The organism is Kitasatospora sp. LaBMicrA B282, from assembly GCF_050325825.1.
Lineage (GTDB): Bacteria > Actinomycetota > Actinomycetes > Streptomycetales > Streptomycetaceae > Kitasatospora.
The window spans coordinates 1-108,339 of sequence record NZ_JBNQTI010000009.1; the positions used below are offsets into that span (position 1 = coordinate 1).

Genomic DNA, 108,339 nt, shown 5'->3' on the forward strand with positions numbered 1-108,339 from the left:
GGGGGCGCGGCACTTTTGGCGGACCGGGTGGGAGCACGGTGGGCTTCGGCGGGCCCGGTGCCGGCACCGGGCCCGGCACCTCGGGGGGCGGCGCGTTGCCGGTCAGCGGTGCGCCGGGTCTCGCCGGCGGCGCCGGGTCCGCGGGTCTCCCGGGACAGGGCGCCGGCGGCCCCGGCACGGTCGGCGGCGAGGGCAACGGCCCGGGCAGCGGCCAAGGCGGCGGCATGAGCGGCCTGCTGGACGGCACCCGGGTCGGCGCCGACCTGACCGCGCTGCTGAAGCACGGCGCGCAGGGCTACACCTGGGTCGCCGCGGCGGTCGGTTCGCAGAACCAGGCCAGCTACCAACTCGCCTCCGGGGAACCGGTGATGGCCCTGGGCGGCTTCAACGGCACCGACCCGTCGCTGAGCCTGGCCGGCTTCCAACAGGACGTCCGCGCGGGCAAGGTGCACTACTTCCTCGGCGGCGGTTCCGGCCCGGGCCCGGGCGGCGGCTCCTCGGGCTCGTCCGACTCCGCGCAGATCAGCTCCTGGGTCGCCGCCCACTTCACGGCGAAGACCGTCGACGGCACCACCGTCTACGACCTCAGCGCACCGAGCAGCTGAGGCAGCCGAGGTAGCCGAGCAGCCGATCCGCCTCGAGCGGGAGCCGCCGACCGCAGGGAACCCTCCCCAGGTCGGCGGCCCCCGCTCTTAGCCACTCCACAGGTTCGGCACAGACCCGTCTCAGCAACCGGGCCCACGATGGCCGCCATGGCCGCACCCCCCACCTTCACCCCTGGTACCGCTGCGGAGCTCCGGCGGTCCGACGGCACGCCGCTGCGCCTGCTGGTCGTCGACGACGAGCAGGTGCTCACCGAACTGCTGTCGATGGCCCTGCGCTACGAGGGTTGGGAGGTGCGGGCCGCGCACGACGGCGCGTCCGCGCTGCGGCTGGCCCGTGCGTTCCGGCCGGATGCGGTCGTCCTGGACGTCATGCTGCCCGACGTCGACGGCCTGGCGGTGCTGGCCGGACTGCGCCGCGACCTGGCCGAGATCCCGGTGCTCTTCCTGACCGCCAGGGACGCGGTGGAGGACCGGATCGCCGGGCTCACCGCGGGCGGCGACGACTACGTCACCAAGCCGTTCAGCCTCGAGGAGGTGGTGGTCCGGCTGCGCGGGCTGCTGCGCCGCTCGGGGGCGGCCGCGGCCCGGGCCGAAGCGCGGATCGTGGTCGGCGACCTGGTGCTGGACGAGGACACCCACGAGGTGACCCGCGGCGGCCGGCAGATCGACCTGACCGCCACCGAGTTCGAGCTGCTGCGCTACCTGATGCGCAACCCGCGCCGGGTACTGAGCAAGGCGCAGATCCTGGACCGGGTCTGGTCCTACGAGTTCGGCGGCCAGACCAACATCGTCGAGCTGTACATCTCCTACCTGCGCCGGAAGATCGACGCCGGCCGGGCGCCGATGATCCACACCCGCCGCGGCGCCGGCTACTCGATCCGGCCGGCGGACAGCCCGTGAGCCACCCCCGCCTCGAGCCCGGGCGGGTGGCGCGGCCGGCCGTGCGCCGCTGGTCGCTGCGGGCCAGGCTGCTGGCCGCGCTGCTCGCCCTCCTCGCGGTCGCGTGCGGGGTGGTCGCGGTGGTGACCGCGGTCGTGCTGCACCAGGACCTCTACGGTCAGCTCGACCGCCAACTCGACGACGTCGCCCACCGCGCCGCCGGCCCGCCCGGCGCGCCCGCCACGCCGGGCGGGGACCTGTCCTTCGTGCTCGGCCCCGGCCAGCCGGTGGCCACGCTCGGCGTCGTGGTCGCCGCCGGCCAACCGGTCGAGGGCCGCACCAGCTCCGGTGCGCTCAGTCCCGACACCACCGAGCTGACCGCGGCCCAGCTCGCCGCGCTGACCCCCCTGGCCGCCGCCCGCGAGGGCGTCGTGCACTCGGTGCAGGTGCCCGGGCTCGGCGAGTACCGGGTCGAACTCGCCCCCGCCCACCAGGTGGGCGAGTCGTTGCTGGTCGGCCTGCCCACCGCCGACCCGCACGCCACCATGGTGCGGCTGGTGACCGCCGAACTGTGCGTCACCGCAGCCGCGTTGACGGCGGTCGGGCTGGTCGGCCTGGTCGCCACCGACGCGGCGCTGCGCCCGCTGCGCCGGGTGGCCGCCACCGCCACCCGGGTGTCGGAACTGCACCTGCACCAGGGCGAGGTGGACCTGCGGGAGCGGGTCCCCGAGCCGGACACCGACCCGCGCACCGAGGTCGGCCAGGTCGGCGCGGCGCTCAACAGGCTCCTGGGCCACGTCGGTTCGGCACTCGCGGTGCGGCACGAGAGCGAGTCCCGGGTCCGGCACTTCGTCGCCGACGCCAGCCACGAGCTGCGCACCCCGCTGGCCTCGATCCGCGGCTACGCCGAGCTGACCAGGCGCGGGCACGAGGAGATCGGCCCGCAGACCCGGCACGCGCTGGGCCGGATCGAGTCGGAGGCGGCCCGGATGACCACCCTGGTCGAGGACCTGCTGCTGCTCGCCCGGCTGGACGCCGGCCGCCCGCTCTCGCCCGCGCCGTTGGACCTCTCGCCGCTGGTGGTGGACTGCGTCAGCGACGCCCGGGCTGCCGGCGCCGGCCACCACTGGCGGGTCGAGCTGCCCGACGAGCCGCTGCTGGTGCACGGCGACCAGGCGCGGCTGCGTCAGGTGCTGGTGAACCTGCTGGCCAACGCCGGCCACCACACGCCGCCGGGCACCACGGTCACCGCGCGTGCCGCACACGCGGGCGGGCGGGTGCTGCTGGAGGTGGCCGACGACGGTCCGGGCATCCCGGCCGCGCTGCTGCCGCACGTCTTCGACCGGTTCGCCCGCGGTGACGCCTCGCGCTCCCGGCACGCCGGCAGCACCGGACTCGGCCTGGCGATCGTGCAGGCAGTGGTGTCCGCACACGCGGGCGGGCTCGAGGTGGCCAGCGTGCCGGGCCGCACGGTGTTCACCGTCAGCCTGCCCCCGGCGGCCGACGCCTCCGTGCCGGCCGTCGCGTCCGTACCGGCCGTCGCGTCCGTACCGGCCGTCGCCGGGGCGGCCGCCGGCGGTTCATAACCGCGCCACAGGTCGGGCACACGGCAGCGACAGCCCGGCGCCGCACGGTTGCTCCATGCGAACCCCGACCCCCCTGTCGAGCCCGATCACCAGCGCCCAGCACCGCCTGCCCGCCCGGGAGTTCCTCGACCCCGGGCACCCCGCCCCGGTGATCGACGTGGTCGTCCCGGTGCACAACGAGGAGCAGGACCTGGAGCCGTGCGTGCGGCGGCTGCACGCACACCTGACCACCGCCTTCCCGTACCGCTTCCGGATCACCGTCGCCGACAACGCCAGCACCGACCGCACGGCGGCCCTGGCCCACGCGCTGGCGGCGGAGTTCGCGGAGGTCCGCGCGGTCCGTCTCGACCGCAAGGGCCGCGGGCGGGCACTGCGCGCGATCTGGCTGGCCTCCGACGCGCCGGTGCTGGTCTACATGGACGTCGACCTGTCCACCGGGCTCAACGCGCTGCTGCCGCTGGTCGCCCCGCTGATCAGCGGCCACTCCGACCTGGCGATCGGCTCGCGGCTGACGCACTCCTCGCGGGTGGTGCGCGGACCCAAGCGCGAGTTCATCTCCCGCACCTACAACCTGATCCTGCGCGGCAGCCTGGCCGCCCGCTTCTCCGACGCCCAGTGCGGGTTCAAGGCCATCCGCGCCGACGTCGCCCAGCACCTGCTGCCGCTGGTCGAGGACACCGCCTGGTTCTTCGACACCGAGATGCTGGTGCTCGCCGAACGCGCCGGACTGCGGATCCACGAGGTGCCGGTGGACTGGGTGGACGACCCGCACTCCAGCGTCGACATCCTGCGCACCGCCACCGACGACCTCCGGGGCGTCTGGCGGATCGGCCGCGCACTGGCCACCGGCCGCCTCCCACTGGAGCGCCTGCGCCGCCCGTTCGGCGACGACCCGCGCGACGCCGGGGTGGACCGGGTGCCGGCCGGCCTGGCCCGGCAACTGCTCGGCTTCACCGCGGTCGGACTGGCGAGTACCGCGCTCTTCCTCGCGCTGTACTCGCTGCTGCGCCTGACCACCGGCCCGCAGCCGGCCAACGCGCTGGCCCTGCTGCTCGCCACGCTCGCCAACACCGCCGCGAACCGCCGCCTGACCTTCGGCGTGCGCGGACGCGCCCACGCGCTGCGCCACCAGGCCCAGGGGCTGGCGGTGTTCACCGCCGCCTGGGTACTGAACGCCGGCGCACTGGCGGCCCTGCACACCCTCGGCAGCGCGGCCTCACGTCCGGCGGAGCTGGCGGTCCTGGTGGCGGCGAACCTGGCGGCGACCGTGCTGCGCTTCCTGCTGTTCCGCACCTGGATCTTCACCGCCGACCGGTAGCGCGCAGGCAGGGGACGGGAGCGCCCGGATCCCGCGGATCGGCACCAGCGCGACGATCCCACCGTCCATCGCGTTCCTGGCTCAACGCCGTGGGGCGGGAAGGACCTCGGCGCGGCAGTCCCGGATCGCGCCGGTGATCCGTTCGGCCCAGTCCGCCGGACGTCCGTGGCCGAGGAGCCGGGAGAGCTGTGCCATGTGCCGGCGGCGTTCGGCCGGGGTGAGGGCGAGGGCGCGGGCCAGGACGGTGCTGAGGTCCTCGGACGAGTGCGGGTCGGTGAGCAGGGCCGCGTCGCCGAGTTCGGCGGCGGCGCCGGTGTGGCGGGAGAGCACCAGGATGCCCGGTCCGTCTGCACGGTGCTGGGGGAGGGCGGACTGGGCGGCGATGAACTCCTTGGCGGTCAGGTTCATCCCGTCCTGCAGGGAGGTCACCCAGAACACCTCGGCTGCCAGGTACTCGGCGACGACCTCGGCCGCGGACAGGCTGCGGGGAAGGTAGTCGACCGGTTGCCAACCATCGTGCCGCCACTTGGTGTTGATCTCGGTGATGCGCCGTTCGAGCTGCCGGCGGGTGGTGTCGTAGGCGGTGATGCCGGGTTCGGGCGGCGGGCAGACGAGTCGGAAGGTGAGTCGGCCGCGCAGCTCGCGCCGGTGCGTGAGCAGGTGGTCGATGGCGTCGACCTTCTGGACGGGGGCCTTGGCGTAGTCGAGGCGTTCGACCGAGAGCACCACGCGGCCGGTGGCCGGGCGGCGCCGTGGTGTGCGGCGGCGGGCGAGGTTCTCGATGGCCGGGCGGTCGATCCCGAGTGGGTGGACGGCGATACGCGGCAGGTCGGCCAGGTCGGGCAGGTCGGCCAGGGTCCGGCGGAAGCGATCGGCGAAGCGGGCGGTGTGGAAGCCGGCCCAGTCCAGGCTCGCCAGCGACGCGCGCAGTTCGGCGGCGACCGGGAGGGTGGCGAAGACGTCCGGCGGCGGGAAGGGGGTGTGGTGGAAGAGTCCGGTCCTGAGGTCGGGACGGGCGGCGCGCAGCAGGCCGGGGACGAGCCACAGGTTGTAGTCGTGGAGCCAGACGGTGGCGCCGAGGGCGGCCTCGGCGCTGACCTGCTGGGCGAAGCGGGCGTTCACCGCCCGGTAGGCGGCCCAGGCCTGCTCGTCGAAGCGCGACCGGTCGGGTTCGGACATCAGCACCGGCCAGAGCGTCTCCTTGCAGGCGCGGTGGAAGTAGCCGCTCCACTCGGCGGTGCCGAGCGGCACGAAGGACAGCGGGAGCCCGCTCCGGTGCGGGCGGGTGGCCTGCCGGTCGTCGCCGGTCAGGGCCGTGACCCAGACTCCCGGCAGGCCGTCGGCGAAGGCGCTGGTCAGGGTGGGCAGGATGCCGTTGGGGCTGGCGGGCGGCTGCCAGCTCGCGCCGTTCCAGTGCAGCGGGGGGCGGTGGTAGGCCACCACGAGCGAGTGCCGGCGCGCACAACGGTCGGTGGCGGGGGAGACCCAGCCGAGGTGCCGGAGCGCCGCGTGGATGCCGCCCGCGCCGGCCCGGCGGGGGTGGTGGACCGGGGGAGCCGCGGCGAGGGCGGCGAGCAGCGCGGGTTCGGCACCGGCGACGACCACGGCGTGCGCGCCGAGCCGGAACAGTGACAGGTCGTTGAGGGAGTCGCCGGCGACCAGCATCTCGTCCGGCCGCCAGCCGAGTTTCCCGGCCAGGGTCTGAAGCGCGTTGCCCTTGGAGGCTTCCAGTGGCAGCACGTCGAAGTAGCGGCCCGCGGAGTACACCCAGCTGCAGCCGAGGGCTTCGACGGCTGCGGTGAGCTCGCCCGTGAGCCGGCCCGGGGCGAGGTGGTAGGAGCAGCGCCCGTCCTGCTGGACGCCGTGCTGGTAGGAGAGCGCGGGGAAGCGGCGTAACGCGGCCCGCACGCGGTCCGGTCCCGGCCAGCCGGCGCGGAGCTGGTCCTGTACCGGCTCCACGGCGGTGAAGTCCGCGGCGTCGATGACGGTGGCGCCGACGTCGGCGATGATCCACCGCGGCTTCGGGACGAGCGGATCGCGCAGCACCTCGCGGACGGAGGCCAGTCCCCGGCCGGTGGCGAAGACCAGGGTCACGTCCGGACGGCGGGCCAGGGCGTCCCGCAGCCGGCGCCGGTCGTCCCGGGTGCCGCCGAGTAAGGTGCCGTCCAGATCGGTGACCAGAATCCTCGACATCCGAGCGACGCTAACACCACATCCCAGTGTGGTGAAGTGTTCACCTCACCCGTACCTGGACCGCTTCGGGGTTGACCGCCAACCGCAGTCGTTCGGCCGGCCGGACGGCGGGTCGAGCCGGTACCTGGGACCCGGCGCCTAACCTCGGGGACATGACGATTCAGCGCATGGACAACACCGGCATCGTCGTCGGCGACCTCGATGCCGCCATCGCCTTCTTCACCGAGCTCGGCATGGAGTTGGAAGGCCGGGCGCAGATCGCGGGAGGCTGGGCGGAGAAGGTCGTCGGACTTGACGACATGCGATGCGAGATCGCGATGCTGCGGGTCCCGGACGGCCCGGGCCGGCTCGAACTGGCGCAGTACCACTCCCCGGAGGCGATCGCCCCCCAGCCGGGGCCCACGCCGTCGAACACGCTGGGCCTGCACCGCGTCATGTTCGCCGTCGACGACATCGAGGACACCATCGCGCGGCTGCGCCCGTACGGGGGCGAGCTCGTCGGCGACGTGTCGCGCTTCGAGGACGGCTACCTGCTCTGCTACCTCCGCGGGCCGAGCGGCATCATCCTCGGCCTGGCCCAGCAGCTGAGCTGAGGCTCCTGCACAGCGGCAACACCGCTGGACCCCGACCGTCCCGCCCGTCCTCCGTGCCCGTCCTCCGTGCCCGCCCTCCCCAGCCGGCCGCCTCGCGGGCGGCTCCGCTGAGACGGGGATCACCGCGCGGCCCGGAATGTGCGCCTCGTCCGCCAGGTTGTGGCCCGTGCACACGCAGGAGAACGGTTCGCGGCGTTGCGGCGGACCGAGAGGGATGGGGGATCAGATGGGGCGGGACAAGGCTCTTGTGCTCGGGGGCGGCGGCGTGGCCGGGATCGCCTGGACGTTCGGCGTGCTCGCCGGGCTGGCCGACGGCCCGTCAGGGGTGGACGTCAGGACGCCGGACGTGGTGATCGGGACGTCGGCGGGCTCGGTGGTGGCGGCGCAGCTGCGCCCCGAGGTGTCGCTGCTCGAGCGTTACGAGCAGCAGATCAAGCCGCGGCCGGCCGGTGCCGAGACGGAGCTGACGCCCGTCGGACTCGACATCCAGGAGTTGTGGCAGCAGCTCACCGAGGCACGTTCCGGCACGGGCGACCCGCAGGAGCAGCGACGCCGGGTCGGCGCGCTCGCGCTGGCGGCGCCGACCGTGGACGAGGCCGCCCGGCGGGCCTCGGTGGCCGCCCGGCTGGCGCTGTCGACCTGGCCGGCGGGCGACGTGCGGATCACCGGGGTGGACGCCCGCACCGGCGAGGACGTGGTGTTCACCCGGGAGTCGGGCGTCGACCTCCTCGACGCGGTCGCGGCGAGCTGTGCGGTGCCCGGCGTCTGGCCGCCCGTCACGATCGGGGACCGCCGCTACGTGGACGGCGGCGTGCGCACCATGGTGAACGCCGACCTCGCCACGGGCTTCGACCGGGTGCTGATCCTCGCCCCGCTCGCCACGCCCGAGCTCGACGAGGAGGTGGCCGAACTGGCGCGGCACTCCCGGGTGGTGCTGATCACCGCCGACGAGACCGCCCAGACCGCCTTCGGCGCCAACCCGCTCGATCCGAGCACCCGCACCCCCGCCGGCCTGGCCGGCTTCGCGCAGGGGCGGGAGAACGTCGAGACCGTGCGCGCCCTCTGGGTCGGGTAGCGGCCGGCGCGGTCGAAGGCACTCGGCCGGCCGTGCTGCTCAGGGTCCTCACAGCGGGCATCCCCGGCCGGACCGCCGCCCGGGGATGCCCGCACCCACTGGGCCGTGTCCGAACCGTCGGCCCCGGGCCGGTCATCACCAGAGCGGTGGGGCGGTTCCTCCCGACTGTACGTCATGGTCCGGCAACGGCTGTCGGACCGCACGGCTAGGTTGGCCTGCGGATGGACGGCGTGGTCGCAGAAGGGACACGAGGTGGGGCAGTGGGCGGGGTTCGAGGATGCGGCCGAGCTGGTTCGCATCACCGGGGCACATGCCTATCCGGCGCTGGCCAGTACGAGCGCTGATGGTGGCGTCCTGCTGGTGTCCGCAGGAGAGGACGGGGTGTACCGCTGGGATCCGGACACCGGCGAGCGGTTGTGGCGAGCCGAAGGAAGCTACGAGGGGGTGCAGGGTCTCGCCACCGTCTACGCCGAGGGTGTGCCGGTGCTGGCCGCGGGCACCGTGATGACCGGCATGGTGCGCTGGGATGCCCGGACCGGCGAGCAACTTCCCGGCTGCGACCCGGACTACCCCTCGTTCTGGGACGTCGACACCGCCGTGCTGCCAGGCGGCCGCGCCATCGTCGTCGGTGCCAGCGACAACGACCTCTTCCGCATGGACGCGCTCACCGGCGAACTGGTTGACGACCCGTCGGGCCGGCAATGGAGATCCTTCGGCCGGGCGCGCTGGAGCACGCTGGCGGTGAGGTGCTGCACGCTCGGCGACGGCACGGTGGCGATCGTCGCCGGCACCAGGGGTGCCGAAGTGCTACGCATCGACGCGCTCACCGGACAGCCGCTCGGCCCCACCCTGCAGCTCGACGAAGAGGCGCTGTGCGTCCCGCAGGTGGCGACCGTGGACCTGCCCGACGGCGCGACGCTCATGGTGGGCGCCGAATTCGAAGGCCGTATCCGCCGGTGGAACCTGCACACCGGCGAACCGGTGGGCGAACCCATCGACACCGGCGAGCAACTCCCGCAGCTGGCCGCGCTACGCCTGGCCGGGGAGCCCGTCCTGATCACCTCGAGCGACACGCAGGCCGTGAGGTGCTGGCACGCGGTCACCGGCGAACTGCTCGGCACCTTGCCGCACATCGGCCGGTCCTGGTGCACGACCAGCCCGGACGGCGCGGTCCTGCTGGCGGGCACGACCCACGCCGGTGACCTGGCCCTCTACCGCCTGGGCAGCGCAGAGCACACGGGCGGCTGACCACGACGGCCACGGCATGCCGCCGTGCGGCGCGGCCGCAGGCCCTGGCGTTGCTGGTCCGCACGGCTCAGGAGACGGTGAGGACCCACGTGTCGGTGCCGAGCTGAACCTGGCAGTCACCCGAATCGCACACCACGGGCGGGAGCAGGCGGGCGTCGACGTGGAACGCGACGCTGACGTTACCCAGGTAGCTGGCACTGGACACGCTGGCGGCCTCGACCAGCGTGCTGCTGTGCGGGCCGAGGAACTGCGGGTAGGTGGAGCTGCCCGTGCTGGACACCAGTGCCAGGACGGCCCCGGTCTGGTTCCGGATGGTCAGGGGTACTGTGGTGACCGGTGCGCCGACGCCCGTGTCGCCGCCGGTGCCGTTGAACGAACCCACGTTGTTGTCCCGGCCGGCGTTGAAGATGTCACCGCCCGCCTGCTGGTTGACGTTGTTCCAGTTCATGTTCATGACGAGGTCGCGATGCCGGTCGACGGCGTTGGCCGTGGTGAGGGGCAGCATGACCGCGGCGGCCGCGGTGGCCAGTGCGGTGGCGGTCCTGACGGTTCGGCGCACGGATCGTCCCTTCGAGTCCCGGGGTGGCTCTGGTCACCCTAGGAAGTGGTCCCGGCCGGTGCCGGGACTGTCGCCCACGCGGGTGATGTCGTTGCGCTGGTTGCCCCGGTGACGTGCACCGCGCCTACGCCGCCAGGGGCACGTCACCGCCCGGGTGTTCCGCAACCCCGGCTGAACCCGGCCGTCGGCCGCCCTTCCCATCGCAGGCCGGCCGGCACGGCAGCCCCGCGGGATGCGGGTGACCCGCCGGCCCCAGGGTCGTTGGGTCGATGACCGACTTCCTGTGCTGGAGGATCCGTGCCCCGCATCGCCGCCGCTGCCCTCGCCGTCCTCGCCACCCTGTGCGTGATGTCCGTTGGCGGGCGCAACGGTCGGAGCAACCCTGGGGCCGCGCAGCAGGTCCGGCGCAAGCGCCCGCCACAGCGCCCGCCAGACACCTCCGCCGGCCCTGACCCAGGCGTGCGCCACAGAGTCGTCCGGGCCGTCGGGGCCGCGCGGTGTCGGTGGGCCGTCAGCGAGGACAGCGACCTGTCGGTGGGCTGTGAGCGCCCTCGGGGACAGTGGGAGGGAGGGTGTGACCGGCTGTGAAGGTGTGGTCCCGCCCGCCTCCAGATCAGTTCGAGCCCCGGGAGTACCCCCATGCCCTCCGCGTCCGACGCCCCGCAGTGGAACGTTCACCGGCTGCCCCGTGCCGAGGGAAGAAGCGTTCTGGTCACCGGCGGCAACGCGGGCATCGGGTACTTCGTCGCCGAGCAACTCGCGGGCACCGGGGCCACCGTCGTTCTCGGCTGTCGTGACGCGGCGAAGGCCGAAGCCGCGATCGCCTCCATCGGTTCGCGCGTTCACGGTGCCGAGGTGCGATACGTGCCGCTGGACCTGGCCGATCTCGGTTCACTGGAGGCCTCCGTGGACGCGCTCGGCCTGGACCGCCTGGACGCGGTCGTCCACAACGCCGGTGTGGCGCTCGACCATCCGACACGCTGCGAGACCAACGCCGGCCACGAGCTGATGTTCGCCACCAACCACCTGGGTCACTTCGCCCTGACCCACTACCTGACCCCCCTGCTCGCGGTGACCCCGGGGAGCCGGCTCGTCACGACCGGCAGCTTCGCCGCGAAGTCCGAACGCCTGAACCTCGACGATCTCCAGAGCACGCAGGACTACCGGCCCAAGCGGGCGTACGCGCGCTCCAAGTTGGCCCAGATGCTCTTCGCCCTCGAACTCGACCGTCGTCTACGCGCTGTCGGCAGTACGACGACGAGCGTGCTCGTCCATCCCGGCGGCGCACTCGATGCCCTCACCCCTTCGCGTCCGCCGGTCCAGGTCCGGACCACTGGCGAGCGGCTGCGCCACCTCCCGCTCGGCCTTGTCGTCCAGGGCAAGGAGGCCGCCGCGTGGCCCGCCGTGCGCGCCGTGCTCGACCCGAGCGTTCGCGGCGGCCGGCTGTGGAGCCCCCGCCGGTTCGGGCTGCGCGGAACGCCCAGGACCGAGCCCGTCTGGAGCCACCTGGCCGACACCGCGACCGCGGCGCGCCTGTGGGAGGCCAGCTGCGACCTGACCGGCATCGACCTGACGCTCGCCCCGCGGACCAGGCTCGACGGGAAGCAGGCCGACGGCTGAAGCCACCGCGCGACTCCTCGCAGCAGTCGAAGCCGGACAGTCAGCGGGACTTTCCCGTCGAACGCCCGCTCAGGAGGTCAGCGGTCGGACACCGGCGGGGGACTGCGGGGCCTGGTGGCCGGTGGTGGCGAGCATCCGGGTCTCACCGCTGTCACTGATCTCGGCCCGGACCGCGCCGGTGGGATCGGCGTAGATCGGGTAGCCGCCCGGTCCGACCGTGCCGGTGGGGTGCACCCGCACCACGTCCTCGTGCCCGGCACGGGTGAAGACCAACTCGTAGCCGGCCGCCGGCCCCGTACTGCTCTCGGCGGTCTGCTGCGGCGGCGTCTCGGTGGCCGGGCGGGCGAGGACGGTGAGCGCACCCGCGGCGATCGCCGCCGCCGGCATCAACCGGTGCAGGATCTCCAGCGCCCCCCGGTGATCACCCTCGTGCCAATGCCGCTGCGCGTCGGCGGCCAGGTCACGCACCTCGGCGAGCTTGGCGGCCGCGACCTCGGCGGGGCCTTCTGCTGGGTCGGTCATGGTGGCACCCCGATCGCTGATCCGGACGGCAGCCCCGGGAACCAGCCTGACACCAAGCATTCCGCGCGGCCACCAGCGGTGCGCGTCGTGGCCTGCCGCACGGCCGCCCGCGCACCTGGTCAGCCGGGCCCGGACCGTCGAGCGCCCCGGTGCTACTGCTCCTCGGCAGCCGACTCCAGCACCGCAAGCCAGCTCGGCGCGATCACGTGCGACGGGCACCCGTGGTCGGCGAAGACGATCTGCCCGTGGGTGCCGAGCGGGCCCGGATCGAGGTCCAGGACGATCAGCGAACCGTCGGGCACCGAGGCGAGCGGCAACCAGCCCGGGCGCCAGCCCCAGTCACGGCGGATCTCGTCGTCCGGCTCCTCACTGCTCCAGATCTCGCCCAGCCGGCCGTAGGTGTACAGCAGTTCGTCCAGGTTCCAGTGCAGGTAGCCGCGCGACTCCTCGTCCTCCGACTCCTCGCCGTCCCCCCGGTCCTCGGCCGGGACCACACCGCCGTGGACCGCCAGCGAGGCGGCGAAGTCGACCGGCAGCGTGAGTCCCAGTGTCCGTTCCACCTCCGCGATCCGCTCCGGGGCGGCGGGAGCGCCGAACCTCGCCTCCGAGTCCTGCGTGCCGGCCTCGATCCGTGCCCAGGCCGCCGCCACCCGCGCCCGGATCCGGGCGCTCTGCGCCTCGTCCGGCACCGTCCTGGGCGGTGCGGCCTGCGGGTCGTCCACCCCGGCCCGGCGCAGCCACTCCTCGGCAGCCTCCTGCTCGGCGCGGCCCAGCAACGCCAGCCGGGCGGCCGCCCGCCAGCGCAGCACCGCCGCACGCTCCTCGTCCTCCACCAGGTCGAGCAGCGCGCGGCGCAGCGCCGGCCGGTGTTCGGGGCCGGCTTCGAGGACCAGGCTGGGCACGTCCCGCGGCGCCTCCTCGCCGCGGCGGGCCAGGAGGTCCTGCGGGGCGAGGGCCAGCGAGGCCAGCGCGATCGCCACCGCGTCCGGTACGAACCCCGGATCCAGCGCGGTCAGCGGCCGAGCCAGCGCCTCCAGGGCCAGCCCGCGGGCCAGCGCTCGGTCGGCCGTCTCGCGGGCTTCCCGGTGCGTGTCGGGTCCGAGGGCCAGCAGCACCCGGATCGCTCCGGTGGCCTCCCAACGGTCGCCCGTGGCGGCGATCGCCTGCTGCGCCTCGATCACCTCGCTCCGTTGCGCCGGCCCGAGCAGCGCGTAGCTCCGTGCGCAGGCGTTCTGGTGGCGGGGGCGGCACTGGCGGTAGCGGGCGACGGCGGCCGGGATCTGCGTCGGATCCAGCACGGCCAGCGCGATCAGCGTCGGCAGCGGCTCGTAGCCCTCGGGGCGCTCCCGCAGCATCACGTCGTCGCGGACGGCCGGGTCGCTCCCCGGGTCGGCGAGGTAGCCGCGCAGCCGGACGGCGGCCGTCTCGCGCTGGTCCGGAGCCAGCTCCAGCAGGGCTCGGCAGACCTGGGCGCGGGTGTCGTCGTCATGGTCCAGCAGGTGGTCGAGCAGCTGTCCGACAGCCGGCCGCCGTGGGTCCCCGGCGTGCAGACCGCGAGCCGCGGCGAGCACCGCGGCGGTGTTCGCGACCGCCCCCTCGGGCAGCAGCACGGCTGCCGGGCAGCTCGACTCCAACGCGGTCATGCGCACCACTTCCGTACGTCTCGCTCGTGTCCACCGATGACGGGAAGAACGTAGCGCCCGGGTCGGACGGTTCACCTGGCAGGCAGCTGGGCGTGACAGCCGGGCGTGACAGCTGGGCATGTGCCAGGGTGACTACTCATCCGGCCGTAGCTTCACGCGAGTTTACGAAGAGCGGCTTGAGCCCCATCCGGTCGACCATGCACAGTCAGGTCTCGCTCGGCAGCGTCAAGTTCCGATCCAGACACCGTGCTCGAGTCCGTCCCCGGAGCAAAAAGGGAGTCCCGATGATCAGGTCCGCCGCACGCCTCGCCACTCCGCTACTCCTCGCACTGGCCACCTTCGGCATGGCCGCCCCGGCACACGCCGACACTCCGCTCACCGTCGGCTTCGGGTTCGGGGCGTGCACGGACGACGGCCTGATGCCCGGCAAGGTGAACGTCGACCAGTTCGACTGCAGCGCCGGGGCCAGCGGGGGCACCGGCAGCTACACCTACACCTTCAGCGGCGTGGCCTACGCCAGCTTCGTGGGCTACATCAGCCCCGACGACGGCTGGGGCATGTGCAACGAGGGCCACCACGCAACCGTGCAGGTCACCGTGACGGACTCCGCCGGCGCCACCGCGAGTGCCCAGACCACCTTCCTCTGCGCCGACCTCTAGCCGCAGGCGCCCCGCCCTCCGGTGGCCTGGACCGCCCGGTCGGGCCAGGCCACCACCGGACGCCGGTGGGCTCCCTCACGGTCGCGGATGGCGGGCGGGGCCCTGCGCAGCCACCTCGTCTGGGAGCCCGACGACACCAGGCAGCGCTACTCGGCCGCTGCCAGGAACCGGTGGCTCAGCAGGAACGCGGCCAGTCGTGCCGCCCGGTCGGCTCGGGCGCCGGCGGCGACGAGCGCCGCGCCGACCACGTCGGCCGCCTCCGGGGCCGTGTCCGGGTCGCGGAGCGTGGGGAGGAGGAGCAGCAGGCGGTGGCTCGGGTCGTGCACGCCCGGGGCCGTTCGGTCGGGGGAGTGCCCGATCCTGATCAGCTCCTGCCAGCTGAGCCCCGGCCCCTCGGCAGGTTCGGGAATCAGCCGGAGGTGGTCGATGTAGGCGATGCGGTCGATGCGGCCTCGTTCGGCGTGGCTCAGGTACCACTGGGTCCCCCAGTCGGCGGGGAACTGGGTGCCGCACACCCGGACGCTGTAGCCGTCGTCGAGAGGCAGGCAGAAGTCCAACGCCCAGTCGATCAGGTCGTCCCAGGCCGTGTCGGCCTCGGCGAGGCCGGTGTCGAACCCGTCCGCGATGAACCGGCGGTCCGCCTCGTCCGTCCTGAACAGGCGCATCAGGTAGCCGGCCCAGAACGCCGGCCCCGGCTCGGGCTTCTCGGGCCGTGCGGGAGTCGGTCGAGCGGCGAGGTCCTGGTCGGGACCGACGACGTCGCCCTGCTGCGGGTCGAACACGACCGCGCCCCTGATCGAGCACAGGAAGTCCATGAGCTCGATGATCCGGTCGGTGAAGTCGCGTGCGTCGTCGCTCCCGAAGACGACCCGGATCCGTCGCGTGATCCCGGAGACGTCGAAGGGTGCCGTGGTGCCGAGCGTCGCCTGGATGTGGCGTGAGTCCTTGGCAACGTACTCGCCCTCCTCGTAGCTGACCTGGACCGGCCAGGATCCCCAACGGAGCGCCAGGAGCGGGTGGTTCGAGAAGGGCAGTCGCCCGAACCGCAGGGAGAAGTCCCCCCGGCCGTCGAAGCGGGCGGACAGGTCGGCCGCCAAGGACTCGTTCGACATCGCGGGCGACTCGGGGCCGAGCAGGGCGTGCAGGGTGAAGGTCACGCCTGATCCTCGCAGGCCCCCGACGGCCGGGGTCGACACGCCCGGACCACCGGTCGGCCCGCGCGTCGGGTGTTCTGCACGTCACGACGGGAAGTCGACGATGGCCAGGGCGAGCGGGAGTGCGTCGGTGCGTGGCTGGCCGGTGGGCAACTTGCCCTGGAAGTAGGTGCCGCTCTCGTAGGCGTCGGAGGCCAGCCAGGCCGGGTAGGAGACCTGGCCCTCGTAGGTGAAGCCGTCGAACACGTAGGGGACGGCGTCGGCCTGCAGGAGTGAGGGGTTGTCCATCAGCTGGAAGTGCAGGTGGGGGCCGCTGGAGTTCCCGGTGTTGCCCAGGTCCGCGATCTTCTGGCCCTTCTTGACCTTGTCCCCGGGCTTGACCAGCAGGCTGCCCTTGATCAGGTGCGCGTACATGGCCCAGACCCCGCCGCCGAGGTCCTGGATGATGTGGTTGCCGTCCACGTTCTCGATGGTGAGCTTCGGGCCGAGCACGGGATCGTTGGCGGGCAGGATGCCGGGTGTGCCCGCGTCGACCGTGTCGAGGGTCGAGCTGACGGTGCCGTCGGCGACCGCGTAGATGGCCTGGCCGTAGCCGGCGTAGCTCTCGTTCTTCGTCTTGTCGCCGCTGTAGAACGCGCCGGAGTCGGTGAGCTTCAGCCAGTCGATGGCGAAGCGCTGGCCGTTGGTCAGCTTGCCGTTGAGAGAGTTGAGCGCGGGGCGGTGTGCTCCGCCGATGCCGCAGCAGCCGTTCGCCGCGACCCAGTTGGTCCCCTTGAGTGGGGGTGCGATGACCAGCGGCTTGCCGGCGGAGATGTCGAAGGGCGCGGCGAGGTAGCTGATCGGGGTGGGCTGGGTGGCCGGTGGCGCGGCCTGCCCGGTGAGGGAGAGCCGGTGTGCGACTGCGGCGGGTGCCTGCTTGAGCGTGTCGAAGGTCAGGTCCACCAGCAGGGCGCGGGACTGGCCGGGGGGCATGACGGTGTCGGTGGCGTTCGCGTCGGGCAGCATCCGCAGCAGGTTGCATTCCCCGTACGTGCAGCTGGGATCGACCAGTTGGCCGCCGGAGAGGGAGGCGAGGACGGTGTCGGGCTGCTTGGCGTCGACGACCTGTACCGAGGTGAGCGTGGCCGGCAGGCGGGATGCGTTGGTCAGCTGCAGGTCGTAGGAGACGTGGTACTTCTGGTCACTGCCCAGCCAGGGCAGCGTCGAGGCGCTGACCGGCGTCACGACCACGGGGCTGAAGCTGTCCGGCACGCTCACACCGGCCAGGGCGCCGGCCGTGGATGCTGCACTCGGATCCGAGGACGCGGTTTTCCCGGAGGAGCAGCCCGTGACGAGCAGCCCCGCGACCAGCATCGCGAGCAGCGCCGTTCGGCCCGTCCGCCACCGACCCGGGAGCGGCTGCCCGGGTTCTCCCGGCCGGGATCGCCGTCACCGGTCGACCGCATAGCCCGGCATCCCGCGGATGGCCGGGCCGCAGGTCCGCCGGTTGCCGTTCCCGCGCACTCTGCGGGATCCTCAGCCATGCCCAAGATCGATTCCGGCTTCAGCGTCCTCTCCGCGGACTTCGCCGCCGACCCCTACCCCTCGTTCGCCTGGTTGCGGGAGCAGGCGCCCGTGCACCACGAGCCGGCGATCGACAGCTACTTCCTCTCCCGCCACCAGGACGTGAAGCGGGTGCTGACCGACCACGAGGCGTTCACCACCGAGACGCTGCAGGTGCGCGCCGAGCCGGTGATGCGCGGGCCGGTCCTCGCCCAGCTGACCGGGGCCGAGCACACCGCCAAGCGAAAGATCGTCGTCCGCGGCTTCACGGGTCAGGCCCTGCAGGACCAGGTCCGCGCCATCCGCGCCGACGCCGCCGAGCTCATCGCGCCCTTCCTCGCCCGGGGCCGGGTGGACCTCGTCAACGACTTCGGCCGGCCCTTCGCGGTGTACGCGACGCTCGACGTGCTCGGCCTGGACAAGGCGGACTGGCAGCAGGTGGCCGCCTGGCACAGCGGGGTCGCCGAGTTCATCACCAGCATCGTCCTCACCCCCGAACGCCGCCGGCACTGCCTGGACTGCGCCGAGCAGTTGGAGGCCTACCTGCTGCCCGTCATCGAGCAGCGGCGCCGCCACCCCGGTGCGGACCTGATATCCCGGTTGTGCACGGCCGAGTTCGACGGCATCGCCATGAGCGACCGCGAGGTCACGGCGCTGATCATCAACGTCCTGGCCGCCGCCACCGAGCCCGCCGACAAGACCCTCGCCCTGCTCTTCAAGCACCTGATCGACCACCCCGAGCAACTGGCACAGGTCCGCCGGGACCCGGGCCTGCTGCCCGCCGCGATCGCCGAGACCCTGCGCTACACCCCGCCCGTCCAGCTCGTCCCCCGCCAGGCGGAACGGGACGCGGTCTTCGCCGGTGCCACCGTGCCGGCCGGTGCCACCGTCTTCTGCATGATCGGTGCGGCCAACCGCGACCCCGCCGTCTTCGGCGCCCCGGACACCTTCGACATCCACCGCCCGGACCTGGGCACCGCCCGCTCCTTCAGTGCCGCCGCCCAGCACCTGGCCTTCGGCACCGGACTCCACCAGTGCGTCGGCGCGGCCTTCGCCCGTGCCGAGATCGAGACGGTCGCCGCGCTGCTGCTCCCGCTGCTCGACCGGGTCCGTTACAGCCCCGGCTTCCGCTACCGGGAGACCGGTCTGTACACCCGCGGTCCCGCCGCCCTGTGCCTGGACTTCACGCCCGTCCACGCTCCGGGACCCGACAGCGGCACGAGTCGCCGACCCGATCGACGCCGTTGTTAGGATCCCTGACGAATCGGCGACTCCGGGGGCGGAATCCGCTGCCGGCGCCAGCACGCGAAGGGGAGGAGCCGCCGTGGTGTCCGTGGGAGAGCGGCTGAGCACCGCGCGGGTCCGTGCCTTCATCGGCCGGGACGAGCAACTCGAGCGCTTCGGTGCGGCGCTGACCGGCGACCCGCAGGCTCCCTTCGCCTTCTACGTGTTCGGGCCGGGCGGCATCGGGAAGTCGACGCTGCTGCGCCGGCTGGCGGACCACGCGCGGGCGGCCGGCCGCCTGCTCTTGGAGCTCGACGGCCGTTTCGTCAGCCGGGACCCGGCCGACTTCGAGCGCGCGGCCGGTCCCTTCCTGGACGTTCCCGGCACGGTGCTCTTCGTGGACTCCTTCGAGCACTGCCAGTGGCTGGAGAGCTGGCTCTGGCACCACTTCCTGCCCCGCGCCGCGGACGGCACCCTGGTGGTCCTGGCCGGCCGGCTCGCCCCGCAGCCGCAGTGGGCCGCCGACCCCGCCTGGTCCGAGCTGCTGCACGTGACCGAGCTGGAGCCGTTCTCCGCGGAGCAGGCCCGCAGCCTGCTGGTCGCGGCCCGGATCCGGCCCGAGCTGCGGGACCGGGTGCTCCGCTTCGCCGGCGGCAACCCGCTGGCGCTCTCCCTCGCGGCCGCCGCCGGATCGGCGGGCTGCAGCCGGGAGGAGATCTGGGCTCCCTCCGCGGACGTGCTGCGCACCCTGCTGACCGGGCTGATCGGCGAGGTGCCCTCGGCCGGTCACCGCCGCGCCCTGGAGGTGGCTGCCCAGGCCTACGCCACCTCCGAGGAACTGCTGGCCGCGGTCCTGCCCGAGGAGGACGCCCACCTGCTCTTCTCCTGGCTGCGGGACCTGCCCTTCATGGAGTCCACGCACCAGGGGCTGCACCCCCACGACGCCGCCCGCGAGACCCTGGCCGCCGACCTGCGCTGGCGGGCCCCCAACGCGTTCGTGACGATGCGCCGGCGCCTGGCGGACGAGTACCTGCGGATCCTGCGCGAGGCACCCGAGGAGCGGGTGTGGACCGTGACCGACGAGCTCTTCTACCTCTTCCGGGAGGGGAAGACCCTGGCGCGGCTGCGCACCTGGTCCCGCGAGGCCGAGGTGCACGACCGTCCGCTGCACCCGGCGGACCTCGACGTGGTGCTGCGGATGGCGGAGGAGACCGAGGGCAGGGCCTCCGCGGACCTGGTCCGCTACTGGGCGCAGCGCCAGCCGGGCGCCTTCAGCGTCTACCGCCTGGTGAGCACGGGCCGCGTCGTGGCGTTCACGGCCCGGCTCGCCCTGCCGGCCCCGCCCGACCCGGAGGACCTGGCCACCGACCCCGTGGTCGCGGCCGCGTGGCAGCACACCGAGGCCACCGCGCCGGTGCGCCCCGGCGAGCACATCGGGATCAGCCGCTTCTCGGTCTACCCGGAGCGCTACCAGGTCCCCTCGCGCGTCATCGACCTGAGCAGTTCCCGGGCCCAGGCGGAGTCCGCCCGGGCCCGTGGCCGCGCCTACGGCTTCGCCGTCTGGCGGGACGCCGAGACCTGGGCCGAGCGCGTTCGGGGGACCCTCGGCGACACCGGGGCGCGACCGCGCGTCGGTGCGCACAGCTACGGGCTGTTCGCCGTCGACTGGCGCCAGGTGCCGGTGGACGCCTGGCTCCAGCGCTTCATGGTGGACACCGACGAGCCCGTCCGATCGGGGCCGTCGCCCGTCTCGCGCAGCGCGTTCGAGCAGGCCGTGCGGGAAGCGCTGACGCACTGGCGCGACGCGGGTGCGTTCGCCGCCTGCGCCCTGTTGCGCGCGCGGCTCGCGGCCGACCTCGGCGATCCCGTCGAGGAGTTGCGCGCGCTGCTGCGCTCGGCCGTCGACGACCTCGCCCAGGACCCGCGCGGCGTACGGGCCCGGGAGGCCCTGATGGCGGGGTACTTCTCCGGTGCGCCGACCCAGGAAGCCGCCGCCCGCCGGATCGGTCTCCCGTTCGGCACCTACCGGCGCCACCTGCGCCAGGGCCTGGACCTGCTCTGCGAGGACCTGTGGCAGCGTGAACTGCACGGCCCGCCCGAGTAGCTGAGCCGCCGACGGAGCACTGCCGTCGGCTGGTGATCCGTCGGACCGGCAGCCGCCGGCCGTCCCTGGGCCCGGCGGTGCGGAGTGGACAGCCGCGGACAGCAGTGGACAGTCATCGCCCCCGCCGGGCCTGGAGAGTGGACACCGCCCCGCACCAGGCTGTGCGCCATGAACCTCCACCGCACACAGCCGGGGCAGCCGCCGCCCGCCCCGCAGCCGCCGCCCGCCCCGCAGCCGCCGCCCGCCCCGCGGCCGGCAGCCGTGCTCACGGTGCTCGCCGCAGCCCAGTTCACCGTGATGCTCGCCACCTCGATCGTGAACGTCGCGCTGCCGCAGATCCGCGCCGGGGTCGGCCTCTCGGACGGTGCCACCACCTGGGTGGTCAACGCCTACGGCCTGGCGTTCGGGGCGCTGCTGCCGGCCGGCGGACGGGCCGCCGACCTGCTCGGCCGCCGCCGGGTGCTGATCGCCGGGCTCGCGCTGTTCGCGGCCGGCTCGCTGGCCGCGGGACTGGCCGCCTCCTCGGGCGTGCTGATCGCGGCCCGGGCGGTCCAGGGCCTGGGCGCCGCCGCCATCGCCCCGGCGGCGCTCGCGCTGGCCATGGACGTCTTCCCGTCCGGTCCGGGACGCGGCAGGGCGCTGGGGGTGTGGGGCGCGGTCTCCGGCGCGGGTGGAGCGGGCGGTGTCCTGCTCGGCGGTGGGCTCACCCAGGCGTGGGGCTGGCCGTGGATCTTCCACTCCGTCGCGCTCGGGGCGGCGCTGGTCCTGGTCGCCGTGCTGGTCCTCGTGCCACGGACGGTCGACCGGGCCGCCGGTCGGGCCGCCGGCCGGTTCGACCTGCTGGGCACCGCCACCGTCACCCTCGCCCTGACCTGCCTGGTCTGGGGACTGACCACCGCACGCGGCGCCGGCTGGACCGACGCCCGGGTGCTGGGTGCCGTCGGCGCCGCCGCCGCGCTGCTCGCCGCCTTCGCCGTGATCGAGCTCCGCCGGCCGAACGCGCTGATCCCACCACGGGTGTTCGGCACCGGCCGGGTGGCCGCCGGCAACCTGCTGATGGCGCTGCTCGGGTCGGTCTGGATCGCCCTCTTCTTCTTCCTGCCGCTCTACCAGCAACAGGTCCTCGGCTCCGGCCCGCTGGCCACCGGAGCCGGCCAACTCCCGCTCGCCGCGGCCAACATGCTCGGCTCCACGCTCGCCCCGCGGATCTCCCGGCGGCTCGGCGCCACCGCGACCGTGACCGCGGCCCTGCTCACCGAGGCGGCCGGTCTGCTGTGGCTGTCCCGGATCAGCGCCGACGGGAGCTACCTGGCCGACGTGCTGGGCCCGAGCGTGCTGGTCGGCCTCGGCCTGAGCATCGCCTTCGTCCAGCTCACCGCCTTCGCCGTGGACGGCCTGCCGCCCCAGGACGCGGGGCTGGCCGGCGGGCTGGTGAACACCACCCGCCAGGTCGGCGGTGCGATCGGCCTGGCCGCCCTCGCCACCCTCGCCGGCTCGGTCACCGCCCACGCCGCTACCCACGAGCCGCACCTGGCGGCCCTCACCGCCGGGTACCGGGCCGCCTTCACGGTCTCGGCCGGCGTCCTGGGGGCCACGGCCGTCCTCGCGCTGCTCCTGACCCGGGGCACCAGCCCGCGGACCGCGACCGCCGCCCCGCGACCGGCCGCCGAGCCGCAGTCCGCCTGATTCTCCCGGATCTCCCGGACCGGCTGGGCCAACGGCTCGGCCACACCACCGACACCTGTCAGCAAGAGAGGAATCACCACTGTGATCACCATCGACGAGACCGCCCCCGTCATCGTCCGCCTGAGCACCGCGATCGACGCCCCGCTCGCCACGGTGTGGGACCTGCACACCGACATCGCGGCCTGGCCCAGCTGGAACACGGACGTCGAGCAGGCCGAGCTCAACGGCCCGCTGGCGCCCGGCAGCTCCTTCAGCTGGCTGACCCACGGCCTGGACATCACCTCCACCGTTCTCGAACTGGTCCCCGGCGAGCGGATCGTGTGGGGCGGCCCGGCCAACGGCATCCAGGGCATCCACGTCTGGACGTTCGAGCAGAGCGGCGACCAGGTCACCGTCCACACCGAGGAGTCCTGGAGCGGCGCCCCGGTCGAGGCCGCGGTCGACCACCTCGGCAAGGCCCTCCACGACTCCCTGGAAACCTGGCTCACCCGCCTCAAGGACCGCGCCGAGCAGGCCTCCTGACCAACGGCGGCAAGAGATCCTCCCGCCACAAGACGAACACGCATCGAGAAAAGGCACTTCCATGACTGCCGACAAGCCCTACCTGACCGGCCACTACACCCCCGTCGCCGACGAGATCACCGCCACCGAACTCACCGTCGAGGGCACCCTGCCCCCCGAACTGACCGGCCGGCTGCTCCGCAACGGCCACAACCCCAAGCCCGGCGTCACCCCCACCCACTGGTTCAAGGGCAGCGGCATGGTGCACGGCATCCGTCTGAACGAGGGCCGTGCCGAGTGGTACCGCAACCGCTGGGTGCACACCCCTGCCCTCGACGGCGCGCCCTACCTGACCGAGCACGGCCCGGACCTGACCGCCAGCGTCGCCGGCACCCACATCATCGAGCACGCCGGCCGGCTGCTCGCCCTGTGCGAGGCGAACCTGCCCTTCGAGCTCACCGCGGAGCTGGAGACGGTCGGCGCCTACGACTTCGGTGGCAAGCTGCGCACCGCGATGACCGCGCACCCCAAGGAGGACCCGGTGACGGGCGAACTCCACTTCTTCGGGTCCGCGCCGTTCCCGCCGCACCTGGTGTACTACGTCGCCGACGCCAAGGGGCAGATCGTCCACAGCGCCGAGATCCCCGGGGCGACCGCCTCGCTCAAGCACGACTTCGCCATCACCCGCCGCCACGTGGTCTTCATCGAGGGCAGCGTGACCTTCGACCCCACCGAGCACTCCGGCATCCCCTATGGCTGGAGCGACGCGCAGCCCGCCCGGATCGGTGTGATGCCGCGCGGAGCGGACGGCACCCGGCAGATCCGCTGGTTCTCCATCGAGCCGGGCAACCTGCTGCACGTCGCCAACGCCTATGAGGACGGCCAGGGCCGGATCGTCCTGGAGGGCCCGACCGTGGACCGCGAGGGCTTCCGGCTCTCCTGGAACTGGTGGGTCGGCGCGCCCGGGCGAGGCAGCGAGCCCTCCGCCCACTCCTACACCCGCCGATGGGTGGTCGACCTGGCCACCGGCAGCGTCGACGAGCAGATCATCGACGACCTTCCAGTGGAGTTCCCGACCCTCAACGAGGAGCGCCTGGGCGCCGAGAACCGCTACCAGTACGCCGTCTCCTTCCCCGACGAGAACGGCTTCGGCGGCTACGGCATCGTCAAGTACGACCGCACCACCGGCGCCCGCCGCATCCACCAGGTCGGCGACGCCCGGCTGCCCAGCGAGGCCGTCTACGTCCCCGCCGCCGGAGCCACCCGCGAGGACGACGGCTACCTGCTCACCGTCGTCTCCGACCTCAAGCAGGACGCCTCGCAGCTCCTGGTCCTCGACGCCGCCGGCCTCGACCGGATCGCCACCGTCCACCTGCCCCGCCGGGTGACCGCCGGAGTCCACGGCTCCTGGGTCCCCGACACCGACAGCTGACCACCATCCACCCCGAGGCGCCCTGGGAGACGGACCCGACCCGTCTCCCAGGGTGCCTCCCGCCGACGACCCCCCGCACCGAGGAGCGACGATGAAGCCCCTGCTGTTCCCGAACGACGCCCAGTTCTGGTACGAGACCCTGCGGTCCTTCGGCCACATCACCTACGGCGGAGCCGACTTCGGCGAGGTCGTCTCGACGAGCGTGCGCATCGTGCCCGGCGACTACGACAGTTGGCACGACGAGTGGCTGGCCACCGCCGACCGGGTGGCCGACGAGGCCCGGCGGGCCCTGGCGGCGGGCCACCCGATCAGCGCCCGGGACGGGTTCCTGCGGGCCTCGAACTACTACCGGTCGGCCGAGTTCTTCCTGCACGGCAACCCGTGCGACCCCCGCCACCACCACGCCTACGACCGCAGCGTGGAGTGCTTCCACGCCGCGGCGGCCCTGTTCAGCCCGCGGATCGAGCCGGTCCGCATCCCCTACCAGGACGGCACCCTGCCCGGCTACCTCTACCGGGCCGACACCTCCGCGACCCCCCGGCCCACCGTGATCATGCACAACGGCTTCGACGGCACCGCCGAGGAGATGCACTACTTCGGCGCCATGGCAGGCGTGGAGCGCGGCTACACCGTCCTGGTCTTCGACGGCCCGGGCCAGCCCGGGCCGCTGCACCGCGACGGACTCGTGTTCCGCCCCGACTGGGAGAACGTCGTCGGCCCGGTCCTCGACTTCGCCCTGACCCTGCCGGAGGTCGACGGCGACCGCGTCGCCCTGCTCGGCAACAGCATGGGCGGCCTGCTCGCGCCGCGCGCTGCCGCGTTCGAACACCGGCTCGCCGCCGTGGTCGCCCTCGATGGTGTCTACGACCTCGGCGACGCGGTCACCACCCTCGTGCCCGGCGACCGCGCCGAGGTCGAACGCCGACTCCGCGCCCCCTCGGATCCCGAACTCGACGCCCTGCTCGACCACTTGATGGCCACCAACCCGGTCCTGCGCTGGGCGCTGAACCACGGCATGTACGTGATGGGAGCCGACACCCCCCGCGCCTTCGGTGCCGCCTACCTCGACCACCACCTCCGCGACGGCATCGCCGAGCAGATCCAGTGCCCCACCCTGGTCTGCGAGGCCGCCGAAGACCTCTTCTTCGCCGGCCAGGCCCGCCGACTCCACGACCACCTCACCTGCCCCCGCACCCTCCTCGAGTTCACCGCCGCCGAGGGCGCCGACGCCCACTGCCAGGCAGGCGCCCAACGCCTCGCCCTCGCCCGCATCTTCGACTGGCTGGACGACACCCTGCGCCACCGCGCCGCACTCGACCGCTCCGCCTGAACGTGTCCTACCACTCGCGTGACGACCTGGAGTCCTTCGTCGTCCGAGACCAGCATGGGGTGCGCTCTGCCCGCCGCAGATGGGCTGCGGGCAGAGCTGCTCCGCAGGGACCGGCGGACCGGTCACCTGGGGCCCGATGGCGCTCTGACGGATGCTCAGTGTCCAGAATCCGGCCGTGATCGTCTCGGCGTTGCCGCTGTCCTGGACCTTGATCACGAACGCGTTCTGCATGTCGTACCACTTGACGGGAGTGTTCTGCCCGTCGAGCACTGCGACGCTGACGTTCCGGAGGAACCCCGGGCGTTGCGCGAGCGAGTCGTCGATCCAGCTGTTGACGGCGAAACTGCGGAAGTCCCCGCGATCGAAGGTCAGCGAGTTGCCCGCGATGTCGGCCTGATCTGCCGCCGGCTGCCGCATCCTGATCATTCGCCCAGCCCCGGTCGGAGCCTTCGTTCCCCCGCACACCGACCAGCAGGCCGTCACCTGATCGGTGCCTACCGTGAGGTCAGTGATTCGAAGTTCGCAACCAGGTCGGCGGGGGAGGGGAGGGCGTCGATCTCCGCCTTCATGGCCGCGGCCGACTTCCGCAGGGCATCGTCGGTGACCAGGCGGTCGAGCAGGGCGGTGTCGACAGCGTCCAGGCTGGAGGGCAGCGCGAAGCCGTTGGCCTGGCCGGCGGCGGCGTTGGCGAAGTTGTCGGCGCCCTGGGGGAGGATCACCTGGGGGACACCCAGTGCGGCGGCGGTCATCATGCTCCCCGAGCCGCCGTGGTGGACGACGCCGTCGCTGGTCTGGAGCAGCTGGCTCAGCGGCACCCACGGCAGCGGCCGGACGTTGTCGGGAAGGGTGCCGAGCGGTGTGAGGTCCTCGTCTCCGACGGCGAGCAGGATCTCGGCGTCGAGCGCCCCCGCCTGCTCGATCAGCCGGGCGATGGGCGCGATGCCCTCCCACTCGGTGAACACCGTGCCCAGCGTCACCGCGATCCGCGGCTTGGTGCCGCGCCCGATCAGGTCGGCGGGGATCGTCCCGCCACCGTTGTACGGCACGTACCTCATGCGCCAGCCCCCGCCGTCCCCGCCGAGCGAAGCCGGCACGACGTCCAGGACGGTGGACCCGGCGGTCGGCTCCACCGCGTGTGCGCGGTAGTCGTCGGCGAGCAGTCGGCGCAGGCGAGCGGCTGCCCCGCCCGAGGTCACCCCGAAGTTGTGTGCCACGGCAGGGATGCCGAGCTTGGCGGCGACCAGCGGCGCGGCGCCCTGGAAGGACTCGTGCACGATGATGTCCGGCCGCCAGGTCTGCGCGACCTCCAGCAGGCCCTCGAGGGTCGACCGGCCGAGCTCGGCGAAGCCGAGGGCGCTCAGTTCGTTCGTCTCGTCCTCGCTGCGCTCCTGGTCGGCGAAACGCACGTCCTTCGGGAGGGCGCGGGCGAAGGCCTCTCTGAGGGTGGTGCCGTCGCCGACCTCGACGACGGGCAGCCCGGTGTTGCGCAGGATCGCGATCGGGGGCTGCCCGGCGAACAGGACGTCGTGGCCGGCCGCCCGCAGGGCCAGCGCGGTGGGGATCATGGGGAAGATGTGGCCGACCGCCCCGGGGGCGGTGAACAGGACTCGCACAGTGCTCTCCTGATGCAGGTGGTTGCTCATGTCGGACGCGCTCTGGGTACTGGGGGGTGGGACCGTCGCGGCCGACCGATCCGTGGCATCCGGCCTTGCGGGCACTTGCCCGTGCCGCGTACGGGATGTCATGGGCCGCTGCTCCGTGCCGGGCGCAGGACATCCGGGTCCACCTCGATGTCGGCTGTGGCCACGTCGCCCCTGGTGAGCCGGTGACCGCCCCCGGCGGTCACTGTGCCGAAGAGCCTGTCACGGCTCACGCTGAGCAGGCACTTGTATTTTTTGACAGATGTTCACCTCGTGGACGGTCGGCTTTCTCTCTGCTTGACATGGGTCGTTTTCCCTTGAAACGGAGTCCTGTCTGTGTCCTAACAGTCGTGCACTGGGCGGCAGTTCGTCGTGGGCATGCCTGCCCCCATGGGGTCGTCGTTTCTCGGCGAAGGAAATGAGCTTCGGCAACGAATGTGCGTGCCTGGCCCGAGTCGCGGGGCGCGGCTTCCCTCGTGGCCGCGCCCCGTCCGGGGCCCCCGGGCGCGGGGATCAGCCCTGGGGCTGGGCCCCCGGGTGGTCGGCGACGGCAACCTGCATGATCGCCGTCGCGTACGTGTCGCCGCCACGCGGCAGCTGGGAGCCGTCGCCGGGCGGGCGGTGTGCGGCGGCCGCGGCGGCCCGGGTCAGCAGGTGGGCCGGGCTCGGCGAGGATGCCGGAGCCGCGGGGGCGGCGTGGACGGTGCGGTGCGCCGGCAGGGCCAGGGTGGTGGCCACGGCCAGTCCGGCCACCAGCGGCGGCACCGCCAGTCAGCCGAGGCGGCGGCCTCGCGGCCGGGGCGTGGTGGGCGCCGCGCCCCGTGCGATCTCGCTCATCAGGTGCTCCTTCAGCAACCGGTGGCGGTCGGCGGTGAGCATCTCGGGCGGTTCGTTCATCGGATGTCCCCTTGCATCGACCGGGCCGCTGCGAGGCGGCCGACCGGTACCTGTCCGGAAGGCTGCGTCGGTTCCCGACCCATCGTCAGTTCCGTTTCGGTGAGTGAACGCAGCCGCTTGCGGGCGCGCGAGAGCCGCGAGCGTATGGTGCCCACCGGCACGCCAGGGCCTGGGCGGCCGAGGCGTAGTCCAGGCCGACCCAGACGCAGAGCCGGAAGACCTCCCGCTCCCCGCGCCGCAGGCGGGCCAGCGCACGCCGCACCGCCGCCAGTTGCGCGCTGTCGTCGAGCCGGGTGACCAGTTCCTCGGCGAAGTCGGGTGCCGGGTCCTGTTCGGGTAGTCGCGCCATGGCGGCCCGGTGGCGGCGAGCCGCCCGGGCGGTGTTGCGCAGCACGTTGGTGGCGATGCCGAAGAGCCAGGGCCGCAGGTCCTCACCGTCCTGGTGGACCGTGGCCCGCAGCCGCCAGGCCTCCAGGAAGGTCAGTGAGACGGCGTCCTCGGCAGCCGCCCAGTCGCCCAGGGTGCGCAGCGCGTAGCGGTACACCGCCTGCGCGTGCTGGTCGAAGAGCTCGCCGAGCGCGCCCTGGTCCCCGGCGCGCAGCCGCGCCCGTTGGCTGAGTCTGGCCCGCCGTCAACTGTGTGGCCCCGCTGCTCGCGTTCTACACGGTGGCGTCCCGGCGGTCGACCGTGGTCACACTGGACTGACCGCGGACCGGTACGCGACGTCATCAAGGGCGGGCCCCTCGGAAGGTAGATCCACTAGAGTGGCCGCCCAAGCGGCTGGGGCCCTTGCGTTTGCCGGCAACGCTCCCATCCATCACCTATCTTCCTGACGAGGATCACAGTCTTGCCTCTCACGACCCGCATAGCTGCCGCCGCCCTCGGCACCGGTCTCGCGCTCACCAACGGCGTGCCCGGTGCCAGTGCCGACGACTACCACCCGTCCGGGGTCCCGAACGTCGTCACCCTGGGCAGCGCCTCCAGCCCGCACTGCCTGGAGATCGCCGACTGGCGCCGGGACGACGGCGCCCCGGCCCGGCAGTGGTCCTGCACCGGCGGCGCCAACCAGAACTGGAGCCTGGTGGGCGGTTCGCTGGTCAATGTGAACAGCGGCGAGTGCCTGGAGATCGCCGACTGGCGCCAGGACGACGGCGCCCCCGCCCGGCAGTGGTCCTGCACCGGCGGCGCCAACCAGAAGTGGATCTGGACCCATATCCCGGGCACCGGCTACACCTTGCGCAACGCCTGGAGCGGCAAGTGCCTGGACGTCCCCGGCGGGCAGGACACCAACGGTGTCCCCATGCAGCAGTGGGACTGCTGGAACGGCAACAACCAGATCTGGTACGACTTCGGCGCCGGCCAGGCCTGGCCTCCCGTCAACTTCTAGATCAGTACCAGCGAACCGTAGCTCCATGGTGCTGACCGGCAGCCGCCCCGGGGCCCACGGAGTCCGGGCAGAGCAAGCCCTGGGCCGGGGGCAGCGTGGCGTGGCAGGAGCCGCGCGGAATCGCTCAGACGCTCTGATCTGTCCTGTCTCATCGGATCCGTGCTGGTCGTCCGTCCGTGCCATCGCTCCGGCTCTCCGCCTGCTGCCTGCTTACTCGTGCGGGGTAACAGCGGTCGGTGGCGCCCGCCGAGCCGGTACGGGAACTCGTGCGGGCGGCAGAGCCGTTGTGACGGAGCGACGGCGTGTGCTGCGGCGTCGCCCGCGGTGCTCGGGATGGCAGTGGTGCTCAGCGCGTGCGCTGAGGGCTGTCCCTGATGGCGGTGATCATCAAGTACGGCGGCGGGCCCGGCCGCGATGAGGTGCTACCGGTGCCTCCGTCGACCGTCCCTGCCCTGCCGCAGCCCCGCGCCACCGTCACCGCCTCGCCCGTACCGACATCCACGGCAAGTCGACAGCCGTTGACCGCGTCCGCATTCGCGGAGTCGGCGGGCCTGGCGGTGCTGGCCGTGCCCCAGCCCGACGGGGGCTGCGTCTTCGTCCGGTTCGCTCCGGAACCCGCTGACGAGCCACACCCGGGTGGCCTTGACACGAACTGCGTGGCGTCAGCGTGCGAGCCTTTCGATGGCTGCCGGGGTGACGGGGGTGAAGAAGTTGACGAGGTTGCCGTCGGGGTCGCGGAACAGCAGTGACCGGTTGCCCCAGGGCATCGTGGTGGGTTCGGTGACGAAGTCGGTGACGATGCCGGTCAGGTTCCGGTGGACGCGGTCCACGTCGTCGACGAGGAACTCGGTGATCACGCTGTGGTTCTCCGCCGGACGGGCGGAGCCCGGGGCGAACAGCGGGACGGTGCGGGTGCCGGCGATCGCGAGGGTCGCGCCCGCGGTCCTGAGCTCGGCGAAGTCTTCGGTGGCCCACGTCGCCCGCGCGCCGGTGGCTCGCTCGTAGAACTCGACGAGGCGCGCGACGTCGCCGGTGATGATGCGGATCGAGACGAACTCCATGGGTTTCTCCTTGGGCTGTGCCGGAGGGCTTGCGAGTCGCACGCTAGGGGAAATAGTGGACAGAATCGGTCCTGTATTCGCGTTAGGCTGCGAACATGCCTCGACCCACCGGCCGCGTACTGACCCTCCTGGAGCTGCTGCAGTCGGGCGGCATCCGCACGGTCGCCGAACTCGCCGACCGACTCGGCGTCGAGGGGCGCACCGTGCGCCGGTACGTGGAGCAGCTGATCGACCTGGACGTGCCCGTGGAATCGGTGCGCGGCCGCCACGGCGGGTACCGGCTCGCCCCCACGTACCGGCTGCCGCCGCTCATGCTCGGCGAGGACGAGGCGCTGGCCGTGCTGCTCGGCCTGGTCGCCGGCCGCCGGGCGGGGTTGACGGCGGCGCAGCACACCGCGAGCGAGACGGCATCGGCGAAGATCCGGCGGGTGCTGCCCAGGCACCTCGCCCGCCGGCTCGACACCCTCCTGGAAGCCCTCGCCTTCACGGACCGACCCGGCGAGTTCGACACCCCGGACACCCCGGACACCGCCGTCCTGCTCACCGTCGCCGACGCGGTACGCCACCACCGACCGGTCTCGATCCGCTACACCGACCGCGACGGCCGGCGCAGCGAACGCACGCTGCACCCGCATGGCATCGTCGCCCACGCGGGCCGCTGGTACGTCACGGGCCACGACGCCCGGATCGGCGAGTACCGGACCTTCCGGCTCGACCGCATCGCAGACGCCAGGACCCTGCCCGGCACCTTCGACCCGCCCGCGGGTCCCGATCCGGCGCAGCGGCTGGTGGCGGCGTTCGCCACGGCCGACTACCGGCACGAGGTGACCGTGCGGATCCACGCGACGGTCGAGCAGATCCGCGCTCACCTTCCCGCCGCCGTCGCGACCCTGGAGGAGCACGAGCACGAGCCCGCGGCGGGCGAGGACCCGTCGGTCGAGCGCTGGCGACGCGTCGAGCTGCGGGCCGAGCGGCTCGACTGGCTGCCCCCGGTACTCGCCGCGCTCGACCGCCCGTTCGTCATCGAGCGCCCCGCCGAACTGCGCGACCTCGTCACCGCACTCGCCGATCGCCTCACGTCCTACGCCCGCCAGGCCTGACGGCGGGCCATGGCGGTTCAGGCGGCGGCCGGGCAGCCGGCGGCGGGTCCGGGTCGGCGAGGCCAGGTGCGTCCGCGACCCGGTCGGCGGCGGTGACCTCGAGCAGGTGGATCGGTACACTGCTCGCCGATCGAGCGGGCCCGTGGAGCAGGTGACGGCCCATCCGATATCCCCATTGGCGCGAACATGAGGACTGCTGGTGAGCGACCCGATCATCGTCGTAGGTGCGGGCCCGGTGGGGCTGACCGCCGCGTTGGAGCTGGCCCGGCGCGGGGTTCCGGTGCGGATCGTGGACCGGTTGGCCGAGCCCACCACGGAGTCGCGCGCCATCGTCGTGCACGCCCGCAGCCTGGAGGTGTTCGAGCGGCTGGGCCTGGTCGACGAACTGATCCGGGCAGGGGTCCGGACCACCGCGATGGAGATGCACGCGGACGGCGAGGTGGTCGCCAGGATCGCACTCGACCTGGTGGACAGCCCGTTCCCGTACTCGGTGACCATTGCGCAGACCGAGACCGAGCGCATCCTCACCAAGGCGCTCGCCGAGCACGGCGTCACCGTCGAGCGCGAGGTGACCCTGACCGGCCTGACCCAGGACGAGCACGGTGCCCAGGTGGTGCTCGAGCACGCCGACGGGCGCCAGGAGACCGTCAGCACCGGCTGGTTGGTGGGCGCCGACGGCGGGCACAGCCAGGCGCGGCACCTGGTCGGCAGCGCACTGGCCGGGACGTTCAAGGGCGAGAAGTTCCTGATGGGCGACGTGAACGCCGACCACGATCTCGATCCGCACAGCATGTACACCTTCTTCGCGCCGCACGACGGCCCGCTGCTGGTCTTCCCCATGGAGGGCGATCGGCTGCGCCTGATCGCGAACATCGCCACGGACGAGGAGCGCACCGCCACCCAGGAGTGGCTGCAGCAGGTGGTCGACGAGCGCGCCGAGCGTCCGATCCGGATCCGCGACTCGCGCTGGCTCACCGTCTTCGAGGTGCACCACGCCCAGGTGCCCGAGTACCGGGTCGGCCGGGTGCTGCTGGCCGGCGACGCGGCTCACGTCCACAGCCCGGCCGGCGCTCAGGGCATGAACACCGGCATCCAGGACGCCCACAACCTCGCCTGGAAGCTCGCCCTGGTCAGCGCCGGCCAGGCCGGCCCGGCCCTGCTGGACAGCTACCACGCCGAGCGTCACCCGGTCGGCGCCCAGGTGATCCAGTTCGCCAGCACGCTCACCCGGGCGGGCACCATCGTCAACCCGATCGCGCAGAAGCTGCGCAACAAGGGGATGCACCTGCTCACGGGCCTCGCCCCGGTCCGCCAGGCGATGGCCGATCGTACCGAGGAGGTCACGGTCGCGTACCGGAAGAGCCCGATCGTGGTCCAGAGCCGGGGCCGCGGCGAACTGCACGCCGGTGACCATCTCCCCGTGGCCGGCCCGGAGCTGCGTGCAGCACTCGCCGGAACGCACGAGCACGTGCTGCTCACCGTGGCGGTCGACGGCTCGGCACCGATGCCGGTGCCCGATGTGACGGTACGTCAGCTTCTGGTCAGTGCTCTCGGCACCGCCCCGACCGGCTACGACGCCGTGATCCAGGACCCCGACGGCCGCACGGCTGCCCGCTACGGCCTGCCGAACGGTGGCCGGATCATGGTCCGCCCGGACGGCTACGTCGCCGCGATCGCGCCGCTGGACGAGGACGCGCCGCTGTACACCTACCAGGCGCTGCTGCAGGCGTAGCACCACGGCTCCGATCGGGACCGGGCCCGGCCGGCCTCGTGGGCTGGGCCGGGCCCGGTCGGCCCGGCCAGCCCACGAGCGTGTCAGATCGTCCCCGGCATCAGCCGACGAGCGTGGGCGTGGGCGCGGGCGCTGACGTGGCCAGCTCCCCAGGCGGTTCGGCGAGCCGGCCTGCCGTCGGTAGGGCTTCTGTCGACAGCCCCGCCGCCGGGTGGCTGCCCGTGCTCGGTGGCGGTGTGGTTCCGCCGGTCGACGGCGGCGGGAGCGGGGGCGGGACCGAGACGCAGGTGGACCGGCCGGACTCCAGCGTGCCGTTGAACGCGGTGATGCAGAACTCGTAGTTCCAGTTCCCCGGGAACAGGAAGGCCACCTGGTGGTCGGGCGAGTCGGAGACGAACGCGTCCGGTGCGGCCGGAGTGTGGTCCTTGACGTTCTGCATCCACACCCGATAGCCGGCCGCCGCCGGGGAGCCCTGCCAGGTCAGCTGGACGGTGGTGGGGTCGATGGACTTGATCGTGACGTTCGTCGGCACCGGCGGCGTCCCCGCACCGATGGTCACCGACCTGGCCACGCCCGGCATGCCGCCGCCCGCCCGGTTCCAGGTCACCAGCGCGATGAGGTAGTGGTGGCCCGGGACGAGACCGTCGATGTGCACGCTGGTCCCCCTGACCGCCGTGCCGCCGATGTACGCCCCCGGGACGTCCCGGTCCCAGGTGATGACCTGGTACCGGTCGATGCTGTCCGTGTGGGGACCCGTCGCCGGCTGCCAGGACACGTCGACGCCGGTGGGAGTCGCCAGGGTGATGGTGCTCGCGGCCGCGGGCGGCGCCGCGGTCTCGGGGTGCGCGGTCGCGGTGACCGTCGGGGACCAGTCGGACTGGCCGTCACCGTCGTTGTCCGTGCGGACCTGGTACTCCCAGGTCCAGCCGTCCTGGGTCCAGGTGGTGTCGTAGCGGTTGGTGGAGACCTGTGCCTGGCTCCACTGCGTGTTGCCCGCGAGCCGGTAGCGGACGTCGTAGCCGCGCGCGCCGAACACCGGGTTCCAGCCGATCTTCACCCCGCTGGGGACGGACTCGGCCACGACCCCCGAGACCGGGGAGATCGGCCGGGCGGGGATCGTGTCGGGGATGCCGGGCACGGACTGGCCGATGCCGTAGTCGTCGTGGAGCGTGTGCTCGTAGGCGGACGCGATCTGGTACTCGCCCAGGGCGTTGGGGTGCAGGTTGTCGTAGCCGGCCGCGCAGGTGTTGGTGTCGCAGCTGTAGGCGTCCTCCCAGTCGACCAGTTTCACCGGGGAGGCGGGGGTGCTCCAGGACGGGATCGCGTCCTTGAGCATGCTGTTGTACTGCCTGGTCTTGACGATCAGGTCCTGACGGCCGCTGATGAGGGGCCGCATGGGAACGTTCGCCACCGCGAAGCGGATGTCCGGCTTGGCCGCGCGGGCCCGGTCGACCAGGGTCTTCACGCTGTCCAGCGTGCCGGGCGCGTCGCTGACGAGCCACCCCATGTCGTTGAACCCGATGCCGAAGAGGACCAGGTCGGGCTGGTACTGCGCGACCACCGGCCCGATCAGGTCCTTGTCCTGGGCGGCCTGGCGCCCCCACACGGCGAAGTGGTTTCCGTCGAAGTCCGCGGGAACGCCCTCGGCGTAGGCGCCCGAGACGGGCGGGTCCGCGATCGAGGGGTTCTGGATCTCCCCCTGGAGCGGGGGCGGGGCGGGTGGACCGGTCGGGGCGTCCGGCTGCTTGGTCCCGCGGTACGGGCCGACGAAGTCGACGGCCACGTGCTGGTCCCTGAACCACTGCCACAGCCGGTAGCGCCAGGTCCAGTCGCCCTCCATGCCCTCGGTCATCGAGTCCCCGACCACCAGCACCCGCAGCGGCCCGCCGGTGGTCGGGCCACCGCTCGGGGAGGACGCCGTGTCGTCGATGCCGCTGCCGTCGACCACCAGGTCGGCGGGGTTCACCAGGACGTCGGCCGGGTCGACGATGGTGCCGTCCTGCCACGCGCTGGTCAGCTGGGCCGCGTAGGCATCGGCCATGGCCAGGTAGCCGCGGTAGTCGGGCACGCCGTCGGCGGTCTGCCCGGTGTCCAGGTAGCCGGTGTCGTGGTCGAAGCCGAGGACCACCTGCCGGATCCGGTGGCCCGCCACGGCTTCGCCGGCGATGATCTCGCTCGACAACGAGATGTACGAGGCGGTACCGGTGTACATCTCGTCCTGCACGGCCGGCGTCCTGGACGGTACCGGGTCGCCGACCAGCACCGTCGTGTCGGGCAGCTCGACGAAGACCTGGTCGAGCAGGCCGCGCAGCTCGCTCGCCTCCTGGGCGACCGTCAGGCCGCTGTGGGTCGCCAGGTCGTTGGCGACGTCGACCTGGACCAGCACCACGCCGGGCTTGTCCGTGCGCAGGTCGCCGACCAGGTGCTGGCGCAGCTCGCCGATGCTCTGGCCGGGGAAGGCCTCCTCCTGGTTGTCACCGTCGTCGACGTTCCCCTTGCTCACGGCCCCCACGAAGCTGAACCCCGGCGGGCCGGAGGCCGCTGCGCCCGCCGCGTCCGCTGCGCCCGCCGCGTCCGCTGCGTCCGCTGCGTCCGCCGTGCGCGCCGCAGCGGAGCGCAGCGGTGGGGACGACCGGCAGATGGGCGGGGGCGGCTGGATCCAGGTGCATCCGTACAGGTCCTCGCGCATGCCCGAGTAACGGACCGGGTCCTGCTGCACGTTGGCGCCGTCGATGGCGAAGCCGCCGACCGGCATGGTGGCCACCGGCGGCCGGGTGGTGATGGTCGGTCGTGCGACGACGGGGGCGACGAACACCGGATCGTGGTCGGAGCCGCCCTGGCTCGGCTGCACGGTCCGCTGGAAAGCGCCCTGGTCGGTGGTCGTCACGGCGAAGTCGAGCTCCCGCTGGGTCCCGTCCGGGCTCCGGTGGGTCGGCTGGCCGGTGGCCAGGATGGTGGGCCGGTAGCCGGACGGCGTCGGGATGTTGGGGTACTCCCGCCGGTTGGCCAGGGTGTCGGGCCTGGTGTTGAAGTCCCCGCCCACGGTCCAGTCGTAGCGCACGCCCGCCGGTTGAGCGGCCCGGACGGCGGTTCCGATCGCGTTCAGCATGGTGACCGCGTCGCCGCCGCCACCGGAGAGCGCGTGGTAGCTGAAGTACCAGTCGTTGCCCAGCCGGATGCCGATGGCGGGCCGGCCGACGTTGCTGCCGTGCGGGTTGTCCACCACCATCGCCTCGTTGACCGGGGTGGTCGCCATCACGATGGTGTTCACCCGGCCGCCCGGGACCACCGGGTCGTTGGTCTGGAGGAAGACCATGTACCACTCGGAGGGGCGCTGGCTCGCGTGCCAGTTGACGTAGGTGACCAGCCGGTTGCCCACGGTGCCGAGCGGGTTGTCCAACTCGGTGGCCCCGCGCGGCACATCGGCACCCGCCTCCTGGAGCATGACGACGTCGGCGCGGCCCCCGCTGCCGGTCCGGGCTCCGTTGAGGATGCGGGGGAGGTAGTTCGCCCAGAGGTTCGCACCCTGCGCGGTCGCTCCCTGCATGTTCCAGGTGAGGAAGGGCGTCCGGCTCGGCGGGAGCGCCTGTGCCGGGACGGCGGCGAGCACGGTCAACGGCACCGCCAGGAGCGCGATCAGCAGTGCCTGGACGGTGCCGAGCGCAACGGATGTGACGCGCGGTCCGTCGCGCCGCGATCGGCGGGCGCTGTGGGAGCGCCTTGCCGGTAAGGGGGATCGCCTGGCCGGCAAGGCCGGACTTGTCGAGCCCGCCGGGCGGGGGAGGGCGTGCATGGCCATCGGCTGAACTTGCCTTCCGTGTCTAGCTTGATCACGTCAAGTTGGACACTAGCCCACGGCCACGCGCCGACCGTTCGCCGGCCAACCATGTGGCGAAGGCGGCGGAACGCGTGGCGGGCCCGGAGGTCCGGGCGCGCCACACGTCGTGTAGGTCGGTCAGATGCTGATGATCTGCAGGTAGGAGCCCACGTTGTCGGAGGCGTTGAAGCCGGTGACGTAGAGCGTCTGACCGTCCGGGCCCACCGTCATGCCCAGCGCGTGCTCCAGGTCGGAGGGGGTGATGGTCTCGTCGGGGACGGGCGTGTTGGTCGCAGTGTCGTAGGCGTAGATCGTCGGCCCGGGGTTCTGGGTGTCCACCGAGACGTACAGGCGGGTGCCGTCCAGGTTCACGGCCGTGTCCTCGACGGCGAACGAGGTCTTCAGATCGATGTCCGCGAGCTGGGTGTCGGTGGTGAGGTCGAGCACGAGCTCGTGGTTGCCGGCGGCCAGGGCGTACAGCCGGGTGCCGTCCGGGCTCAGGCTCACCGTGCCGTTGAACTCCGCCGACGTGACGGTGCGCACCACCGTAGGGTGGGCGCCCGAGACGTCGAGGTGGAGCACGCCCTGCGGGGTCGTGATGTACGCGTCCTTGCCGTTCGGCCGGAGCAGGATCGACTGCAGCACCCCGGTCGGCAGGGGCGTGCTGTCGGTGAAGGCGTTCTGGGCGGTGGAGAAGGTGAGGATGCGGCCCTGGCCGACAGGCGGCTGGAAGTCGGCGAAGGGCTGGTCCTGGTCCAGGTAGAGCGTCGAGCCGTCCGGACTGATGGCCAGGCCCACGGTCCCGCCCGCCCGGTAGCCCGCGGGGCGGGGCTGGTCCGGGAACGGGATGCGGGAACGGACGGTGTTCGTGGTGGTGTCGAAGACGTTCAGGGTGCCCTCGGTGACCAGGTAGATCAGCTTGCCGTCGGCGCTGAACACCTTCGGGCCGCTCCACATGTCGCTGCCGACCTGCACCCCGGTGGTGATCACCCCGGCCTGGGTGTCGATCACCTCCAGGCTGTTGCCGGAGTTGCCCTGCCCGACCCCGACGTAGGCGGTGGTGCCGTCCGCGCTGATGAGCGGGTGGCCCCAGGGACTGGCCGGCAGGGTGATGGTGGCCTCGCCCCCCGGAACGGGATCGACGGCGGAAGCGCCGGCCGGGGCGGCACTCGCGGTTCCGGCGCCGACGGCCATCAGCGCCCCCGCGAGCGCTAACGAGAGTAACAAACGAGCCTTTGCCATAAGCGAGTTCACGTTCCCCCCAAGGAGCGTCCGGTACTGGTGGACGTGAGGCTACGGCATGTCCGCGTCGGCGCGGGGCCGGTTCCCGAGAGTGCGGCACGGAAAACCGCCAACGTGTCGCGACGCTGGGGCCCGGTCACCAAGGTCCTCCTCACGGCTCGAGCTGCACCTGGCCGTCCAGCCCGCTGCGCCGCGGCGAGCGCTCGACTGAGGTCAGCGGCACGACCGCGGCCGAGCTCAGTGCGACAGCCGCACCTACCGCCGGCGTCGAGCCTGTCCCTGTTTCAGCTCCCGGGCGGGGTCACCGGCAGGCGCAGTAGGGTCTGGTGCATGCTCCTGTGGATCAACGGTCCGTTCGGCGGTGGCAAGACCCAGACCGCGCACGAGATCCAGCGGCGCCTCGCCGACAGCGTCATCTACGACCCCGAGCACGTGGGTTTCGGTCTGCATCGGATGATGCCGCCGCCGTTGCGCGGGGACTTCCAGGATCTACCCGCCTGGCGGCAAGGTGTCTTCGAAGTGTTGGACCGTGCTCTGACTGATCACGACGGTGTGGTGATCGCGCCGATGACGGTCGTGGAGCCGGTGTACTTGCGCGAGACCGTCGGTCGACTGCGAGAGCGCGGCCATGACGTTCGGCACTTCGCGTTGCTGGCCGAGCGCGGGACCGTACTGCAACGGCTGCGCGAGCGTGGCTTCGGGCATGTCGTGCAGTTCGTGGCCGGAAAGGACGCCCCTCTGCGGCGGGAGAGCTTCGCCCTGTCGAAGCTCGACGTGTGTCTGGAGCGTTTGCGTGAGGAGGAGTTCGCCCAGCAGGTGTGGACCGATCGGCTCACGATTCCGCAGGTCGCCGACCATCTCGCCGCGTCTTCGGGACTGACTCTCGCTCCGAACACCGACAGCGCACTCAGAGGGCGCCTCCGCCGCGCCTGGACGGGTGCCAAGCACATTCGGTTCGACTGAGCCCACCGCCACCGCCTTCCGGGGAAGCACCCCGATTGGCAGAGGCAGACGTCACCGGGCCGCGTGTTCAGCCGGTCGGCGATGGCCGCGCAGCGCCGAGGGTCGGTGAAGGTCCTGTCTCACTCGCCGAACGGAGCGTTGGAGGCGACGGCGGTGGCCGTGCGCTCCTCGCGCTCGGTGGAGATCTGGAACAGCAGCTTGGCGCCGCGTCTGTCCGGGTTGAGATAGCCGAACTCGTCCAGGCACAGAAGATCGACTTTGGCGCATCGGGTGATCCTGGCGCTCAGGTTCTTGTCGGCCCCGACCTCGGCGAGCTCGTTCACCAGCGCGGTCGCGGCGATGTGGCGGCACGGTCATGCCGGCCCCAGCGATCGCGGTGCCGATCCCGGGCAGCAGGTGGGACTTGCCGGTAGCGGAGTCGCCGATCAGCATCAGCGGACGGGCCTTCGCACACCCGGCTCGGGCTCTTGAGCGCCGAGACGGTCTTCCTTCCTCGGTGGCCCGGAGCCTGAGCAGCCGGTCGTACTTTCGTCAGCGAGGGCAGCGGCCGGGGGTCCGGGGGCGGCAACGCCCCGCCGACCCTCCGGAGATCCGGGTCGGCGGGGCGGTCGGCCGAGGGGCTGCGTTCGGTCCGGGCCCGTGGCGCGTGCCCGGTGGCCGGCTTCAGCCGGTGTAGGTGAACCGGTCGGTGCTCACGACCGGGGTGATCCCGCCGAAGGTGACCACCCTGACGTCGACCGTGCCGGTGCCGGGAGGGGAGATGACGGAGCAGAAGGACGGGCCGCAGGAACTGTCGATCCCGGGCACGTCCCCGAAGTACACCCGCCCGCCGGCCAGGTCGGTCCCCTGCAGCCAGATGCCGGACCCACCGGCCGAGGGGCCGCTGGCCAGCGGGCCGCCGGGATCCATGCTGCCGGGGATGTAGAAGCCGCCGAAGACCGGGGCCGGCGCCGCGGGCGGCGGGCCGTAGTAGCCGAAGAGGCCGGCGTCGTCCGCCGTGCCGCCGGGGGTGACCACGCTGACCGGCACCACGCCGAGGCCGCCCGGGGTGGTCGCGGTGCACTCGGTGTCGGTGCACGTGGCACCGACGGCCGGGGTGTCGCCGAAGAGCACCATGGCGTCGGTCAGGTGCTCACCGGTGATGGTCACCGGGGTGCCGCCGGCGCCCGGGCCGAAGAACCCGTCCACCCAGCTGACCTCCGGGGCGGGCGGGATCGCCGGTGTCACCTGGGCGTGCGCGGTGGTTTCGCTGGCGACATCGTTGGCCGGGTCGGTGTCGTCCCGATGCGAAACGGTCGCGGTGAACACCCCGGGCGGCACCGTGGTCGGGGTGGACACATCCACGGCCAGGTACGTCAGAAAGCCCGGCTCGCGGGTGCCGACGAAGGTGGCGGTGAGGTGCCGGCCGTCGGGCGAGATCGCGCTGTTCCACGTGTAGTCGCCCGGCCATGCGTACATCTGGGTGTTCTGGATCCTGAAGCCGGCCGGCACGTCCAGGGTGATCTGGGTCGGGCCGGTGGTGGCGGCAGTGCCGCCCGGGTTCCACTGGACGTTGACCAGAGTGTTGCCGCCCGGCACGATGCCCTCGACGGCGAGCTCGACCGCCTCGTCCTGGCCGGCGGTCGGAGGGTCGGCGGCTGCGGGGAGTGCGGTGGCAAAGGCGCCGGCCAAGGCGAGCAGTGAACACGCAAGCGTGCGTGCGATCTTCATGGTTCCCCCCACGATGAGTCGGAGTACGGTTATAGCCTGACGTATCGTCAGTTTGGACCGATGTCGGTCAACGCCCGTGCCAAACCCGCATTTCCGGCCAACAGTCAGCTGCGCGTGCGCGCTGTCGAGCGAGCGGGGGCCACCAGTCGCGCCTCGGGAGCGCCTCGGGAGCGCCTCGGAGCGCTCCGGGGTGCGCCCCGTTACCGCTTCGGCCCTTCGCGGTCCTGGCTTTAGAGCTCTGCCAGGTGTGCCGGCGCCGGCAGCGCCGCCACCAGGGCCCCGACCTCGTCGTCGGCGAGTTCGTCGATCAGCCGCGCGAACGCATCGACGCCCGCCTGGCGCCGCGTCTGGACGTACGACGCGCCGGCCGCTGCGAGCGGACGGCTCTGAACTTCCTGCAACGCATGTCCGGCACGCACCTCAGTCTGCTGCTGACGCCGACGGCACCAGCAGGTGGCGGACACCCGGCGAGGTTCGGCTGAGGCGGTGTCTCCACCGGTCCGTCTCCGGCACGTTCCCCCGCCGCCGAAGGCACTCGGGGCACTGTGGAAGACTTCGCCGGGACGCGAACCGGCAGTCGCGGGTGGCAGAACCGAACCAGACCGGATCAGCACGTCCTCACACCTGCCCGGTGCTCCGTCGCCGGGATCGAGCAAGCCGAGCGTCCATCCGAGGCCGGAAACACGAACCGTGTCATTCTGATCGAGTTCGACAGCTTCGAACAGGCCGTCACGGCCTACGAGAGCGAGGCTTACCAGGAGGCGCTGGTGGTCCTCTCCGACGGCGTCGAGCGCGACTTCCGCATCATCGAAGGCATCGACTGACCGACGGGCTCAGCCACGTGGTCCTGCCCGGCCGGCAGGCGGACGCACCGCCGGGCGGCGCCTCGACCCTTGGCCGTCGGCTGCCGTCGGCGACCGGGGGCGGACGCTGGTTCAGGCCTCGAGGTGCTGGGCGAGGAAGAGGGCGGCGCGGTCGAGGGCCTGGTCGGACTCGTCGAGCCGGCCGGTGAAGGACTGGAAGACGTGCGGCACGCCGGCCGTGACGTCCAGGATGACGTCGACCTCGGCGTCGCGGGCACGCTGGGCCAGGCGCACCGAGTCGTCCAGCAGCAGTTCGTTCGTCCCGACCTGCAGCAGCAGCGGAGGGAAGCCGGTCAGATCGGCCAGGACGGCCGGGGCGAGCAGTTCTTGGTGGGGGTCCTGCCCGGCGAGGTACATCTCACTGGTGTGGGCCATGCCTTCGGGGGTGAAGAAGGGGTCGATGCCGGCCTTCGTCGTCATGGTGGCGCCGGTGCGGGTGTGGTCCAGGCCGGGGGAGAAGGCAACGACGGCGCCGGGCACCGGCAGTCCGGCCTTCCGCGCGGCGAGGGTGGTCGTCACGGTCAGGCCGCCGCCGGCCGAATCGCCGGCGAAGGCGATGGACCGCGCGTCGACCCCGTCCTCCAGCAGTGCCCGGTAAGCGGAGAGGCAGTCCTCGATCGCGGCGGGGAAGGGGTGTTCCGGCGCGAGCCGGTAGTCCAGTGACAGGGCCCGGTGCCCGGTGCGGGTGACGAGGCCGGCGGTCAGGCCCATCGCCGTCTGCGGGGAGCCGAGGGAGAACGACCCGCCGTGGAAGTACAGGATGGTGCCCGGGCGCTGCTCGCCTTCCGGCTCGACCAGGACCGCGGGCCGCTCGCCCAACTCGGTGCCGGTGGTGCGCACCTGCGGGACGGTGAACTGGGCCATCATGCGGGCGAAGTTCTCCCGCATCCGCTCGACGGGCTGCGGCTCGAACCCCTGCGGGGCCTGCCCCAGCAGGGCGGCGATGGCTTCGCGCTGTTCCTTGCTCACTGAGTCTTCTCCTTCGGCGCACGACCGGTATGTTATATGCCATGGAAGATAATACATATGCCCAGGCATCTAAGTGGGACGGCGGGGTGGCGGCGACCTTCTTCAGCGACCTGGTGCGGTGCGAGACCCGCCTGTACAACGCGCTCAACGACCGGCTGCGCCGCCGCCACGGGATCACGGCCTCGCAGTACGAGTTCCTGCGTTACCTGCACGACCACCCGGACGCACGCGTCGGCGACCTCGCGGGCTTCTTCGCCATCGGCGTCGGAGCGACCAGCAAGGGAATCGACCGCCTCGAAGGGCGCGGCCTGGTCGGGCGCGTTCCCGATCCCGCCGACCGCCGCTCCTCGCTGCTGGAGCTCACTGACACCGCCACGCAACTCGTCCACGAAGCGGATGAGACGTTCGCGGCCATCGGCGCGCTCGTCCACGCGGCCCTGGACCCCGCGCAGCTGCACGACGCCGGGCAGGCCCTGCGGCAACTCCTGACCGCGCTCGAACACGACAGGATCGGCACCCCCGCCGGCTGAAGCGGAGCGCCCGCGCGGCGAGCGATCCCACTCGCGCCGCCGACGGGCGCGGGTCGCTCCTCCGCCTGGGCGTCCGTCAGGCCCGGGGCCCGGACCGCGACATCCCCGCGGCCGCCCGGCTCTACCCGGCCCACCGGGCCCACGGCGACCTGGGTCGGTCGGGGCACTAGGATCGCGGGCATGGGCCTGATGATGAGTGACGTCGACCGGTTCGAGGCCGCCAGGCCCCGGCTGGAGGCCATCGCCTACCGGCTGCTCGGCTCGGCGAGCGAGGCGGAGGACGCCGTGCAGGAGACGTTCCTGCGCTGGCAGGCGGTCGACGTCGGGCGGATCGAGGTGCCGGAGGCCTGGCTGACCAAGGTCCTCACCAACTTCTGCCTCAACATGCTCACTTCGGCCCGGGCACGGCGCGAGACGTACGTGGGGACCTGGCTCCCCGAGCCGCTGCTCGCCGGCGATCCGATGCTCGGCCCGGCCGACACCGCCGAGCAGCGCGAGTCCGTGTCGTACGCCGTCATGGTCCTGCTGGAGCGGCTGTCGCCCAACGAGCGGGCGGTGTACGTGCTGCGGGAGGCGTTCGACTACCCGCACCGCGAGATCGCCGAGATCCTGGACGTCACCGAGGCCGCCAGCCAGCAGATCCACCACCGGGCCAAGAAGCACGTCGCGGACGGCAAGGTGCGCACCGAGATCGACGAGGCCGCCTCCCGGAGGATCGTCGAGGAGTTCCTGGCCGCGGCGACCACCGGCCGTACCGAACCCCTCGTGCGCCTGCTCACCCAGGACGTCGTCGCGGTCGGCGACGGCGGCGGGAAGGTCCCGGCCCGCGCGAAGGCGTTCGAGGGTGCGCTCGCGGTGGCCAAGTTCCTGCGCGGCCTCTTCAAGCCCAGCGGGGCCAAGCGGGTCCACACCGGGGGCGAGGCCGAGATCCACGCCACGACCGCCAACGGCGGGCCCGCCCTGGTGGCGGTCGTGGACGGCCGGGTCATCGGGATCAGCTGCCTGGAGATCACCGCGGAGGGCATCGCCGCGGTCCGCAACCAGGTCAACCCCGACAAGCTGGTCCGCGCGACCGAGCAGTGGGCCGGCACGGACCACGGGGACTCCCCGCTCCACCTCCTCTGACCCGATGTGACGTGCTTCACATCCTGATCCTGTCAGGAAACGCCGGGCTGCCCGGTTCAGGTGGCGAAACCGCGCCGAGACCACGGCGGGGCCGTCGCAGACAGGAGCAGAACCATGCAGCACCGCATCGTCGTCCTCGGAGCCGGCTACGCCGGAGCCACCGCCGCAGGTCGCCTCGCCAAGCGGCTGAACCCCCAGGACGTCACCATCACCCTGGTCAACCCCGAGCCCGACTTCGTCGAGCGCGTCCGGCTGCACCAGCTCGCGGCCGGGCAGCAGCTGCGGCCCCGGCCGTTCGCCGCGATGTTCGCGGGCACCGGCGTGGCACTGAAGCTCGCCAGCGTCACCGCCGTGGACGTGGACCGCAAGACGGTGGCCGTCACGTCTGCACACGGCCGCGAGCGCGAGGAGCTGGAGTACGACACCCTGGTCTACGCGCTGGGCAGCGGCTGGAACGACGGAGGCGTCCCCGGCGCCGCCGAGCACGCCCACGAGCTCGCCAGCCGCCGCGGCGCCATCCACCTCGGCGGCCGGCTGGCCGCCCTGGAGGCCGGCCGGGCGGTGGTCGTGGTCGGCGGCGGCCTGACCAGCCTGGAGGCCGCGACCGAGATCGCGGAGGCCCGCCCGGACCTCGACGTCACCCTGGCCGCCCGCGGCGCCCTCGGCGACTGGCTCTCCGAGAAGGGCCGCACCCACCTGCGGAAGGTGGTGGACGGGCTCGGCATCACGGTCCACGAGAACACCGCCGTCAGCGCGGTGGCGGCGGACGGCGTGGCGACGGCCGACGGCCGGACCCTCCCGGCCGCGGTCACGGTCTGGACCACCGGCTTCGCCGTCCACCCGATCGCCGGCGCCACCACCCTGGACGTCACCGACCGGGGCCAGATCGTGGTCGACGGCACGATGCGCTCGGTCTCCCACCCGGACGTGTACGCCGTGGGCGACGCCGCGATGGCGATCGGTCCCGACGACAAGCCGCTGCGGATGTCCTGTGCCTCGGGCGTCCCGATGGCCTGGCAGGCGGCCGACGCCATCGCCGCCCGGCTGACCGGGACCAAGGTTCCCCGCGTGCCCATCCGCTACTTCCAGCAGTGCGTCTCCCTCGGCCGCAAGGAGGGCCTGATCCAGTTCGTCACCGCCGGCGACCGGGCGCTCCAGCGCGCCCTGACGGGTCGCGTGGCCGCGCTCTACAAGGAGCTCATCTGCAAGGGGGCGGCCTGGGGCGTCGCCAACCCCACGATGGGGATGCCGTCCCGGCGCCGGCGCGTGGTGCGGCAGGAGACCCGCGGCGGTGCGCGGGCGGAGGCGGTGGCCTGACCTCGCGCAGGGGCGCCCCGCTACCTGCACGCCGCGACCCGCCGGGCTGCAGGTGGCGGGCCGCGGCGTGCAGGCCGTCACCCGGAGCCGTCCCCGTCCCGGGCTCCCTGCGCCGGGATGTGGCCCGGCCGTGCGTCAGCGCGGGGCGCGGAAGGTCCGGCTGTCCTGCTCCCTCCGGGCGGCCGCGGCGGTAGCCGGCCGGGTACCGACGCCAACCCTCTCCGGTGCCGGGCCGGTTGGACCGGTGGGGGCGCGGCGCAGTACGCAGTCCCCGGGAGTGCGGTCCCCTGGAGCGGTGCGGCCGCCCGGGGCCGGGAGGTAGCCGTGGCGCTGCCGGGGGTCGGCGGCGGGCTCTGGGCCGGGGACGGGGCCGACTCGGCGCCGATCGCCACCGAGCTTCGGCCGCAGCCGCCCCCTTTCTCGCTCATCAACGCAATGCTGGACCAGCCCACATGCAGTTCGAGCGTGGCAGCCACAACCCGCCCTTCACCTCCGGTAGGTCCTAGGCAAGGCGCCCTATCAGGGCCCGGCAGGTCCGCTGGAGTTCCTCGTCGTTGGCCGCCGTTTCGAACCGCCCGCTGCGACGCGCGTGCGCCAGCTCCGCTGCCACGCGCGGGCGGAGCGGGGCGGCGGCGGGACCCATCCGCTCCAGGCAGGCCAGCACCTCGTTCGCCGTGTGGCGGTTGCTCTCCCACGCGGCCTGCAGCGCCTGGCGGACGGCTGCGGCTTCGGGCTCACCGGCGATGCCCCACACCGCAGTGGCCGCCCGCACCCGGGTCCATGCGGACGTGACGCCCAGCAACTCCGTCAACCGTGGCAGCGCGGCCGCGGCCGACGGGCCGACCAGAGCGAGGACCCCGGCCGCCTCGTCGCGCCGGTGGGTGTCGAGCAGCGCGACCAGCCGGGGCACGGCGTCGGTGGGGTCGGGGTCCAGCGCCCACAACGCGGCTGTGGCGGCCGCCCGCAGGTGGACGTCCTCGGCGTCGGCCAGCGGGCGCACCGCCTTCAGCGCGGATGCGGCGGCGGGGCCGAAGGAGGCGAGGTTCTTCAGGGCGGAGGCGGCGTCGCGCCACTCCTTTCGCCGCAGTGCCCCGTCGAGGGCAGCGGTGATCGCGGGTACCGCGGCAGGGTCGCCCGTCTTGGCGAGGGCGGACAGCAGGGCGTTGTACGGCATCCCGACCGCCGGCGTCGACAGGTCGAACCCGCTCAGCAGCCGAGCGAGTTGCGGTACCAGCTCGGCGGCAAGCGGCCCCAGGTGCATGGCGTCCTGCACCGCTCGCCAGGTGTCGGTGTCGCCGTCCAGTGCTGTGCGCAGGCAGGGCAGCGCCCGCGGGTCACCGAGGCGGGCCAGCGCCAGCACGGCCAGCTGGTGGGCACGACGCACCAGTGGGTGGGAGCTCGACCAGACCTCCGGCCCGTGCGCGGCACGCTGTGCTGCCACGTACGCGGCGAGGGCTTCCCGCGCGGGAGCGGAGACGGGCGCCACGGCGCCCAGGGAGTCGGCTGCGGCGGCGGCGGTGTACGGATCTTCGAGCGTCAGGCAGTCGGCGAGGAGCAGGACGAGCCCGGTGTGGTCGCCCCGCCAGCCACCGATCAGCTCACGGGTCATCCGGATCGCGTCGTAGCGGCTGCCCCGGTCCGGGCTGCGAAGTTGTTCGGTGAGCAGCGCCGCGCGTTCGGATACGCGGTCGCCCAGCTCGCGGTGCAGGGTGCGCAGGAGCTCGGTGGTGGGGGCGTGCAGCAGGCTGTCGCGCGCCATGTCCTCGAACACGGCGACGATGTGCGGCGGCCCCTTCGGGGCCGGCTCGGGTCCGGTATCGGCTGCGGGGGCCGATGAGAATCCCGGCCTGATCCGGCGCAGCAGCGCGGTCACCGTCGGCACCGTGTCCTCGCGCAGCTGCGCCGGGACGCAGCGGGCACGGTGGACCAGTGCCGCCAGCCGGATGTCGGGCTCCGCCGCCGCGTCGTCGGCCAGCTCGTCGAGCCAGGCCGTGGCGGCCGGCCGGGCCTTGGGCAGTCGCAGCGCCAGGGTGGCCATGGTGCGGATGACGGTCTGTCGCTCCTCGGTCCCGCATGCGGCCGGCAGCCGGTCGCGCAGCGCCTCGACGGCCCGCTCGGCGTCGTCGAGGAACAGGCCCAGTGCCGTGATCCCCGGCTGTCGTACCTCCGGACCCGGGTCGGCCGAGTACCTGAGGAAAGCGGCGGACCGTTCGTGCATCATAGCCAGGGCGTCCACGTGGGCCGTGGACTCGCTGCCGCCCGGGGCGATGTAGATCTCATCGCCGGCCTCGACGGAGTCGAGGGACTCACGCCCGATGCTGACCACCAACCGGACGATCCCGGCCCGCTCCGGGGTCCCGGGGTCGTCCGCCAGAGCGAAGAGGAACGGCAGGCTCGCCAGGGTGCACGGGTAGACGTCCCCCTGGTGGTGGACCGCGCCGACGAAGTCCCGCAGCGCCCTGCGCCGCACCTCGGGGTCTTCCGACGCCATCCCTCGTAGCCACACGGGTATTTCGGAGGCCCGGCCGTATGCGTGGCCCATCGACGCCCAGTCGATGCTGTCAAGATCGTTGCTCACCCGCACACTCTGGCAGACCACACCGACACCCGACCTACCACCCGTGTCGGCCCTTACCGGCGCTGCTGTACTGGAGGTCAAGGAAGTACTCCGGATCGACCAGAAGTTCGGTGCGGTCCAGCGGGTAGGGCGCTGGGGGGTGCCACGACGTCTGGAGCTTGCAGCGGAGTGGTGCGAGGTGACGCTCGACTTCACGCAGGCAGTGGTCACGCAGGACACCTTGCTGATCGACATGAACATGCGCGGCGGGACCCTGGCGCTGATCACCAAGCCGGGCATCGTGGTCGAGGCCTACGCCCTGAACCTGGAGTTCAGCAAGGTCAAGGTCCGTCAGGCTCCGGGCCCCGATACGCCGATCACGCTTCGCGTGGCATTGGTCGGCAGGAAGAGCTTCGGCCGCGTCGTCGTGCGGCACCCGAGGTGGACAGCCGGCCAGTCGTTGCTGGGGAGGCCCACGCCCTCGCCCGCCAACGACTGAACCGGTCCCGGTCATCCTGCCCGCACCCTCCTCGGACCGGCCCGGCTACGGTGGAGAGGTCCACTGGCACCGCTGGTCGCGCTGGCTGTCGTGGGCGTGGCTGCACCCGGTGCGCCGACACGGCGCCCGGCGCCCATGTCCGGTGTTCGAGCGCTCCGTGTCATCGCTCCCAGCACACGAGTCCGGTGACGATGCCCGGCCGCGACGGTCACCGGGCTGCCCCGACGGCGGCGAGCATCTCGACGCCCGAACGGACGAACCCCACGAGGAGCCACTACTCCCACGACGGGTATGACGAGCAGAAAGACGGTCCAGAAACCTGCGCTGCCCCAGTGCGGTGCGAAAGAGCGGTCCCAGTAGAGGCCGCGGCCCGCCATACTGGCCTCGCACCGTCGCTCGAGTCGCCGCCAGGAGGGATCGCACATGGAGCTGGGGCAGAGCGGGCCGGACCTCGCCGCCGAACGGATCATCACCGCGATGGGCTGGCAGAGCGGCAGCATTCGGACCATGCCCGGCTTCGGCCCCGGACAGCTCCGTCTGGTGCACGATGCCGACCGGTGGTGGATCGGCATCGACAACGCCTTCAACCCCTACCGCCGGCTGCGCCTGTTCGCCGGCCACGTGCTCCACGACGGCACCACCACCGACTGGACCGCCGTGCTCGACCACCGCGTCGACAGCACCGACACCGCCGCCCTGGCCGCCGCCGTCCACGACCTGCGCCACCGCCTCGACCACCCCCAGCCGTGACCGGCCCCCCGCGGCTGCGTTTTCTCAGCGCGGGCGGGTGCTGCCCGTCGCCGAGGCCGGCCGCTCAGGTCCGGAGCTCCAGGCCGCGTAGGACTGTTCGCGGGCCGGGCGCCGCATCGCGGCCACGCACGGCGTGCACAGCGGTGGGGCGAGATCGTTGGTCAGCTTGGCCAACGGCCTGACGCACTTGCTCCTCATGTCACCCCTTCGATCGGCCCGGGACGCGCGGGCCACGGCCGCCTCACCGCACGCATTCTCCCCGGAGGCCGTGTATCCGACATCGGCGACCGCCACCGCGGGATCGGGTAGGGGAGGGGTCCTGGCCGTGGACGGCGGCCCGGGTGCGTTCGCGTGCCTGGGCCACGCGTGGACGGGCGGCGGGGTCGGCGGCTTCCTTGCCGTCAGGCGGGTCTCCAGCACCCGGTGGCCGCGGCGTCCACCGGGCTGTCCACCGGGCTCCTGGGCTGGCTCTCTCCTTGGCCGGGGACGGCGTTCAGGAGGGCCCGGGGCCGTAGGTGTAGTCGGAGACGAGGGTGCCCTTGGTGTCGGAGAGGTGCGCGGTGTCGCCCTTGTCGTTCCAGATGGCGCGTGCGCTGCCGAAGGAGTAGCCGCCCCACTCGGGGTGGATCTCGTTGGTGTAGACGCGGATCCGCTGGCCGGCCTTGAGGGTGGTGGCGGGCGGGAAGGTGAAGTTCTGGCCGGGGTCGTCGGCGTGGAGGAGCCAGCCGGAGATGTCCGCGTGCGCCGTGCCCCGGTTGACGATCTCGACGTACTCGTCGGCCTGGGTGTACTTCACCTTGCCCTTGTGGCCGACAGTGGTGATGACCACGTCGGGGGCGCCCACCCGGGAGAGCACGGCGACGATGTCGGCGCTGTTGGAGCCGTTCTCGGGGCTGAGGAACCTGTTGACGATCTCCCCGTTGCGCTTGAAGCCGGTGATCACGGCGGCGTACTCCTCGCCGTCGATGGTCACGCTCTCCTTGGACACCCGCGTGGGCAGGTCGACCTCGTCGTCGGGTGTGGGGCCGTCGTTGGGCGTCTCGAAGTGGTGGAACCTGAAGCTGAAGTCGCGGTCCCTGTCGTCCTCTTCGAACCGGATGCGGACGACGAGATCGACATGGAACCTGTCGACGCCGTTGCCGTAGATGGGGAAGTTCTGGTGGGTGAAGGTGCCCAGTGTCTGCTCTGAACCGTTGGGCTTGGCCTCGATGGTGCCGCCGGTGAACGAGTAGCCGCTCTTGTCGTCGCCCTTGACGGGATTGCCCCAGGTGATGTGGCCGGTGTTGAGGCCCGAGACGTTGGGCGGGGTCGGGGTAATGGCGGTCCAGGTTCCCGATGTCGTGACTGTGGACATGCTTCGGCAACTCCTCGATGTGCTGGGCGCGCCGCACGCGGGATCGGCCACGTGCGTTCCGGCGGCAGCCGACGCCGCGGGTGACCTCGATGGGTCGTTCGTCAACTGACAGTCCTACTCTCCCAAGTGTGCAGGCGAATCCCGTGCAACGATGCCCGGAACTCGCATCACTCGTCCGAGTGATAGGGCACTCCGTGGCGAGGACAGCACGCGCGGCCCCACTGCTTGGGCTTCGCCTGCGAAACGATCAGGAAGACACCCGCACGAGTGACAGGCCCGCGAACCGCCCGCCTGCCCTACCCCGTTGTCCGCACACTGATCCCGGTCCACGTTCGCCGGGCCTGCCCGTGCCCCCGAGGACAGAGGAGCGCAGCAGCCATGACGACAGCACACGAGGCCGCACCGCGGTTGCGCCTACCGGGGCCGACCGGCCCCGGGACCTCGGCCGTCCGTCTCCTGAGCGCCGTCGGCCGGGACGGCGGGCCGCGTACGGGTGGCCGGGAGGACGGCCGGGACCTGGTGATCCCCAGGTTCGAGTTCCCCTGGCCCTCGGCCTGCCATCCCCGTGCGGCGGAGGCGGAGGCCGGGGCGCTGGCCTTCGCCGAACGGCACGGCCTGGTCCCCGCGCCCGCGTACCGGGCCCGCCTGGAACGGACCCGGTACGGTTGGCAGCGCGCTGCTACCCGGACGCCGACGAAACGTTCCTCCAGATCTGCGCGGACTACTTCATCTGGTTCTTCGTCGTCGACGACCTGTTCGTCGACCGGGTCGACACCCTCACCGAGCACACCGTCCCGAACCTGACCGCCATGATCGACGTCCTCGACCACCACCGCCCGGGCGCGCAGCCGGTGTTCGGCGCGGCCTGGCTGGAGGTGTGCACCCGGCTGCGCTCCCACCTGTCCGAGGAGCACTTCCAGCGCTTCGCCCACGGCATGCGGATGTGGGCGTCCACCGCCGGCCTGCAGATCGTGGGCCACCTACGCGCCGAGCCCGTCGGCATCGCGCAGTACGAGACGATCCGCCGCCACACCAGCGGCACCAACCCGTGCCTGGCCCTCTCCGACGCCGCCAAGGCGGGACCGGTCAGTCCCCAGGAGTGCGACAGCCCGACCTTCCAGCAGCTCGTCCTGCACGCCAACAACGTCGTGTGCTGGAGCAACGATGTACAGAGCCTGCGCATGGAACTCAACCAACCCGGCCAGTACTGGAACATGGCCGCCATCTACGCCCACCACGGGCTGCCCATGCAACAGGCCGTCGACCTGGTCGCCGCCCGCGTCCGCAGCGAGATCGCCTCCTTCCAAGCTCTCGCCCTCGCGCTCGAACCCCACGCCTCGCGGCGGCTGCGCGGCCACATCGACGGCCTACGGCACTGGATGCGCGGCTACCAGGACTGGGTCGACCACGACACGCTGCGCTACGCCGACGCGTTCATCGACTCCGACGCCGACGACACCGCCGCCCTCACCTGGCCTGCCTGACCTGCCTGACCTGCCGTCAACCCACGATGAAACGGTCACGCCTCCCACGCACCGAAGCGGCAGGCTCCCCTCACGGTCGGCCAGGCCATTCCTCCGGTCAGGCCGGCAGGCCGTCGAGCCGTCCTCATGTTTCAGCCTCGGCCGAAGCTCTTGCCTCGCGGGGCTGGTGGTCCCACAGTGATGGACGGATCCGGCGGGGGCTCGGGACGCGGATCCAGGAAACCATCAGAACACGAAAGGATACCATGCGGACACGAATCCTCGGCCTGGCCCTGTCGGCGGGCCTGCTCGTCGTGGCGTTCCCGGCTGCGGCCTCGGCCGACACCACCGGATCCGGCGACGGCTGGACGCCGATCACCTACAGCCCGTTCGACTATCCCGCCGGCCTGGTCTGCCCGTTCGAGCTCAAGGAGGAGTTCCCCACGCAGGCCGTCGAGATGCGGGTCGCCGCCGCGTACCCGGACGGCTCGCCGTTGGTGACCGACTTCCGCGGCCCGCTCATCGCCCACTTCACGAACCTCTCCAGCGGCAGAACCGTGGACGAGGACCTCAGCGGTACCGGCACCCTCTACAACCTGCCGGACAAGTCCCACCTGTGGGTGGTGCCGGACAACTTGGGGGTCACCGTCCAGGCCGGTGACCCGTACCACGCGCAGGGCGAGTTCGTGCTCAGCGGCGGGGCGGCGGTGTCGATCTCGCCGACGCACCAGCCCGACGTCCTGTATCAGACCAAGTCCGTCGACGTCTGCGACGTGCTGAGCTGACCTGCGTGCTGACCCTGCGCCGGCGGCCTGGACCCCGACGAGCTGGCCGTCCTCGCGGGCTTGGCGCGCGACGTCAAGGCGATCCTCGACCCGCCGCCGGAACCCGCGTGGATGGGACACCCGGACGACGGCCCGGCCTGACCGGGCCAGGCCACGGGTGGACCGGTTCAGGGCTGCTCGCCGCAGTGGCCGGGGCCCCACCACGCGGCCTGGTGGCGGGTTCGCTCGTGCAGGAGCCGGTCGGCCTGCCGGCCTATCCGGGCCCGGGTGCGCCTGCGGTGGCGGCCGGTTGCTTCGGCGAGGACCGCGGAGGTGGTCCGCCCGCCGGCCAGGACGAGTGCGGTGTGGTCCTGTTCCCGGCGCAGGACTGCCTCGCACCGCTCCACCACGCCGACGGCCCGCTCGGGATCCAGCACCGCGACGGGCGCCATACCGGCCACTGCGGGGGCGGCGGCGATCGCGTCGAGACCAAACCAGACCAGCGCCATCACGACCGGCACCACCGGACGGGCCCGTCCGTCGCGGCGGGGCGCCCTCACCCGCGGCCGCCGCGATGTCGCCCCCCACGCCCGGGCTGCCTGCGCGTCCCGGCGGCGGACTGGGCGCGGGTGGCGCAGTGCAACCACGCTCTTCACCCTCGCTCCGCGCGCGGGCCGCTGTTCCCTCGCCTGCGCCCTTCGGCGCGCCGCCTACGGCCCGGTGCGCGAGGACCTCGCGCACCGACGCGGCTGTCCTGGCTCACCCCGGCGGGGTTTGACGCGTGCTACCTGGTGCCGAGGCGAACCGAGGACTTCTGAGGTGGAACTCCAGGCTGCCGCTCATCCAGTAGCCCAGCCCTGCGACCAGGGCGCGCACCGCGCATGTGGTGGTTCTCCTGATCGCTGCGGTGCTTCAGCGACTTGTGGTGCTCTGGGTCGGCGTCGGGGTGCTGGGGCTACCAAGTGGCGCGCGGTGGTGGCGGACGGAGTCGCCGGCCCGGGGGTGCAGACGCAGGGCCGAGAAGGTGGCGCCGAGCGCCACCAGAGCGAGCACTCCGAAGGCCACGGTGTAGGGGGTGGCGTGGGCGGGAGTGCCGGCCGGGCCGCTGAGTCGGTTTCCCAGTCGTAGGGCGATCGTGGCGGTCGCAATGGCGAGGCCGCTCGCGAGCTGCTGGGTGGTGGCGCCGAGGGTGGTGGCGTCGGGCATGTGTTCCGGGGTGATGTCGCTGAGCGAGATGGTCCCGTAGGCGGTGAGGGCGATCGATCGGGCGACACCGCTGAGCAGGGTCAGTACCGCGATGACGGGCAGTGGGGTGGTGGCGGTGGTCAGTCCCAGGCAGGCCGTCGTGAGTGTGACGCCGAGAGTGGCGGTGACGAGGAGGGGCCTGAAGCCGAAACGGTTGATGAGTGGGATGGCCGCGGGCTTGATGGCGATGTTGCCGACGAAGATGCACATGACGACGGAGCCCGACTTGATCGGACTCCAGCCGAACTGGGTCTGGAACAGCAGCGGCAGCAGGAACGGAGCGGAACCGACCACGAGCCAGAACAGGAAGCTGCCGAGCTCCGTGGTCCGGTAGCTCGGGACGCGCAGGGTGCGCAGCGTGACCAGTGGGTGTGGGGTGCGCAGCAGGTGCAACACGGCTGCGGTGAGCAGCGTCAGGGAGAGGGCACCGGATGTTGCGGCGGCCGTCCAGGGGACGGGGGTCTCACAGACGAGGTGGGCGGCGTAGGTGAGCCCGCCCAGCCCGGTGCAGGTCAGTAGTACGCCGGCCCAGTCCAGTGGCGGCACCGCGATGGCGTCGGTGTTCTCGATCAGCCGCCAGGCGACGACGAACGCCACGATCCCGAGCGGGATGTTCATCAGGAACAGCCAGTGCCAGGAGATGTAGGTGGTGATCAGGCCGCCGGCCAGCGGGGCGATGACGGGGGCGAGCAGGCCGGGCCAGACGATGTAGGACGTGATCCTCATCAGGTCCTGCTTCTCGGTCCTGGCCACCACGATGAGCCTGCCGACCGGGACCATCATCGCGCCGCCGACGCCTTGCAGGACCCGCAGCGCGACGAGTTCGCCGAGGCTGGTGCTGACAGCGCAGCCGAGCGAGGCGAGGGTGAAGATCGTGATCGCGGACAGGAACACTCGCCGGCTGCCGTGGCGGCGGGTGAGCCAACCGCTGAGCGGGATGAGGACCGCGAGCGTCAGGAGGTAGGCGGTGACGAGTAGACCTGTCGCGGCCGAGGACGTGCCCAGTGACCTGGCGATCTGCGGGGCGGCCGTGGTGACGATGGTGCCGTCGAGGTTCTCCATGAAGAAGCACCCGGCAACGAGGAGAGCAGTGTTGCGCTGCCATGCGTCGGTCACGCGTGGCCCCCTTGGTTCCGTCGAAGTGGATCTGAGCGGCATACAGAGGAGGCAGGTGACTTCCGCGCCGCCCTCCTTCGGGGCCAACCGCGCAGAGGCTCAAGATCATCCCGAGCCTCCTGGCATATCGCGACGAGCGACTGTGCCGTGCAGCCGGTGACAACCGTCTCGACCCGACGAGTCATCAGCCGGCTCAACCGCTGGGCTCCTCGGGGTGTCCAGACCTGCCCAGACCGGCTGCTATGCGCGCGTCAGCCCCAGCGCCAGCTCTCCTGGGGCGCAGCTGTCCCTGAGCGCGTGTTGCTCCTCGGGCGGCAGTCGCCTGGAGGCGCCCCGGCGGCTGGCGTCGAGCATGGTCCTTGCCGTGGCCAGCCACTCGGGGAGGGGGTCCACGCCGATGAACTCGGCAAGGCGCGACAGCTCCCGGTCCGGGTCGTCCAGCGTCTGCTCGTAGACCAGCGTGGTCCGCATCGACGAGGGCACCTCCTCCAGGTGGGCGATGCCCTCGGTGACCAAGCGGGACCACAGCTGACCGAACGCGGTGAGCTCGATGTCGCGCTGCCACACCAGCGCCGGATCGAACCGCTCGGCGAGCAGGGGAGCCAGGTCGGGCGGCAGTGTCCGGACGTGCTCCTCGGTGAGCTCGAAGAATTCGGTGACACCAGAGCGTTCGAGGATCTCCCGCAGGAGCAGAATCGTCCGGTAGCCGGCGTGCCGGCTCATGGACAGGGCGCAGTCGGGGCCGGAGCGGACCAGGTGAACGAACCGGGCCTCGGGGAAGAGCACCCGGAGACGTGGGATCCACTCCGTCGAGTAGCCCGACCGTTCCACCACCGCTGTGCGGCCGAAACGGTCGCACAGCTCATCGAACAAGGCCCGGTACTGGTCGGCTGGGCGGCGGGACGGCCAGGGCCGGACCGTTCGCGCGAGGTCGTCGAACAGGTCATCCGGCTGGTCCGACAAGTGGGGCAGCACCATGAGCAGGATGGCCGGGATCCCCGCGGTTCCGGCCGAGTACCGCCCGGGTCGCCGGGTGTAGAGGAACTCCGGGAGCGGGATTCCCGAGCGGATCATCTTCTCGAAGACCGGGTTCGGCTCGGCGAGCAGCTGCCAGAATTCCCGCCCCGGCATCGGATCTTCCGGAATCCCTGCGGTCCCCACGGACGCGAGCAACTCGTTGAGGCTGAGCACGTCCGGGTGGACGTTGAGCACACGCGAGAGCGCGGTCGAACCGCTGCGACCTGTTCCGACGACGAACGTCAACGGGCGCACGATCTCCCCTTCCGGCCGAGTGATCGCACGATAGCGGTGCGCGAGCCGGGACGCACCCCTGCAAGGTCATGCCCGATTCCCGCCAGTCGGGAGCAGCCGGTGAGCACCCGCCAGAGCCCGGCCCAGCCCGGCGACCGCGGCGGCCAGGGCGACGCCGTCGAACCGCCGCCGCCGTCCCGGTCGGGACGGACCGCGTGCCAGCGCGGCGCGGCTGACCCGAACGGCTCGACCACCGCGCCGCGCGCCGACGTCCTCGGCGCGCTCGAACAAGGCGATCCGGCAGGGTACCCGGCTCGGGTGTGGTAGCAGGGGCTGCTCCGCAGGCCAGGGTCTGCATCGCCCCCGATCTCCGGGGGCCCGCCACAACCGTGTCGTCGCGGCAAGTGAAGTCGTTCACGGGGTGTCGCGGTGGAGAGCGGCCAAATGGCATGGGTCTGTGCCGGCCCTGGCGTTGGCGGTAGATCTCGTGCAGCCCGAGAAGGAGGCTTCGTGAACCCCGTGTCCTTGCTGGTCCCGCCAGTGGTTCGTCCCGGCAGTTTGAGTTCCTCGGCTCAGCCGACTCTCGTAGCGGGTGACCTGACCTTGCGCCCGTGGGAGTCGAAGGACGTTGCCGTCGTCCGGATGGCTTTTGCCGATATCGCAGTGAGGCAGTGGACCCTGCTTTCAGGGAGTTCGGACGATGACGCGCGTGCGTGGATCAACGGGTGGGCGAATTCCTGGCAGGACGAAACCGCGATCGGTTGGGCCGTGGTACCGCCCAGCGGAGTGCCGGTAGGCCATATTGCTCTGCAAAGCCTCAACCTTCCGCGGGGGACCGGACGTACTACCTGCTGGTTGCTCGAGAGCAGCCGCGGTTTCGGTTGGGGTCATCGTGCTCGGCAAAGGGCGGCCCGTTGGGCCTTTGACGATCTCGGCCTGCATCGCCTGGCTCTTGCGCATTCGACTGCGAACAAGGCGTCGTGTAGGTCAGCATTGAAGGCGGGGTTTGCGGCAGAAGGCGTTCATCGCAGTGCTGCTCTCCACCTTGACGGTTGGCATGACATGCACGAGCACGGGTGTGTACAGGGAGATCTGCCAAACGTAGAGCCTTATCAGCACGGTGACGTAGGTCCTGACTCCTGAAACTTGTTGCAGAAGTCGGGGTGTGGGCAGGTCGGCCCCACTGTTCCGACGGTCCGGGCACCGCGTCCCACCTCACACGGTGTCACCACCTGCCCGCGCGGGCGCCACCGCCTGCGCCCACCGCCCCGGTCGCCGGGGGAGCGGTGCACGGGCCGTAGGCTCGCCGGCATGGGTCGTGACGGGCAGGGGAGTGACAGCGTGGTCCAGGTACCGGTGCCGCCGTTGGACAGTTACGAGTCGGGCCGGCTCTTCCACCGGCTGCTGCAGTTGTTCCTGCGGGACCTGAAGGAGGCCGGGCAGCCGGTTGCCAGCCACCAGTACCTGCTGGGCGCCGTGGTGCAACTGCACGAACCTGCCCGGGCCGAGGGCGGCGGCGCCGAGGCGGGGCAGCCGCTGTGCGCGTGCTGCCGTACGCCCTACCCGTGCCGCACGGTGCTCGGGGTGGCGGTGAGCGCCGAGCTGCCGATCCCCTGGGGCACCCCGGCTGCGGTGGTCCCGGCGCTGCGTGACGTGGGGCTGGAGCCCAGGCCCGGCGGTGCGGTGACGGCCGAACAGGTGCACTGGGTGCGGGGCTGGAACGCGCAGCGGGCGGCGCGGGGGAGTTGGGAGATCGTCATCCCGGTCGACCGGGGTGAGGTGGAGACCGTGGCGGTGCCGGACGACGCGGCGATGGCCCGATACCTGGCCACGGCGGCCCTGGCCCTGGGCAGCCCGTTCCCGTACGGCTGGGTCGAGGACGAGGCCGAGGCGGCGGCGGTGCGCCCGGCGGCGCACGAGCAGGTGGCGCAGTGGCGGGTGCGGGTGCGAGTGCCCTACCTGGACGCGCACCGGGAGTTCGGGGCGGCGGGGGAGGACGCGAGCTGACGGTGTGCCGACTCCTGAGGGCGGTCGCCTGAACGGACGTCGGGGTGGCTGGACGGCCACCACCGGCCTCTTCCCGCGACTCGGCTCCGCCCGGCTTGGGGAGCAGAGCAGCGGCAGGCACTGCTGGAGGACCGCACACGGTTCGCGGTGGTGCCGGAGCCGGCCGATGCGGTGCTCACCGCGCACCTGGCCGGCGGTGCCGAAGGCGCTGCCCCGACCGTGCGAAGCGCGCACCGCGGCCAGCTGCTACAGAGCCTGGCCGAGGCGTTCGGCACGGAGGCCCGGTGCTCGCCCGGCTACACACCACGGGCGAGCGCGCACACGACCCATCGGTCGCCTGAGTACTGCACGCGCAACTGCATGTTCAGCGGCCAAGCGCCGAGACCGTCGCCGGTCAGCAACTGCGCGTTGAGGTCGACCACCTGGCCCTCGGCCGCGACGACCTCGTGCTCTTCTCCGAGAAACACCCCACGGCGTTTTGCACTGCGTAAGGATCTCGCCGTGGTTCAGCCCGAGGTGAGATCGTCCGCCGCGGCTCGACCCGCCTGGGCGGAGCGGGTCAGGAAGTCCGCAATGACCTGCAGTTCGGCGTCCGAGTAACCGTCGCAGATCTGGTCCATCGAAGTGCTCATCCCTGCGTAGAGCCCGTACAGCTCGGAGTTCCTCGTGCGCAGCGCCTGCACGAGGACGGCGCGGCGGTCGGAGGGATCGCGTTCGCGGGCGATCCAGCCGCCACGTTCGAGCCGGGATGCGCTCTTGCGCCGGAACGACAACGGGCTGCGCGAGCCCGAGGACGCCCACCGGCCTGCGAACGAGGACGCCCAGGCCACGGCCGCCGACGGGTCCGCCCGCCGACGTCCTGGTCCTTGTGGGTGCACCCGTCCGGCCCGGGTGCCGCGTGCGCGAATGCGGCCGGCCCCAGCACACCGGCGGCCGGCGCCATCGTGGCCGCCCCACCGATGGTCAACCTGGCCATCCGACGAAGGCGACGCCGCCCACGACGTCGTCCGCTGGCTGTCCGCCGTCGCCGACGAGGAGTACGCTGCCGCACCCGACGCCGTCCGGCCCGCCCCCCGGGTCCGCTGGCCGGGCCGGGCAGCAGGGCCTGGCCGGGCGCGGGTCAGCCGGCCGGCGTGGGCTGTTCCGGGGCGAGGGAGTTGCCGGTCGGGATGTGGCCGCAGTCGGTGGGGGCGGGGCGGCCGGCGAAGCGGTCGTTCAGCCAGGCGAGGGCCTGCGGGGCCCAGACGACGGGGACGCCGAAGTGGCTGAGGGCGTCGTACTGCTGGAACGCGACCGGGCTGGCGCCGGTCGCGCAGTACTGCCGGGCGAGCGCCCGCACGTCCCCGGCGACCATGATGCCGTCGCCCGTGCCGATGCCGGCCGGGTTGCTGAAGGTGCCCTCCAGGACGCCGCCGCCGCCCTGGGCGAGCTGGCCGGGCACGGTCGGTGTCGGGGCCGAGCCGAGGTTGTTCCGGTTGAACGCCGTGACGAAGTCCCCCACCGAGTCGGGGTCGGCGTACTGGGGCTTGGCCATCGCCTGCCAGGTCAGTCCGGGGTAGTGGCCCAGGGCCTCGAACATCGAGGCGTGCTCCAGCTGCTGGTAGACCGAGCGGCCGTAGTCGTTCAGGTAGGGCATGAGGTCGATGCCGAAGGAGCGCGAGACCCCGATCAGCGATGTCGGGATGATCCCGCTCCACACCAGCGAGCCGTTCACGTACCTGAGGTTGTGCGCCGGGTCCACCAGCAGCCCGCCCTCGGTGTAGCCGACCAGTCTGGCGTTCACCTCGGGCGCGTAGCTCGGCGCGAGCGCGGCCGCCCAGGCGGTGGCGACGGCGCCGCCGGAGTAGCCCATCAGCCCGAAGCGGGTGCCGGAGTCCAGGCCGGTCGCCGGGGAGGCGGTCGCGGCCCGGATCGAGTCCAGGGTGGTGGTCCCGTACTCCGGCCCGGCCGCGAAGTCGGCGTTCTGGCCCTCGGTGTCCGGGATCACCACGCTGTAGCCCTGGGTGAGCAGCGGCACCAGGAAGAGCGCTTCGGCGTTCGGGATCACCCCGCCGAGGCTGAGGTCACCGGCCACCGCCCGCGAGGGGCTGTCCGCCGGGTCGAGCGAGTCGTAGAAGGACTGGTAGGAGACGGCCCTGCCGCCGTCCCCGGTCAGGCTGCGCACCACGGTGGTGACGTTGGCGGTCGGGCGGCCCTGGACGTCGGTGGTGCGGTAGAGCAGCTGGATCGCCGTCACCGGGGTGGGCAGCCCCAGCACGTGGTACGGCAGGGTCCGGGTCTTGAGCACGGTGCCCGGCGCGAGCAAGGCCAGCGGCGTGCCGCCGTCGTAGGAGTAGAACGGGTCACTCGCGGCGGCGGGGCTCGCCGTGGAGCGCCCGGCCGCCGCGGCCGGGCCGACCGCGACGGCCGTCGCGGTGGCGGCCAGGACGGCGGTGACGGCGGCGGCGAGCAGCCTGGACGTGCACGTGCGCATGGTTCCCCCGAGGTTCGTGGACTTCTGACGGTCCGTCGCAGGACGCGTGTTACCAACTGGTAGGCGACGTCCCGGAGAACATCATGACAGTGGTCCGACACGCTGTCCCCGGGTCGGGCCACAAAGATTCTCGGGGCGCCTTGTGACCGGTCACAATCCGACATGCCGCACGGCGGCACAAACCGGACGCGGGAGAAGGAGGGCCCGCCACGGGCGCGACGGACGCGTCATCATCTCGGGGGGTGCTCCGGCGTCCCGACCGAACGCCGACCACAGCACGCCGGTGGGGGAGTACCGGTCGGATACTCCGGGGCCGTGTGCGGCCTACCAGCCCACCGCCGGTCCGCGCCCGCTCGCCGTCACCACGGTCCGGTCCGAGGCGTCCGAGGGCGATGTCGGTCGACTCGCCCTCCTGCAGGCGGAGGTCTGGGGAGGCGGGGTCGCGCAGTGGGCCGAGTGGATGGCCAAGTACCGCCGCCTGCTGTGGAAGCGCGGCGTCAGCAACGGTGAAGATCTCCTACTACTTCGAGCACCAGCAGTTCAGCGCCGCGCAGCTGGCGGCCGCCGGCCGGCTGGTCCCTGTGTCCAGCCTCCCCAGCGTGGACGGGAGCGCCTTGCGAAGATCAACGACCGGGTGGAAAGCTCGCAGCATGCCAACTTTCTCCTCCTACGACGGTACCGAACTGGCCTACCACCTCATCGGCGAGGGCGAGCCGCTGATCTGCCTGCCCGGCGGCGCGATGCGCGCCTCGGAGTACCTCGGCGACTTCGGCGGGCTGTCCGCCCACCGGCAGCTGGTCCTGCTCGACCACCGCGGCACCGGCGATTCCCCCGAGCCTGCCGAGGTCGAGAGCTACCGCTGCGACCGTGTCGTCGCGGACGTCGAGGCCCTGCGCGCGCACCTCGGGCTGGAGAAGGTCGACCTGTTCACCCACTCGGCCGGGGCGAACCTCGGCGTCCTCTACATGCAGCGCCACCCCGAGCGTGTCGCGCGCCTTGCGCTGATCACGCCGGGGATGCGGGCCGTCGGGATCAGGATCGACGAGGGCAGCCGCGAGGCCGCGACCTCGCTGCGGAAGGACGAGCCCTGGTACGACGAGGCGATCGGCCCGTTCCGCAGGGACTGGACCGATGAGGGGTCCGACGAGGACGCCGCCCTGGCGGGCCCGTTCTGGTACGGCCGGTGGGACGAGGTCGCGCAGGAGCACCATGCCACGCGCGCCACGCAGCTCAACGGTGACGCCCGCGCGGCGCACTACGCCGAGGGCGCGTTCGACCCCGACGCGACGAAGGCCGCGATCGCGGGGCTCGAGATCCCGGTCCTGATTCTGGTCGGGGAACTCGACTTCAGTCCCAGCCCGGTGCTCGCGACGCAGCTCAGCGAGCTGTTCGCGGACGGTTGGGTGCAACTCGTCGTGCAGCCCGGGGCTGGGCACCACCCCTGGCTGGACGACGCAGCCTGGTTCGGTGACGTTGTCACGCGCTGGCTCGCCGAGAGCTGACCACCCCTCCGGCGGATCCCGGCAGGCCTCCCGCAGTCGGCCCAGCACCGACAGCAGGCCCTCGTCGTGCAGGATGAACCCCCGCACGGCCACCCCCAGCGCCTGCCGCACGTCCTCCGGCGCCCGCACCAGCTGCTCTTGTCCGCGTAGTCGGTGTCCCACCCTGGTGCCCTCCGGCGTCTGCACGGTGGCGCCGGTGGGCATGGTGCCCCGCCTGCCGCCGGTGCTCTTGGCCTTCGCCGGCTGCTTGACAGGCTGCACGCCAGAACCATCTCCCACCTGCCCCCAGGTCCGCAGCCCGTCAGGCGGCCCCGCGCAGCGCCCACTGCCTCCCCGTCGCTTGAGCCTTGGCGGCTCCGCTTGGCGGACACCACCGCGCGCCTTCAGCAGGCGTTCTCAGACGTGGCGTCAGATGAACGTAGTACTTCGTCACCGAGCTGGAGGAGTCCCATGAGAGCGCGAATCGGCTCGCGCGTGCCCGCCGTCCTGGCGGGCCTGGCCGGCCTGGCCCTCGCCGCCACCCCCGCCGTCGCCCGCGACCCGTTCGTCGGCCCGCTGAACACCGTCGACGTGGTGGCGTCGACCGTGCCGGCCAACGGGGACCAGAACCCGTACGGCGTCGCGGTGGTCAAGGACAGCGTGGGCGCCCTGCACCGGGGCAACGTGCTGGTCAGCAACTTCAACAACAACGTCCCGCCCACCGGCCAGCAGGGCACCGGAAAGACCATCGTCCAGGTCAGCCCGGACGGCACGGTCGGCCTGTTCGCGCAGATCGACCCGAACAACCTGCCGGGCCCCTGCCCTGGTGGTGTCGGGCTCACCACGGCGCTGACCATCCTGCCCGGCGGCTGGGTGGTGGTCGGCAGCACCCCGACCTCCGACGGAATGCCGGACACCCTGGGGGCCGGCTGCCTGCTGGTCCTGGACAGCACCGGTACCGTGCGCGAGACCATTGCCGGGCACGGGATCAACGGCCCCTGGGACATGACCTCGGTCAGCTTCGGCGACATGAGCGAACTCTTCGTCACCAACGTGCTGAACGGCACGGTCGCCGGGAACAACAACGAGGTCGACAAGGGCACCGTGCTGCGGATCTCGCTTCGGCGCGACCGGAGCGACAAGGGCGATCCGCCGCGCCTGGTCGACACCACGCAGATCGGATCGGGCTTCGGGGAGAAGACCGACCCGAGCGCCCTGGTGATCGGCCCCACCGGCGTCGGCCTCGGCCGTGGCGACACGCTCTACGTCGCCGACACCCTGGGCAACCGGATCACCGCCATCCCCAACGCCGTGCGACGGGACAGCGATGCCGGCACCGGACGGACCGTCAGCTCGGGCGGCAACCTGAACGGCCCGCTCGGCCTCGCCATCGCGCCGGACGGCGACATCCTGACGGTGAACTCCCTCGACGGCAACCTCGTGGAGACCACCCCCAGGGGCAACCAGGTCGCCGTCCGCGTCCTCGACGCGACCGGCACCCCGCCCGGTGCCGGAGCCCTCTTCGGCCTGGCCGTGAACCTCGACCGCAACGCGGTCTACTTCGTCGACAACGCCACCAACACCCTCAACGTGCTGCACTGACCACTGATCCCGCAGGCAGGGCGGTCCCGGACCACGGCGAGGACGTCACCGGGACCGCCCAGCCAGTACCTCGCCGGTGCGCAGTCGTCACCGACACCTTGATGCGGCGGACGCGCCCGCCCTGCTGGAACCCCTGCCTGGACCGGTGTACGAGGCCTCGGCGGCCGGCGCGAACGTCACCCGATTCATACCGTCCTTCGTGGGCTGACCCGATCAATGGCTTCCGATCCCACCGGAACTCCCCAGGCAGTGCTGCTGACGGACACGCTGATCCGGCGAGGCGTCCAGATCTCCGTCGAGGCCCTCGAGGACGACATCAAGGCCTGGATCGACACCTGGAACCAGGACCCGAGACCGTGCACCTGGACCAAGACCGTCGACGAGATCCTCAAATCCCCTCGCCGACTACCTCACGAAGATCAACCAGCCCGCTCCGACAGCAGAGGAACAGTTGCCCTCGTGATTTGTGGCGCGGCACACTGGCCCCACAGCCACACTGGAACGCTCACCGAGGGTCCACCCGGTGGAGCCAGGCTGAACTTCTCCCGGTGGGGAGGCCGGCCTGCGGCGGCTCGGGTTCCCCCTTCGTAAGCACGCCGGAATCCGCGCGGCGGATCAAGTTCCGCGAGCTGCGGAGGCTGACCGTTGAGGAGAGCGGTGCGGCTACCAGGATGGGTGGGGGTATCCACGCGCCTCACGGGCTGCGCAGGGCGTTGCGCGGCTGTACGGCGTGCCAGTGCGGGGCGATGCCGTGCACGTCACCGGGCTGTCTGTCGCCGGCGTAGGTGTACAGCGGTGAGCCGTTGTAGGCCAGTTGCTGGGTGCCGTCCGGTCGGGTGACCACGGTGAGCGTGCCGGCGATCCCGGTCGGTAGCCGCGGCACGGTGTCGTCCTGGTGGGGCAGCGGGTGCCGCAGCGTGGTGCAGCCGCCCGTGCAGACGAAGACCCCGGGGCGTTCCTGGGCGTCCAGGTACAGCGTGTGGCCGTTGGTGTCGGCCAGTACCCGTCCGAGCGTGTCGGTGTCCACCACCTCCACCGAGAGCGGCGCGGGGGAGGGCGCGGCCGCCGCGCCGACCGGCGCCATCCGCACCGCCGGCCGGTCCGCGCATCCGGTCAGCGCGGTGGCGGCGGCCAGTGCGAGGATGGTGGCTGCTACTGCTCTGTTGCGCATGGCGAGCTCCTCGGCCGGTGGCGGGCCTCTAGTAACTGATCGTAACGTTTCGGACGGTGTGCACGTCGGTCGCGCCGCCGGTGCCCCCGCTGAAGCCGATCAGCAGGTTGGGCGGCAGCGTGACCGGGGTGTCGATCACCTGCTTGCCGTCCACCGCCACCTGCAGGTGCCCGCCGGCGGTGGCGGTGACGTCCACGGTGTGGGTTCCCTGGCGCAGGTTGGGGATCGCGGTGGAGGTGGCGGCGTAGGTGATGGTGTCGCGCACGCCTGTGGTGGCGACGGCGACGAAGTTGTTCGAGGGGTTGTCCGGGTTGTGCCAGGTGTCCAGGAAGACGGCCAGGCCGGGCAGGCCGGACCAGCCGAGCCCGCCGCCGGGGAAGCCGAGCGAGGTGGGGCCGGCCTTGGCGGCGTCCAGCAGCACCAGGGCGGTGCCGTCGGCGCCGCTGCCGCCGCCGATCTGTGAGGTGAAGTGGGCGTGCAGCCGGGCGCCGGAGATCGGGGTGCGGTCGAAGGCGCTGCCGGCCTGGTTGTTGGTGGCCGGGGTGAGCACCAGGTCGGTGCCGTTGAGTTTGGCCGAGCCGTTGAGGGTCCAGGCGGCCGGGCCGGGTGGGGCCAGCGCGTAGCCGGCGGCCGAGACGGCCGCCCCGCGCACGGTGTGGATGTCGGTGATGCTGCCGGTGGCGCCGGTGAAGGCGACCAGTGCGGCCGGCGGCAGGGTGGGCACGGCGGCGCTCAGCACCTGGGCACCGTCCAGGATGACGGTCATCGTGGTCCCGTTGGCCGCGATCGAGACCTGGTGCGGGCCTGAGCGCAGGTTGGGGATGCTGGTGTCGGTCTGGGCGTAGGTCAGCGCGTCCTTGGTGCCCTTGATGGCGATCGAGGTGAAGTTGTTCGACGGGTCGTTGACGTTCTTGTAGGTGTCCAGGGTGACTGCCACGCCTGCCGTCCCGGACCAGCCGAGGCCGCCGCCGCCGAAGCCGAGGGAGCTGGAGGTGGCGGTGGTCGGGTCGAGTAGGGCGAAGGTCTCGCCGTCGGCGCCGGTGCCGCCGCCGATCACGGCGGTGAAGGAGGCGTTCAGGCCGTTGGTCAGCACCGGGGTCGGGAAGACGGCCGAGCCGGTCTGGTAGGGGGTGGCCTGGGTGAGGATCAGGTCGTCGCCGGCCAGTTGGGCGCTGCCGTTCAGATGCCAGCCGCCCGCGCCCGGGGTGGGCAGCACGACGTCGCCGGTCGGCACCGTACCCGTGGCGGTCAGGGCCTCGTTCTGCGGGCCGTTGCCGTCGTCGGAGGTGATCTGGTAGCTGCCGGTGACCGTGCCGGTGGCGGTCGGGGTGACGGTGACGCTCTGGTGGATCACCTGGCCGGGGCCGAGCACCTGCCCTTCACTCAGCGGGTTGGTGGTGGTGAACGGCGCGGCGGGCGGGGCCGCTTTGGTGATGGTGAGCGGGATGTTGCCGGTGTTGCTGACGTCGAAGGTGGCGGTGGCGGAGGTGCCGACCCTCAGCCGGCCGAAGTCGGTGTTGGTCGGGGTGAGGGTGAGCACCGCCTGCCCGGTCACCGCGGTGCCGCTGAGCTGCACGGTCGCGGTGCCGCTGGTGCTGGTGACGGAGAAGGTGCCGGTGTCGTCCTCGGCGGTGGTCGGGGCGTAGGTGATCTGGACGCTGACGGACTGCCGGGGCGGGATCACGGTGCCGTTCGCGGGCAGGCCGGTCACGCCGAACGGTGCGGCGGGTGCCGTGCTGCCGGTGATCGTCTCGGGGGCGGTGCCGGTGTTGGTGAAGGTCGCGCCGAGGGTACGGGTGGTGTTGGTCGGCACGGTGCCGAAGGCCAGTGAGCTCGGGCTCGGGGTGAGTCCGGGCTGGGTGCCGTAGCCGGTCAGTGCGAGTCCGGTGCTGCCGGCGGCGGTGCTGACCGTCAGTTGGCCGACCGCCGGTCCCGGGGTCGTGGGGGAGAAGGTGAGCGGGACGGTGAGCGACTGACCGGCCGTCAGGGTGGTCGGCAGGCTCGGTGGGTTGGCGCCGAACGGCGCGCCGGTGGTGGTTGCGGTGATGGTGACCGTGCGGTTGGCGGTGATCGTCGCACTCGCGCTGCCGGTGGCGCCGACCGCGACGTTGCCGAAGTCCACCGGCTGGCCGGACAGCGCCGCGCCGTTGGGCCGGCCGAAGGCGAGCAGTCTGCCGTCCCGGGTGCCGACGAAGATGCGTCCGCCGTCGGTGGCCGGCACGGCGAACTTCGAGGTGGTGCCGATCGGTACCGAGTAGCGCAGGTGTAGTGCGCCGCCCACCGGCACCGCGTCGTAGGCACGCAGCTGACCGTTGGTACCGCTGCTGCCGTCGGTGTACTCGACCCAGACCAGCGCGGTGGACGGGTCGGAGCCGGTGGAGGTGATCACCGGCGAGCCGGAGGTGTAGCCGAAGGTCTCGTTGCTGGCGGCCGTCGCGGTCAGCGCCGGCTGGCCGGCGCCGGTGGTGCCGTAGGAGAGAGCGCGCAGCGGGCCGCCGCTGCCGAGCGTGTAGACGAACGGGGTGCTGCCGCCGAACGCTGCCGGGTGGCCCCAGACCCCCTCGAACGGGCCACTCGTGCCGAGCACCGCGTCGGTGCCGCCGGCGCCCTGCGAGCGTCCGCCCAGATTGTCCCGGTCCAGCAGGAAGATCCGGCCGTCCTTGCCGACCTGCACCATCAGGTGCGGGTGGGCGGTGGTGCCGAAGGCGGGGGAGGGAAGCGCGACGGGGCCGCCGGAGCCGAAGTCGGTGTCGTTCTGGTCCAGGGTGGGCGCGTTGGTGGGGCTGAAGAAGTCCTGGGCGGAGAGCGAGCCGTCGCTGTTCACGCCCAGGCGCACCACCGACTCCGAGAGGGTGCCCGGCGGCATGGTGCCCGGGCCGGCCGGCGGGGAGACACCGTTGCCGGTGCTGACGAAGATCCGGCCCGCGCCGTCCGAGACCGGTCCGCCGCCGGCCATCCAGATGCCCGCCCGGGCACTGCTTGAGGAGTTCTCGGTGGTCCACAGGGTCAGCGCGCGGGTGCTGGTGTTCACCCCGGCCAGGTAACCGGCGTAGCTGCCCAGGTCGCACTCCGAGCCGAAGCCTGCGTACACCGAGCCGCCGAGCAGCAGCAGGCCCGGGCGCTGGTTGACCGAGAACGGGTCGAACGGGTGCGCCGGGTCGTTCACCGGTGCGCCCTGGATCACCACCGGCCAGCCCGGCTTCTCGGCCCCGCTCGCGGCGTCCAGCGCGTGTAGGTACCAGTGCGGGTGGTTGACGTCCGGCCCGTCGTTGACCTTCGCGGTCAGGTAGACCGTGCCCGTGGCCGGGTCCGCCACCGGAGTCGAGGTGATGCCGAGATTGGGAACCAGGTCGCCGCAGCCGATCGCCGAGGCCGGCCAGGGCGCGCCCAGCGAGCGGGACCAGGTGGTCGCACCGGTGCCGGCGGCGACACCGTAGACGTTGTCGTTCTCGGTGCCGACCACCACCGTGCCGCCGACCACCAGCGGCTGCGCGTACACCTGGCCGTCCACCGAAGTGGCGAACTGCTGGCCGAAATCGGTCGAGGACACCTGGGCGGGCGCCAGGCCTGGCTCGGCGGCGTCCCAGCCGGTGCGCATCGTCTCGGTGGAGATGGTGGTCACGTCGGCCCGGGCCGGCTGGGCTGCCAACTGACTTCCCGTGAGCAGGCCGCCGAGCAGCAGGGTCACGGCCAGCAGCGCGGTGAAGGGGCGACGGAAGCCTGGTGCTCGGATGGCCATGCCTCCGATCGTCAGGTGTGCGCGGCCCAGGACCGTTCAGGACGCGGCGACAGTCACGCGGACGGCCGCAACTCGAACGCGGCCGAACGGAGGTGACTGTGCTCGATCGGTCAGGGTGGGTGTGGGCGGTCAGGGTGGGTGTGGGCGGTCAGGCGGCCACTGGTTCGGCCGTCGCCTGGTGGCTGGATGAGACGCGCCGGCATGAGGGTTTTCCGGTGGCGGTGTTCCCGCACCTGGAGGCCGGCTCGCGGGTTCGTTCACCCGGCACCGGTCAGGGCCATCCTGCATGGTCCGCTCTCAGGAACCGGGTCAGTCGTCACTTTCGGCGGCCGGCGCTGCCTGGGCTGCGGTGTTGGTTGCCGGGGATGCGGGAAGCCGGTTGTCGACTGCGGCGTTCGGTGCCGAGCGGGAGGTGCAGATGCGGGGCGCGGTGTCCTTGAGGCCGAGCAGCCTGAAGTAGTTCTGGCCGAGCGCGATGTCGCGGAAAGCCTCGTCGTCGAGGGCGAGGTTGATCCGGCTGGTGACCTCGAGTTCGTTCTCGTAGACCTGGTAGTCCTTGGTGCGGGCGGCCACGAAGTCCGTTCCGGTGAGCGCCCGGGTCGGGTACCGGTCGAGGAAGGCCGCGTACTTCTCCCGAAGGCCCGGCTTCCTGAAGTACTCGTCCTCCAGGACGCGCCAGCTCAGGTCGACCATCAGGTTCGGGTGGGTGTCGAGGAGCCGCGACAGGATGCGGATGTGGGTGTCGGGATCCAGGTGGGCCAGTTCCTTCGACAGCCCCATGTGGGCCCACACGATCTTGTTGTCCGGGTACTGGTCGAGGATCTCCTCCATCAGGTGGAGGTACTTTGTCGGCTCCGCGTCGTTGCCGAGGTCGGAGTGGAAGGTGATGGGGATGCCGCGTTCCCGGAGCACCTTCATGAACGGCGCCCAGAGCGGGATGTCCTGGCTGGTCGCCGGCTCGGCGAGGTTGGGGAACAGGGCCTGCTTGACGACGTTGACCTCGCCCGCCCAGCGGAACATGTTCGGGAACTCGCGGTCGTACAGCGCGATCCCGTCGGGGATGGTCTCGGGGTGGTGCAGGTCCATGAACGTCATGGACAGGGTGAGGCTGGGGTCCTGGGGTTTGTCCTCGCGGTAGTTCTCCGCGTTGACGAAGTCGTTGCGCATCCGGGGCCGCACCGGGGTGCCGGGGCAGTCGAGGTAGTAGGTGCAGTTGGAGTCCACGGGCAGCACCTGCCCGATGCCGTACACGTTCGCGTAGTGCACGCCGCTCTTCTGCAGGTAGCCGGTGAGTTCCTCGAAAGGGATCGCCCGTCCGCCGAAGGGACGGAAGTGCAGATGGCTGTCGACCACGGACGTGTAGGGCTCTCGCGCGCGATCGAAACACGGCCGGTTCGCGAAAGCCGTCCCCGCCCCCGCCGGGGATGCGGCAACGGTCACCGCGGTGAGCGAAGCGATGGTGGTGCTGATGCACCTGCCGATCCGGGGCTTGCTCCTGATGGTGCCACCTCCATGATGCGGACGGCAGGCGACTGCCGCTCGGCCTTGCCGAACAGACATCCTCTCGCTACGAACCGTCACTCCGTGCGAGCGACTGCGTGTCGACCGGGCCAGTCCACCGGACAGAGCATCCCTCTGCTGAGAGTCGATGCTCGGGGGCTCGGGTGCGGCCCGCCGCTGCGGGGTGCCGGGGCGGCAGGCCGCGCGGGTGGAGTCAGGTGCCCCGGGAGGTGTCGGCGCCCTGGGCCAGGCCCCAGCCTTCGAAGCCCCACCAGGTGTGGGAGCCCGTCGTCAGGAGGTCGAGGGCAGCCCGATCGCGGAGAACACCGTCTCCGGAGTTCCAGGCGTGCGCTCCACCTGTTGGCCGGGTCAGCGTCGCGGAACCTGCTGCTGAAGAACCTGGCGAGCCTCTTTGGGGCCGCCTCCTCGACGGTCTTGGCCAGCGTCTCCAGCGGGCCCAAGCTCGCCGACCGCTACCGCGCCGGAGTCGTCCTGGCCTCCCTGATCCTCCGGCTCCGCGAACCAGCCAGGTGATCATTTGTCAGACAGCCCTTAGCATGGACGTATGCAATCCGGCGCGGGGGAACGTGACGGTACGGACATGTGGGAGGTCGCTCGTCCGAAGCGGCCACTGCAGGTGCCCGGGGTCCGGATGGCCGGCTTTCGGGACCGGGGGATGGTGCCGATCGATCTGAGGGTGATTCCGCAGCCCGCAGTGAGTCTGGCGCTGGAGTTCGGCTCGGGAATGCCGTTCGTGGAACAGGACGGTGGGTGGCAGCTGCGGGGAAGTGTCGTTGCCGGGCTCGGGGCTGGGGGGTCCGGCGCGGTGCGGGTGCGGGGTGGGAGTTACGAAGGTGTGCAAGTGAGGCTGTCACCGCTGGTCGCGCGTGCCGCGCTGGGGGTTTCGCCCGCCGAGTTGGACGGGGCTGTGTTCGGGCTGGAGGAGCTGTGGGGTCGGGAGGCCTCGCAGATCCGGGAGGGGTTGGAGGACGCCTCCACCTGGGAGCAGCGCTTCGCGCTGACGGACGCGCTGCTGGCCCGGCGGATCGTCGAGGGGCCGGCTGTGGACGCCGAGGTGGGGTGGGCGTGGCGGCGGATCGTCGCGAGTCAGGGTGTGGTGAAGGTCGAGGGCCTGGCGACTGAGGTCGGCTGGAGCCGGAAGCGCCTGTGGGCCCGGTTCCAGGCGCAGATCGGTCTTCCGCCCAAGCGCGCCGCGGACCTGGTCCGGTTCGACCACGCCGTGCACCGTCTGACCGCCGGTGAACGCGCCACCCTGGTCGCGGCGGAGTGCGGCTACGCCGACCAGTCCCACCTGAACCGCGACATCGTGGCGCGGACCGGGGCGACCCCGGTGACCGTGGTGGGTGACCCCTGGCTGGAGGTCGACGGCGTGGCCTGGAGCGACTGACGGAACATTTCTTCAAGACACCGGCCACCGCACTGGTGATGCTGCGCATATGTCGAACTCACACGATTTTCTCCCCAGTCCCCGCTACGGTGTCGACGCTCCGGCGTTCCCCGCCCTGACCGGCGCCGTTGGCGTCGCCTGCTGCCTCGCCGCCACCCGGTGGCCGCTGAGCCGACGTGGACGAGCCACCACGGCCGCCGTCGGCGCGGCGGTGCTCGCGTCCACCGGGGTGTACCTGCACACCACGCTGCGCGGCAAACTCCGCTTCTGGGAGCGAGAGCTGAACCGGATCGGCCTGAAGGGCGGCGAGCAGCTGCTCGACCTCGGCTGCGGTCGCGGCATGGTCCTGACCGCGGCAGCGACGCGGCTGCCGAAGGGACGTGCCCACGGCGTCGACCTGTGGACCGGCGACCAGAGCGGCAACAACCCCGAGGCCACCCTGGCCAACTGCGCAGCAGCCGGGGTCGCCGCCCGGGTCGAGGTGCACACGGCCGACATGACCGAGCTGCCGTTCGAGGACGCGTCCTTCGACGTGGTGACGAGCGCGATGGCCATCCACAACATCCCCTCGCGCGAGGCGCGCCGCAGTGCCGTGGACGAGGCGATGCGGGTGCTGCGCCCCGGTGGGCAGCTGGTCGTCGCGGACCTGTGGTGGGCTCTCAAGGACTACACGGCGCACCTCGGACACGGCACGCTGCGTCCGCTCGGACCCGGGTACTGGTACGGCGGGCCGTGGTTCGCCGTCACGCTGTTCCGTGTCGTGAAGGAGTCGGCCCCGACGGGTGAGGAGCCGTGCTGACTGCGTGACTGCGTGACTGCGTGACCGCGTGACTGCGTGACTGCGTGACCGCGTCCAGCGCCCGCATCCCGCCCTGCACGTCGAGGTGTGCCGGCATCCGGGCGACCGCCGCATGGTGAGGAGGCCGCGTCGGCCGGCCCGCGCTCCCGGTGCCCCGACCACGTCGGCGACCGCGCCCCGGGCGGGGTGGAGCAGCCGCACCGGGCTCGGATCGCGGCCGAGGCCTGGCGGGCCCGGCACGCCACCGTCGGCGAGGAAGCCGGGCTGATCGACAATCAGCGCCGCCGGCTCGTGGCACAGGCCGTCGGGCACGGCCTGGACCTCGACGAGCTGGCCCTCCTCGCGGGCCTGCCGCGCAGCGACGTCAGGGAGATCCTCGGCCCGTCGCCGGAACCCGCGTGGATGGGAGACCCGGACGACGGCCCGGCCCGGCCCGGCCTGACCTGGCCAGGCCACCGGTGTGCCGGCATCGCGCCCGGCTTCGGCCGGCGCCTCTCGACGCGGCAGGGCCTCGGGGGTCAGTGCGACGAGGGGCGTGGGGCGGGGGAAAGAGTGATGACGGTGGCACAGCTGGCGGTGCCGTTGAGTTCGTGGAGGAGGACCTGGCCCGGGGGACAGCTGGTCGGCTGCGGGGTGGGGACGGTGAACCTGGGCGGGGGCGCCGTGGCCGGGATCCGGGCGGCCTGTTCCGGGGTGAGGGGCTGCGCGGGTACGGGCGGAGCCGGACGGGCAGGCAGGGACTGCAGCCGGGTGGGCGGCTGTGCGGCCGTGCGCGGCGTGGGCCGTACCGAAGCGGCGGGCGGCTCGGCCGCGTCGGCCGGCGGCGACGCGGACGGTGAGGCCGACGGGGCGGTGGGGGAGGTGGACGGCTCGGCGCTCACGGCGGGTGAGGCGGACGGTGGGGTAGCTGGGTCGGGCGCCGCGGCCGAGGGCGAACCGTCGGTGGCGGCGGGGAGCGCCCCGTGGCTGGCCGCCGTGGTGGAACCCGCGCCCACCGCCAGCCAGCCGGCTACTGCGGCCAGTGCCAGCGCCCCTGCGGCGACCGCGGCCGGCCGCCCCTTGCGCCCGGTGAATCGGGCGGTCAGGGGGGCCCGGCCGCTCGGGCCCGCGGCATCCCCGTCAACGACGCCCGGCTGCTCCTGGTCCTGGTCCTGGTCCTGCTCCGGCTCCTGCTCGGACATCCGCCTGCTCCCGTGGTCGACACTGATCAGCCGTGGATCCTAGCGACCGTCAGCGTCACCGCCAGCACCGCCTCAGCGGTGCCGCCCGGGGCCGACAGCAGTGCCGCCCGGCCGGAGGCAGGCGGTGATGGACCGCCGCGTGGTGGTGGACGTCCTGGAGCGGGAGCAGACGGCGGGCCTGGGGGTGGTCGGCGTCCGGCGCGGTCGGCCAGGTCCGGCCCCAGAGCGTGGTGCAGACGTGCATCGTCCACGTGCTGCGGAACTCCGTCCGCTACACCTCCAAGCGGGACTGAGCGGCGTCGCCCGCGACCTCAAGCCCGTCTACACCGCGCCGAACGAGGCCGCGGCCCTGGAGCCGGTTCGCCGAGTTCACCGCTGCGTGGGAAGCGTCCTACCCGGCCGTCGTGCGACTGTGGGAGCGGGCCTGGTCCGAGATGGTCCCCTTCCTGGCGGTCGACGCTGAGATCCGAAAGATCATCTGTACGACCAACGCCATCGAGAGCCTCAACTCCCGCCACCGCAGGGCCGCCGGCGCCTGCGGCCACTTCCCCAACAAGCAGGCCGCCCTCAACGGCTCCACCTGGCCACCCTCGCGCTCGACCCCACCGGACGCGGCCGCCAACGCTGGAGCAACCGCTGGATGGCCGCCCTCAACGCCTTCGACATCACCTTCGACGGACGCCTGTCACCCGGACGGGCGTAGGCCACCCGGCCCACGCCCGACAGCAGGATCAACACCTGGTTCAACCGGGTGTCGTACACCTGGATCGTGATAGCCCGTCAGGCTTCTGGCGGGCGGCGGCTGCCTGTTGGAGGGATCGGGTGGTCTGGGTGACGGAGGGGGTCTGGAGGGCTTCGCGGTGGCAGAGCAGGTAGTGGGTCCGGTCGGCGGTGCCGAGTGGGCGCACCTGGACGTCGGGGTGGCGGTAGGCGTCGAGGGCCAGCTGCGGCAGGAGGGCGACGCCCAGGTTGCGGGCGACCAGGTTCTGGATCACGACGTAGTCGTCGGTGCTGTGCCGGATGTCGGGGGTGAAGCCGGCGAGCTCGCAGGTGCGGGTGAGGTGGGCGGCGCAGCCCGGGCAGCCGGCGATCCACGGGGTGGTGGTCAGGACCGTCAGGGGTTCGGCGGCGGTCACGGCGGCGTGGCCGGTGGGGACGACCAGGCGCACCGGGTCGGTGGTCAGCGGGATCACCTGGAGGTCGGGACCGTGGTCCGGCGGCCGGTCGTCGTGCGAGAAGAGGACCGCGAGGTCGGCCTCTCCACTGGTCACCAGGTCGGCGGCCGCAGGGGGTTCGCACTGGGTCAGGCGGATCTCCAGGCCGCGGTGGCGGCGGGCCAGGTCCGTCATGGCGGTCGGCACGAGGGTGGCGCTCGCGGAGGGGAAGGCCGCCAGGCGGACGGTGCCGGCGCTGAGGTCGGCGAGCGCGGCCATGTCGTCCTCGGCCGCGTGCAGACGAGTGGCGATGGCGTCCGCGTGGCGCAGCAGGGTCGCGCCGGCTTCGGTGAGCCTGATGCCGCGGGAGTGGCGGACCACGAGGGGCAGGCCGGCCTGGCGTTCGAGGTGGCGCAGGTGCTGGCTGACGGCGGGCTGGGTCCAGCCGAGTTTGCGGGCCGCCGCTGCGATCGACTCGGTGCGGGCGACCTCGCGGAAGATCAGCAGGCGATGCGTGTCCACGGCCCCAAGTATCCCTTGGGGGGCGGCCAAGGGTCACGGGGCTACCGCGGGTGCCGGCCGCGAAGCAGGCTGGAGCCCGGACATCAGCCGAACTCCAGGACTTCCGAACTCCGGGACTTCCGAGCTCCGGGACTTCGGCACTTCGGCGCTTCGGGAATTCGGGAGGAAGCATGCGGACCATCGGACTGATCGGCGGGATGAGCTGGGAGTCCTCGGCGGAGTACTACCGGCTCCTCAACGAGCTGGTCCGCGAGCGACTGGGCGGGCACCACTGTGCGCCGAGCGTCATGGTCACGGTGGACTTCGCCGCGATCGAGGCGATGCAGCGGGCCGACGACTGGCAGGAGGCCGCCGGGCGGCTCGCCGAGGCCGCGGTGAGCCTGGAGCGGGCTGGGGCGGAGCTGGTTGTGCTGTGTACCAACACGATGCACCGGGTCGCGGGCGAGATCGCCGCCGCGATCGGAATCCCGTTCGTGGACATCATCGACGCAACGGCGCAGCGGATCCGTGCAGCCGGCATGCACACGGTCGGCCTGCTGGGGACGCGGTTCACCATGGAGGGCGCGTTCTACCGGGCCCGGATGGCGGAGCACGGGATCGAGGTCCTCGCCCCGGACGGGCCGGACCGTACGGTGGTCCACGAGGTCATCTACGGGGAGCTGACCCGGGGGCGAATCCTGGAGTCCTCGCGGCGGGAGTTCACGCGCATCATTGCGGCCCTCGCCAAGGAGGGTGCCGAGGGTGTGGTCCTCGGCTGCACCGAGATCCCGCTGCTGATCGGCCCGGCCGACACGCCGGTGCCGCTCTTCGACACCACCCGCCTGCACGTCGAGCACGCGGTGGAACTCGCCCTGTCCGCGCCGGGCTCGACGGCTCGGCGGTAGCGGGCGCGGCGGAGTCCGCGTCCTCGGTGCGGGAGGTGCGGTCGCCGGCGGCCGGCCCCGCCGCGCCCACCCGCAGCAGGGCCCGGGCCGGCGGGTACGGCTGTCCGAGGGCTCGCCAGGCGGCCACCGCGGCCGTCCAGTCGCTGTCCAGTCGCCGTCCTCCCAGGCCTTGGCGGTGGCCCGTTCGGCCTGCTGTGCCGGGCCGGGTACTGCGAGCTTCGCCGCTTGAGCGCCGAGCTCGCGGGCCCGTCGGCTCACCACCTCGGCCGCCTCCGGTTGCCGCGCGCCTACGTCCGCGCCCAGCTCGTTCGTCGCCTACCCGGCCAGGGCCAACGCCCAGCCCTGGGCCGGCCAATGCCCGGTATGGGGGCATCCCTGCCCACGCCCGTCGGCCGGACCGGCGGAGGAGGACCCGGAACACGCGGTGGTCCCGGCGCCCGCCGGCCACCTGCGCCCGCAGCACCGCCTCCGCGCGGCCCTCCGAGGGCGCGCCGGCCGCCGCACTGCCCGGGGAACCGGTCACCAGGCCACCCCGAGCGCGGCCAGCTGCTTGCGCTGCTCGGCGCTCAGCTTGTCCCTGCGAGCCTGGTGCTGTTCAACCACACCCCCAGCGCCACGTCGGCTCCGCGGTGGGCACGGGGTACCCGCGCATGGCCCTCACGCGCGACGCAGAGAGCGCCAGGGCATCCAGGCCCTGCTGGAACCGCTGCGCCTGACTGCGCCGCCCGGCCACCTTGACCGCCGCCACGGGCCGTTCGGCAGCCAGCACCGGAGCCTGGCTGATGCCCAGCGCCGGCAGCAGCCCGCGCTGCTCCTCCACCAGGTCCGCCCAGCCGCCGCGCTGCGCTCCCATCCGGCGACCGAGGTGTTCGCCCTCGAACTCGGTCCCCCCGGGCAGCTGCGCCCACTCGAGGCGGCCGGCGGCAAGCCCCCACGGCCGGGGCGCGCCGTGGGTGCGCTGCCAGGTGATCTGTCGCTGCGGTGCCCACCACGGGTCGATCCCGTCCGCCGTGTAGCGGTCCGTGGTGTGGGTGACCAGGCGCCTCGGGCGGACGAGGACATCGCAGATCCCCTCTGGAGGGCTGACGGGCCGGCTCGCATCGCTGGCTGGGCCCGGCCAGGGGTTCGGCTTCCCATCCCGGCAGCACGTCGATCGGTCGACGCGCCTCCAGGTCCACCAACATCGCCGCGTACGAGTTGCCCTTGCGCAGCGCGAAGTCGTCAACCCCAGGCACTCGCACGGTCGTTGCTGAAGGCTCTGGCATCGAGCGAAGCAGGTGCGGCAGGGTGGCCTTCGCGACGCGGATGCCGAGCCGCGCTGCCAGGCGTGCACCAGGACGGCCGGCGGGCGTGCAGGCGGGCGTGCAGGCGATGGACAGCACGACCGACCGCAGCAACGGGTCTTGCGGGAGTGTGGGGTGGTCAGCCCCTCGATCGGCTCGGCGAACGTCACCGCGGCGCAAGCGGTGTTCAGGCAGCGGAAGCGGCGGACCAGTAGTTCGATGAACACAGCCCGGCCTCCGATCGCCGCGTCCGCCAGACGACGGACGTAGCGACCGTGTACACGCCGCGACGACCTCCGGCACCGCGGGCACACCCCACCAGCCGCACGCGCATGGGCGTGAAGGACGATCTCGGCTGCCGACTGCTGTACGAACTCGACTACAACGGCCGACAAATGCGGAAGAACAACCTCGATGCTCCGACCAACTCGTGCCGGCGCGCTCCATGACCTGGTCGGCGATCGCGGCAAGCTCGCTCTCGGAGACGCTGACCAACCCGTGGCACGCGTCCGCGATCGCGCCGGTCCGCCGGTCGGCCGGGTTCACCCAGCCCCCGTACCGTCGCTCGGCCTGGAGACGATAGTGGAAGGTGGCGGCGCGCGGCCCCGGAGGCCGCGGCGTCCCCGCGGTCGCCGGTGACGCCGGATTCGCGCCGGGAACGGACGCGGCGTGGTCCGCGTGCTCGTCAGATGGCCAGCGTGGGGGTCGTTGACGTGCTCATCGTGGCACTGAGGGCGTAAGCCACCGGTCGCGACCACCGGCCGGGCTCGCCCCGCCGGCCCCGGCAATATCACGGCGGTGGTGGACAGCAGCCTCGAACTGGGCCTGTTGGTGCCGACCAACACCGTGCCCGACCCGCGCGCTCCGTTCTGCACCGGCCTTGCTTCTGCGGGGTGCTTGGAAGCGATCTCACTTGGAAGGCTCGCGGTGGCAGCTGACGGGGACGGTGCGGGCGCATCTGACCTTGTGTGTGAAGATCGGGCCATGTGCACCCGCGGAAGGTGCTCGTCAGAAGATCACCCACAGATGCAAGGAGAGGTGCTGGATGTTCGCCGGGGCCACCGCGCGCTTGCTGGTCACGAACGACGGTGAGACGCCGCTGGAGCTGACCGTGGAGCCCTGGGCGGACACCTACCAGATCCAGCGGCAGCAGACCTGCGTTGTTGTCACCCACTCACCGGCGGCGGACGGTTCCTGGTCCGGGACGTTGCGTGGGGACGAGCCCTTCCAGATCATGCATCGACCGGATTCGGTCACGGTGTGGGCCAACGGCCACTGCTTCCACCTTGCCGACATGGCGGGCCATGCGATCGACGCAGCCGACTGGCAGTGCCCAGCTCAGGGTGAGGCATCCTGAAGGGCCTGCGAGCGGCGACCGATCACGTGCTGACACCATGAGAAGTCGTCACACTTGGCGACTCGATGGTGACAGATCAGGGCAGCCGCGATGCTGGCGAAGGCGGCGAGGTGCTCGGCTTTGCGTTCGTAGCGACGGTGGAGTCGGCGGAGGCCGTTCAGCCAGGGGGACCCGGTGGAGCTTGGCCCATACCCGGGCCCACCCGGGCCTTGCTCCACTCGGCGAACCGCCGGTGGGCCGTTGGCCCCGACGGCCGGAAGCACGGTGGCAGCTCTGAGCCTGCGGGTAGCCCGAGGTCGCGACGAACACCGACTCCCGCACCAACCTCCAGGAGCGCCTGGGGCGATGTGGGAGGCCGGTCGTTCGCGATTGCGGGCAGGGCCGCCCGCCGACGGGTTACCGATCGGCCGGGGTCAATACCCGCGTGACCAGGGCGACGTCGGCCTTGGGTATCACGATCACGTGCTGCCCGTCGCCGGCCGTCAGGTCGAAGCGGGCCATCTTGGGGTGCGGGGTCTTCTGTTCCGACTCCGACAGGCGGAACGGTCCCCGGAGAGCGACGTTCTCGCCGGTGCGCTGGTTGCGCCAGGTCACCGTGTCGGCTGCGAGGTACAGGTGGCCCAAGGCCGCCTGCGGAACGGTGCGTCCCTTCCCGATCGACAGCATCTTGACCGTGCCCAGCGTGGGGCTCGAGCAGAACACCTGCAAGGTGGTGCCTGCCTGAAGGTCGGCCAGGTCCTGCTCCGTGCTCAGCCGTCGGAGGCCGAACATCGAGAGCAGGTTGTCGGCGAGGGTTCTGGTGCCGGCGGCGCGGCGGATGTTGCTCGTCACGGCGGAGATCATCTCAGGGAGGCCCGGAGGGTTCGTGACCGGGGGGACAGCCGGGACGAGCCGGGACGGACGGCGGGCCAGGCACCCGGTAACGGCAGGAAGGTCCTGCGCGTAACGCCAACGCCAGCCACCCTGACGTCCTGGGCGCCCAACGCAAAGAGCGCGCCCGTATTCGGAGCGGGAAGGGCATTGGCTGGGGCGCAGGCCCGCTCCTGGTCGCCTGAGGAGCCGGAAAGCCGACCCGTCACGATGCGTCGTCGGAGGTCTCGGGAGCGGTGGTCTGGCTCAGTTGGATCAAGTCCCACCGGTTTCCGTAGAGGTCCCGGAAGACGGCGACTGTGCCGTACGGCTCGTGGCGGGGGGCTTCCTCGAACATGACGCCGGCCGCCTTCATGCGTGTGTAGTCGCGGTCGAAGGCCTTGGTGTTCAGGAACCAGCCGACACGGCCTCCGGTCTGGTCCCCGACACGGGCTTCTTGCTCGCCGGTCACGGCCTTCGCCAGGAGCACAGCGGTTTCCTGGGCGCCAGGAGGGGCAACGACCACCCAGCGCTTGCTGTCGTCGAGACGCGTGTCTTCCAGGAGTTCAAAGCCGAGAACGTCCACATAGAAGGCGATCGCCGCATCGTAGTCACGCACGACGATACTCACCAGTCCGAGAAAAGGCATCCAACGATCATGCCTGCAAGACAGCTGGCGGACTACCCAACCCGGTGAACCTCCTCGGTCACAGCATGACTGCGGCATGTCGAAAACTCGTACGGGTTTTCAGGCGTCGCTGGGATGATGGCCGGCATGTCACGGGGTGCCAACATCTTCCTGCAGCTGACCGTGCTGCTGACCGCGTTCGCCCTGCGGACCCAGGCCATGGGGTGGCTGTTCATGTTCGCAGTCGTGTTCACGTGCGGGATCGGCGCGGCTGCCATCGCGCTGCCACTGATCGGAGCGGCCCTGGTCCCACTGCCCGACGGACGCCTGCACGCGCCGCTGGTGGTGCTGTTCCTGGCCGCCGACGCCTTCCTGCTCACCTTCGCGCTGCTGCTGCCCGACGCCGGCGACTCCTACTCCTACGCCCCGCTGTCCGTGCTGAACGGGCACCGCGAGCTGTCGCCCGACACGGCGAGCCTGTTCACGGATCTCGGCGCCCTGGCCCTGGCCGGCTATGTGGTCACAGCCTTGGCCGCGCTGGTCGTTGCGGCGCGCCGACGGCTGCCCGGGCCGCCGCCCGTCGGTCCGTGGCCGCCCACGCGCGCCTGACCAGTGGGTGGTGGCCCTCGTGTCCGTAGCGGGGCTGCGCGGCGTTTCGAGAAGGACGGCCTGAAACCCGCTCTGGTCGTCGGCGATGCAGCGGCGCATATGGGCCTCCCCGTCGGGGCGGATGGCCTTGACCTTCGGGCTGGGCGTCACCGCAGATGGTGAGCACCGTGCCTGGCTGGATGCCCGGAAAGCTCCTGGCTCCTGGTGATGGTTTGACTGACCACCACAGCCGGGTCCCGAGGTCAGGTCCGGGGTGTGGGCCGCGCGCCGCCCCGGCTGGTGGCGGTGTCGGTCGCGGATCGTAGGCTCGCGAGCATGGATTTTCCTGACTGCGGCTGCCTGCTCTGCGACACGAACAGCGCACCTTCCACCTGGGATGCGCGTGACAGCCGCATCGCGGAGAGCATTCGAACCTACGACTGGCACGTCCAGGGGGTCATGTCCGGAGGGGACCTGCCTGGCGATTGGTCGTACTCCATCGGCCTCTGGCACACCCTGCGCAGCCCCGAGGTCAGCTTCTTCGGGATTCCCATGCAGACCGGAATGCAAATCGTCAACACTCTCGGTCACCGGATCCGCGATGGGCACCCACTGGAGCCGGACCAGTGGCGAGAGGACGTGCTCGGCGGCGGTGTGCCGGTGGCGATCCGGCCCGTTCACCCGAGCTGGTACCTGAGCTTCTTCGGCGCCGGCATCGACTTCTACCAGCGCCCGCCGTGGCCCGTCACGCAGATGTTCTGGCCCGACAAGCAGGGCCGCTTCCCCTGGGAGGAGGGCGTCGAGGAAACCTGTCGCCTGCTGCAACCCCTGCTGTGGATCCCGCGCGAGGACTCTCACGGACCCTGGAGCGGACCGGACACCAGCCCAGCCAGCCTCCCCGAGCCCGGTGACGCTTACGAGGGTGACCAGGTCGCCGGAGGGACCACCGAGGCTCAGCAGTCGTAGCGGTGGATCGTGGGCCAGCCGGGGCAGGTGTGGCAGATGAAGACGTACACGCCGCCCAGGTCACCCATGTCCATGGCGTGGCCGATGTCCTGCCGGCTGTCGGACGGCTCCCACCCGCAGCCGGGACGGCTGCGTTCCCCGAGGGGAAGCCATCGCCCGCACGACTCGCTGGCAGAGATCGTCAGGAGGTGCTCCATCTGTTTGCCGCAGGCGCAGTGGGGCCACCTGGGGGGCTGGGTCCAGCCCGGATAGCCGCCGACCTTGCTCTGGTTCGTGGTGAACGCGTCGTAGTAGGAGATGCCGGTGCTCTGCTCCACCTCGTCGCTCCACTCGCCCACGCGCTCGGACAGGTGCTCGGGCATGTCCCAGTTGGGGTACTCGGTCGTCTCGGTGGGGTGTATCACGCAGGGCCGGGGCACGTACTCGTCGTCGAAGTCGTACGGCTGCGGCATCTCCTGCAGCAGCGGCCCGGAGCCGGCCTTCGTGGCGCAGCGCCACCGCAGGACGGGCACCGGCGACCACTGGTCGTGCTCGGAGTGGATCAGCGGGCACCACAGCACCTGGAGGACATCGCTTCCGGCCGGAAACCTCAGCGCCGGAACATCGGTGGCGAACAGCTGAAGCACGGGCACCATGGCCACGGGGTCCGGACCCACCACCGCACATCCACGCGCGGGGTTGTAGTGCTCCGGTGCGGCACACGTCGGCCACGGCTCGTCGGCCGGCCACAGCAGCGGTCCGCCGAGCGAACTCTGCTGTCGCCCGGGGGAGCCGGCACGCGGATACAGCAAGGTCGTGGTTCGTGCGTGCGGCAGCAGGTCCGGGAAGTGCGCCGCGATGTCGAGTGGCGGCGGCGGAACGGTAAAAGTCATGAGGCCTCCAAAACGCCGCATGCTAGCGCGGGCCCCGGACACCACAACCAGACGACCCCGCCACCGTAGACGCTGAAGGGGGCAAGGGCAGCCGAGCAGCGCGGTTTCCTGCTGCACATCCAGGCCCAGTTCGGCTACCAGTCCGCGGCCGGCTCGGCCGACGACCTGCGGATGCGCACTATCACCCAGCACCTGCCTGGTGGCGTCGCCCAGCGCCCGTTCACCGCCGTCGACGCCGGCGCCACTCCCCGCAGCCAGGAACGCATCCTGGCCGACGGCCTCCAGGAGCACTACTTCCGCGTCAAGGGGCGCCGTGCGAGTGGTCTGCTCGCCGACATCACCGGCTTGCAGTGGGCCGACTTCGACATCACCTGACGGGCGGTTGGGCCGGGATCGTAGGGGCCGTCAGGCGGTGGGCAGGGCGAAGAGCCTGGAGTCGGCCCTCAGAAACAGACGCTTGATGGTGCGCTCGCAGGACCGGGCCCGGAAAGGTGCCTGACCGCCTGCTGCCCGTGCAGGTGTGGGTGAGAGAGCCGCCATGCGGAGGAGGTCGCTCCACCGGTGCGGTCAGCCGTTGCGCTGAACCGGCGGCAAGGCGTGCGAGCGGGACTGCGCCGTCGGCCGGAAAACCAGTTGGGGCGCCCGGCAGTGCCGGACCCCAACTCTCGTAGCGGGGACAGGATTTGAACCTGCGACCTCTGGGTTATGAGCCCAGCGAGCTACCGAGCTGCTCCACCCCGCGTCGGTGACACCAGTATAGCGGTCGTGATCACATGGTCTGACGCTTTTCCCAGCGGGGCGCGCGGGGGCGAGAAGCCGGCAGATCAGCTGGCGACGAGGTAGTCGGGCACCCACCAGGGCGCAGCGCTGGTGGGTGCCTGGGCCAGCAGGCGGCCCGTCTGTTCGTCCAGCCAGGCCCGCACCCGCCCCGGGGCGTGGCCCATGAGTTCAGCAGGGACGGCCGCGGTGGCCTCAGCCGCGGCCAGGACGAGGGCCGCGTGGTCCTTCTCACGCCGCAGGAACGCCTCGCGCCGCTCGACCACCCGCACGGCCTGCCCGGCATCGAGCACGCCCACCTGCACCGACCTCGGCCCGCCGGCGGCGACCGCATCGATGCCGGACCACACCAACGCCATCACCACCGGCATCACCGGACGCGACGCACCCACCCGCCGCGCCCGCTCGCCGGCCGTCGTCGCCACCTCACCCAGCCAGACCCGCGCCCCCGCAGCATCGCCCTGATGCAACTCCAACACCAGCACCGCCTGCCACCGAGCCAACGTCAACGCCAACGCGACCGCCGCCGGCTGCGCCCCGCCCGCGTCACCGTCGCACGCGCCCACCGACCACGCCCGAAGAAACCCGCCCGCCCGCTGCTCCCAGGCCTCGGTAGGGCGAGTGCGCTGCGCCAGGGTGTCGCCAGCGATCCGCAGCAGTCCGAGTGCCGCCAGCTGCGCGCCGTCGTCCGCAAGCCCGGGCCACCGTTCGCTCACCGCACACCCTCCGTCACAACCTGATGGTTCTCCGGACCGTCTGCATACCACTCCAGCTGGCGGCGGTGGGAGGCCGGGGCCACAGGTTCGGCTAGGGGCAGTAGCTCTGCCCACAGGAACAGGCTCTGGCTCAACCGCGGTGGTGGTGGGGCGCCGTCCCGGTGGGCGTCGCCGCCCCATCGGTCGATTGAAGGCTCTGGCACCCTTCTCCCATGGATTCGACCAGGGCGCAGGACGTCGTCGAGGCAGAGTGGGCGAAGCTCCTGGTCTCGGATCGCGTGGACGGTGATCTGCTGCGCGCCGCCTACGTGGAGCCCAGACTGCGGCAGCTCTTCCCGTGGGTCGGCATGTGGGAGCTGCACTTCAGCCGGTGCACCGAGCACCCCTGCACGTGGGACGTGCCCTACATCGCCCCACGACTGGGCGGAGGCTTCGTCGTGGCAGGCCCGTCCAGACTGCAGTTTGTCGGTGAGGCTGATACCGCTGAGGCAGCTGTGGCGATGGTGGTGGACCGTCTGCCGCCGGGCTGTGGCCGGGCCATTGTCGGCAACCGGCACGACGTCCCCGCATTGGCACAGGACGGCTGACGATCGGGCCTGGTCCCCGAGCCGGTTGACGCCACGCCTCAGCAGTGGGGCGGCCTGGCGCTGCCTGGCGGGCGGTGTCCGCGCGGGGCCCTGGTATGGGAGGCCTGCACGGCGCGATCGCCCCGCGATGCGCTCGGCTTGGCGACGCGGCGGGATCCCGCGGACTGGGATGCACCAGAGGATGGCCGGCGACGCCGCGCAGGGACAAGCCCCGACCGGCACGTGGAGATTTCCAGGTGTGCCTGCACTGGCCGGCCTGGAGCCAGGGGCCTGCGTATGGCGGAGGGACGAGGGTTGTCGCTCGGGTGACCTCGCACACCCTGTCCGCCGCAACCAGCACAACGGAGCGTGGCGACCAGTCGGCGCGCCTGATGGTGCACCGGGAGCCGCAGGCGCCCGGGGCGCTCTCCCGTCCCGGGATCCTGGGTGACAGGGCATCAGGCACAGCCGGCGCGCTGGGGGAGGGGCGACACGAGGGCTTGGTGTCACAGCGTGCTGGCAGCATCGTCGCCGGCGATGCGGAGAAGGGGGAACGGGCGTGAGCTTCCTGGGGATGTGGTGCGTGGTCCCGATGCGGGCCGATGCCATCATGCGCTACGTACCGGACTTCGCGCCCGCCATCGAAGCCCAGGCAACCGATCCCGACTCCCTCGCCTTCCTCCAACGCTGGCGGGCGAGCGGCAGCACCGAAGCCGGCCGGCACGACTTCGTCGAGAGCGCCGCCCCGTGCGTGTTGGACGAGAAGATCTGCCTCGTCTACGAGGCCTGGGAACACGGCCGCGACCCCTCCCTGCCCTACCTTGCCGTCGCCGCCCGCAACAGCTACCCGGCGGCAGGCCTGGCCTATGCCCTGGGACCGGAGTGTTTCGCTCACCTGCCCGGCTGGATGGGCGACTTCATCCTCACCCCCGACCAGGTCCGCCACACCCTGCCCGACATCGAACGCGCCTTCACCTGGACACCGGCCACCCGGCGCCACGCCGCGCAGCTCCTGACCGCGGCCCTGCGCGACGAATGCGCCCAGGACGACCTCGACGCGCTCCTCGACGGCCTCCCCCCGCTCTGGCGCGCCGCGACAGATGCCGGCCGGGGGCTTCTCGCGGCCCACTTCATCCCCTGAACCCCGCGCACGCCCCGCAGCCAGCCAGCCAGCCGGCGGGCAGGGCCGGGAGGCGGAAAGGGGCCCTGGCCCGCTCTGGTTCACCGCCCCCGGGGCGGGGAGCGGGTGCTGTCCGGCCGCGGCCGCACGACATCGCGGGCCCCCGTAGGCCCTTCTGGGGGAGTCGGCTCGTGGTCAGGCCTCGGGGTCCGGAAGCCGCCAGTCGAAGGGCAGCAGCTCACGCTGCCAGCCGGGTGATCCGTTCAGCGCGTCGGTGGCTGCGGGCGTGCGCAGGAGACAGCGGTGGCGCAGCAGATCCCGCCGCTCGCCTGGTGTCAGGAGCCGCTCTTCGGGGCTGAGGTTGTGCGGGTGGTCGGGGTGCAGGTCGGCGTCGCCGTCGATCGGTCGGTGTCCTGTCACGTTGAGCCGATCGCCAGCCGGACTCCGGTAGTCGAGGCGGAAGTCGGTGCGCCACTGGGAGTTGCCGCCCCAGCCCTGGGACAGGTCGATCGTGGGACGGTGGCGGCGCCGGAAGACCCAGTACAGCGGCGAGCGGTCCGCGACGCCGTGCTGCGCGTGCTCGACGCCCGCGCGGATCCGCACGCCCGCCCGGTTGAACAGCAGCCCGCCGAGCATCAGCCCGGGCCAGACGATCGCGGTGATCTCGATTGGCGCGTGCGGGTCCTCGGCCTGTTCGACCTCGACGATCTCGTGGAGGAACGGGTCGAACGCCTTGCCGTCCTCGAACGGCGTCAGGCCGAGCGAGGTGAACAGGTCGAGGTACTCGCGCTGGGAGAGCATGGGCTGCGGGTCCGGGCCGAGGGGCTCGTCGGCGGGAGGCTGGAAGGCGAGCAGCAGCCGGTCGCTGACCCGCTGCAGGGCGTAGAGCTCCCACACCAGCTCCTGCCCGCCCGGCTTGGTGCACCACGAGCAGTCCACGGCAGCCGTGGCCAGCCAGTCCCGGTAGCCGCCGCGGGCCCGCTCCAGCCACGGCAGGAACACCGCCTCGTACGGCTGGCTCCCCTCGTACCACGCCAGGGCCTCGTACAGTTCTCGCGCATCCACCCCGTAGGACATCCGAGGAGCCTACGGGAGGCACCGCAGTCCTCCGACCGCAGGCCCGGCCTGGCCCGGACCGCCGGTCGGGGCGGCCTACCGCAAGGAGATCCACGTGCTGTCGGCGACGGTTCCACCCACCGCCGGCCTCGAGTCCGCCACCCTGCCCGCCGACCCCAAGCCCCGTGGCTGGTTGGCGGGGGGACGGTGCTGCCAACCGATCGGGTGTCAGGGAACCTCAACGAGCCCGATCCTGGTCAGGGATTCTTGACACACGGTCAGGCAGGGGAGAGGGATGCCACTCCGCAATTGCCCAGGCACTTGAAGTGACCAATGCGGCCGAACGTCGGCTCCACGGCAGGCAGGGCGTGGCCATGGGATCGTGGACTCTCGCGCCGGACCGCTGCTCACGCTGCGGACGCAACCGAGCCGGCGCCGCCGAAATCGCCGACAGGATGGATGTGCGGGCCCAGGGCGTCGCGACGTCGTACCTCTGCCCGGGGTGTCAGGCGAGCGAGGAGGCCGCCTTCGAGGTGGTGAGCGCCGGGCCGGGCGACCACGCGGCCGGCTGCGTCGAGGCCGGCGACCAGAGGCGGGTGGCCTGGCACACCGTCACGGCCGGGGCCGGTCTCCACGACTCCCGGGTCTGATCGGGCACTGTGCCCCGCACGACCCGGCTGGAGCCGGTAGCGCGCCGGGGTTCGGGAGCACAGAAGACACCCCGCCCGCCCTCTCCCGCACCAGCTGCCTCACCCGTCCCAGCTACCGGCTCATCGCATGACCGAATAGCGCAGCAGAGTCCGCGACGGGGTGTGAAGCGGCCGGCGCGGAGGTGCCGAGCACGGCGGCGACCGGTTCCCACGCGTCGTGGTGTCGCAGGGTGATGGTGAGCCCGGGTGTGCTGTACCTGGGTAGCTGGTGGCCTGGTTGCCGCCGACGGCTGGGCCGAAGCTGAGGTCATCGCTCACCCCGCAAGGGTCTACCGCCCTGACATGACGAACAGGATCCCCTTGAACACCTCTGGCACCACCAGCCCCGCCGTGCTCGAACAGCTTCAGCGCCGATCCACCGACCCGAAGCGGCGCGTCCTCTTCACCGGCGCGACCATCGTCACCATGGACCCCGACTCCGGTGTCCTGCACGGCGCAGACCTGCTCGTCGAAGGCGACACGATCCTCGCTGTCGGCCCCGGCCTGAGCCGGGAGGGAGCTGTGGTCGTCGACGCGACCGGCACGATCCTGGCCCCTGGCTTTGTCGACACCCACCGGCACGCCTGGGAGACGCAGCTGCGCCGGATCATGCCGGATGTCGACGACCTCGGCGCCTACGTCATGTCCACCCTCTCCGGTTACGCCACGGTCTACCGGCCCCACGACATGTACGTCGGGACGAAGCTGGCCGCTCTGACGGCGATCGACAGCGGCATCACCTGCATGCTCGACTTCTCCCACAACTCACGCACCGCCGAGCACTCCGATGCCGCGATCCAGGCTCTCATCGACACCGGTATCCGAGGCGTGCACGCCGCCATGAGCCCGCACTTCGGTGACTGGGACAAGCAGTGGCCAGGCGACCTGACCCGCATCATGGAGAAGTACTTCGCCGGCGATGACCAGTTGCTGACCCTGCGTCTGGCCGCGCTGGCCACCGATGAGATCGCCGGGCCGGCACTCGCCTACGGCCCCGAACTCGCCCGCACAGCGAAGGAGCTGGGTATCGGTGTGAGCGTGGATGCCGTGTTCGGTCCCTCCTCCTCGCAGGCCGTCCTGGGCTGGGAGAAGGACGGCATCCTCGGCGCGGACCTCACCCTCATCCACGCCACCGGCCTGACTCCCCAGGCGTGGGAGGCCATCGGGAGGACCGGGACGACCATCGCTCTGGCTCCCACCTCGGACGCGCAGATCGGGCTGGAGAGTGCGATCCCCGCGATCGATGAGGCCCTGGCGGTGGGGGTGCGGCCCGGTCTGAGCATCGACGTCGAGGTGGCCCTGGCCAGCGACATGTTCACGCAGATGCGGGCCCTACACGCCATCCAGCGCATGCGCGCGGTCAACGCGGTCTACGGCACCGACCAGCAGCCGGCCCGGATCACCACCTACGACGTCCTGGACTTTGCGACCCTCCAAGGCGCCCGTACCAACGGCCTGGACGGCGTCACCGGTTCGCTCACCCCGGGCAGGAAGGCCGACCTCTTGGTCATCCAGGCGGAAGACCTCAACAACATGCCGCTCAACGATGCGGTCGGCACCATCGTCCTGGGCTCGGACGCGCGCAACATCAGCGCCGTCCTCATCAGCGGCGAAGCTCGCAAATGGAACGGCCAGGTCCTCGACGTCGACCTGCCCGCTCTGCGCGAGGAGGTCCATGCCTCCCGCGCATACGTGCTCAACACCCCCGCGGCCTGAGCACCACCCCTTCGCTTCGAGGACCTGGGCAGCACCTCTCCCGGGCCTCGGGCAAGCGGTGCGCCACCTCACCCGGCCCGCAGAGCGGAGGCCGTGCGCCCTCGTTTCGCGGGAGAGATGACGCGACGGCGCCCGCGCCCGCGCGCCCCGACATCAGGGCCTCACCCAGCACCACCGACGAGACCGAAAGCAGACACCGACATGGCCACCACACCCTGGACGGCGCCGCACCGCGACGACGAGGTCCTGCGCGCCCTGCGTGACCCGCAAGGACGCCCGCTCCTGCTGACCGGCGGCACGGTCATCACCGCTGACCCGCTGCTGGGCGACTGGCAGGAAGCCGACGTCCTCATCGGCGGCTCCGTGATCGTGGGGATCGGCCCCGGCCTGCTGACCGCAGCCGGGGACGACAACATGATCGTCATCGACTGCGCGGACACCCTCGTCCTGCCCGCCGCCTACGACTTCACCGCCGCACACACCAGCACCACCCTCACCCCCGGCCAAGCCGCCGACATCGCCGTCCTGCGCCTGGCCGATACGCCCGAAGCCCCCGCCGGCGCAGCTCCGGACCGCGGCAGCCACCTCGACCTCCTGGTCACCGGCGGGCAGGTCCGCCTCTGGAACGGCCGCCCCCTCGACGCGGCCGACACCACCACCAAACCGGCCCCCGCGGGTGCTCCCGCCCACGACCCGACGCATCCCTTCCTGGGGACGTGGGTTGACGACGACGACTTCGTGCGCCAGGAGCTGCTGCCCGACGGGCGTTACGACGAGGCGCGCGGGGGCCGCCCCAGCGCCTACCAGGGCCGCTACTGGATCACCGGTAACCGCATCGACTACCTCGACGACCTGGGTTTCTGGGCCTTCGGCGAATTCCAGGACGGCAGCCTGCACCACGCCGGCTACCGCTTCACCCGCCGCTGACCACGCCACCCCGCGTCTTTCCCTGGCCGATCGCACCTCCCTCGTGCGATCGGACGGCCCGTGTCCCCGGAGTCCGTGTGTCATCAGCGCCGTCCTCATGGCCCTGGGCCTGCTGGCCGTACGCCGCACCCTGCATCTGCAACCCCACCCCCCGCCGGGACACCGACGGTGGCCTGCTCCGGGCTTTCACCGCGATGCCGCGGCTGCCGGTGCCCTGACCGGGCAGGGCTTCGGCATCACGTCCTGCGTGTCGCCGCTGCCGGGCTCGTCCTGGGTGCCGTCCTGGCGTTGCCGACCCTGCGCCACCAGCACCCGGGGTAATCTCCTTCCATTGTGTGCATGGGAGCCCCTCGCACCATGGTGCGAGGGGCTCCCATGCACAAGGCCGTGCCGCTGTGTTAATGCTCCGTGGCGGATTCCTGATGACGTGTGGCGTGGAGGCTGCCGAGCAGGGCAAGCGCCTGGGCGCCGGCGCTGCCGGGTTCGGCGTGGTAGATCACCAACTGCTGGCCTGGCGCTCCGCGCACGTCGAAGGTCTGGTAGGTCAGGTCGAGAGCACCGACGTCGGGGTGAACGAGCTCCTTGCCGGCACCGGTCTTTCCGTGGACGGTGTGCGAGGACCACAGGGCGGCGAACTCCTCGCTCTCCCGGGACAGGGCGCCGACGAGGTCGTGCAGACGCCGGTAGTGCGGGTCCAGGCCCATGGCGTGACGCAGTCCGGCCACGACCGCCTGCGCTGCCCGCCCCCACTGCGTGAAGAAGCTCCGGGCGGCCGGGTCGAGGAACGTCATCCGGGCCATGTTGTCCATGTCCTCGAACGGCGAGAACAGCGCGTCGGCAAGCGCGTTCGAAGCCAGGAAGTCGTTGGCCGGGTTGAGGACGAACGCCGCAGCGCTCGAGTGTCCGTCCAGCAACTGGCGCAGCGCAGGACTCACACTCTCCCGGGGCTGCGGCCGCTCACCATCCGGCGCGGAACCGGCCAGCCGGAACATGTGCTTCCGCGCCTCGTCATCCATCCGCAGCGCACCGCTGATGGACTCCAGGATCTGCGGGGACGGGCTGCGCTCGCGGCCCTGCTCCAAGCGAGCGTAGTAGTCACTGTTCATGCCGGCCAGGACGGCCACCTCCTCCCTCCGCAATCCCGCCACCCGGCGCGCACCGTAGGAGGCGAGCCCGACATCATCGGGGCGCAGGCGGGCACGGTGGGCACGCAGGAAATCTCCGAGATCGTTGCTGGTCACCTCCCCAGGCTAAAGCCGCCCCCACCCCGTGTGCGTGGGTGCGCCATACCCAGGAACGACTCGTCCTGGCTCGCGCCCGCCGACCCGCCCACACTGGCGATCAGCACAGCGAGACAAGCAGGAGCGCATGGTGAAAAAGCAGACGAACGGGTCGCAGGAAGCCGCCGGGCGAAGGACCGGTGACGTGGACGTGGTCGGGATGTGGGTGACCGCGGACGGGCACATCCGCCAGGAGTTGCTGCCCGACGGCCGGTACGACGAGGCCCGTGGAACCCGGCCCAGCGCCTACACCGGCCGCTACACGGTGACCGGCAGCCACCTCGACTACGTCGACGACACCGGGTTCACCGCCACCGGCGACATCCGCGACGGGGTGCTCTTCCACGAGCACCTCGTCCTGTACAAGGAGAACCAGGCGTGACAGCAAGTCACTTGGGCTCATCGAACTGGGCCGGTTTCTATCCGAACCGGCTCGGGTTCAGCGCACCGTGGGGCAGCTCGTACGACACGTGAGGACTGGCGGCCGGGGAGGGGGTGTCGGGGGTGGGGGACATGATCGCCGCCGTTACGATCATCTGACTCGACGGAAGCCCTGTTGTCCTCGCTCTACGACTTTGCCGTCTGGGAGCCGTTGCTGAGGCTGCTTCGGTCCGCGAGCGCGGAGCGCCTGGCCAGGCAGGGCGGCTTCGTGACCGGGCGCATCGGCCTCGGTTCGTGGAGCGTGGCGGTGGGGCGGCAAATCGCGGAGCCCGCAGCGGCCGCGCTCGTGTCGCACGGGGAGGAGGAGCTCGAGGCGGCCACGCGCGTGCAGGCGGCGCTCTTCGAGTCCCCGCTCGCTGGGGTCGGCGAGGCTGCCGGGCCGGGGGCCGTCGGTGCGGCAGCGCGCGCAGCAGATGCGGCCCACTGGGGAAACCAGCCGCAGGTGCAGTCCGGGTCACGGGGGGTGGGGGTCACTGCCGCTCCTGGTCGCTGGTCTGGCGCTCGGCCGGTACTCCGGGGCAGATGCTGACCTCGTCGGTGCTCCAGGCGCGATGCGCGATGTGCGGGCCGGGGTTGTTGCAGGGTGTGTGGTTGGTTCGGACGCCATCGAAGGTGGTTCTCCTCAGGCGTTACGGATGGGGCAGGCAAAGATCAGCCGCTGCTCGCCGCGATGGTGGTGGGCGGCTGCCCGAAGCACCGCTGGCCAGCCGGTTCGGGTGCAGGCCAGCAGTGCCGTGGAGGTGCAGGTCAGGTGGTGGTGATCCTGCTCATCGTGCGTATGTCCGCCAGGGCGAGCCGCAAGCGGGTGGCTCGTGGGACGAGCGCACGCGAAACGGCTGGTATTACTGGAGCATGCAGGAAGAGACCGCACGCTTCGCGATCGACACATTCATCTCCGCGTTCAACGCCTCGGACGACAGCTATGTGACTGCCCTGCTCCCGCAGGCCCTGACCTCAGACGTGGTCTTCTGGGGGCCGTTGGGTCGCAGCGAAGGAATCGGGGCGGTCGAGCGGTTCGTGCTGGACATCCGGCGCCACCCGGCGGGGACCGGCACGATGGTGCGCTGCTCAGCGGTGGACATGCCTGGCGAATGGGCCCGGTACCAGTGGGTCTTCACCACGCCTGATGGAGGCCCCCGCCTGGCGGGAACGGATGTCGTCCATCTGCGGCGGAGCCTCATCGACCAGATCATCGTCTTCGCGGGGGAGATCGAGCCGTTCGCCTCCTGAGTCATCCTTCTGTCGCTGTCAGTCCCCTGAACTTGCCAGGTCTGCGTTCGGGGGCTGCCGTTCGAGGTTGGCCCGGCCGCGGTGGTCTCCTCCATCGATGCCCCGTCTCCGCACTGGCCGGGTGCGGCACCGTCAGAACGAACGAGCACCTGGTGCCGCGCCGAGCCGTGCCCATCCCAGGCCCGGGCCCCCGGCGGCGCCATCGCAGGGCTCAGGCGACGCCCGTCGGAGAAGAGCCGGCAGGTTCGTCTCCGTACGTCCGGTGTGGTTCCCCAAGGTGCCGGGCGCGGGCGCCGGCATCACCGCCGTGCTCAAGTGCCGTTGCAGCACACTGCTTCACCTGATCGCTTACCACAGCGCCAACCACCACCCGAAAACCCGCAGTGGTCCTGTTGAAGAACAACGATGTCGCCGTGATCGTGGACTTCGGACCCCCACACCTGGGTACCTCGCCTGGGAGATCGTGCGTCTTGGCTACGACCCCAGGAGCGCCCTGTCCAACGGTGTGGAGAGCTGGCTCAAGGGATGCACCGACCTCACCCACGCCTATCGAGACGCCAACCCCACGGCGCCCGCAGACGACCTCCTGTCCTCGCTTCGTGTCGGCTGCGCGGCCATGCTCTGCGCGACCTTTCCGTTGTCGGCACCAGTGGAACGACCGCACATCGTCGATGCCGCACTCGAGTCCTACGCGCGGGCACGGCACGAGGCAGCCCTGATGCTGCTGGACCAGCTACCTGTCTTGGAGGAGGCCCTACGTGACACCCGCCACCCGCGGCTGCTGGTGCGGGCCGCCGTGCGCCAGCCGACACGCCGCCCAGGTCCTCCCGACGGGGGAATCCCCACCGAGCCGCCCACCATCACGCCGATCCGGCACTAGGGTGGCCGAGTGAGTTCCCAAGTGCCCATGAAGGAACGGGCCTTGAGCCCGGAACGGATCGCCCGGATCGGGCACGAGATGCAGGTGGCCTGCTCCGGACCCACGCCCTGAAGTCCGCCGCAACCGGTGCCCTCACACCGGGTGGCTACCACCTCGCGCTCCAGGTCAAAGGCCGACGCCACCCGCCAGCACTGCTTCGCATCACCAGGGGGGCCGGACGGGCTGACCCGGACAGCGCCGCCTCACCCTTGGTGCTCCGTCATGGAGCCGGCTCCGCCATGCCCTTGTCCTGCGCCGCCGACCGCCCGAACAGGAGCTTCGCTTGTCGCCCGTTGAGTCGATCACTCCCGCCACTCCCGTCCGCCTGCAAGGCTGTCGCCACGGACGCGGCCGACTCTCGCCTGTCGTGCTGAGCCATGCGTTCGGGGCGGACGGCCGGTGACCGAGAAGGGCAGCACTTCGACTCCGTTCGCTGCGGAGGCCCATGCCCGATCCGTCTTCGCGGCCGGGCTCGCCCGGGAGCCCGGCGTCCACGACCGGGCGGTCGTCCAGGCGATGGCCCGGGTGCCCCGGCACCAGCTGATGCCGCGGCTGTTCGCGCCGCTCGGCGATGCCCGCCCCGCCCGGTGCTGGCGCCTGCTCGACTTCGCGGACGAGCCCGCGCAGCACCTCGCCGTCTGCTACGGGTGGGACCAGGTGGTCGTGCAACTCGACGGCCGCCCGACCGGCCCGCTCGCGGCCGGGCGCGAGTACACCGGCGTCCCGAGCGGGCAGAGCTCGGGCGCCGGCCTGCTGGCCGTCACCCTCCAGGACCTCCGCCTCGCTCCGGGCGACCGGTGCGTGGAGCTCGGGGCGTGCACCGGCTACCTGAGCGCGGTCGCAGCCGACCTGACGGGCCGGCAGGCGACCGGCGTGGAGATCGACCGGGAGCTGGCACGCGACGCCGCACAGCGGCTGGCCGCGATCGGCGCCGACGTGCGACTGGTGGTCCGGGACGGGTTGCGCGGACTACCCGAAGGCCCCTGGGATGCGATCGCCGGCTCTTTCGCCGTCCGGCACATCCCCGCCTCCTGGCTGCACCGCCTCGCCCCGGGCGGGCGGCTGCGCACCACCATCACCACCGGCGCGCCCGGCTGGCACGCCACCGCGCTCGTCCACCGCGACGAGCACGGAGCGCTGACCGGGCGGCTCGCCGCGGAGCGGTGGGGCCACGTGCCGGACCGGGCCGGCGGGTGGATCCCGCTGCCGCAGCCGCCGGCCGGCAGCGGGCGCAGCCGCTCTGCGGTGCTGGCACCGCCCGAGCCGGCCGAGCGCGGGCTCTGGGTCGCACTCGCCCACTCCCTGCCCGGGGTGCGGCGGCACTGGAGCGCTCCCGGTTTCGACGACGAGGTGGTGCTGGTCGCCCCGGACGGGTCTCGGGCCGCCATCGCACGGGACGGCTCGCGGTCCGTGGAGTGGGGGCCGCGGAGCCTGTGGGCGGAGGCCGAGGAGCTCCACGCCCGCTGGACGGGGGCCGGCGGCCCGGCCGAGTACCGGCTGGAGTTCACCGGCCCGGTGCAGCGGGTGGTCGGCGGCCCGGGCCTGAGCTGGGAGCTGCCGATCGGCTGACCGCCACCGAGCCGCGCTGCGTGCCGATGTCCGCCGCGCCGCGCCCGATTCGCCTGCTGCCCACCGGGTAAGGAAGGTTCCCGATGCCACCGAACCCCGTCCGCCCGGCCACACCCGAGGACGCCGAGGAACTGCTGTGCCTGCGCGTCGACGTCCTGACCGGCCAGCCGGCCACCGACGCCTGGCGTACCACCTTCCTGGCCGACATGCGGGCCCGGCTCGGCACCGACCCGCAGCTGCTCGCCTTCGTAGCCGACAGCGGGGACGGTGTGCTGGCGGCGTGCGCGATCGGCGTCGTCTACCGGGGCTACGAGGGCCCCTTCTACCCCGGCGGCCTGTGGGGCCGGGTCCACACCGTCGTCACCGATTCGCGCCGCCGCCGCGAGGGGCTGGCGGAGGCCGTCACCCGGGCGCTGGTCACCACGCTCCAGGACCGGGGCTGCTCCTCGGTGGAGCTGATCGCCACCCCGGAAGGCCTGCCGCTGTACGAGAAGCTCGGCTTCGACCCCGCCGCCCGCTACCTGACGCTGCGCCGGCCCCTTGCGGCGGCCGGCACTGTCCAGCCCGGGGTTGCGGGAGGGGTGGCGTGAAGCGGCGCCGGCGCGAGGCGGCCGCGGTGGGCGAATCGTCCCCGAGCGAGCAGTTACTGTTCGGCGGTCCAATGCGCTACGACGGCGGGTTCGTGCGTCACGAGGACGCCGGCGCGCAGGCCGGCCTGTGGTCGGTGGCCCGGCAGATCCCCGGCATGCTGCGCCTGGCGTCGGCGCTCGCCTGGCGGGCCGACCGTGCGGCCCTGGTCGGGGTGGTGCTCGCCGAGGTAGGCCGCGCCGCAGCGGCAGCGGTTTCCCTGGTCGCCGTCAACGCCGCCCTTGGGCACCTGTTCGCCTCCGCCGATGCGACCGGTGCGCTCCGTGCGGTGCTGCCCGCCGTGCTGGTGGCCGGCGCCGCCGCCGGGGCCGGTGCCGTGCTCGCGGCCGTGTCCTCCTGGGGCACGGACCGGCTCAGCCCCCGGATCCAGCGCACCGCGACCGTCACCCTGCTGGACCGGGCCCAGCGGGTGGAGATGGCCGCCATGGAGGACCCGCTCTTCAACCGCCTGCTGGAGTCGGCCCGGTTCGGCATCAACTCGATCCACCGGCTGACCACCGAGTCGGTCTCGGTGCTCAGTACCCTGCTCTCGATGGCCGCCACCGGCGGGGTGCTGTTCACCCTGTCCCCGCTGCTGCTGCCGCTGCTCGTGCTGATCGCGGCCCCCCGCGGGTGGGGCGCGGCCATCACGGCCAGGCGCCGGCGTACCTCGGTAATGGCCTGGCTTCAGCATCTGCGGGCCTCACAGCTCATCGCCCAGCTCCTCACCCAGACCTACACGGCCGCCGAGATCCGGGTGCACGGCGTTGGCGGCTTCTTGTTGCATCACTTCGAGCAGATGGCTCTGGCCTCGGACGCGGAGCAGGCCCGGCTGGCCGCGGCCGCCGCCCGAACCAAGATCGCCGCCGCGGCCGCCTCCGGCCTCGCCCTCGTCGCCACCTTCGGCCTGCTGGGCCTGCTGGTTTCCACCGGGCACCTGGCCCTCGCCGCCGCAGGCACCGCCGTTGTCGCGGTGCGCACCGGCGCCGCGAACGTCAGCGGCCTGCTCGGCAGCGTCAACCAGCTCTTCGAGGAAGCGCTGTACGTCGGCGACCTGCAGACGCTCACGACCGAGGCCGACGCCCGGGCCATCCCCACCGGCGGAGCCGACCTGCCCGAGCGCCCCGACGCCATCCACCTGGAGGACGTCTCGTTCACCTACGCCGGCCGCACCGCGCCGTCGCTGGACAAGGTCACCCTCACGGTGCCCACGGGCCGGATCGTAGCCCTGGTCGGGGAGAACGGCGCTGGCAAGTCCACCTTGGCCCGGCTCCTGTGCGGGCTGTACCGGCCGGACAGCGGCACCATCCACTGGGACGACGTCGACACCGCCACCGCCGACCGCGCGCAGCTCTTCGCCTCCACCGTGCTGCTCCCGCAGGACTTCTTCCGCTGGCCCCTCACCCTGCGGGCGATCGTCACCACCGGCCGGCCCAGCCACCACGACGATGCCCGCTCCCTCGCCGAGGCCGCCGAGTTCGCCGGGATGGAGGCCCTGCTCCAGCAGCAGGACCGCGGCTGGGACACCCTGGCGGCGAAAGGCTTCGAAGGCGGAGTCGACTTCTCCGGCGGCCAGTGGCAGCGGATCGGCACCGCCCGCACCTACCTGCGGGCCACCACGGCCGGCGCCGACGGGCGGCGCCCGTTCCTGGTCATCGCCGACGAGCCGACCAGCGCGCTCGACCCGGCCGCGGAGGTGCGCGCCTTCGACAACCTGCGGCGCCTGGCCGGCCAGGGGGCGACCGTGCTGCTGATCACCCACCGCCTGGCCGCCAGCGCCTCGGCCGACCTCATCTACGTCCTGAAGGACGGCCGCCTCGTCGAACAGGGCACGCATGAGGAGCTGATGGCCGCCGACGCCGACCAGGCGGCCGCGGGCAGCTACCGCACCGCCTACCTTCTCCAGGCGCAGCAGTACGCCACCCAGCTCCCCGGCCCGCGCCCCACCGCCGAGCCGGCTGAGCGGGGCGACCGGTGACCTCCCGGCCGCGGTGCTGGACCGCGACCGGAGGGGCTGTCAGTCCCTCCTGGCATCGTCACCCATTGAACTTGATCGGATACGAGTCGTGATGGAGGGGGGTGTGCCGCACGGCCCGGCCGCCACCGCGGACTCCTGCGGGCGACCGGCCGGGCCGCAGAGATTCCGCAGCCGACCCGCGCGGTCGGCTGCCTGTCGACGCTCCCGTCCCGAGAGAGGTTTCGCCGTGTCCCCCTCCCGCACCCACAACCACGACCTCGTCCAGGCCTACCTCGCGTTCCACCCCGGCGAACGCGACCGCCTGGCGCCGCTGCTGACCCTGCTGGACGCCGGCCAGGAGCCGACGAGCCGGGCCACGCTGCCCGCGCACGTCACCTGCAGCGCCGTCGTCATCCGCCCCGACCTGACGGTCCTGCACATCCACCACAAGGCCACGGGCCTGGTGATCTGCCCCGGCGGCCACGTCGAGGAGGGCGACGCGACGCTGCTCGGCACGGCGCTGCGCGAGGTCCACGAGGAAGCCGGCATCCCGCCGGGCGCCCTGTGCATGACCCCGCAGACCCTCGCCGTCCCCCTCGACATCGACATCAACGACATCGACCCCAACCCGGCCAAGGGCGAAGGCGCGCACCAGCACTTCGACTTCCGGTTCGCCTTCTGCCTCCTACCCGGCCAGGCCGACGTCGTACTCCAGACCGAGGAGGTCACCGGCGCCGAATGGCGCCCCCTGGATCAGGTGGCCTCGCCCTCGCTGCGCGCCAAGCTGCTCGCATCCGGGATCACCGGCCAGGCGGAGCCCGTCAACGCCTCCGCTTTGATCCACGACGGCGCCGGCCGCTACCTCCTCCACCTACGCGACAACCACCCCGGCATCTGGGCGCCGGGCGAGTGGTCCCTGCCGGGAGGCGGCCGCGAGAGGCAGGACGCCACGCTGACGGACACCCTGCTGCGCGAACTCGCCGAAGAAGCCCCCGACCTGGCCCTGGCTGATCTTCAGCCCTTCGCCGTGGAGTACGCCACCGGCGTCGACGGGCTGTGCGTGCCGGTCCAGATCTACACCGGCCGCTGGAACGGCGACCCCGACACCGTGGACCTGCACGAAGGCGTCATGCTGCGCTGGTTCACCCCGGACATGCTGCACCGGCTGCTGCTGCGCACCTCCACGATCGAGCTGGTGCACCGTCACGCCGCCCAGCACCCGACCGCCGGCCGGCTGGTGAGGTCGCCCGGCAGCCAGGCCGTACGCGCCGTCGTCGGGGTCCACCTCTACCTGGAGGACGACCAGGGCCGGGTCCTGCTCGGGCGTCGCCACCCGAACTCGGCCTTTGCCGCGGACACCTGGCACGTCCTGGCCGGGCACTGCGAGCAGGAATCGGCGATCACGTGCCTGGTCCGGGAGGCGATGGAGGAAGCGGGCCTGGTCATCGACCCCGCCGACGTGCAGTTCGCGCACGCCGTCCACCTCGTCGACGCACCCGGTGCCCAGCCGAGGCTCGGCCTGTTCTTCCGGGTCCGCTCCTGGAAGGGCATGCCCGAGCTGCGCGAGCCCGACCGGTGCACGGCCTGGCAGTGGTTCCACCCGCACGCCCTGCCCGAGCGGCTCGTCGCCTACACCCGGGCCGCGATCGACGGCATCCGGGCCGGCCAGACCTACACCGAGCTCGGCTGGGAATGAGCCCGCACGCCCGGCCGGCCGGTGCCGGGTCCGCCACCGGCGATGGGCGCGCCGTCCTGACCTGCCCGCTGCGCCGCACTGATCCCGTGACTTCGACCCCAACCTGGAGTGCCCCGTGACTTCGACCCCAACCTGGAGTACCCCGTGACCGAGACCGACCAGCATCCGCCCTTCGACCTGCTCGCCGACGCCGCGGCCGCCGGAATCCAACGCCCGGCCGTCTCGGTGCTGCTCGTGAACCGCCGCGGCCAGCTGCTGCTCGTGCGCCGCGCGCCCACCACGCTGCTGGGCGGGCTGTGGGAGCTGCCCGGCGGTGGCGTCGAGGCCGGCGAGAGCGTGCTGGACGCCGGCCGGCGTGAACTCCGGGAGGAGACCGGCATCACCGCGGCCCGGTTCACCGCCTACCTCGGCTCCGACGACTACACCAACGCCCGCGGGCTGCTGGCCCGGGAGTTCGCCTTCGCTGCGGTCGTCGACCACAACCCGCACGTCGTCCTCAGCGCCGAGCACGACCAGCACCAGTGGGTGCTGCCCGCCGAGCTGCCCGACCGGCTCGCCGACCACGAGCGGGACCTGATCGCCCGCCACGCTGCCCAGCCCAAGCCCTACCCCGGCTACCAGCCGCTGCCCGCCTACCTCGCGAGCATCCCGGCCGCCCCGATGTGGGGCGCGCTCTTCTTCACCACCACCACCGGCGAGGCGGTACTCCTGCGCTCCACCAACCCGCTCAAGGGGCTCCAGTACCCGGGCGGGGACATTGAGTTCACCGACCCCACCCCGCTCCACACGGCGGTACGCGAGACCTAGGAGGAGACCGGCATCCGCCTTGCCCCCGCCCCGGAGCTGCTGCCGCTGCTGGCCACGGTGGTCGAGCAGCCCCGCGCCGGCTGGCCGACCAAGGTCGGCTTCGTCTTCTCCGGCGGGGTCCTGAGCGCGGCGCAGCTCGCCGAGATCCGCCTCGACCCGCTTGAGCACGACGAGGTCGTCACCGTCTCCGAGGCCGGGCTGAAGCAGCTCGACGACCCGCACGCCCACGATCTGACGCTCGCGGTCCTCAACGTGCTCCGCACCGGCGTCCCCGCCTACGTCGTCCGCTGACCGCCCGCCCGAACCGAGGAGAACTGTGACCGACACCGCCGAACCGGACCCCGACCTGCCGGCCTTCGTGGCCGAGCGCGCCTCGGACGCGCTGATCCACCTCTCCCCTGGCCGGAGGTGGGGCAAGGACCACCCGGAGGGCGAGGAGACCCTGCCCGAGGCTGCCGCTCGCGAGCTAGCCGAGGAGCTCGGCTGCGGCACAGGCCCGGGCGCCGACACGGCTTCCAAGTCCGGGGCGGGCGCATGACCGCCCGCGTTCCGGGCCGGGGCCACCGGCGATCGGCTACCTCGCCCTTGGTCGGCAACCGCCCCGCGCGCCTGGAGCAGTGGGAGCGGCTGCGCTCCGGAGCCGGGCGGATCGGGGACCAGCGCCACCGGGAGCTGATGCAGGAGATCATGCGAGGACTGGCCGACGCGGTCAACGTCCCCGGCGGCTACTGGATCGCGGGATCGGATCCCCGGGCTGGCCAGCACGCGGTCGTCGGCGACTGGCCGCTGGACGAGCTCGCCGACATCCTCATTGCGACCGACGGCGTCTCGGTGGCCGTTGACAAGTACGAGGTCCTGACGTGGACCCAGATCGCCGGCCTGTGCCGCACCGAGGGTCCCGAGGCCGTTCTCAACCTCGTTGAGGAGGCCGACGCGAGCGACCCCTTCGGCCGTCGCTGGCCGTGGGCCAAGCCTTCGGACGACAAGGCCCTGGTCCACCTCCAGGTGACCGCGTGACGGGCGCGGACGCCGCTCCGGGGGCGGGCCGCTGATACCGCCACCCGCCCCCGGGGCGGTGCTCGGCCGTCCGGCCCCGGCGACCGCCTCCACCAGATCGATCACGTTGACCGCCCTCCCCGAGGAGCCCGCCCCCGTGCCCACGGACCCGTCCGCGACCGTACCGCCGCGCCACCAGGAACCCGTCGATGTCCATCTCCTCCTGCTCCGGGACGGGCTGGCTGGCCCCGAGGTGCTGCTGTCCCGCCGCGCCGGCCACGTCTACGCGGCAGGCATGTGGCACCTGCCGTCCGGGCACCTCGACGGCCCGCACGAAGACGTCGTCACCGCGCTGATCCGCGAAGCACTGGAGGAAACCGGCGTCAGCATCGACCCGGCCGACGTCCGCCACGCTGTCACCGTGCACCACCGCAGCCCGGCCGGCGGCGCCCGGATCGGGATCCTGTTCGAGGTCCGGCGCTGGAGCGGCGAACCCCGCATCATGGAGCCGGCCGTGTGCGACGCGATGGACTGGTACCCGCTCGCCGAACTGCCCTCCCCGATGGTCGCCTACTGCCGGGCCGGACTCGACGCCTACCAGGCCGGCCGGCAGTTCGCCCTCCACTTCCAGGAGCCGGGCGACCCGATCGAGTTCAAGCCGACGGCGGACCGGCTGCACCTGGTGCCCTCCGCCGACGTCTCCCCGCAGGCGCCCGACCGCCAGGTGCGGGAGTTCGCCGAGCAGGCGGTGGGGCGCATCACCGGCTGGACCGACACCTCCTGGGAACGGGAGGGCAGCCGCGTCTGGCGGGCGCGCGGCGCCGAGGGCGGCGAGTGGTTCGTGAAGATCCACCAGAGCGACCGTTTCCACCAGCGCGAGGTGACCGCCTACCGGAGCTGGGTGCCGGCGCTGGGAGCGGCCGCGCCCCGCCTGGTGGCCGCCGACCAGGAGCTGAGGGCCATCGTCATCACCGCGGTGACCGGCCACTCCCTGCACGGCGCCGTGCACCCGCCCGGGGAGCAACAGCAGATCTTCCGACGCATCGGGGAACTGGCTGCCGCGATCCACCGCAGCCTCCCGGCGCAGCCGAGCGACGGGGCGCCAGCGGCGCTCGGGAAGCTGGAGCGACACCTGGATGCGGCCCGCGCCCACCTCGCCACCGGCGACGAGGACTTCGTCCGCCGGATCACGGCGAAGGCCGACCAGCCGGCGGACCTCGACCTCGTACCCACCCACGGCGACTTCCAGCTGCGCAACCTCCGCTGGGACCACGCCGCGGCCACCCTGTACGTGATCGACTTCGAGCGCTCCGAACCGGGCCCGGCGATCAGGGACTTCGTCCGCCTGTCCGACGCCTGGGCCGGACGCCCGGACCTGTACGAGGCCCTGATGGCCGGCTACGGCAGGCAGCTCTCGCAGGCCGAGGAGGAGCACCTCGCCGTCCACCAGGTCCTCGACGCCGTTTCCGGCATCCAGTACGGCATCGCCCACGGCGACCCCGAGCTCGTGGAACGAGGCCGCCGCACCCTGGCCCAGCAGCGCGCCACCCGCAGTGGGTCCCCGATCGCGACGCCCGAGCCGTTCCGCTGAGTGACCCGGGCTCGACCGGCCCGGTAACGACCGACACCCAGAAGAGGAGCAGCAACGTGGGGTACATCCGGCAGGAGCAGTGGGAGCAGCACTACGCGGACGGCCTGGGCTTCAGGCCGCTCGGCGCCGTCGAGCGGGAGCTGCTGGCCGCGCACGTCCCGGCCCCTGAGGGCGGCGGACGGGCGCTCGACGTCGGCTGCGGCACCGGCGAGCTGGCCGTCCACCTGGCCTCCGCCGGCTACACCGTGGACGCCGTCGACTTCGCCGACAGCGCCCTGGCCCGGGCCCGCGAAGAGCACGGTGACGTCCAAGGCGTGCACTGGCTCAGCCTCGACATCGAGCGCGACGACCCGGCCCCGCTGCACGAGGACGGGTACGACCTGGTCGTCATGCGTCTGATGTACCCGTTCCTGCACGACCGCGGCCGCGTTCTGCACAGCCTGGGCGAGCGGCTGCGCAAGGGCGGTGCGCTCGTCGTCATCACCCCGCTGGTCGAGCACACCCCGGAGGACCGGCGCGCGATCGCCCTGAACGAGGATGAGATCGCCCTGGTCACCAGCGGCTGGGAGACGGCGCAGCAGCTGGACGTCGACGGGCTGGCCGTCCTGGTCCTGCGCGGCCCCTGCCACGCCGACGCCCGGGCGGTGGAGAAGTCGCCGACCACCGGGCACGCCCTGACCGGGGCGCTGGCGATCGTCACCGACGCTGCCGGGAGGGTCCTGCTCGGCCGCTCCCGGCGCGGCATGCTGGAGCTGCCGGGCGGAAAGAACACCGGACCGGAGGGCTTCGCAGCCACCGCGGTGCGCGAACTCGCGGAGGAGACGGGCCTGGTCGCGGGTCCAGGCGACGCCCACGTGCTGACCATGCTCCTCGACGACAGCCACGGCGTACCCAGGCTCACAGCGGTCGTCCGCATCACCAACTGGAGCGGGGAACTGGCCGTCAAGGAGCCGGCGCTGTTCGACCGGTGGGAATGGCTCGACCTCCACTCCCTGGCCTGCGCCGGCGACATCTTCGTCCCGGCAGCCGCAGCGCTCGACGCTGTCTGGCCCGGGGTCATCCCCACCCCGCCCGCCGTGACCGCCTACCCCCTCGCGGTCGACCAGCCCTCCGTTCCCGGGGAGCCGGCCCAGGCCGTTCGGCTGCGCGAGGCGATGACGCAGACGGTCATCGACGGCGGCTGGGCCACCGACGAGCGGGTCCAGGACGCGCTCCGGACGGTGCCGCGCCACCGCTTCGCCCCCGAAGCCGACCTGGCGACCGCGTACGACGGCGGGGACCGGGCCGTCACCACCCGGCGCGACGAGACCGGGAGGGCGATCAGCTCGGTCTCCGCGGCCTGGCTCCAGGCCGACATGATCCGCAGCCTGGATCCGGCACCGGGCGCCATCGTGTTCGAGGCGGGCTCCGGTGGCTACAACGCAGAGCTGCTTGCCCACGTCACCGGGCCCCATGGACGCGTGGTCACCGTGGACATCGACCCGTGGGTGGTCCGCCGCACCCGCCGGTTCACCACGGAGGCCGGCAGCGGCCGGGTCACCGCGGTCGAGGCGGACGCCGCTGTCGGCGCGCCCGCGCACCTCGTACCGCGCGGCGGCTTCGACGCCAGCGTGATCACCTACAACTGCTGGGACATCGCCCCGGCCTGGCGCGAGCAGCTGGCCGAAGGCGGCCGCCTGGTTCTGCCGCTCGAGATCGGCGGCTACACCCGGGCCATCACCTTCGAGCGACGCGGACAGGTGCTCCACGCGCGCGGCTTCACCTACTGCGGCTTCGTCCGTGACCAGGGACAGCAGGCCCGTTCCGTCCCGTCCGTCGACCTCCTCCAGGGCGAGCTGACGCTGCGCTTCGAGCACGGCACCGCCCTGCCCACGCAAGGAGTGGAGGACGCGCTGCGTGGGCCGCGGCACGAGGCCGCCACCGGCGTGACCATGGGGGCCAACAGCTACTTCGGCTCGCTCCAGCTGTATGTCGCCACCACGCTGACCGGCTTCTGCCGGCTGGCCGCCCACCGAGACCCGGCGGATGGCGTCACCGAGATCGCCAAGGGGCAGGATGTGCCCGCGATCCTCGGCGAGGCCTCCCTGGCCTACCTGACCTACGTCCAGACCCGGGACGGCGATCGGCCCGAAGACAAGGAATGGGCGTGGATCGTCCACGCCTTCGGCGACCAAGGGCCCCGGCTCGCCGAGCAACTGGTAGCAACAGCGCAGGCCTGGGACTCCACCGTGCGCGCCGACGACAACAGCAAACACACCGAGCCGGTGCTGACCGCCTACCCGGCCGGCACCCCCGACGGCCTGCTGCCCGTGGGCCACGTACTGGACAAGAAGCGCTGCCGACTGGTGTTCCAGTGGCCGAGCCACACCGAGGCCCTTCCGCCGACCACCAGGGACGAGCAGGTCATGCAGAACGGCGACTGATCCACAGCGGCCCCCCACCCCGCTGATCGCCGACCACGCCGGCGCACACCGCTGCGCCCTCACCGCTGCCGGACCCCGACGGCCCTGCGTCCCTTCGGGGTTCGGCAGCACTACCCACTGGCCCAGGAGACAGTCATGCCCCACCTACCGAGCCTGCTTGCCGTGGCCGCCCACCCGGACGACGAAGTGCTCGCTTTCGGCGGCGTCCTCGCCCAGCACGCCGCGGCGGGAGCGCGCACCGCGGTGGTCACCGCCACCTGGGCCTCCGGCACCCACCGCGCCGTAGAGCTGGCCGACGCCGTCAGGATCCTCGGAGCGGGAGAGCCGCGGCTACTCGGGTACGCCGACCACCGCGTCCCGGACTCCTCCACCGGCCCGCGGCTGTGCGATGCGCCGCTGGACCGCGTGGTCGGGGACATCGTGCGGCACATCCGATCGTTCCAGCCCGAGATCGTGATCACCCACGACGCCTACGGTGGCCTCACCGGGCACCCGGACCACCTGCAGACCCACCGCGCGGTCGTACTCGCCGTAGGCGCCGCAGGGCTCGAACACCTCTACCCGCAGGCCGGAGCCCCCTGCCAGCCTGCAGTGCTGTACGCGGCCACCCACCCCCACTCGGCGGTCGCGGACCTGGGCCCGCTGCTCACCCGGGTGAACAAGTCCGTGCTCAGCGTGCCGGACCAGCTGGTCGACGTGGCCGTCGACGTACGCCCCTGGCTGGACACCAAGATGGCCGCGATCATCGCCCACCGCAGCCAGGTCGAGCGGGAAAGGCCCCTGCCCGGAATCCTGGCTCGCCTGCCCGAGCCGGAGAGAAACCAGATCATCGGCACCGAGTACTTCACGCGTATTCACGCCCGTCCCGCCCCCGGCCGGGCAACTAGGGTCTGTTGCGAAAGTGCTGGTCACAGCCACTCATTGATGGCTGCGACCAGCACTGTTGCTTCGTAGCGGACGGCCAGTTTGTCGTATCTCGTGGCCACCGCGCGGTGTCGTTTCAATCGGTTGATTCCGCACTCGACGGCGTGGCGCTTCTTGTAGTCGTCCTTGTCGAAGGCCGGTGGCCGGCCGCCTCGGGAGCCGAGTTTCTTGCGGTTGCGGACCTGGTCGGCCTTCTCCGGGATGGTGCACTCGATCCTGCGTCTGCGCAGGTAGGAGCGGTTCGCGCGGGAACCGTAGGCTTTGTCGGCGCGGACCTTGTCGGGTGTGGTGCGTGGTCGTCCGGGACCGGTGCGCGGGACGCGGATGCGTTCGAGGACGGGCTGGAACTGTGGGCTGTCGTGCCGGTGCCCGGCGGTGACCAGCAGCGACAGCGGCTTCTGTCCCTGCTCGATCGCAAGATGGATCTTCGTGGTCAGACCGCCACGGGAGCGGCCGAGGTCGTGGTCGTCGGGCTCGGTGTCGATTCCGCCCGGCGGCTCGCGCTGTAGAGCCCTTTTTTGCGCGCGCCGGCGGCGTGCTGGTGGGCGCGGCAGACGGTCGAGTCCACGCTCACGTCCCACGTGATCAGGCCCTGCGCGTCGGCTTGGACCTGCAGTTGTTCCAGGATCCGCTTCCAGGTGCCGTCGCGCTGCCACCGGCGGAACAGGTCGTAGACCCGGTCCCAGGGGCCGTAGCGCTCGGGGATGTCGCGCCACGGTGTGCCCGCACGGGTCCGCCACCGTATCCCGTCGATCAACTGCCGACGCGTCCACGTCCGCGGCCTGCCCGCCTTCTTCCCCACCGGCAGCAAAGGCTCCAGCCGAGCCCACTGCCGGTCCGTCAGATCCCCTCGCGCCACACCATGATCATCGCAACTCAAGATCCACTTTCGCAACAGACCCTAAGGGCTGTCCCGCAATGATCACCTTCGGCTGTCCGCGTGGCACCGTGGACTCCGGAGGGGGTTGAATGCCGGGGTGACGGACTGGACGCAGGTGGTCGACGCCCACGGGGCGAGCGAAC

Annotated in this window: 96 protein-coding genes, 1 tRNA gene and 5 pseudogenes; 60 read left to right on the top strand and 42 right to left on the bottom strand. The window is 72.1% G+C overall.

Annotation, left to right across the window (positions count from 1 at the left end):
- The 4 genes and pseudogenes from ACQRUO_RS04605 to ACQRUO_RS04620 all read left to right on the top strand — a co-directional run.
- A pseudogene (locus ACQRUO_RS04605) lies at positions 1–605 on the top strand (glycosyl transferase); the annotation flags it as partial.
- 147 nt (positions 606–752) lie between these two features.
- Positions 753–1,505, top strand: coding sequence for a response regulator transcription factor (locus ACQRUO_RS04610; RefSeq protein ID WP_428314406.1), 753 nt, complete (start codon positions 753–755; stop codon positions 1,503–1,505).
- Positions 1,502–3,070 (top strand): HAMP domain-containing sensor histidine kinase, encoded by a 1,569-nt coding sequence (locus ACQRUO_RS04615; protein ID WP_428314407.1) that lies wholly within the window; start codon positions 1,502–1,504, stop codon positions 3,068–3,070. The genes ACQRUO_RS04610 and ACQRUO_RS04615 overlap by 4 nt, the downstream gene beginning before the upstream one ends.
- A 55-nt stretch (positions 3,071–3,125) precedes the next feature.
- The gene (locus tag ACQRUO_RS04620; protein ID WP_428314408.1) at positions 3,126–4,388 is read left to right on the top strand and encodes a glycosyltransferase; all 1,263 of its coding nucleotides are present in this window, start codon (positions 3,126–3,128) and stop codon (positions 4,386–4,388) included.
- 81 nt (positions 4,389–4,469) lie between these two features.
- Here the strand turns inward: ACQRUO_RS04620 and ACQRUO_RS04625 are convergent, their stop codons facing one another.
- The gene (locus ACQRUO_RS04625) at positions 4,470–6,581 is read right to left on the bottom strand and encodes a trehalose-6-phosphate synthase (protein WP_428314409.1); all 2,112 of its coding nucleotides are present in this window, start codon (positions 6,579–6,581) and stop codon (positions 4,470–4,472) included.
- A gap of 152 nt (positions 6,582–6,733) precedes the next feature.
- Between ACQRUO_RS04625 and ACQRUO_RS04630 the strand changes: the two genes are divergently transcribed.
- The 3 genes from ACQRUO_RS04630 (at position 6,734) to ACQRUO_RS04640 (ending at position 9,497) form a co-directional block, all read left to right on the top strand.
- On the top strand, positions 6,734–7,174 hold the full coding sequence (locus ACQRUO_RS04630) for a VOC family protein (protein WP_428314410.1): 441 nt from the start codon (positions 6,734–6,736) through the stop codon (positions 7,172–7,174).
- Positions 7,175–7,400: 226 nt separating this feature from the next.
- The gene (locus ACQRUO_RS04635; protein WP_428314411.1) at positions 7,401–8,249 is read left to right on the top strand and encodes a patatin-like phospholipase family protein; all 849 of its coding nucleotides are present in this window, start codon (positions 7,401–7,403) and stop codon (positions 8,247–8,249) included.
- Positions 8,250–8,423: 174 nt separating this feature from the next.
- The gene (locus ACQRUO_RS04640) at positions 8,424–9,497 is read left to right on the top strand and encodes a WD40 repeat domain-containing protein (protein WP_428314412.1); all 1,074 of its coding nucleotides are present in this window, start codon (positions 8,424–8,426) and stop codon (positions 9,495–9,497) included.
- A 67-nt stretch (positions 9,498–9,564) separates the two neighbouring features.
- Here the strand turns inward: ACQRUO_RS04640 and ACQRUO_RS04645 are convergent, their stop codons facing one another.
- Positions 9,565–10,056, bottom strand: a complete 492-nt coding sequence (locus ACQRUO_RS04645) for a hypothetical protein (protein WP_428314413.1) — start codon at positions 10,054–10,056, stop codon at positions 9,565–9,567.
- Between the two features lie 639 nt (positions 10,057–10,695).
- Here ACQRUO_RS04645 and ACQRUO_RS04650 point away from each other — a divergent pair.
- Positions 10,696–11,676, top strand: coding sequence for an SDR family NAD(P)-dependent oxidoreductase (locus ACQRUO_RS04650; RefSeq protein ID WP_428314414.1), 981 nt, complete (start codon positions 10,696–10,698; stop codon positions 11,674–11,676).
- Between the two features lie 69 nt (positions 11,677–11,745).
- On the opposite strand, the gene ACQRUO_RS04655 is transcribed toward ACQRUO_RS04650, so the two are convergent.
- Both ACQRUO_RS04655 and ACQRUO_RS04660 read right to left on the bottom strand, forming a co-directional pair.
- Entirely contained in the window at positions 11,746–12,198 is a 453-nt protein-coding gene (locus tag ACQRUO_RS04655) for a DUF6296 family protein (protein WP_428314415.1), read from the bottom strand.
- A 152-nt stretch (positions 12,199–12,350) separates the two neighbouring features.
- Entirely contained in the window at positions 12,351–13,841 is a 1,491-nt protein-coding gene (locus ACQRUO_RS04660) for an SMI1/KNR4 family protein (RefSeq protein ID WP_428314416.1), read from the bottom strand.
- Between the two features lie 284 nt (positions 13,842–14,125).
- On the opposite strand from ACQRUO_RS04660, the gene ACQRUO_RS04665 reads away from it, so the two are divergent.
- On the top strand, positions 14,126–14,500 hold the full coding sequence (locus tag ACQRUO_RS04665) for a hypothetical protein (protein WP_428314417.1): 375 nt from the start codon (positions 14,126–14,128) through the stop codon (positions 14,498–14,500).
- A 146-nt stretch (positions 14,501–14,646) separates the two neighbouring features.
- On the opposite strand, the gene ACQRUO_RS04670 is transcribed toward ACQRUO_RS04665, so the two are convergent.
- Together ACQRUO_RS04670 and ACQRUO_RS04675 are read right to left on the bottom strand one after the other, a co-directional pair.
- Positions 14,647–15,657 carry a hypothetical protein gene (locus tag ACQRUO_RS04670; protein WP_428314418.1) on the bottom strand — a complete coding sequence of 337 codons (1,011 nt, stop codon included), beginning with the start codon at positions 15,655–15,657 and terminating at the stop codon, positions 14,647–14,649.
- A gap of 81 nt (positions 15,658–15,738) precedes the next feature.
- Positions 15,739–16,911 (bottom strand): M23 family metallopeptidase, encoded by a 1,173-nt coding sequence (locus tag ACQRUO_RS04675; RefSeq protein WP_428314419.1) that lies wholly within the window; start codon positions 16,909–16,911, stop codon positions 15,739–15,741.
- Between the two features lie 264 nt (positions 16,912–17,175).
- On the opposite strand from ACQRUO_RS04675, the gene ACQRUO_RS04680 reads away from it, so the two are divergent.
- The 7 genes from ACQRUO_RS04680 (at position 17,176) to ACQRUO_RS04710 (ending at position 25,870) form a co-directional block, all read left to right on the top strand.
- On the top strand, positions 17,176–18,447 hold the full coding sequence (locus ACQRUO_RS04680) for a cytochrome P450, cyclodipeptide synthase-associated (protein ID WP_428314420.1): 1,272 nt from the start codon (positions 17,176–17,178) through the stop codon (positions 18,445–18,447).
- 73 nt (positions 18,448–18,520) lie between these two features.
- Positions 18,521–20,524 (top strand): ATP-binding protein, encoded by a 2,004-nt coding sequence (locus ACQRUO_RS04685; RefSeq protein ID WP_428314421.1) that lies wholly within the window; start codon positions 18,521–18,523, stop codon positions 20,522–20,524.
- Positions 20,525–20,692: 168 nt separating this feature from the next.
- Entirely contained in the window at positions 20,693–22,210 is a 1,518-nt protein-coding gene (locus ACQRUO_RS04690; protein ID WP_428314422.1) for an MFS transporter, read from the top strand.
- Between the two features lie 81 nt (positions 22,211–22,291).
- Positions 22,292–22,732 (top strand): SRPBCC family protein, encoded by a 441-nt coding sequence (locus ACQRUO_RS04695; protein ID WP_428314423.1) that lies wholly within the window; start codon positions 22,292–22,294, stop codon positions 22,730–22,732.
- Positions 22,733–22,793: 61 nt separating this feature from the next.
- Complete coding sequence (locus ACQRUO_RS04700) at positions 22,794–24,143, top strand: carotenoid oxygenase family protein (RefSeq protein ID WP_428314424.1); 1,350 nt, start codon at positions 22,794–22,796, stop codon at positions 24,141–24,143.
- A 91-nt stretch (positions 24,144–24,234) separates the two neighbouring features.
- Complete coding sequence (locus tag ACQRUO_RS04705) at positions 24,235–25,473, top strand: alpha/beta hydrolase family protein (protein WP_428314425.1); 1,239 nt, start codon at positions 24,235–24,237, stop codon at positions 25,471–25,473.
- Positions 25,474–25,648: 175 nt separating this feature from the next.
- Positions 25,649–25,870: a hypothetical protein gene (locus tag ACQRUO_RS04710; RefSeq protein ID WP_428314426.1), complete on the top strand. Its 222-nt coding sequence runs from the start codon at positions 25,649–25,651 to the stop codon at positions 25,868–25,870.
- A gap of 97 nt (positions 25,871–25,967) precedes the next feature.
- Here the strand turns inward: ACQRUO_RS04710 and ACQRUO_RS04715 are convergent, their stop codons facing one another.
- From ACQRUO_RS04715 to ACQRUO_RS04730, 4 genes and pseudogenes are all read right to left on the bottom strand, one after another.
- Complete coding sequence (locus tag ACQRUO_RS04715; protein WP_428314427.1) at positions 25,968–27,086, bottom strand: nucleotide disphospho-sugar-binding domain-containing protein; 1,119 nt, start codon at positions 27,084–27,086, stop codon at positions 25,968–25,970.
- Between the two features lie 540 nt (positions 27,087–27,626).
- Positions 27,627–27,878, bottom strand: coding sequence for a hypothetical protein (locus ACQRUO_RS04720; RefSeq protein WP_428314428.1), 252 nt, complete (start codon positions 27,876–27,878; stop codon positions 27,627–27,629).
- A 6-nt stretch (positions 27,879–27,884) separates the two neighbouring features.
- Positions 27,885–28,010, bottom strand: coding sequence for a hypothetical protein (locus ACQRUO_RS04725; RefSeq protein WP_428314429.1), 126 nt, complete (start codon positions 28,008–28,010; stop codon positions 27,885–27,887).
- Positions 28,007–28,611: pseudogene (locus ACQRUO_RS04730) on the bottom strand (RNA polymerase sigma factor). The gene ACQRUO_RS04725 and the pseudogene ACQRUO_RS04730 overlap by 4 nt, the downstream one beginning before the upstream one ends.
- A 246-nt stretch (positions 28,612–28,857) precedes the next feature.
- On the opposite strand from ACQRUO_RS04730, the gene ACQRUO_RS04735 reads away from it, so the two are divergent.
- On the top strand, positions 28,858–29,397 hold the full coding sequence (locus tag ACQRUO_RS04735) for an RICIN domain-containing protein (protein WP_428314430.1): 540 nt from the start codon (positions 28,858–28,860) through the stop codon (positions 29,395–29,397).
- A 662-nt stretch (positions 29,398–30,059) separates the two neighbouring features.
- Here the strand turns inward: ACQRUO_RS04735 and ACQRUO_RS04740 are convergent.
- Positions 30,060–30,458, bottom strand: coding sequence for a VOC family protein (locus tag ACQRUO_RS04740; protein ID WP_428314431.1), 399 nt, complete (start codon positions 30,456–30,458; stop codon positions 30,060–30,062).
- A gap of 95 nt (positions 30,459–30,553) precedes the next feature.
- On the opposite strand from ACQRUO_RS04740, the gene ACQRUO_RS04745 reads away from it, so the two are divergent.
- Both ACQRUO_RS04745 and ACQRUO_RS04750 read left to right on the top strand, forming a co-directional pair.
- Entirely contained in the window at positions 30,554–31,558 is a 1,005-nt protein-coding gene (locus ACQRUO_RS04745) for a helix-turn-helix transcriptional regulator (protein ID WP_428314432.1), read from the top strand.
- Between the two features lie 199 nt (positions 31,559–31,757).
- Entirely contained in the window at positions 31,758–33,290 is a 1,533-nt protein-coding gene (locus ACQRUO_RS04750; RefSeq protein ID WP_428314433.1) for an FAD-dependent monooxygenase, read from the top strand.
- Between the two features lie 100 nt (positions 33,291–33,390).
- Here ACQRUO_RS04750 and ACQRUO_RS04755 read toward each other — a convergent pair whose 3' ends face one another.
- Positions 33,391–36,912 carry a GDSL-type esterase/lipase family protein gene (locus tag ACQRUO_RS04755; RefSeq protein ID WP_428314434.1) on the bottom strand — a complete coding sequence of 1,174 codons (3,522 nt, stop codon included), beginning with the start codon at positions 36,910–36,912 and terminating at the stop codon, positions 33,391–33,393.
- 333 nt (positions 36,913–37,245) lie between these two features.
- Entirely contained in the window at positions 37,246–38,334 is a 1,089-nt protein-coding gene (locus ACQRUO_RS04760) for a YncE family protein (protein WP_428314435.1), read from the bottom strand.
- A 345-nt stretch (positions 38,335–38,679) separates the two neighbouring features.
- Between ACQRUO_RS04760 and ACQRUO_RS04765 the strand changes: the two genes are divergently transcribed.
- A complete protein-coding gene (locus ACQRUO_RS04765; RefSeq protein WP_428314436.1) occupies positions 38,680–39,312 on the top strand; it encodes an AAA family ATPase in 633 nt (210 codons plus the stop codon).
- Between the two features lie 119 nt (positions 39,313–39,431).
- Here the strand turns inward: ACQRUO_RS04765 and ACQRUO_RS04770 are convergent, their stop codons facing one another.
- From ACQRUO_RS04770 to ACQRUO_RS04780, 3 genes are all read right to left on the bottom strand, one after another.
- Positions 39,432–39,635, bottom strand: coding sequence for an ATP-binding protein (locus ACQRUO_RS04770; RefSeq protein WP_428314437.1), 204 nt, complete (start codon positions 39,633–39,635; stop codon positions 39,432–39,434).
- A 340-nt stretch (positions 39,636–39,975) separates the two neighbouring features.
- The gene (locus ACQRUO_RS04775; protein WP_428314438.1) at positions 39,976–41,022 is read right to left on the bottom strand and encodes an IPT/TIG domain-containing protein; all 1,047 of its coding nucleotides are present in this window, start codon (positions 41,020–41,022) and stop codon (positions 39,976–39,978) included.
- 230 nt (positions 41,023–41,252) lie between these two features.
- The gene (locus ACQRUO_RS04780; protein WP_428314439.1) at positions 41,253–41,486 is read right to left on the bottom strand and encodes a hypothetical protein; all 234 of its coding nucleotides are present in this window, start codon (positions 41,484–41,486) and stop codon (positions 41,253–41,255) included.
- 81 nt (positions 41,487–41,567) lie between these two features.
- Here ACQRUO_RS04780 and ACQRUO_RS04785 point away from each other — a divergent pair, with 81 nt between their 5' ends.
- The gene (locus ACQRUO_RS04785; protein ID WP_428314440.1) at positions 41,568–41,846 is read left to right on the top strand and encodes a DUF1330 domain-containing protein; all 279 of its coding nucleotides are present in this window, start codon (positions 41,568–41,570) and stop codon (positions 41,844–41,846) included.
- 111 nt (positions 41,847–41,957) lie between these two features.
- On the opposite strand, the gene ACQRUO_RS04790 is transcribed toward ACQRUO_RS04785, so the two are convergent.
- Positions 41,958–42,854: an alpha/beta hydrolase gene (locus tag ACQRUO_RS04790; RefSeq protein ID WP_428314441.1), complete on the bottom strand. Its 897-nt coding sequence runs from the start codon at positions 42,852–42,854 to the stop codon at positions 41,958–41,960.
- 29 nt (positions 42,855–42,883) lie between these two features.
- On the opposite strand from ACQRUO_RS04790, the gene ACQRUO_RS04795 reads away from it, so the two are divergent.
- From ACQRUO_RS04795 to ACQRUO_RS04805, 3 genes are all read left to right on the top strand, one after another.
- Positions 42,884–43,384 carry a MarR family winged helix-turn-helix transcriptional regulator gene (locus ACQRUO_RS04795; RefSeq protein WP_428314442.1) on the top strand — a complete coding sequence of 167 codons (501 nt, stop codon included), beginning with the start codon at positions 42,884–42,886 and terminating at the stop codon, positions 43,382–43,384.
- 180 nt (positions 43,385–43,564) lie between these two features.
- On the top strand, positions 43,565–44,509 hold the full coding sequence (locus ACQRUO_RS04800; RefSeq protein ID WP_428314443.1) for an RNA polymerase sigma-70 factor: 945 nt from the start codon (positions 43,565–43,567) through the stop codon (positions 44,507–44,509).
- A gap of 114 nt (positions 44,510–44,623) precedes the next feature.
- Positions 44,624–45,826: an NAD(P)/FAD-dependent oxidoreductase gene (locus ACQRUO_RS04805; protein WP_428314444.1), complete on the top strand. Its 1,203-nt coding sequence runs from the start codon at positions 44,624–44,626 to the stop codon at positions 45,824–45,826.
- 502 nt (positions 45,827–46,328) lie between these two features.
- On the opposite strand, the gene ACQRUO_RS04810 is transcribed toward ACQRUO_RS04805, so the two are convergent.
- Positions 46,329–48,317, bottom strand: a complete 1,989-nt coding sequence (locus tag ACQRUO_RS04810) for a HEAT repeat domain-containing protein (RefSeq protein WP_428314445.1) — start codon at positions 48,315–48,317, stop codon at positions 46,329–46,331.
- A gap of 130 nt (positions 48,318–48,447) precedes the next feature.
- Between ACQRUO_RS04810 and ACQRUO_RS04815 the strand changes: the two genes are divergently transcribed.
- Both ACQRUO_RS04815 and ACQRUO_RS04820 read left to right on the top strand, forming a co-directional pair.
- The gene (locus tag ACQRUO_RS04815; protein WP_428314446.1) at positions 48,448–48,882 is read left to right on the top strand and encodes a hypothetical protein; all 435 of its coding nucleotides are present in this window, start codon (positions 48,448–48,450) and stop codon (positions 48,880–48,882) included.
- A 423-nt stretch (positions 48,883–49,305) separates the two neighbouring features.
- Positions 49,306–49,632 carry a hypothetical protein gene (locus tag ACQRUO_RS04820; RefSeq protein WP_428314447.1) on the top strand — a complete coding sequence of 109 codons (327 nt, stop codon included), beginning with the start codon at positions 49,306–49,308 and terminating at the stop codon, positions 49,630–49,632.
- Between the two features lie 24 nt (positions 49,633–49,656).
- Here the strand turns inward: ACQRUO_RS04820 and ACQRUO_RS04825 are convergent, their stop codons facing one another.
- Both ACQRUO_RS04825 and ACQRUO_RS04830 read right to left on the bottom strand, forming a co-directional pair.
- Positions 49,657–49,830, bottom strand: coding sequence for a hypothetical protein (locus ACQRUO_RS04825; RefSeq protein WP_428314448.1), 174 nt, complete (start codon positions 49,828–49,830; stop codon positions 49,657–49,659).
- 295 nt (positions 49,831–50,125) lie between these two features.
- Entirely contained in the window at positions 50,126–50,986 is an 861-nt protein-coding gene (locus ACQRUO_RS04830; RefSeq protein WP_428314449.1) for a choice-of-anchor K domain-containing protein, read from the bottom strand.
- Between the two features lie 665 nt (positions 50,987–51,651).
- Between ACQRUO_RS04830 and ACQRUO_RS04835 the strand changes: the two genes are divergently transcribed.
- Both ACQRUO_RS04835 and ACQRUO_RS04840 read left to right on the top strand, forming a co-directional pair.
- Positions 51,652–52,470, top strand: a complete 819-nt coding sequence (locus tag ACQRUO_RS04835) for a terpene synthase family protein (RefSeq protein ID WP_428314450.1) — start codon at positions 51,652–51,654, stop codon at positions 52,468–52,470.
- Positions 52,471–52,715: 245 nt separating this feature from the next.
- Positions 52,716–53,234, top strand: coding sequence for a hypothetical protein (locus tag ACQRUO_RS04840; protein WP_428314451.1), 519 nt, complete (start codon positions 52,716–52,718; stop codon positions 53,232–53,234).
- Positions 53,235–53,401: 167 nt separating this feature from the next.
- On the opposite strand, the gene ACQRUO_RS04845 is transcribed toward ACQRUO_RS04840, so the two are convergent.
- From ACQRUO_RS04845 to ACQRUO_RS04855, 3 genes are all read right to left on the bottom strand, one after another.
- On the bottom strand, positions 53,402–53,734 hold the full coding sequence (locus ACQRUO_RS04845; protein ID WP_428314452.1) for a hypothetical protein: 333 nt from the start codon (positions 53,732–53,734) through the stop codon (positions 53,402–53,404).
- Positions 53,735–54,125: 391 nt separating this feature from the next.
- Complete coding sequence (locus ACQRUO_RS04850; RefSeq protein ID WP_428314453.1) at positions 54,126–55,574, bottom strand: MFS transporter; 1,449 nt, start codon at positions 55,572–55,574, stop codon at positions 54,126–54,128.
- Between the two features lie 240 nt (positions 55,575–55,814).
- Positions 55,815–56,765 carry a sulfotransferase gene (locus ACQRUO_RS04855; RefSeq protein ID WP_428314454.1) on the bottom strand — a complete coding sequence of 317 codons (951 nt, stop codon included), beginning with the start codon at positions 56,763–56,765 and terminating at the stop codon, positions 55,815–55,817.
- Positions 56,766–56,945: 180 nt separating this feature from the next.
- Between ACQRUO_RS04855 and ACQRUO_RS04860 the strand changes: the two genes are divergently transcribed.
- From ACQRUO_RS04860 to ACQRUO_RS04870, 3 genes are all read left to right on the top strand, one after another.
- Positions 56,946–57,152: a hypothetical protein gene (locus tag ACQRUO_RS04860; protein WP_428314455.1), complete on the top strand. Its 207-nt coding sequence runs from the start codon at positions 56,946–56,948 to the stop codon at positions 57,150–57,152.
- Positions 57,153–57,269: 117 nt separating this feature from the next.
- Positions 57,270–57,968, top strand: coding sequence for a GNAT family N-acetyltransferase (locus ACQRUO_RS04865; RefSeq protein ID WP_428314498.1), 699 nt, complete (start codon positions 57,270–57,272; stop codon positions 57,966–57,968).
- 168 nt (positions 57,969–58,136) lie between these two features.
- Positions 58,137–58,832 carry a hypothetical protein gene (locus tag ACQRUO_RS04870; protein ID WP_428314456.1) on the top strand — a complete coding sequence of 232 codons (696 nt, stop codon included), beginning with the start codon at positions 58,137–58,139 and terminating at the stop codon, positions 58,830–58,832.
- Positions 58,833–59,128: 296 nt separating this feature from the next.
- Here ACQRUO_RS04870 and ACQRUO_RS04875 read toward each other — a convergent pair whose 3' ends face one another.
- The 3 genes from ACQRUO_RS04875 to ACQRUO_RS04885 all read right to left on the bottom strand — a co-directional run bounded on the left by ACQRUO_RS04875 (position 59,129) and on the right by ACQRUO_RS04885 (position 61,305).
- The gene (locus tag ACQRUO_RS04875) at positions 59,129–59,299 is read right to left on the bottom strand and encodes a hypothetical protein (protein ID WP_428314457.1); all 171 of its coding nucleotides are present in this window, start codon (positions 59,297–59,299) and stop codon (positions 59,129–59,131) included.
- A gap of 39 nt (positions 59,300–59,338) precedes the next feature.
- Positions 59,339–59,605, bottom strand: coding sequence for a hypothetical protein (locus tag ACQRUO_RS04880; RefSeq protein WP_428314458.1), 267 nt, complete (start codon positions 59,603–59,605; stop codon positions 59,339–59,341).
- Positions 59,606–59,952: 347 nt separating this feature from the next.
- Positions 59,953–61,305: a lipase family protein gene (locus ACQRUO_RS04885; RefSeq protein ID WP_428314459.1), complete on the bottom strand. Its 1,353-nt coding sequence runs from the start codon at positions 61,303–61,305 to the stop codon at positions 59,953–59,955.
- A 506-nt stretch (positions 61,306–61,811) separates the two neighbouring features.
- On the opposite strand from ACQRUO_RS04885, the gene ACQRUO_RS04890 reads away from it, so the two are divergent.
- Complete coding sequence (locus tag ACQRUO_RS04890; RefSeq protein ID WP_428314460.1) at positions 61,812–62,807, top strand: alpha/beta fold hydrolase; 996 nt, start codon at positions 61,812–61,814, stop codon at positions 62,805–62,807.
- 450 nt (positions 62,808–63,257) lie between these two features.
- The gene (locus ACQRUO_RS04895) at positions 63,258–64,388 is read left to right on the top strand and encodes a hypothetical protein (protein ID WP_428314461.1); all 1,131 of its coding nucleotides are present in this window, start codon (positions 63,258–63,260) and stop codon (positions 64,386–64,388) included.
- Between the two features lie 694 nt (positions 64,389–65,082).
- Here ACQRUO_RS04895 and ACQRUO_RS04900 read toward each other — a convergent pair.
- The 3 genes from ACQRUO_RS04900 to ACQRUO_RS04910 form a co-directional block, all read right to left on the bottom strand.
- Positions 65,083–65,559, bottom strand: coding sequence for a COG4315 family predicted lipoprotein (locus ACQRUO_RS04900; RefSeq protein WP_428314462.1), 477 nt, complete (start codon positions 65,557–65,559; stop codon positions 65,083–65,085).
- A gap of 28 nt (positions 65,560–65,587) precedes the next feature.
- Entirely contained in the window at positions 65,588–69,298 is a 3,711-nt protein-coding gene (locus ACQRUO_RS04905; protein WP_428314463.1) for a choice-of-anchor D domain-containing protein, read from the bottom strand.
- A 309-nt stretch (positions 69,299–69,607) separates the two neighbouring features.
- The gene (locus ACQRUO_RS04910; protein ID WP_428314464.1) at positions 69,608–70,651 is read right to left on the bottom strand and encodes an amidohydrolase family protein; all 1,044 of its coding nucleotides are present in this window, start codon (positions 70,649–70,651) and stop codon (positions 69,608–69,610) included.
- Between the two features lie 1,009 nt (positions 70,652–71,660).
- On the opposite strand from ACQRUO_RS04910, the gene ACQRUO_RS04915 reads away from it, so the two are divergent.
- Together ACQRUO_RS04915 and ACQRUO_RS04920 are read left to right on the top strand one after the other, a co-directional pair.
- Positions 71,661–72,206, top strand: coding sequence for a helix-turn-helix domain-containing protein (locus tag ACQRUO_RS04915; protein ID WP_428314465.1), 546 nt, complete (start codon positions 71,661–71,663; stop codon positions 72,204–72,206).
- A gap of 49 nt (positions 72,207–72,255) precedes the next feature.
- Entirely contained in the window at positions 72,256–73,005 is a 750-nt protein-coding gene (locus tag ACQRUO_RS04920) for a class I SAM-dependent methyltransferase (protein WP_428314466.1), read from the top strand.
- A 518-nt stretch (positions 73,006–73,523) separates the two neighbouring features.
- Here the strand turns inward: ACQRUO_RS04920 and ACQRUO_RS04925 are convergent.
- Positions 73,524–74,186, bottom strand: coding sequence for a hypothetical protein (locus ACQRUO_RS04925; protein ID WP_428314467.1), 663 nt, complete (start codon positions 74,184–74,186; stop codon positions 73,524–73,526).
- A 200-nt stretch (positions 74,187–74,386) separates the two neighbouring features.
- Between ACQRUO_RS04925 and ACQRUO_RS04930 the strand changes: the two are divergent.
- A pseudogene (locus tag ACQRUO_RS04930) lies at positions 74,387–74,889 on the top strand (transposase); the annotation flags it as partial.
- Between the two features lie 40 nt (positions 74,890–74,929).
- On the opposite strand, the gene ACQRUO_RS04935 reads toward ACQRUO_RS04930, so the two are convergent.
- Complete coding sequence (locus tag ACQRUO_RS04935; protein WP_428314468.1) at positions 74,930–75,862, bottom strand: LysR family transcriptional regulator; 933 nt, start codon at positions 75,860–75,862, stop codon at positions 74,930–74,932.
- Positions 75,863–76,032: 170 nt separating this feature from the next.
- Between ACQRUO_RS04935 and ACQRUO_RS04940 the strand changes: the two genes are divergently transcribed.
- The gene (locus tag ACQRUO_RS04940) at positions 76,033–76,746 is read left to right on the top strand and encodes an aspartate/glutamate racemase family protein (protein ID WP_428314469.1); all 714 of its coding nucleotides are present in this window, start codon (positions 76,033–76,035) and stop codon (positions 76,744–76,746) included.
- A gap of 595 nt (positions 76,747–77,341) precedes the next feature.
- Here ACQRUO_RS04940 and ACQRUO_RS04945 read toward each other — a convergent pair.
- Both ACQRUO_RS04945 and ACQRUO_RS04950 read right to left on the bottom strand, forming a co-directional pair.
- Positions 77,342–77,599: a hypothetical protein gene (locus ACQRUO_RS04945; protein ID WP_428314501.1), complete on the bottom strand. Its 258-nt coding sequence runs from the start codon at positions 77,597–77,599 to the stop codon at positions 77,342–77,344.
- A gap of 630 nt (positions 77,600–78,229) precedes the next feature.
- Positions 78,230–78,343, bottom strand: a pseudogene (locus ACQRUO_RS04950) (transposase family protein); the annotation flags it as partial.
- Between the two features lie 731 nt (positions 78,344–79,074).
- Between ACQRUO_RS04950 and ACQRUO_RS04955 the strand changes: the two are divergent.
- Positions 79,075–79,386 (top strand): hypothetical protein, encoded by a 312-nt coding sequence (locus ACQRUO_RS04955; RefSeq protein ID WP_428314470.1) that lies wholly within the window; start codon positions 79,075–79,077, stop codon positions 79,384–79,386.
- A gap of 59 nt (positions 79,387–79,445) precedes the next feature.
- Here ACQRUO_RS04955 and ACQRUO_RS04960 read toward each other — a convergent pair.
- The 3 genes and pseudogenes from ACQRUO_RS04960 to ACQRUO_RS04970 form a co-directional block, all read right to left on the bottom strand.
- A pseudogene (locus ACQRUO_RS04960) lies at positions 79,446–79,550 on the bottom strand (IS5/IS1182 family transposase); the annotation flags it as partial.
- A gap of 232 nt (positions 79,551–79,782) precedes the next feature.
- A complete protein-coding gene (locus tag ACQRUO_RS04965; protein WP_428314471.1) occupies positions 79,783–80,217 on the bottom strand; it encodes a hypothetical protein in 435 nt (144 codons plus the stop codon).
- 244 nt (positions 80,218–80,461) lie between these two features.
- The gene (locus ACQRUO_RS04970; RefSeq protein ID WP_428314472.1) at positions 80,462–80,884 is read right to left on the bottom strand and encodes a VOC family protein; all 423 of its coding nucleotides are present in this window, start codon (positions 80,882–80,884) and stop codon (positions 80,462–80,464) included.
- Positions 80,885–81,010: 126 nt separating this feature from the next.
- On the opposite strand from ACQRUO_RS04970, the gene ACQRUO_RS04975 reads away from it, so the two are divergent.
- Positions 81,011–81,472, top strand: coding sequence for a hypothetical protein (locus tag ACQRUO_RS04975; protein ID WP_428314473.1), 462 nt, complete (start codon positions 81,011–81,013; stop codon positions 81,470–81,472).
- Positions 81,473–81,787: 315 nt separating this feature from the next.
- Complete coding sequence (locus tag ACQRUO_RS04980) at positions 81,788–82,417, top strand: DUF4262 domain-containing protein (RefSeq protein ID WP_428314474.1); 630 nt, start codon at positions 81,788–81,790, stop codon at positions 82,415–82,417.
- Here the strand turns inward: ACQRUO_RS04980 and ACQRUO_RS04985 are convergent.
- A complete protein-coding gene (locus ACQRUO_RS04985; RefSeq protein WP_428314475.1) occupies positions 82,405–83,052 on the bottom strand; it encodes a hypothetical protein in 648 nt (215 codons plus the stop codon). The two genes, ACQRUO_RS04980 and ACQRUO_RS04985, sit on opposite strands and share 13 nt — an antisense overlap.
- A 309-nt stretch (positions 83,053–83,361) precedes the next feature.
- On the opposite strand from ACQRUO_RS04985, the gene tpg reads away from it, so the two are divergent.
- Entirely contained in the window at positions 83,362–83,664 is a 303-nt protein-coding gene (tpg, locus tag ACQRUO_RS04990) for a telomere-protecting terminal protein Tpg (RefSeq protein WP_428314499.1), read from the top strand.
- A 293-nt stretch (positions 83,665–83,957) separates the two neighbouring features.
- On the opposite strand, the gene ACQRUO_RS04995 is transcribed toward tpg, so the two are convergent.
- Both ACQRUO_RS04995 and ACQRUO_RS05000 read right to left on the bottom strand, forming a co-directional pair.
- Positions 83,958–84,031, bottom strand: a tRNA-Met gene (locus tag ACQRUO_RS04995).
- Positions 84,032–84,113: 82 nt separating this feature from the next.
- Complete coding sequence (locus ACQRUO_RS05000) at positions 84,114–84,782, bottom strand: hypothetical protein (RefSeq protein WP_428314476.1); 669 nt, start codon at positions 84,780–84,782, stop codon at positions 84,114–84,116.
- 212 nt (positions 84,783–84,994) lie between these two features.
- On the opposite strand from ACQRUO_RS05000, the gene ACQRUO_RS05005 reads away from it, so the two are divergent.
- Both ACQRUO_RS05005 and ACQRUO_RS05010 read left to right on the top strand, forming a co-directional pair.
- Positions 84,995–85,369: a DUF6193 family natural product biosynthesis protein gene (locus ACQRUO_RS05005; protein WP_428314477.1), complete on the top strand. Its 375-nt coding sequence runs from the start codon at positions 84,995–84,997 to the stop codon at positions 85,367–85,369.
- 538 nt (positions 85,370–85,907) lie between these two features.
- Positions 85,908–86,489: a hypothetical protein gene (locus tag ACQRUO_RS05010; protein WP_428314478.1), complete on the top strand. Its 582-nt coding sequence runs from the start codon at positions 85,908–85,910 to the stop codon at positions 86,487–86,489.
- A gap of 174 nt (positions 86,490–86,663) precedes the next feature.
- Here the strand turns inward: ACQRUO_RS05010 and ACQRUO_RS05015 are convergent, their stop codons facing one another.
- Entirely contained in the window at positions 86,664–87,545 is an 882-nt protein-coding gene (locus ACQRUO_RS05015) for a hypothetical protein (protein ID WP_428314479.1), read from the bottom strand.
- Positions 87,546–87,979: 434 nt separating this feature from the next.
- Between ACQRUO_RS05015 and ACQRUO_RS05020 the strand changes: the two genes are divergently transcribed.
- The 3 genes from ACQRUO_RS05020 (at position 87,980) to ACQRUO_RS05030 (ending at position 90,856) form a co-directional block, all read left to right on the top strand.
- Positions 87,980–88,174: a hypothetical protein gene (locus tag ACQRUO_RS05020; RefSeq protein ID WP_428314480.1), complete on the top strand. Its 195-nt coding sequence runs from the start codon at positions 87,980–87,982 to the stop codon at positions 88,172–88,174.
- A gap of 342 nt (positions 88,175–88,516) precedes the next feature.
- Positions 88,517–89,929 (top strand): amidohydrolase family protein, encoded by a 1,413-nt coding sequence (locus ACQRUO_RS05025; RefSeq protein ID WP_428314481.1) that lies wholly within the window; start codon positions 88,517–88,519, stop codon positions 89,927–89,929.
- Between the two features lie 201 nt (positions 89,930–90,130).
- A complete protein-coding gene (locus ACQRUO_RS05030) occupies positions 90,131–90,856 on the top strand; it encodes an Atu4866 domain-containing protein (RefSeq protein WP_428314482.1) in 726 nt (241 codons plus the stop codon).
- 398 nt (positions 90,857–91,254) lie between these two features.
- Here ACQRUO_RS05030 and ACQRUO_RS05035 read toward each other — a convergent pair whose 3' ends face one another.
- Positions 91,255–92,097 carry a helix-turn-helix transcriptional regulator gene (locus ACQRUO_RS05035; RefSeq protein WP_428314483.1) on the bottom strand — a complete coding sequence of 281 codons (843 nt, stop codon included), beginning with the start codon at positions 92,095–92,097 and terminating at the stop codon, positions 91,255–91,257.
- 199 nt (positions 92,098–92,296) lie between these two features.
- On the opposite strand from ACQRUO_RS05035, the gene ACQRUO_RS05040 reads away from it, so the two are divergent.
- The 14 genes from ACQRUO_RS05040 (at position 92,297) to ACQRUO_RS05105 (ending at position 107,346) form a co-directional block, all read left to right on the top strand.
- Complete coding sequence (locus tag ACQRUO_RS05040; RefSeq protein WP_428314500.1) at positions 92,297–92,518, top strand: Atu4866 domain-containing protein; 222 nt, start codon at positions 92,297–92,299, stop codon at positions 92,516–92,518.
- Between the two features lie 911 nt (positions 92,519–93,429).
- Complete coding sequence (locus ACQRUO_RS05045) at positions 93,430–93,807, top strand: nuclear transport factor 2 family protein (protein ID WP_428314484.1); 378 nt, start codon at positions 93,430–93,432, stop codon at positions 93,805–93,807.
- Between the two features lie 262 nt (positions 93,808–94,069).
- Positions 94,070–94,687 (top strand): hypothetical protein, encoded by a 618-nt coding sequence (locus tag ACQRUO_RS05050; protein ID WP_428314485.1) that lies wholly within the window; start codon positions 94,070–94,072, stop codon positions 94,685–94,687.
- A gap of 438 nt (positions 94,688–95,125) precedes the next feature.
- Entirely contained in the window at positions 95,126–96,295 is a 1,170-nt protein-coding gene (locus tag ACQRUO_RS05055) for a protein-L-isoaspartate O-methyltransferase family protein (protein WP_428314486.1), read from the top strand.
- An 83-nt stretch (positions 96,296–96,378) separates the two neighbouring features.
- On the top strand, positions 96,379–96,885 hold the full coding sequence (locus tag ACQRUO_RS05060; protein ID WP_428314487.1) for a GNAT family N-acetyltransferase: 507 nt from the start codon (positions 96,379–96,381) through the stop codon (positions 96,883–96,885).
- The gene (locus ACQRUO_RS05065) at positions 96,882–98,900 is read left to right on the top strand and encodes an ATP-binding cassette domain-containing protein (RefSeq protein ID WP_428314488.1); all 2,019 of its coding nucleotides are present in this window, start codon (positions 96,882–96,884) and stop codon (positions 98,898–98,900) included. The genes ACQRUO_RS05060 and ACQRUO_RS05065 overlap by 4 nt, the downstream gene beginning before the upstream one ends.
- Before the next feature lie 226 nt (positions 98,901–99,126).
- Positions 99,127–100,575 (top strand): NUDIX domain-containing protein, encoded by a 1,449-nt coding sequence (locus tag ACQRUO_RS05070; protein WP_428314489.1) that lies wholly within the window; start codon positions 99,127–99,129, stop codon positions 100,573–100,575.
- A gap of 144 nt (positions 100,576–100,719) precedes the next feature.
- On the top strand, positions 100,720–101,382 hold the full coding sequence (locus tag ACQRUO_RS05075) for an NUDIX hydrolase (RefSeq protein ID WP_428314490.1): 663 nt from the start codon (positions 100,720–100,722) through the stop codon (positions 101,380–101,382).
- Positions 101,383–101,439: 57 nt separating this feature from the next.
- Positions 101,440–101,673, top strand: a complete 234-nt coding sequence (locus tag ACQRUO_RS05080) for a hypothetical protein (RefSeq protein WP_428314491.1) — start codon at positions 101,440–101,442, stop codon at positions 101,671–101,673.
- Between the two features lie 25 nt (positions 101,674–101,698).
- The gene (locus ACQRUO_RS05085; RefSeq protein WP_428314492.1) at positions 101,699–101,920 is read left to right on the top strand and encodes a hypothetical protein; all 222 of its coding nucleotides are present in this window, start codon (positions 101,699–101,701) and stop codon (positions 101,918–101,920) included.
- 47 nt (positions 101,921–101,967) lie between these two features.
- The gene (locus ACQRUO_RS05090; RefSeq protein ID WP_428314493.1) at positions 101,968–102,399 is read left to right on the top strand and encodes a hypothetical protein; all 432 of its coding nucleotides are present in this window, start codon (positions 101,968–101,970) and stop codon (positions 102,397–102,399) included.
- A 136-nt stretch (positions 102,400–102,535) separates the two neighbouring features.
- Positions 102,536–103,969: a phosphotransferase gene (locus ACQRUO_RS05095; protein WP_428314494.1), complete on the top strand. Its 1,434-nt coding sequence runs from the start codon at positions 102,536–102,538 to the stop codon at positions 103,967–103,969.
- 56 nt (positions 103,970–104,025) lie between these two features.
- Positions 104,026–106,392 (top strand): methyltransferase, FxLD system, encoded by a 2,367-nt coding sequence (gene fxlM / locus ACQRUO_RS05100; protein ID WP_428314495.1) that lies wholly within the window; start codon positions 104,026–104,028, stop codon positions 106,390–106,392.
- Positions 106,393–106,527: 135 nt separating this feature from the next.
- Positions 106,528–107,346 carry a PIG-L deacetylase family protein gene (locus ACQRUO_RS05105; protein ID WP_428314496.1) on the top strand — a complete coding sequence of 273 codons (819 nt, stop codon included), beginning with the start codon at positions 106,528–106,530 and terminating at the stop codon, positions 107,344–107,346.
- On the opposite strand, the gene ACQRUO_RS05110 is transcribed toward ACQRUO_RS05105, so the two are convergent.
- A protein-coding gene (locus ACQRUO_RS05110; protein WP_428314497.1) for an IS5 family transposase occupies positions 107,301–108,175 on the bottom strand; the annotation gives its coding sequence in 2 pieces (ribosomal slippage) (positions 107,301–107,794 and positions 107,794–108,175; 876 coding nt in all). The genes ACQRUO_RS05105 and ACQRUO_RS05110 overlap by 46 nt on opposite strands.
- Between the last annotated feature and the right edge of the window lie 164 nt (positions 108,176–108,339).

Excerpts from the sequence above, each read along its gene's own strand:
- ACQRUO_RS04610 (WP_428314406.1), top strand. The coding sequence starts at position 753 with ATGGCCGCACCCCCCACCTTCACCCCTGGTACCGCTGCGGAGCTCCGG.
- ACQRUO_RS04620 (WP_428314408.1), top strand. The coding sequence starts at position 3,126 with ATGCGAACCCCGACCCCCCTGTCGAGCCCGATCACCAGCGCCCAGCAC.
- ACQRUO_RS04625 (WP_428314409.1), bottom strand. The coding sequence starts at position 6,581 with ATGTCGAGGATTCTGGTCACCGATCTGGACGGCACCTTACTCGGCGGC.
- ACQRUO_RS04630 (WP_428314410.1), top strand. The coding sequence starts at position 6,734 with ATGACGATTCAGCGCATGGACAACACCGGCATCGTCGTCGGCGACCTC.
- ACQRUO_RS04635 (WP_428314411.1), top strand. The coding sequence starts at position 7,401 with ATGGGGCGGGACAAGGCTCTTGTGCTCGGGGGCGGCGGCGTGGCCGGG.
- ACQRUO_RS04640 (WP_428314412.1), top strand. The coding sequence starts at position 8,424 with ATGGTCCGGCAACGGCTGTCGGACCGCACGGCTAGGTTGGCCTGCGGA.
- ACQRUO_RS04650 (WP_428314414.1), top strand. The coding sequence starts at position 10,696 with ATGCCCTCCGCGTCCGACGCCCCGCAGTGGAACGTTCACCGGCTGCCC.
- ACQRUO_RS04655 (WP_428314415.1), bottom strand. The coding sequence starts at position 12,198 with ATGACCGACCCAGCAGAAGGCCCCGCCGAGGTCGCGGCCGCCAAGCTC.
- ACQRUO_RS04660 (WP_428314416.1), bottom strand. The coding sequence starts at position 13,841 with ATGACCGCGTTGGAGTCGAGCTGCCCGGCAGCCGTGCTGCTGCCCGAG.
- ACQRUO_RS04665 (WP_428314417.1), top strand. The coding sequence starts at position 14,126 with ATGATCAGGTCCGCCGCACGCCTCGCCACTCCGCTACTCCTCGCACTG.
- ACQRUO_RS04680 (WP_428314420.1), top strand. The coding sequence starts at position 17,176 with ATGCCCAAGATCGATTCCGGCTTCAGCGTCCTCTCCGCGGACTTCGCC.
- ACQRUO_RS04690 (WP_428314422.1), top strand. The coding sequence starts at position 20,693 with ATGAACCTCCACCGCACACAGCCGGGGCAGCCGCCGCCCGCCCCGCAG.
- ACQRUO_RS04700 (WP_428314424.1), top strand. The coding sequence starts at position 22,794 with ATGACTGCCGACAAGCCCTACCTGACCGGCCACTACACCCCCGTCGCC.
- ACQRUO_RS04705 (WP_428314425.1), top strand. The coding sequence starts at position 24,235 with ATGAAGCCCCTGCTGTTCCCGAACGACGCCCAGTTCTGGTACGAGACC.
- ACQRUO_RS04725 (WP_428314429.1), bottom strand. The coding sequence starts at position 28,010 with ATGAACGAACCGCCCGAGATGCTCACCGCCGACCGCCACCGGTTGCTG.
- ACQRUO_RS04740 (WP_428314431.1), bottom strand. The coding sequence starts at position 30,458 with ATGGAGTTCGTCTCGATCCGCATCATCACCGGCGACGTCGCGCGCCTC.
- ACQRUO_RS04745 (WP_428314432.1), top strand. The coding sequence starts at position 30,554 with ATGCCTCGACCCACCGGCCGCGTACTGACCCTCCTGGAGCTGCTGCAG.
- ACQRUO_RS04765 (WP_428314436.1), top strand. The coding sequence starts at position 38,680 with ATGCTCCTGTGGATCAACGGTCCGTTCGGCGGTGGCAAGACCCAGACC.
- ACQRUO_RS04775 (WP_428314438.1), bottom strand. The coding sequence starts at position 41,022 with ATGAAGATCGCACGCACGCTTGCGTGTTCACTGCTCGCCTTGGCCGGC.
- ACQRUO_RS04795 (WP_428314442.1), top strand. The coding sequence starts at position 42,884 with ATGTTATATGCCATGGAAGATAATACATATGCCCAGGCATCTAAGTGG.
- ACQRUO_RS04800 (WP_428314443.1), top strand. The coding sequence starts at position 43,565 with ATGGGCCTGATGATGAGTGACGTCGACCGGTTCGAGGCCGCCAGGCCC.
- ACQRUO_RS04805 (WP_428314444.1), top strand. The coding sequence starts at position 44,624 with ATGCAGCACCGCATCGTCGTCCTCGGAGCCGGCTACGCCGGAGCCACC.
- ACQRUO_RS04810 (WP_428314445.1), bottom strand. The coding sequence starts at position 48,317 with ATGGCGTCGGAAGACCCCGAGGTGCGGCGCAGGGCGCTGCGGGACTTC.
- ACQRUO_RS04820 (WP_428314447.1), top strand. The coding sequence starts at position 49,306 with ATGGAGCTGGGGCAGAGCGGGCCGGACCTCGCCGCCGAACGGATCATC.
- ACQRUO_RS04825 (WP_428314448.1), bottom strand. The coding sequence starts at position 49,830 with ATGAGGAGCAAGTGCGTCAGGCCGTTGGCCAAGCTGACCAACGATCTC.
- ACQRUO_RS04830 (WP_428314449.1), bottom strand. The coding sequence starts at position 50,986 with ATGTCCACAGTCACGACATCGGGAACCTGGACCGCCATTACCCCGACC.
- ACQRUO_RS04840 (WP_428314451.1), top strand. The coding sequence starts at position 52,716 with ATGCGGACACGAATCCTCGGCCTGGCCCTGTCGGCGGGCCTGCTCGTC.
- ACQRUO_RS04865 (WP_428314498.1), top strand. The coding sequence starts at position 57,270 with ATGGCATGGGTCTGTGCCGGCCCTGGCGTTGGCGGTAGATCTCGTGCA.
- ACQRUO_RS04870 (WP_428314456.1), top strand. The coding sequence starts at position 58,137 with ATGGGTCGTGACGGGCAGGGGAGTGACAGCGTGGTCCAGGTACCGGTG.
- ACQRUO_RS04885 (WP_428314459.1), bottom strand. The coding sequence starts at position 61,305 with ATGCGCACGTGCACGTCCAGGCTGCTCGCCGCCGCCGTCACCGCCGTC.
- ACQRUO_RS04895 (WP_428314461.1), top strand. The coding sequence starts at position 63,258 with ATGAGAGCGCGAATCGGCTCGCGCGTGCCCGCCGTCCTGGCGGGCCTG.
- ACQRUO_RS04900 (WP_428314462.1), bottom strand. The coding sequence starts at position 65,559 with ATGCGCAACAGAGCAGTAGCAGCCACCATCCTCGCACTGGCCGCCGCC.
- ACQRUO_RS04905 (WP_428314463.1), bottom strand. The coding sequence starts at position 69,298 with ATGGCCATCCGAGCACCAGGCTTCCGTCGCCCCTTCACCGCGCTGCTG.
- ACQRUO_RS04920 (WP_428314466.1), top strand. The coding sequence starts at position 72,256 with ATGTCGAACTCACACGATTTTCTCCCCAGTCCCCGCTACGGTGTCGAC.
- ACQRUO_RS04925 (WP_428314467.1), bottom strand. The coding sequence starts at position 74,186 with ATGTCCGAGCAGGAGCCGGAGCAGGACCAGGACCAGGACCAGGAGCAG.
- ACQRUO_RS04940 (WP_428314469.1), top strand. The coding sequence starts at position 76,033 with ATGCGGACCATCGGACTGATCGGCGGGATGAGCTGGGAGTCCTCGGCG.
- ACQRUO_RS04945 (WP_428314501.1), bottom strand. The coding sequence starts at position 77,599 with ATGGGAGCGCAGCGCGGCGGCTGGGCGGACCTGGTGGAGGAGCAGCGC.
- ACQRUO_RS04955 (WP_428314470.1), top strand. The coding sequence starts at position 79,075 with ATGTTCGCCGGGGCCACCGCGCGCTTGCTGGTCACGAACGACGGTGAG.
- ACQRUO_RS04970 (WP_428314472.1), bottom strand. The coding sequence starts at position 80,884 with ATGCCTTTTCTCGGACTGGTGAGTATCGTCGTGCGTGACTACGATGCG.
- ACQRUO_RS04975 (WP_428314473.1), top strand. The coding sequence starts at position 81,011 with ATGTCACGGGGTGCCAACATCTTCCTGCAGCTGACCGTGCTGCTGACC.
- ACQRUO_RS04980 (WP_428314474.1), top strand. The coding sequence starts at position 81,788 with ATGGATTTTCCTGACTGCGGCTGCCTGCTCTGCGACACGAACAGCGCA.
- ACQRUO_RS04985 (WP_428314475.1), bottom strand. The coding sequence starts at position 83,052 with ATGGTGCCCGTGCTTCAGCTGTTCGCCACCGATGTTCCGGCGCTGAGG.
- ACQRUO_RS05005 (WP_428314477.1), top strand. The coding sequence starts at position 84,995 with ATGGATTCGACCAGGGCGCAGGACGTCGTCGAGGCAGAGTGGGCGAAG.
- ACQRUO_RS05015 (WP_428314479.1), bottom strand. The coding sequence starts at position 87,545 with ATGTCCTACGGGGTGGATGCGCGAGAACTGTACGAGGCCCTGGCGTGG.
- ACQRUO_RS05020 (WP_428314480.1), top strand. The coding sequence starts at position 87,980 with ATGGATGTGCGGGCCCAGGGCGTCGCGACGTCGTACCTCTGCCCGGGG.
- ACQRUO_RS05025 (WP_428314481.1), top strand. The coding sequence starts at position 88,517 with ATGACGAACAGGATCCCCTTGAACACCTCTGGCACCACCAGCCCCGCC.
- ACQRUO_RS05030 (WP_428314482.1), top strand. The coding sequence starts at position 90,131 with ATGGCCACCACACCCTGGACGGCGCCGCACCGCGACGACGAGGTCCTG.
- ACQRUO_RS05040 (WP_428314500.1), top strand. The coding sequence starts at position 92,297 with ATGTGGGTGACCGCGGACGGGCACATCCGCCAGGAGTTGCTGCCCGAC.
- ACQRUO_RS05045 (WP_428314484.1), top strand. The coding sequence starts at position 93,430 with ATGCAGGAAGAGACCGCACGCTTCGCGATCGACACATTCATCTCCGCG.
- ACQRUO_RS05060 (WP_428314487.1), top strand. The coding sequence starts at position 96,379 with ATGCCACCGAACCCCGTCCGCCCGGCCACACCCGAGGACGCCGAGGAA.
- ACQRUO_RS05105 (WP_428314496.1), top strand. The coding sequence starts at position 106,528 with ATGCCCCACCTACCGAGCCTGCTTGCCGTGGCCGCCCACCCGGACGAC.